Genomic DNA, 115343 nt, shown 5'->3' with positions numbered 1-115343 from the left:
CTGATGATGAGCCATGGTTGGGCATTCTGGCAGGCATCAGCACCGACGATGGCTCTCAGGCCTGGCGCTACTTCCCGGAAAACCTGATGGGCAAAGAGCTGGTTGACTACCTCAGCGGCGCTATTCAGGGCGGCGAGGCGGATAACGCCACGCTGGTGTATGGCGGTAACCCGAATCTGTTCCCGTATCTGCACAACGAAGGGCAGTTTCAGGTCCTGGTGCCGCTACGCAATGCGAAATTTGCTTTCCAGCCCGACTGGCCTGCGCTAACCGATCTTAATATCGAACTAAACTTCATTAACGATGGCCTGTGGATGAAGACGGATAGCGTCAATCTGGGCGGTGTGAAGGCCAGTAACCTGACGGCTAATATTCCCGACTATGCAAAAGAAAAGCTGCTGATTGATGCCGATATCAACGGGCCAGGCAAGGCGGTTGGACCTTATTTTGATGAGACTCCGTTGAAGGATTCTCTCGGCGCCACGCTGGAACAGTTGCAAATTGACGGTGATGTGAATGCTCGCTTACATCTTGATATTCCGCTAGACGGCTCGTTGGTTACCGCCAAAGGCGACGTCAACCTGCGTAATAACAGCCTGTTTATTAAACCGCTCGACAGCACGCTGAAGAATTTGAATGGTAAATTCAGCTTTATCAACGGCGATCTGAAGAGCGAGCCGATGACGGCGAACTGGTTTAATCAGCCGCTGAACGTCGACTTCTCCACCACCGAAGGGGCAAAAGCCTATCAGGTAGCCGTGAACCTGCAAGGCGACTGGCAGCCAACCCGCATGGGGATTTTACCGGTGCAGGTCAACGATGCGTTAAGTGGCAGCATAGCGTGGAATGGCAAGGTGGGTATCGATCTTCCGTATCATGCCGGGCCGACCTACGACATTGAGCTAAAGGGTGACCTGAAGAATGTAAGTAGTCACTTACCTGCTCCGCTGAATAAAGCGGCCGGTGAGGCGTTGCCGGTAAACGTTAAGGCTAACGGCAATCTGCGCAGCTTTGAACTGACCGGTAATGCTGGCAGTAAGAACCACTTTAACAGCCGCTGGTTGCTGAATCAGAAACTGACGCTTGACCGCGCTATCTGGACGTCGGAAAGCCGCACTGTGCCCGCGTTACCCGATCAGCAAGGCATTGAGCTTAATCTTCCCCCTATGGATGGTGCGCAATGGCTGGCATTGTTCCAAAAAGGCGCAGCGGATAACGTTGGCACTAATGCCAACTTCCCGCAACGCATCACCGTGCGTACGCCATCGTTATCCCTGGGCGGTCAGCAGTGGAATAATTTGAGTATTGTGTCTGAGCCCGCGAGCAATGGCTCCATCGTACAGGCGCAGGGTCGTGAAATTAACGCCACGCTGGCGATGCGCAATAATGCGCCATGGTTGGCCAATATTAAGTATCTTTATTACAACCCCAGCGCGGCGAAAGCGTCACCGGGCAACACACCAGCCTCGCCGTTTTCCGCCGTGGACAACTTCAGCTTCCGCGGCTGGCCGGACCTTCAGTTACGCTGTGCCGAGTGCTGGATGTGGGGACAGAAATATGGGCGTATTGACGCCGATGTAGCAATTAAAGGCGACACGCTAACGCTGAGCAACGGTCTGTTGGATACGGGATTTGCCAGACTGACCACCGATGGCGTGTGGGTGAATGCGCCGGGCAAAGAACGAACGTCACTGAAGGGTAAACTGAGCGGTAATAAAATTGACTCCGCTGCCAGTTTCTTTGGCGTATCGACCCCGATTCGTAACTCTTCGTTCAACGTGGAGTATGACCTGCACTGGCGTAACCCGCCATGGGATCCGGATGAAGCTTCGCTGAATGGGATTTTGCGTACCCGGTTGGGCAAAGGTGAGCTTACTGAACTCAGCACCGGACATGCGGGGCAACTATTGCGACTGCTGAGCTTTGATGCGTTGCTACGTAAACTGCGTTTTGATTTTAGCGATACCTTCAGTGAAGGTTTCTATTTCGACTCGATTCGCAGTACGGCGTGGATCAAAGATGGCGTGATGCATACCGACGACACGCTGGTGGACGGTCTGGAGGCAGACATTGCGATGAAAGGCTCAGTGAACCTGGTCCGTCGGGAGCTGGATATGGAAGCCATTGTCGCGCCTGAAATTTCTGCCACCGTAGGGGTTGCCGCTGCGTTTGCTGTCAATCCGATTGTCGGCGCGGCGGTGTTTGCTGCCAGTAAGGTTCTGGGACCATTGTGGAGCAAAGTTTCGATTCTGCGCTATCGCATCACCGGTCCGGTCGATAAGCCGCAGATTAATGAAGTTCTGCGCCAGCCGCGCAAAGAAAGCCAGCAATGATTTGACGGGGGCGAGTAATTGCCCCAATCTCAGTACAGTGATCTTCTACCGCAGTCCGTAGGCCGGAAAAGGCGTTCACGCCGCCATCCGGCATTGAAGTGCCTGATGGCGACGCTGGCGCGTCTTATCAGGCCTACAACAGAAACTAATGAGTACCAAAACGATGAGTCTGAACCTGGTAAGTGAACAATTGCTAGCGGCGAATGGCCTGAAACATCAGGATCTGTTTGCCATTCTGGGCCAACTGGCCGAACGCCGTCTTGACTACGGCGATCTCTATTTTCAGTCGAGCTATCACGAATCCTGGGTTTTAGAAGACCGCATCATTAAAGACGGTTCTTACAATATCGATCAGGGTGTTGGCGTGCGCGCCATCAGCGGCGAAAAAACAGGGTTTGCCTATGCAGACCAGATTAGCCTGCTGGCGCTGGAGCAAAGTGCTCATGCAGCCCGTACTATCGTGCGTGACAGCGGTGACGGCAAAGTAAAAACGCTGGGAGCGGTTGAGCATCAGGCGCTTTACACCTCGGTTGATCCGTTACAGAGCATGAGCCGCGAAGAGAAACTGGATATTCTGCGTCGCGTTGATAGCGTGGCCCGTGCCGCCGACAAACGCGTCCAGGAAGTAACCGCCAGCCTGACCGGTGTTTATGAACTGATCCTGGTAGCCGCGACCGACGGTACGTTGGCCGCTGACGTTCGTCCGCTGGTACGCCTGTCCGTAAGCGTACAGGTGGAAGAAGATGGTAAGCGCGAGCGCGGCGCTAGCGGTGGTGGCGGTCGTTTTGGCTATGACTATTTCCTGGGCGACCTCGATGGTGAAGTCCGTGCTGACGCGTGGGCGAAAGAGGCCGTACGCATGGCGTTGGTTAATCTGTCCGCAGTAGCAGCGCCTGCTGGTACGCTGCCGGTAGTACTCGGCGCTGGCTGGCCTGGCGTTCTGTTGCATGAAGCGGTAGGTCATGGTCTGGAAGGCGACTTTAACCGTCGTGGTACCTCGGTATTCAGCGGTCACATGGGTGAGCTGGTGGCGTCGGAACTGTGTACCGTTGTGGATGATGGCACAATGGCGGACCGTCGTGGCTCTGTGGCTATTGATGATGAAGGCACTCCGGGTCAGTACAACGTGCTGATCGAAAACGGTATTCTGAAAGGCTACATGCAGGACAAACTGAACGCGCGCCTGATGGGCGTTGCGCCAACGGGTAACGGTCGCCGTGAATCTTACGCGCACCTGCCGATGCCACGTATGACCAACACCTACATGCTGCCTGGGAAATCCACGCCGCAGGAAATCATCGAATCCGTTGAATACGGTATTTATGCGCCTAACTTCGGCGGCGGCCAGGTGGATATCACCTCCGGGAAATTCGTGTTCTCGACGTCTGAAGCGTATCTGATTGAAAACGGTAAAGTAACCAAACCGGTGAAAGGCGCGACGCTGATTGGGTCTGGTATCGAAGCGATGCAGCAGATTTCAATGGTAGGTAACGACCTGAAGCTGGATAACGGGGTTGGTGTGTGCGGTAAAGAAGGGCAGAGTTTGCCGGTGGGCGTGGGCCAGCCGACGCTGAAGGTGGATAACCTGACGGTAGGTGGTACTGCATAACATCATGATGTATGCCCGATAAGCACCAGTGCTATCGGGCATCTTTCCGGACGCGGTGTCAACGCCTTATCCGGCCAATACTCTTTTTATTTCTCTTTTCCCCGGCCGTACATCCCCTGAAAAAGCTGCGCCACATCGACAAAATAATCCGTCAGATAGTTAATCACTACCTGGACCTTGAGCGGCAATTTGTCTTTTTCGGTATACAGCGCATAGACCGGACGCGGATCCGACTGGTAGCGGGGAAGGAGGATCTCCACTTCGCCACGATTGATCTCATTGATCACCCACATCAGCGGCACATAGGCAATGCCCGCACCCGCAGCCAGCCAGCGCACCAATGTCATCGGATCGTTAGTCACAAAACGCCCCTCTGGTATCAGACGGGTGGAAATTCCTTCCGGAGCGATAAGCTCGAATTCATTATCCGGGCGCACGCTGTATTCCAGCCACGAGTGGTTGCTGAGATCGGCGGGTTTCTCCGGGGCACCAAACTGTGCGAGATAGCTTTTAGCCGCGCAGACTACCATCGGCATGGCGCCCAGGCGACGCGAGAACAGACTGGAGTCCTGCAACGCACCGACGCGGATAACCACGTCCAGACCATCGGCGATTAAATCCGGTGCCGGGATGCCTGTTACCAGATTTACCGTCAGACCGGGGTATTCCTTCAGCATTGTCGCGGTCAATCCGGCGAGGACATTTTGTGCCATGGTTGAAGAACAACCAATGCGCAGCGTGCCGATGGGCGTGTTGTTAAAGGCATAAAGCTGCTCGTGAACATCCTGCGCTTCGTGCAGCATTCTCCGGCAGCCCTGATAGTAAATTTTACCGGCTTCGGTCAGTCCAATGCTGCGTGTACTGCGGTTTAGCAGCTTGACCTGTAGCTCATCTTCCAGTTTAGAGACCGTCTGGCTTATCGATGAAACGCTCATTTGTAGCTGTCTTGCGGCGGCGGTGAAGGAGCCTAGCTCGACAACTTTGGCGAACACCGACATACGTTTTAATCGTTCCATTGTTCACTCTGGCTTAAAAGTGATTTAGATCACATAATATAGATAACAGCATAACAGTTACGTTAATATATTATTATTCAAATAACGGCTATGTCGCTCTCGCCTGGCTCACCCTTGCCCTTCTCTGCGGTGACATATGCTAGAAAATCTATCACCTGCACTCTCTTAAGTTACCAAGGTCAACATGAGTCTGTTTCCCGTTATCGTGGTGTTTGGCTTGTCCTTCCCACCGATTTTTTTCGAATTACTTTTGTCACTGGCGATTTTCTGGCTGGTGCGCCGGATACTGGTTCCAACCGGCATCTATGACTTTGTCTGGCATCCGGCTCTGTTTAACACCGCGCTGTATTGTTGCCTGTTCTATTTAATAACGCGCCTGTTCGTTTGAGGTTGAAGTGAAAACACTAACAAAAAAACTCTCCCGTACGGCCACGACTCTCGTACTGGTTATTCTGGCCTTCATCGCTATTTTTCGCGCATGGGTGTATTACACCGAGTCGCCATGGACACGTGATGCGCGTTTCAGCGCAGATGTCGTCGCTATTGCGCCGGATGTTGCGGGTCTTATTTCCAACGTTAACGTCCATGATAACCAACTGGTGAAAAAGGATCAGATCCTGTTCACCATCGATCAGCCACGCTATAAGAAAGCCCTTGAGCAGGCCGAAGCTGATGTTTCTTATTATCAGGTTCTGGCCCAGGAAAAACGCCAGGAGGCTGGTCGTCGTAACCGCCTGGGCGTGCAGGCCATGTCTCGTGAAGAGATTGACCAGTCAAACAACGTCCTGCAAACCGTATTACACCAGCTTGCGAAAGCACAAGCGACCCGCGACCTGGCAAAATTAGATCTGGAACGTACCGTCATTCGCGCACCAGCTGACGGTTGGGTCACTAACCTGAACGTCTATAGCGGCGAATTTATTACGCGTGGTTCCACAGCAGTGGCGCTGGTCAAGCAGCATTCATTCTATGTGCTGGCCTATATGGAAGAAACCAAACTGGAAGGTGTTCGCCCTGGATATCGAGCTGAGATTACCCCGCTTGGCAGTAATAATGTCTTAAAAGGCACCGTTGATAGCGTGGCGGCGGGGGTCACGAATGCCAGCAGTACGCAGGATGCAAAAGGTATGGCGACCATTGATTCCAATCTGGAATGGGTGCGTCTGGCGCAGCGTGTCCCGGTGCGAATCCGCCTTGATGAGCAGCAGGGAACTCTGTGGCCTGCCGGGACAACGGCTACCGTTGTCATTACCGGTAAGCAGGACCGTGATGCAAGCCAGGAGTCCTTCTTCCGTAAAATGGCGCACCGCCTGCGCGAGTTTGGTTAATTGCGATGGGTATTTTCTCCATTGCCAACCAGCATATCCGCTTTGCGGTAAAACTGGCGTGCGCGATTGTACTGGCGCTGTTCGTTGGCTTTCACTTCCAACTTGAGACCCCGCGTTGGGCGGTGCTGACCGCGGCCATTGTGGCGGCAGGTCCGGCCTTTGCTGCGGGTGGGGAACCCTATTCAGGGGCTATCCGCTATCGCGGCATGCTGCGTATTGTCGGGACATTTATCGGTTGTATTGCCGGACTGATCATTATCATCAGCATGATCCGCGCTCCGTTATTGATGATCCTGGTGTGCTGTATCTGGGCCGGTTTTTGTACCTGGATCTCGTCACTGGTGAAGATCGAGAACTCCTATGCCTGGGGGCTTTCGGGCTATACGGCGCTGATCATCGTCATTACCATTCAGGCCGAACCGCTGCTGACGCCGCAATTTGCGCTCGAACGTTGCAGTGAAATTGTGGTGGGGATTGTCTGCGCCATTGTGGCCGATCTGCTTTTCTCTCCCCGTTCGATAAAACAAGAGATTGATGTTGAGCTGGACAGCCTGCTGGTGGCGCAATATCAGCTTATGCAGTTGTGCATTAAGCATGGCGACAGCGAGGTCGTGGATAAAGCCTGGGGCGATTTAGTCCGTCGTACGGCAGCATTGGAAGGCATGCGCAGTAACCTGAATATGGAGTCTTCACGCTGGGGGCGTGCTAACCGCAGACTTAAAGCATTGAACACGCTGTCTCTCACGCTCATCACGCAGTCCTGTGAAACCTATCTTATTCAGAACACCCGACCAGAACTGATCACTGATACTTTCCGCGAGTTGTTCGATACGTCGGTTGAAACGGCGCAGGATGTCCACAAACAGCTGAAGCGGATGCGTCGGGTGATTGCCTGGACCGGCGAGCGCGAAACGCCGGTCACCATATACAGCTGGGCGGGAGCCGCGACGCGCTACCTGCTGCTCAAACGCGGTGTGGTGAGTAATACCAAGATTAGCGCTACGGAAGAAGAGATCCTGCAAGGTGAGCCGGTGGTGAAAGTGGAGTCTGCCGAGCGTCATCATGCGATGGTTAACTTTTGGCGTACCACGCTTTCTTGTGTGCTGGGAACCTTATTCTGGCTATGGACCGGATGGACCTCCGGCAGCGGCGCAATGGTGATGATTGCGGTCGTCACCTCGCTGGCAATGCGTTTGCCAAATCCCCGCATGGTGGCGATAGACTTTATCTATGGGACGTTGGCAGCGTTACCGCTCGGAGCGCTCTATTTCCTGGTGATTATCCCCAATACGCAACAAAGTATGTTCCTACTGTGCCTGAGCCTGGCGGTGCTGGGATTCTTTCTGGGGATTGAGGTACAGAAACGACGGCTGGGATCGATGGGGGCGCTGGCCAGCACCATTAATATCATTGTGCTGGATAACCCGATGACCTTCCACTTTAGCCAGTTCCTCGACAGCGCGTTGGGGCAAATTGTTGGCTGCGTGTTGGCGTTTATCGTCATTCTGCTGGTGCGTGATAACTCTCGTGACAGAACGGGCCGCGTGTTGCTCAACCAGTTCGTGTCGGCGGCGGTTTCTGCGATGACCACCAACGTGGTACGTCGCAAAGAAAACCACCTCCCGGCGCTTTATCAGCAGCTGTTTTTGCTGATGAACAAATTTCCCGGCGATCTGGCGAAGTTTCGCCTGGCGCTGACGATGATCATCGCGCACCAGCGCCTGCGCGATGCGCCGGTACCGGTGAACGAGGATTTATCCGCATTCCATCGCCAGCTTCGTCGAACTGCCGATCACGTAATTTCAGCAGGAAATGACGACAAGCGCCGACGCTACTTTAGCCAGTTACTGGAGGAGCTTGATATCTACCAGGAAAAATTAATTATCTGGCAAGCACCACCGCAGGTGACCGAGCCAGTAAAACGACTCAGCGGGATGCTGCACAAATACCAGCATGCGCTGGTCAGTAATTAAGAGTTGAAAACCGACGCTAAAAGCGTCGGTTTTTTTATGGCTATACTTACCTGAAAATGCGAGAGACCCCTGAATATTGGCGGTCTGTAGAGTAGCTGGCGTCGGGATGGTGGCTATAGATGAACATCTATACATTTGATTTTGACGAGATAGAAGATCAGGGCGATTTCTATCGCGAGTTCACGCGCACGTTCGGTCTGGCGCGGGAAAAGGTGGTTGATTTGGATTCTCTGTGGGAGGTGGTGATCGGGGAAGTCTTGCCGCTGCCGCTGGAAATTGAATTTGTCCATTTGCCTGACAAACTACGCAGGCGATACGGCGCATTGATTTTACTGTTCGATGAAGCGGAAGAAGAGTTGGAAGGGCAGTTGCGTTTTAACGTTCGTCACTCAATGTAAGACATAAAAAAGCCCCCGGCAGGCGGGGGCAAGTCGTCGGACTTAGACGACGAGGGTTTATTTGTAGAGTTCTGCAGTAGCGTGCCAGTGAGCACCTTCACGGAGTTCGGTGACGCGATAGCTGCTGGCGCCTGCTTTTTCAGCTTTAGCGGCGATGGCCTGGCGCATGTCCATTGGTGAACTACCGATCTGAGAGACGGAGACGCTACCGATGGATTGCAGATTCTGTGCTTCTTGTGAGTTCACCTGAGTAACCGCGGCGCTTGCACCGAAGGAGAGAACAGAAAGAAGGCTTAAGGTTGCAATAGTAGTTTTGATTTTCATGATATTTACCTCGTCGAATTCTTTTATTAGGGTCTATGTTTCGTGACCCTCATCACAAAATCAAGTATACACTAATCACCCGATAAATTAATACCACGCTAATTGTTTCATTGGGTTTTGAGTGTTAAGAAAATGATTTCTTATAACTCAATGGAATTAAAAAGAGCATTTTAAACAGCTTGTATAAATTAAATTTAATTAAATCATGCAGATACTTGATTTTGCAAAATGTGCGTTTTTAAGGCTGCATATTCACCATGTGAATGTATTTTGATGGTTAAACGCACCATTTGTTAAATCAATAGCAGTGGAAAAGAGAAGGAGGGGGATGAAAAGAGAGTGTTTTCCCCCGCCGCGAGGCGGCGGGGAGGCGGTATTACAGTTCTTGTTCGAACAGTTCCAGAATGGCTTCGTACAGATCTTTTACCGTAAAACCCTTAGCTGGGGTGGTGAAGATGGTATCGTCACCGGCAATCGTACCCAGGATACCTTCCGCTTTCCCCAATGAGTCCAGCAGACGTGCAATCAACTGAGCAGCGCCGGGGCTGGTATGAATAACCACAACCGCATCGTTATAGTCGATATCCAGCACCAGATTTTTCAGCGGACTGGAGGTCGTGGGTACGCCCAGCTCAGCCGGAAGGCAATACACCATTTCCATTTTCGCATTGCGGGTACGCACGGCGCCAAATTTGGTCAGCATGCGTGAAACCTTGGACTGATTGATATTATCAAAGCCCTGATCCTGCAACGCGAGGACGATTTCGCCTTGAGAGCTGAACTTTTCTTCTTTAAGCAGCGCTTTAAACGCCTTTACTAATTCTTCTTGTTTTGCCGAGCTTCGCATAAGTCACCCGTAATATGGCGGTAGAAACAACATTATTGTGCATACAGATGAATTTTTATGCAAACAGTCTGCCTTGTTCAAGGCTGAAATAATGTTATGAAAGAGCGGAATTTTATCAAATTTCGTTATCAAGAAACATGCCTGTGTCACGGCTCGCAAATAAGGTTAAAAGTAAATTAAATGTTATCAAATTGATGTTGTTTTGAGAGGTGGGTAGGGTATATTGTCAGCACCTGTTGGAAAGTTGCTCTACTGTGTGGGTGGTTTTGAATTACGTAACTTAGGTTTTATTTTACGTAAGTTAAATGCATAAAAGCCAAATTTGCGTGACTACGCATTCTTGACGCGTGGTTGTTGTATTCATTGGATTTGTGAATTAAGGTCGCCGCCGCGGAGCAATAGACATTTTGCTTATCAATATAATAAGGAGTTTAGGATGAAAGTTGCAGTCCTCGGCGCTGCTGGTGGTATCGGTCAGGCGCTAGCATTACTGTTAAAAACCCAACTGCCTTCAGGTTCAGAACTCTCCCTGTACGACATCGCTCCAGTAACACCTGGTGTGGCCGTTGATTTGAGCCATATCCCTACTGCTGTGAAAATCAAAGGCTTCAGCGGCGAAGACGCTACCCCTGCACTGGAAGGTGCTGATGTGGTACTGATCTCTGCGGGCGTCGCACGTAAACCGGGTATGGATCGTTCCGACCTGTTCAACGTCAACGCCGGTATCGTGAAGAACCTGGTCCAGCAAGTTGCTAAAACCTGCCCGAAAGCGTGTATCGGTATCATCACCAACCCGGTGAATACTACCGTTGCTATCGCTGCAGAAGTGCTGAAAAAAGCAGGCGTATACGATAAGAACAAACTGTTTGGCGTGACCACGCTGGACATCATCCGCTCCAACACCTTTGTTGCGGAACTGAAAGGCAAACAACCTGGCGACGTTGAAGTTCCGGTTATTGGCGGCCACTCTGGCGTAACCATCCTGCCACTGCTGTCACAAATTCCTGGCGTAAGCTTCACCGAACAAGAAGCCGCTGACCTGACTAAACGTATCCAGAATGCGGGTACTGAAGTTGTGGAAGCCAAAGCTGGTGGCGGTTCTGCAACCCTGTCTATGGGTCAGGCTGCTGCACGTTTCGGCCTGTCCCTGGTTCGCGCATTGAGCGGCGAAAAAGGTGTGGTTGAATGTGCTTACGTTGAAGGCGACGGCCAGTACGCTCGTTTCTTCTCTCAGCCGCTGCTGCTGGGTAAAAACGGCGTAGAAGAGCGTCAGTCTATCGGCAAGCTGAGCGCGTTTGAACAAAGCTCGCTGGAAGGCATGTTGGATACGCTGAAAAAAGATATTACTCTGGGCGAAGAGTTCGTTAAGTAACGCGAAGAAAGGCCTGCGTGTATTTGTAGGCCTGATAAGCGTAATGCCATCAGGCATTACGTACTAACTCTCTACGATATCGCCTAAAAAAAACCGGAGCCAACATGAACTGCACCCAAAAAGTTGGACACCCAACGAAGTAAGGTGCAGTTTTTTATGGTCAGTAGGCCGCCAGACGTGACGTTAATTGGTGGCTGGGTATTCCTGGATCGTTACCTGCAGCGTCAACTGTTTGTCATCACGCATCACGACAACGGAGATAACTGAACCTGGTCGAATCTCTGCCACCTGGTCCATCGTTTCCAGTGCAGACACTGCCGGTTTGTTATTGACCGAGATAATCAGATCGTTAACCTGAATGCCTGCCTGCGCAGCCGGACCGTCCGGGGCTACTTCGTTAACCACAATCCCCTGAATTTGATCCATCCCGCCGCCCTGAGCGTGCAGTGGTGCAATTTCGCGACCGCTGATGCCGATGTAGCCACGAATCACGCGCCCGTCACGAATCAGCTTATCCATGATTTTAGTCGCCAACTGAAACGGAATGGCAAAGCCGATCCCTTCCGGGGTTTCGCCATCGTTGCTCTTATCAAATGACAGCGTGTTAATCCCCATCAATTCACCCAGTGAGTTGACCAGCGCACCGCCGGAGTTTCCGTGGTTGATGGAAGCATCTGTTTGCAGGAAGTTTTGCCGTCCTGTTGGGTTCAGGCCAATTCGACCGGTGGCGCTGATAATCCCCTGAGTGATGGTTTGCCCAAGGTTGTACGGGTTACCGATGGCGAGTACCACGTCACCAATGTGCGGCACGCGTTTGTTATTAATTGGGATTGTTGGCAGCCCGCCAGTGGCGTTGATTTTCAGCACCGCAAGGTCGGTTAACGTATCAGACCCCACAAGCAGCGCTTCAAATACGCGGCCGTCCTGCAATGCGACGATGATTTGGTCGGCATCGTTAATGACGTGCTTATTGGTAATGATATAGCCGCGCTGATCCATGATAACGCCTGAGCCGAGCGTGCGGATCTCAAGCTGGTTGTGCGCGGTACTGTTCATACTGCGGTTATAAACGTTCACGACGGCAGGCGCTGCGCGGCGAACCGCCGGGTTATAGCTAGCGGGCGTTTCATCTGCACTGTCGAACTGCGGTGCGGTAAGCGTATTAATTTTTCGCAGAGAGGGCATCGCGGCCAGCAGGATGGCGCCGACGATTAAACCAATCGCGACCGAACGTAAAAGCTTCACAAACATGATGGCGGCGTCATTAATAAAGGGAACGGCAGCAGCATATCACGAGTTTACCGGACATCACACGAGGGGCTGATGTCCGGTTGCATGCGTTAACGCAGGAGCAGGTAAATACTCTCGTTACCGCGCACCACCTGCAGAGCAATGATCGACGGTTTCGCTTCCAGCACTTTGCGCATTTCGGCGATTGAGTTTACGCGATCGCGGTTAACACCAATGATAACGTCATCTTTATGCAGACCGGCCTGTGCGGCAGGGCTGCTTTTTTCTACGTTATCAATTCTGATGCCTTTGGTGCCGTCTTTTAACTGACCGTCGCTGAGCGTGGCCCCTTGCAACGCAGGCGCAATCATCTCTGCGCTGGCGGACGAAGATGTGCTGGTATCGAGGGTGACTTCAACCTCCAGCGGTTTACCGTTACGCAGCAGGCCCAGTTTGACCTTGGTCCCAGGTTCGGTTGTCGCAATGCGTGAACGCAGTTCGGCGAAGCTGTTAAGCGGTTTACCGTTGAGGCTGGTAATGACGTCACCGGATTTCACCCCCGCTTTTGCGGAGCCGGAGTTAGGCAGAACCTCACTGACAAACGCCCCACGCTGTACGTCCAGTTTGAACGCTTTGGCGATATCGGAGGTCATCTCGGTGCCTTTGATGCCCAACAGACCGCGTTTGATTTCACCAAACTGCATCAGCTGCTGTGCCAGCGTGCGCGCCATGTTGCTCGGGATTGCAAAACCAATCCCTATGCTGCCGCCGCCGGGGGCCAAAATCGCGGTGTTAATACCGATCAGCTCACCGTTCAGGTTGAGCAATGCGCCGCCGGAGTTACCGCGGTTGATAGAAGCGTCAGTCTGAATAAAGTTTTCAAGACCTTCCAGATTCAATCCACTGCGACCCAAAGCCGATACAATGCCGGAGGTGGCCGTTTGACCCAAACCGAACGGGTTACCCACAGCCACCGCGAAATCACCTACGCGGAGTTTGTCTGAGTCGGCAATAGCAATTTGTGTCAGGTTGCTGGGGTGCTGAATTTGTAGCAGTGCGATATCGCTCTGATCGTCGCTGCCGATAAGCTTAGCGTCGAACTCACGGCCATCATTAAGCTGAACGCTGATTTTTTGCGCCTGGTTAATGACGTGGTTATTGGTCAGGACGTAGCCTTTGGCGGCATCAATAATGACCCCTGAACCCAGCCCTTCAAAAGGTTGTGAAGGTTGATCGGGAAGTTCATCACCAAAAAACTTTTTGAACTCTTCCGGGACTTTCTGCCCCTGAGTGGCGGTGCCTTCGACCCTTACGCTCACCACTGCTGGTAACACTTTCTCCAGCATCGGGGCGAGGCTGGGGAGCGCAGCCTGACCGGGAACCTGGCCGGGAATAGATGCTGCGGCCGGGAATGGCGCCGAGAGAGTTAACCCGACACTTAACGCTAATGCACTCAACAGCTGGGTTTGTTTTTTCATGGATCCTGCTCTCGTACCTTGAGTAAACGGAAGATGATTCAAAACAGGTTGATGTTATTGAATTTTCGGTTTGGTCACAATGCGGCTAACGACTAAATAATAGCTGGGACAGGAAGAGAAGCGGAGGGCGCAATTGCTGCGCCCAAAAAATTTCTTAACGATGTGCGGTTAGTCGCGCTTTGCGCCACTACGCAGCAGGCCGGATGCCCCTTCAGAATAGTCACGTGGCATCTGAACCGGCGCCTGATCGTTGCCTGCTTCAGACTCTGCCAGACGATTACGGAACGGGTTGTTTTCCGGCGACATACCCGGCAGCAGGTTGCTGGAGCTTTTCGCCATGTGCTGGTAAATCTGACGATAATCGTCCGCCATGTTATCCAGCAATTCAGCGCTGCGGGCAAAGTGGCTCACCAGTTCTTCACGGTACTCTTCCAGCTCAGCTTTATTTTTTTCCAGTTCGTACTGCAATGCCTGCTGTTGGCGTAATTTCCGATTACCAAAACGCATGGCTACAGCACCAATAATGATACCGACGACTAACCCAATTAGCGCATATTCCCAGGTCATGAACATCTCCCGTTGTCTTGTGTTTCCGTAGGGTGTTGGCTTTAGGCTCCATGCCTGCGCCTGATTATGCCACTATAACCGCTAATCCCGTAGAAGTGGAATCCCGTGTTTATATCACGTAATGTAGAACGGCCTTTTTTTCGTCAACCGTGAGCGACGGCACATCGATTCTCAAGGAATAACAATAACATCATGCAAAGCCTTTCCCCGACATCGCGTTACCAGCAAGCCCTCAACGACGGCAGTCATCAGCCCGACAATGTACAACAAGAAGCCGTGAATCGACTGGAAACAATTTTCCAGGCACTTACAACGTCAGCACGTCCTGCGCCGCAGGAGAGTGGACTGATGGCGCGTTTTGGCAAATTGCTGGGCAAGCGTGAGTCACCGATCAACGCACCGGTGCGTGGTTTATATATGTGGGGCGGAGTTGGGCGCGGAAAAACCTGGCTGATGGATCTGTTCTACCATAGCCTGCCGGGCGAACGTAAACAGCGTTTGCACTTTCACCGTTTTATGCTGCGCGTGCATGAAGAGCTTACTGCCTTACAGGGGCAGAGCGATCCGCTGGAAATCATCGCCGACCGCTTTAAGGCCGAAACGGACGTGCTGTGCTTCGACGAATTTTTTGTTTCTGATATCACCGACGCCATGCTGCTTGGGGGCCTGATGAAGGCGCTGTTTGCCCGCGGCATTACGCTGGTGGCGACCTCCAATATTCCGCCAGATGAGCTATATCGCAACGGTTTGCAACGCACGCGTTTTCTTCCTGCCATTGATGCCATCAAACAGCATTGTGACATCATGAATGTCGATGCCGGCGTCGATTATCGTCTGCGTACCTTAACGCAGGCGCATTTGTGGTTGTCGCCATTGAATGAGGAAACCCGCCAGCAGATGGATAAGCTCTGGCTGGCATTAGCGGGAACCAAAGGTGAACATGCGCCAACGCTGGAGATTAACCATCGTCCTATGCAAACCCTGGCTGTAGAAAATCAGACGCTGGCGGTGTCGTTTACCACGCTCTGTGTCGATGCCCGGAGTCAGCATGACTACATTGCGTTGTCGCGTCTGTTTCACACGGTGCTGTTGTCTGATGTGCCGGTCATGACCCCGCTGATGGAGAGTGAAGCGCGACGCTTTATCGCATTGGTGGATGAGTTCTATGAACGCCACGTCAAGCTGGTGGTCAGTGCGGCATCACCCCTCTATGAAATTTATCAGGGCGAGCGTTTGAAGTTTGAATTTCAGCGCTGTTTGTCGCGTTTGCAGGAGATGCAAAGCGAAGAGTATCTGAAGCGGGAACATTTAGCCGGTTAAACCTGCCGCAAATCACATAAAGGGGTCGATCTTTGACCCTGACTTCTCTATAATCTTGCGACCCCACGTTACGAGAGAGTTTTTTTCCCAAAACTTTCTATGCGCCGGCATAGGCTATTCGAAGGGGTAGGTTTGCTGGACAATGTCGTGTGAACCTCAACTGACAAAACGTTTGGGTGTTCACCAACGTGTAACTTATTTATTTGGGTAAGCTTTTAATGAAAACTTTTACAGCTAAACCAGAAACCGTAAAACGCGACTGGTATGTTGTTGACGCGACCGGTAAAACTCTGGGCCGTCTGGCTTCCGAACTGGCTCTGCGCCTGCGCGGTAAGCACAAAGCGGAATACACTCCGCACGTAGATACCGGTGATTACATCATCGTTCTGAACGCTGACAAAGTTGCTGTAACCGGCAACAAGCGTACTGACAAAGTGTACTATCACCACACCGGCCACATCGGTGGTATCAAACAAGCGACCTTTGAAGAGATGATTGCTCGCCGTCCTGAGCGTGTGCTTGAAATCGCGGTTAAAGGCATGCTGCCAAAAGGCCCGCTGGGTCGTGCTATGTTCCGTAAACTGAAAGTTTACGCTGGCAACGAGCACAACCACGCGGCACAGCAACCGCAAGTTCTTGACATCTAATCGGGATTATAGGCAATGGCTGAAAATCAATACTACGGCACTGGTCGCCGCAAAAGTTCCGCAGCTCGCGTTTTCATCAAACCGGGCAGTGGTAAAATCGTAATCAACCAACGTTCTCTGGAACAGTACTTCGGTCGTGAAACTGCCCGCATGGTAGTTCGTCAGCCGCTGGAACTGGTCGACATGGTTGAGAAACTGGATCTGTACATCACTGTTAAAGGTGGTGGTATCTCTGGTCAGGCTGGTGCGATCCGTCACGGTATCACCCGCGCTCTGATGGAGTACGACGAATCCCTGCGTGGCGAACTGCGTAAAGCTGGCTTCGTTACTCGTGATGCTCGTCAGGTTGAACGTAAGAAAGTCGGTCTGCGTAAAGCACGTCGTCGTCCTCAGTTCTCCAAACGTTAATTGTACTCTGCTTCGGCAGACGACAATTTGCGAAAAAACCCGCTTCGGCGGGTTTTTTTATCGTTATTTCTCGCCTCAGATCCACGCTAATCCGCTGATTGCCACCTCTTTTTCCCCATTTCAAGAATCGACTCACCACAAAGGTCACAAAATCTGGTAAACTATCATCCAATTTTCTGCCCAAATGTCCGGTATCGTTCATTTTTTGTTTGTATTTTGAACAGCAATGACTTTCCCGAGCCTGGGTGACATCACTTCTGGCTGGCCACTGAGTGGCTGGTAGCAGTAAAAATTCTGAATATACCTGGAGGTTTTCATGGCTGTCGCTGCCAACAAACGTTCGGTAATGACGCTGTTTTCTGGTCCTACTGACATCTATAGCCATCAGGTCCGCATTGTGCTGGCTGAGAAAGGTGTTAGTTTCGAGATTGAGCATGTGGAGAAGGACAATCCACCTCAGGATCTGATCGACCTCAACCCGAATCAGAGCGTACCGACACTGGTGGATCGTGAGCTGACCCTGTGGGAATCTCGCATCATTATGGAATACCTGGATGAGCGCTTCCCGCATCCGCCGCTGATGCCGGTTTACCCGGTTGCGCGTGGTGAAAGCCGCCTGTACATGCAGCGTATTGAAAAAGACTGGTACACGCTGATGAATGTCATCGTGAACGGTTCTGCATCTGAAGCCGAAGTCGCGCGTAAGCGTCTGCGCGAAGAACTGCTGGCAATCGCGCCAGTATTTGGCCAGAAACCTTACTTCCTGAGCGATGAGTTCAGCCTGGTAGACTGCTACCTGGCGCCGCTGCTGTGGCGTTTACCGCAGCTGGGTATTGAATTCAACGGTGCAGGTTCGAAAGAACTGAAAGGGTACATGACTCGCGTCTTCGAACGTGACTCTTTCCTGGCTTCTCTGACTGAGCCTGAACGTGAAATGCGTCTGGGCCGGGGTTAATCTGTATGGATTTGCCACAGCTAACACCACGCCGTCCGTATCTGCTGCGCGCGTTCTATGAGTGGTTGCTGGACAACCAGCTCACGCCGCATCTGGTGGTGGATGTGACGCTCCAGGACGTGCAGGTTCCAATGGAATATGCGCGTGACGGGCAAATTGTTCTGAATATTGCACCGCGTGCGGTGGGCAACCTGGAACTGGCTAACGATGAAGTGCGCTTTAACGCGCGCTTCGGTGGTGTGCCGCGTCAGGTGTCTGTGCCGTTGGCTGCCGTTCTGGCAATTTATGCACGTGAAAATGGCGCCGGTACGATGTTCGAACCGGAAGCCGCCTACGACGAAGATGTTGCCAGCTTAAATGATGACGACAACGACGCGTCTGGTTTTGAGAGTGAAACGGTCATGTCGGTCATTGATGGCGATAAGCCTGATAATGGCGACGACAACGATCCGGATGATACTCCGCCACCGCCTCGCGGTGGGCGTCCAGCGCTGCGCGTAGTGAAATAAATAGTGAAATAAAAAACAGGCCCTTTGGGGCCTGTTCTGTTTTCTGGCTTTGGCATCAATAAAACAGCGCGATGGTGGCTACCATATTCACCACAAATCCTACTGCCATCGGGATTGCTGTACGTTTTACCACTTCAAAGGGCGATACGCCGGCAATACCCGATGTCACGACAATGACCGCGGTAATGGGTGACACCGCCCGGGCCAGCGTAGTGGCAAAATGCATCGGCATAATCATTACTACGGCAGGAATATGCAGCCCGGCGGCAATATCCGGAATGAGGCTGGCAAAAGACATAAACGGCGCGTTGCCTGACCCCATGACGATCGCACAGGCGGCAATGACTACAGCCATGATGATCATCACGCCGATGCCGCCAAGACCGGAATGCTCTGCGCCTTTTATGACGGCGTCGACAGTCCCGATAGTCGTCAACCCTTTCGCAAAGATTTCACCGGCGACCACCAGCGTGACAACGTTGGCAAACTGCGTCCCCATGCCGTCAAAAAAAGCCTGCACATCATCCATCGTTTCGCGCAGATTATGTTTATGCAGGAATTCAACAAACATAGTCAGCGTCATACTCATCAACATCACCACCACCAGATTCAACTCTGCTTTCATTAGCCCCATTTGTGCAAGGGCAAGCGAGCCCAGCATCAGGATCAGCGGCATGACGGGTAGAATGGCGTAATAGAGCGGAGGTACGTTTTCCAGCGTCTTTTGTTCAGCAAATCCGTTGCTTTCCGGTGCGGTTTTTTTATCAAATTGACGTTGAACGAAAAAATGCGCAATAGCGACGGAGACAATGACACACGACGCGACGGGCAATTGGTATTGAAAGAAATAGGTGGCGATTTTCATACCCGCGACCTGCGCGGCAAAAATAGAGTTGGTTTCCAGAATGCCCCATTCAATCGACATCGAAGTGGCAATGACCGCAACTGCGGATAAACGGCTCACGCCAAGACTGACCAGCGTTGGGAACAGCGTCACCATCAGCAACATACCTAACCCGGATGCGCTGGTAATGAACTGCGCCATGATCTGACCAATCACATAGGTGGCGGCAAGCACTACATAGGGTGAACGGATTAGCTTGAGCGGGCGACTTAACAGGCTAACCATCGCTCTGCTGGCTCCCATTCTGTCCATATAACGGGCATACCCGCCCACTGCCATGATTGATAACCCCAGTCCGGCCGCGCGGTTGGAGAGCATACGCAAAATTTCGTTGTAAATATCGACCAGTAGATAGCCACTGCTCTTATCGTCAGCGACCAACGCGCCGTAGCCCAGCCAGACGCCGCAGATCATCAGGAAGATCCCGGCGGCGGCCAGCACGACCTGCGGTTTGTAGTTTTTGAGGATCAGGTAACCCATCGTTAATAAAACGATGACAGAGATAATGATGCCGAACATTGTTTCACTCCATGCCAGAGAAGAAGATAAATCCGGTAATAACGCTGTTGTCAAAACGGATGTTATATTTTTTCGGGCATTTTTTATGGAGTAAATATCTTATTTTTAATCCGATGTTTAAATTATTTATCGTTATAAAATAGATGGTTATGATAAATTATCACGTTCATATTCATAATTTTCATGAAGCTATTTAACTCCATTCAATTAAAATGAGGCAGAAGATACTCGCTTAAAATAATATTGCTGTTAAGTATATTATCAATAGGCCAGCCGGATCAGATCGTCCATCATTTCACCCTGCTTTCGATCCTGTGTTAGGATAAACCCGCTGTTGTTTGTCACCACGACTTAGCTGAATGGACCCTATGAACGCATTTGATTCGCAAGCTGAAGACTCTCCATCCACCATTGGCCGTAGCTTACGCAATCGCCCGTTGGCGCGTAAAAAACTGTCTGAAATGGTTGAAGAAGAACTGGAGCAGATGATTCGTCGTCGGGAATTTGGCGAGGGCGAACAGTTGCCGTCTGAGCGGGAGCTGATGGCCTTCTTTAACGTGGGCCGTCCTTCTGTACGAGAAGCGCTGGCCGCGTTAAAACGCAAAGGTCTGGTACAAATCAACAACGGCGAGCGCGCCCGCGTTTCGCGTCCTTCAGCTGATACCATCATCAGCGAGCTGTCTGGAATGGCGAAAGATTTCCTCGCTCATCCCGGCGGCATTGCCCACTTCGAACAGCTGCGACTGTTCTTTGAATCAAGCCTGGTGCGATACGCCGCCGAACATGCGACGGATGAGCAAATCGACAGACTGGCGAAAGCGCTGGAGATCAACAGCCAGTCGCTCGATGACAATACGTTGTTCATCCGCTCGGACGTTGATTTTCACCGCGTGCTGGCGGAGATCCCGGGCAACCCCATCTTTATGGCGATCCATGTTGCGCTGTTAGACTGGCTGATTGCCGCCCGTCCGACCGTTGCCGATCAAGAGTTGTATGAGCACAATAACGTGAGTTATCAGCAGCATATCGCTATTGTTGACGCAATTCGCCAGCGCGATCCTGAAGAAGCAGACCGCGCACTGCAAGAACACCTCAACAGCGTTTCCGCGACCTGGCACGCCTTCAGCAAAAGTAAAAAATCGCGTAAGTGATCGCGATCCTGACGATCGTTTAAACACAAAATCATTCTAGTTGCATCAAGGCGGCAAGAGAGCGAGTTCCCTGGGGCATAGATAACTATGTGACAGGGGGGAGCGAAGGCAGCTAACGCAGAGGCGGCTCGACGGATGACGTGTTTAGTGAAGTAGATCGCACTATAAGCGTTCTCTATTGTATTGCTGCTTATTTGATCTGGTATAACAGGTATAAAGGTATGTAGTCAGATAAAACTAATCATCGTCAGAGGTCGTTATGGCAAGAGATTTAAAAGGCGTAATGCCAGCGTTGTTAACCCCATTCGATAATCAACAGCGACTGGATATCGAGAGTCTGCGCCGCCTGGTGCGTTTCAACATTGGTCAGGGTGTGGACGGGCTCTATGTCGGTGGCTCAACGGGTGAGGCCTTTGTCCAGAACCGCGTTGAAAGAGAGCAGGTACTGGAAATTGTTGCCGAAGAGGCAAAGGGCAAGGTGACGTTGATTGCCCACGTTGGCACGGTGAGCACCGAAGAGAGCGAACAGCTGGCGAGCGCCGCACATCGTTACGGCTTTGATGCGGTTTCGGCCGTCACGCCGTTTTACTATCCGTTCAGCTTTGAAGAGCACTGCGATCACTACCGCGCAATTATTGATTCCGCTGATGGTTTACCGATGGTGGTCTATAACATTCCGGCGCTGAGCGGCGTAAAACTGACGCTGGATCAGATCAACACGCTGGTGACGCTGCCAGGCGTTGGCGCACTGAAGCAAACTTCGGGCGATCTCTATCAGATGGAACAGATCCGCCGCGCTCATCCCGATCTGGTGCTGTACAACGGCTATGACGAGATCTTCGCTTCTGGTCTGCTCGCGGGCGCAGATGGCGGCATCGGTAGCACTTACAACATCATGGGATGGCGTTATCAGGGAATTGTGAAAGCGCTCAAAGAAGGTGACATCCGCATGGCGCAAAAGCTGCAAACCGAGTGCAATAAGGTTATCGATCTGCTTATTAAGGTTGGCGTGTTCCGCGGCCTGAAAACAGTACTGCACTATATGGATGTGGTTTCTGTCCCACTGTGCCGTAAACCCTTTGCCCCGGTAGATGAACACTATCTGCCGGACCTGAAAGCGCTGGCAAACCAACTGCTGGCGGAAAAGGCGTAATCGCGGGTCGCCGGGGGCGCTTCGCTTGCCCGGCCTGGATTTTCGACCGTAGGCCGGGTAAGGCAAAGTCACCACCCGGCACAACAACAAAAATCGTCGGGAGAGTAAAATGAGTACTTCTACCCAGAACATCCCGTGGTATCGCCATCTCAATCGGGCTCAATGGCGGGCATTTTCCGCCGCCTGGCTGGGATATTTGCTTGATGGTTTCGATTTTGTGTTAATCGCCCTGGTGCTGACAGAAGTGCAGGGCGAATTCGGACTGACGACGGTGCAGGCCGCCAGCCTGATCTCGGCCGCCTTTATCTCCCGTTGGTTTGGCGGGTTAATGCTGGGGGCAATGGGCGACCGCTACGGACGCCGCCTGGCAATGGTCACCAGCATCATTCTGTTCTCCGTGGGGACGCTGGCCTGCGGCTTCGCGCCGGGCTACACCACCATGTTTATCGCCCGCCTGGTTATCGGTATGGGAATGGCCGGTGAGTACGGCTCCAGCGCAACCTATGTTATTGAAAGCTGGCCTAAACACCTGCGAAACAAAGCCAGTGGTTTCCTGATTTCCGGCTTTTCCGTTGGTGCCGTGATCGCCGCCCAGGTCTACAGCCTGGTGGTCCCGGTCTGGGGATGGCGTGCGCTGTTCTTTATCGGCATTCTGCCGATTATCTTCGCCCTCTGGCTGCGTAAAAATATTCCGGAAGCGGAAGACTGGAAAGAGAAACACGAAGGTAAAGCGCCAGTGCGCACGATGGTGGATATTCTCTACCGGGGCGAGCATCGGGTAATTAATATTCTGATGACGCTCGCCGCTGCAACCGCGCTGTGGTTCTGCTTTGCTGGCAACCTGCAAAATGCGGCTATCGTGGCGGTCCTGGGACTGATATGCGCCTTTATCTTCATTAGCTTTATGGTGCAAAGCAGCGGGAAACGCTGGCCGACGGGCGTGATGCTGATGGTGGTCGTGCTATTTGCCTTCCTGTACTCGTGGCCGATTCAGGCGCTGTTGCCAACCTATCTGAAAACGGAACTGCTGTACGATCCTTCCACGGTGGCCAGAGTGCTCTTCTTTAGCGGCTTTGGTGCGGCGGTTGGTTGTTGCGTCGGCGGTTTTCTTGGTGACTGGCTGGGCACGCGTAAAGCCTATGTCTGCAGTCTGCTGGCCTCGCAGTTGCTGATTATTCCGGTATTTGCGATAGGCGGTTCAAACGTTTGGGTACTGGGTTTGCTGCTGTTTTTCCAACAAATGCTCGGCCAGGGGATCTCCGGGATCTTACCAAAACTGATTGGCGGCTATTTCGATACCGATCAGCGTGCGGCGGGATTGGGCTTCACCTATAACGTGGGCGCACTGGGCGGGGCTTTGGCACCGATCATCGGCGCGCTGATTGCCCAACGTCTTGATCTGGGTACCGCGCTGGGATCGCTCTCTTTCGGCCTGACATTTGTAGTGATCCTGCTGATTGGTCTTGATATGCCGTCCCGTGTACAGCGCTGGCTGCGTCCTGAAGCGTTGCGTACGCATGATGCCATTGATGGTCGACCGTTTAGCGGTGCCGTGCCGTTCGGCGGTGACAAAAGCACCATGGTGAAATCTAAAAGTTAATCCAATTGCCCGGTGCTGAACCGGGCAATAGCCGTAAGGGAAGAAATATGTCGTTCTTCGAGCTACAGAGCGCCACCACGATGCATGAGGCTGCGCCATGACCACACTGGCGATTGATATTGGCGGCACCAAATTGGCTGCCGCGCTGGTAGAGAACAATCTGCAAGTCCGCGAGCGGCATGAACTGCCGACGCCTGCCAGTAAAACGCCGCAAGCGCTGCGCGCTGCGTTACAAACACTGGTTGCACCGCTACAGGGGCGTGCTAATCGGGTGGCGATCGCCTCGACGGGGATTATCCGTGAGGGGGCTTTACTGGCGCTGAATTCGCATAACCTCGGCGGGTTGATGCATTTTCCACTGACACAAACGCTGGAACAAATCACCGACCTGCCGACGCTGGCCGTCAATGACGCACAGGCAGCGGCGTGGGCTGAGTACCATGCGCTTGGTGGTGAGTACCGCGATCTGGTGTTTATTACCGTCTCCACAGGCGTGGGCGGGGGAGTCGTCAGCGGTGGGAAACTGCTGACCGGAATCGGCGGTCTTGCTGGGCATCTGGGACATACGCTGGCTGACCCGCATGGGCCCATGTGCGGCTGCGGGCGTGTGGGCTGCGTTGAGGCGATCGCATCCGGTCGTGGAATAGCGGCGGCAGCCGAAGGCGCGCTTGCCGGATGCGACGCCAAAACTATTTTTAGCTGTGCCGGGCAGGGGGATGAGCAGGCAAGTCGGTTGATCCATCGCTCAGCGCGAACATTGGCAAGGCTTGTTGCCGATGTGAAGGCCACGACCGATTGCCAGATTGTGGTGACTGGCGGCAGCGTTGGGCTGGCTGAAGGGTATCTGGCGCTGGTGGAACATTATCTGGCACAAGAGCCTTTGGCCTATCACGTGGAATTGCTGGCGGCGCATTACCGTCATGATGCTGGATTACTGGGGGCCGCGCTGTTGGCCCAGGGAGAATGATGATGATATCAGATGCGTTGAATTCACTGCCTTCTGCCGGATTACATCCGGTCTTGCAGCAGGCGTTAACGCTTGCCATTGCGGCGAATCCGCAGGAGAAGACGCCTGGGCGCTACACGTTGCAGGGCGAGAATATTTTTATGAATGTCATGCAATTTACAACGCAGAGCCCAGAGCAAAAGAAAGCGGAGCTGCATCAGCAGTACATTGATATTCAGATGCTGTTGTCCGGCGAAGAACGTATTCTGTTTGGGATGACCGATTCTGCTCGTCACTGCGAAGAGATGCACGTTGAGGATGATTATCAGCTGTGCAGTCAGATTGCCGATGAGCAGGCTATGGTACTGAAGCCGGGAAAATTTGTGATTTTTATGCCGGGCGAGCCGCATAAACCGGGTTGTGTGGTGCAGGCCCCGATGGACATCAAAAAGGTGGTGATCAAAGTCCGCGCCAGTTTATTACAAGCTTGAGAATGAGAGACTGTGTCGGATGGCAAGGCTTACGCCATCCGACATGGAATGTAACGACCTAGCGCTTAAACGTCACCGTTTCTGGCTGCGTCAGATGCAGTGTGGTTTGGCTTGGGACCGTCTCGGCAATGACTCGACCATGACGAATGGAATAACGGGCAGGCGTCTGGCGACGAACCGCGTCAAACCCATTTTCTGCAGGCAAAATCACCAGATTCGCAGAATTCCCCACGTTCAGACCGTAGTCCTGCAGGTGCAGGGTTTTCGCGCTGTGGGTGGTGACCAGGTTCAACCCATCGTTAATTTGTCCGTATCCCATCAACTGGCACACGTGTAATCCCATATGCAGCACCTGCAGCATATTCGCAGTGCCCAGCGGGTACCACGGATCGAAGACGTCATCATGACCGAAGCAGACGTTGATCTCCGCCTCCAGCATCTCTTTGACGCGCGTAACACCACGACGCTTAGGGTACGTGTCGAAGCGCCCTTGCAAGTGAATATTCACCAGTGGATTTGCGACAAAGTTAATACCGGACATTTTCAACAGACGGAAAAGACGGGAAGCATACGCGCCGTTATAGGAATGCATTGCCGTGGTATGGCTGGCGGTCACGCGTTCGCCCATATTGTAGCGATGCGCCAGGGCCGCAACGGTTTCAACAAAGCGGGATTGCTCATCATCGATTTCGTCACAGTGCACGTCGATAAGTCTGTCGTATTTTTGCGCCAGAGCGAAAATCTTATGCAGCGACTCCACGCCATATTCACGCGTGAATTCAAAGTGCGGGATCGCGCCAATGACGTCGGCGCCCAGACGCACGGCTTCCTCCAGGAGCGCTTCACCGTTGGGATAAGAAAGAATGCCTTCTTGCGGGAACGCGACAATCTGTAGCTCTACCCACGGAGCGACTTCTTGCTTCACCTCCAGCATGGCTTTTAGCGCCGTCAACGTAGGGTCGGAAACGTCAACGTGAGTACGGACATACTGGATGCCGTTGGCCATCTGCCACTTCAGGGTCTGCATGGCGCGCGCTTTGACGTCTTCGTGAGTGAGCATTGCCTTACGTTCAGCCCAGCGCTCAATGCCCTCAAACAGCGTACCAGACTGATTCCAGCTCGGCTCGCCCGCGGTTTGCGTAGTGTCCAGATGGATATGTGGCTCAACGAACGGTGGGATAGCCAGACCGCCTTCAGCATCAAGCACTTCACCCTGTGGTATCGTCGCTGCGTCTTGAGGCTCAATACGGCTAAAGCGCCCGTTTTCAATCGTGATTTGCCATAACCCTTCACGTCCCTGTAAACGCGCCTGATGAATGGTGATGTTATTATTCTGCATGGCTGACCTCCGGGGATTTAGCAAGGCTGCGATTGAAAAGTGGATTCAGCAGGATATAGCTGAATACGCCGCCGAGTACGGCGTTGACGGGCACAATACCGGGAATATAGTGACCTGCGGCAATGCCCAGTGCAACGGACAGGATAGCTATCCAGTTTACGGAAATAAATTGCGCTTTGCTGAAGTCGGCGTATCGGCGATGGTTCAGCAGATAGTCGGCGATGATCACCCCGCCAATCGGGGGAATCGCTGCCGACAGAAATGTCAGCCAGCCGACAAAGTTATTGTAAAGCCACAGCGCGCACAGTGTGCCGATAATACCGTTAGCCACCGACAGCGTACGGCTGGAAAGGCCGGTAATATTGGCAAATCCCAGGCCCGATGCGTACAACGCATTATCGTTGGTGGTCCAGATATTCAGGCCGAGAACGATGATCGCGGGCAGCAGCAGTCCCTGGGCAATCATCACGTCAGAGATATCCGCCTGTCCAACCGCAGCCGCGCCCGCAGCGCCGAAGATGAACATCAAGGAGTTACCAAGGAAAAACGCCACCATGGCGATCAGCACCGCGCCTTTGGCGTTGCGGCCAAAACGGACGAAGTCAGCGGTTAACGTTCCTGCGCTGACAAACGAGCCGACTACCAGCGCCAGTGCGGTGGAGAAATCCAGCGGCGTTTGCGGCACTATCGCTTTTAAATGCTCCAAACCGCCGACATCGCTTACCGCCAGCCAGACAGAGTAGCTGCCAAGAATGACGATGGCAGGTACGGCGATGATAGACAAAACGGTCAGTGCCGAGATGCCAAAAAAGATGGTCAGGGTCATCAACAGCCCGGAAACCGCAATCAGGATATTAACGTCAATCCCTGTCGCTTTACCCACCGGGATAGCAAACATGGCCACACCGACGCCAAACCAGCCTACCTGTGTACCGCCTAATAGCAGGGAGGGAAGCCATGAACCTTTCACACCAAATGAGTAACGCGCCAGAAGGTGGGTTGAGAGCCCTGTTTTTGCGCCGATAAAACCGAGAAATGCAGTGTAAATACCGAGGAGAAGATTACCGAAGAGAACTGCCAGGAAGAAATCATTATAAGAAAGACCGGTACCGAGTGTGCCACCGGTCCACATACTGGCGGAAAAGAATGTGAGTCCCAACATGACAAACGTTAGTGGAACTACGCCTTTTCGCGCCGCCAGAGGGACGGGGCCCTGGCTATAATTGTTGTCCTGCGACACAACGCCTCCATGAATTTTGCCCAAAAAATCCGCCGCATGATATACAGTTCTCAGAATAAAGCAAACGTTTCCGTATGATATTTTCTTGATAATTATTCGTGGGGTTAATGGTTCGCTGGTTTTTCTCCGTCGTCAGTGAACCACCGCGTGCGAGTTGAGTTTCCAGCATGGTTTGCGAGCGGCTTTCGAAGAATGATTCCGCATGTATTTTGCGGAGAAATATTGGCTCCCCATCCATCAGCGTCAGGCTGTGGCAGGGGAGCCAGAGGTATTATACTTCCAGGTAGTTCAGGATACCGTCCGCCGCTTTACGACCTTCGGCAATCGCGGTGACCACCAGATCCGAACCGCGCACGATGTCACCACCAGCGAAGATTTTCGGGTTGCTGGTCTGGAAGGCATTGTCGCTGCGCTCTGGGGCAATAATGCGACCCTGAGAATCCAGTTCGACGCTATGTTTTGCCAGCCACTCCATACTGTGCGGACGGAAGCCAAACGCCAGTACCACCGCATCAGCCGGAACAACGTGTTCGGAACCGGCGACGATCTCCGCACGGCGACGGCCCTTCGCATCCGGTTCACCCATTTCAGTACGCGCCATTTTCACGCCGCATACCTTACCGTTGGCGTTCACTTCCACGCCTAAAGGCTGGACGTTGAACTGGAATTCGACGCCTTCTTCACGCGCATTTTTCACTTCGCGTTTGGAACCCGGCATGTTCTCTTCGTCACGACGATAAGCACAGATAACGTGTGCTGCGTTCTGGCGAACCGAGGTCCGCACGCAGTCCATCGCGGTATCGCCGCCGCCGAGAACGACGACGCGTTTGCCTTCCATGCTGATGTACGGCTCGTCGCTGTTTTCGCCAAAGCCCATCAACTGTTTGGTATTGGCGATCAGGAACGGCAGGGCATCAAATACGCCGGAAGCGTCTTCGTTTTCCAGCCCACCGCGCATAGACTGATAGGTACCTACGCCAAGGAACACGGCGTCATAATCTTTCAGCAGATCGTCAAGCTGTACATCGCGGCCCACTTCCACGTTCAATTTGAACTCAATGCCCATACCGGTGAAGATTTCACGACGGCGGGTCATCACCTCTTTTTCCAGTTTGAAGGCTGGAATACCGAAGGTCAGCAGACCGCCGATTTCCGGGTGGCGGTCAAATACCACCGCCTTCACGCCGTTGCGGGTCAGCACATCAGCACAGGCCAGGCCTGCCGGACCGGCACCGATGATCGCCACGCGCTTGTCGGTTTGACGCACGCCGGTCATATCCGGGCGCCAGCCCATTTCGAATGCTTTATCGTTGATATAGCGCTCGATGTTGCCGATAGTCACCGCGCCGAACTCATCGTTCAGCGTACAAGATCCTTCACACAGACGATCCTGCGGGCACACGCGGCCACAGACTTCCGGCAGAGTGTTGGTCTGGTGCGACAGTTCTGCTGCTTCAAAAATACGCCCCTCGTTCGCCAGTTTCAGCCAGTTCGGGATGTAGTTATGCACCGGGCACTTCCACTCGCAGTACGGGTTACCGCAGGACAGGCAGCGGTCTGCCTGTGCTTTGGCCTGGCCTTCGGAAAACGGCTCGTAGATCTCGATAAACTCGATCTTACGGATCTTCAGCGGCTTCTTAGGCGGATCAACGCGCTGCAGGTCGATAAATTGGTATACGTTCTGACTCATTGCTGCTACCCCTTACTGCGCCTGCACACGCAGCTCTGCTGCGCTACGACTACGGTGACCCAACAGTGCTTTCACATCACTGGATTTTGGTTTTACCAGCGCGAATTTCGCCGAGAATGCTGGCCAGTTAGCCAGGATCTCTTCGCCGTGTGAAGAGCCGGTATGCTGTACGTGCTCGGTAATCAAACCGCGCAGGTGTTCCTCGTGGATAGCCAGCGAGTCCACGCTCAGCACTTCTACCAGTTCCGGGTTCACGCGTTTGCGGAACTCACCGTCTTCGTCGAGCACGTAGGCAAATCCGCCCGTCATACCCGCTCCGAAGTTGACGCCCGTTTTTCCGAGAATACAGACGATGCCGCCGGTCATATATTCGCAGCCGTTGTCGCCAATACCTTCAACCACGGTGATTGCACCGGAGTTACGTACTGCAAAGCGCTCACCCGCACGACCCGCGGCAAACAGGCGGCCACCGGTGGCGCCATACAGACAGGTGTTACCAATGATGCTCGCCTCATGGCTACGGAAAGCAGAGCCAACCGGAGGACGCACTGCCAGCAGGCCGCCAGCCATGCCTTTACCGACATAGTCGTTGGCATCGCCGGTCAGATACAGCTCCACGCCGCCCGCGTTCCACACGCCGAAGCTCTGGCCTGCGGTACCGCTGAAGTGCGCTTTGATTGGGTCAGACGCCAGCCCCTGATCGCCATGTGTTTGCGCGATATAGCCCGACAGCGACGCGCCAACAGAACGGTCGGTGTTGCGGATATCGAACCAGAAGGTTTTGCTCTGGCGCTCGTCGACAAACGGTTTCGCTTGCTGTAACAACTGGGCGTTCAGCACGCCGTTATCAAACGGCGGGTTGTTCTCGGTGCAATGCAGCGCTTTACCCGGATGTGGTTCGGCGGTTTCCAGCAGACGAGACAGCTCCAGTTTCTGCTGCTTAGCGGTAAACCCTTCCAGCTCTTTGAGCAGGTCGGTACGACCAATCAGATCCACCAGACGCTTCACGCCCAGTTGTGCCATAAGCTCGCGGGTTTCGCGGGCGATAAATTCAAAGTAGTTAGTTACTTTGAACGGCAGGCCGTGATAGTGGTTCTTACGCAGTTTGTCGTCCTGAGTCGCCACGCCGGTTGCGCAGTTGTTCAGGTGGCAAATACGCAGGTATTTACAGCCCAGCGCCACCATCGGGCCGGTACCGAAGCCGAAGCTTTCCGCACCCAGAATCGCCGCTTTAATGATATCGACACCGGTTTTCAGACCACCATCGACCTGCAGACGAATCTTGTGGCGCAGGCCGTTAGCAACCAGCGCCTGCTGGGTTTCCACCAGACCCAGTTCCCACGGGCAGCCCGCGTATTTCACCGAGGAGAGCGGGCTTGCGCCAGTACCGCCATCGTAGCCAGCAATGGTGATCAGGTCCGCATAGGCTTTCGCCACGCCCGTGGCGATAGTGCCGACACCCGGTTCGGAAACCAGCTTCACCGAGATCATCGCTTTCGGGTTGACCTGTTTGAGGTCGAAAATCAGCTGTGCTAAGTCTTCGATAGAGTAAATATCGTGGTGCGGCGGCGGGGAGATCAACGTCACGCCCGGTACCGAATAGCGCAGTTTGGCGATGTACGGGGTGACTTTATCACCCGGTAACTGACCGCCTTCGCCAGGCTTTGCACCCTGAGCGACTTTAATTTGAATAACATCGGCATTGACCAGGTACGCCGGGGTTACGCCAAAGCGACCGGAAGCAACCTGCTTAATGCGCGACACCTTGTTAGTGCCGTAGCGCGCCGGATCTTCGCCGCCTTCACCGGAGTTCGAGTTACCGCCGATGCTGTTCATGGCTTCGGCCAGCGCTTCGTGTGCTTCAGGGCTTAATGCGCCGATGGACATCGCCGCGGTATCAAAGCGTTTAAACAGTTCGGTTGCGGGTTCGACTTCGCTAATGCTTACAGCTTCGTCGCCAGGCGTGATCGCCAGCAGATCGCGCAGCGTGGCCGCCGGACGCTCATTGACCAGCTTGGCATATTCCTGATAGTCGCTGTACTCACCGCTTTGTACCGCCTGTTGCAGCGTGCGCACCACGTCCGGGTTGTAGGCATGGTATTCGCCGCCGTGGACGTATTTGAGCAAACCGCCCTGACTGATAGGCTTACGTGCCAGCCATGCATGTTTGGAGAGGTTCAGCAGATCCTGCTGGAAGTCGGTAAACCCTGCGCCGCTGATGCGGCTGACTACGCCCTGGAAGCACAGCGCCACGACATCATCATGCAGACCAACCGCTTCAAACAGCTTCGAGCAGCGGTAAGAGGCGATGGTCGAGATGCCCATTTTGGACATGATTTTGTACAGACCTTTGTTGATGCCGTTACGGTAGTTCAGCATCACGGTCCGGTAATCTTTGGCAATCGCCTGAGTGTCGATCAATCGTCCCAGCGTTTCATACGCAAGATACGGATAAATGGCCGTCGCGCCAAAGCCGAGCAGGACAGCAAAATGGTGCGGGTCACGGGCGCTGGCGGTTTCAACGATGATGTTGGCGTCGCAACGTAGACTTTGTTCTACCAGACGCGTTTGCACTGCGCCCACGGCCATCGGTGCCGGAACCGGCAAACGGTTTTTCGCGATGTTACGGTCAGAGAGCACCAGCAGCACCGTACCGTTACGCACCATCTGTTCGGCTTTATCGCACAATGCTTTGACGGTCTCTTCGAGCGTGGATTCGGTCACGTCGAAGGTGATATCCAGGCGATCGGCGCGGTAATGTTCCTCTTTCATGGTGGTGAGCTGGGTGAAATCGGAGTACAGCAGGATCGGCGATTTAAAGCTCAGGCGGTGTGCCTGACCTTCGGCTTCGCAGAAGACGTTCATCTCACGACCGATGCTGGTGGCCAGCGACATAACGTGCGCTTCACGCAGCGGGTCGATCGGCGGGTTAGTCACCTGCGCGAACTGCTGGCGGAAGTAGTCATAAATGATGCGTGGCTGGCTTGAGAGCACCGCAAACGGGGTATCATCACCCATTGAGCCGACCGCTTCCTGACCGTTTTCACCGAGCACGCGGATCACGGAGTCCAGCTCTTCGGCGCTGTAGTTAAACTGTTTCTGATAGCTGGCGAGGGTGTCATCGTCCAGTTCGCGGCTGCCGACCTGATCGTCAGCCAGATCTTCGAACGGCACCAGACGGCGAACGTTTTTCTCCATCCACTCTTTGTACGGATGGCGGCTTTTCAGATCGTCATCGGTTTCGGCGGAGTGCAGAATGCGCCCGCTGCGGGTATCGATAACCATCAGCTCGCCAGGGCCGACGCGACCTTTCTCGACGACTTCATCCGGCTGATAATCCCAGATACCAACTTCAGAGGCGCAGGTAATCAGCTTGTCTTTGGTGATGACGTAGCGCGCCGGACGCAGGCCGTTACGGTCGAGGTTACAGGCGGCAAAGCGGCCGTCGGACATGACGATACCCGCCGGGCCATCCCACGGCTCCATGTGCATCGAGTTAAAGTCAAAGAACGCGCGCAGCTCCGGGTCCATATCCGGGTTGTTCTGCCAGGCCGGCGGCACCAATAAACGCATGGCGCGGATAATGTCCATCCCGCCAGCCAGCAGCAGTTCCAGCATGTTATCCATTGAGCTGGAGTCGGAGCCGGTTTCGTTAACGAACGGTGCGGCGTCGTGCAGGTCAGGGATCAGCGGTGTCTGGAATTTATAGGTACGTGCGCGTGCCCACTGGCGGTTGCCGGTGATGGTGTTAATTTCACCGTTATGCGCCAGGTAGCGGAACGGTTGCGCCAGCGGCCAGCGCGGTACGGTATTAGTGGAGAAGCGCTGGTGGAACAGGCAGATGGCCGATTCCAGACGCAGATCCGCCAGGTCCAGGTAAAAGCGCGGCAGATCCGCCGGCATACACAGACCTTTATAGATATTGACCAGGTTCGACAAGCTACAGACGTAGAAGTCTTTATCGCCCTGGAGGCGTTTTTCGATACGACGACGTGCGATGAACAGGCGACGTTCCATATCGCGCGGACGCCAGCCAGCAGGGGCGTTAACAAAAATTTGCTCGATCCGAGGCAGGGAGGAGAGGGCGATTTCACCGAGAACACCTTCGTTGGTCGGCACGTCGCGCCAGCCGACAATCGACAGGGTCTCCTGCTGTAATTCTTCTTCGACAATGCGACGAGAAGCCGCAGCCAGCTCAGCGTCTTTATTTAAAAAGATCATGCCGACGGCGTAGTTTTTGGCTAAACGCCAGCCGCGCTCTTGCGCCACGATGCGGAAAAAGCGGTCAGGTTTTTGTAACAGCAAACCGCAACCATCGCCGGTTTTACCATCGGCAAGAATTGCGCCACGGTGCTGCATGCGGGCCAGTGCGTGTATGGCGGTACGCACTACCTTGTGGCTAGGTTCGCCTTCTATGTGGGCGATCAGGCCGAAACCACAGTTATCCCTCTCAAGGGATTTATCGTACAACATATCAGTGAACCTCCCCAGGCTCTGCGGGATTCCCATCTGGACCGTTGCGCACGGGCACACCAAGAGCATGGCGACGGGGTTTGCGTGTCATACGCTTACCTCGCATTCGCCCTCTTTATCCTTTTCGCATAGGTCAAACAAGTTTGAGGACTTGCTTCAGAGGGAATCTCAATTACTGCATAAATATGATGAGCAGACTGCTCATCCAGAAAGCTTCCAGCGGATTTCCACGTTATCGGGAATCCACACACAGGTCAAATGGCAATCTTATTTATGCAAAAATGTGCTATAGGGCGATTAACTTTATGAATATGTTGAAATTTAAGGCTTTTTTACATTGATTTAACGCAAGGGGAATGGAGTGCGAAGTGTGATCTGTCTCACTGTCAGAAAGGCTGTATATCCCCCGTCCTCCCTTTATTTATCGCTATGCTTGGCATTTTATGCTGGTTTTTAGAGTTTTGGCGTCTTAAAGATACTGTTTTTATACTGAGAGTATAAGAAGATAAAAAAAACAGTCGGATATAAGGAAAAGTAATTTCATTTTTGATGAATGAAATTTCGATTATTTTGATTTGTTATGCAATAAATAAAGGCACGCCAGGGCGATTGATCCAGGTCATCGCCGACTGGGGCAAAAAATGGCAGGCTTTGGCCTCTTTTCAAGGCGCGGTCTACCAGATTATGCAGTTACAGAAATTAGTCAATATGTTTGGTGGGGATCTTTCTCGCCGTTACGGGCAAAAGGTTCATAAACTCACGCTTCACGGCGGCTTTAGCTGCCCAAATCGAGATGGCACTATCGGACGTGGCGGATGTACTTTCTGCAATGTCGCCTCGTTTGCCGATGAAGCACAGCAGCACCATTCTATTGCCGAGCAGCTTGATCATCAGGCGCATCTGGTCAATCGCGCGAAACGCTATCTGGCCTATTTCCAGGCCTATACCAGCACCTTTGCTGAAGTGCAGGTGCTGCGTTCGATGTATCAGCAGGCGGTAAGCCAGGCCAGTATCGTCGGGTTATGCGTTGGGACGCGCCCCGACTGCGTGCCGGATGCGGTACTCGATCTGCTTTGCGAGTATAAAGACCTCGGCTATGAGGTATGGCTGGAACTCGGTTTGCAAACCGCGCATGACAAAACTTTGCACCGTATTAACCGCGGCCACGATTTTGCCTGTTACCAACGCACTACGCGACTGGCACGCGAACGCGGGTTGAAAGTGTGCTCACACCTGATTGTCGGTCTGCCGGGAGAAGGGCAGGCAGAATGCCTGCAAACCATGGAACGTGTGGTGGAGACGGGCGTTGACGGTATTAAGCTGCACCCGCTGCATATTGTGAAAGGCAGTACGATGGCGAAAGCCTGGGAGGCCGGGCGGCTGAGCGGAATTGAACTGGACGACTATACGGTCATCGCCGGGGAGATGATCCGTCATACGCCGCCAGAGGTGATTTATCATCGAATTTCCGCCAGCGCGCGCCGCCCAACGCTGTTGGCACCGCTATGGTGTGAAAACCGCTGGACCGGGATGGTCGAACTGGATAAGTACCTTAACGAGCACGGCGTGCAAGGCTCGGCGCTGGGTACGCCGTGGATGCAGCCACAGATCTAACCCTCCGTAGGCCGGATAAGGCAAAGCCGACATCCGGCAATCTGCCCCTGCTTGCCTGATGGCGCTTCGCTTATCAGGCCTACGATTACCCTCTCTACGGTCATTTCACCGATAACCTCCGCATTTCTTGCACAATCTTCAACGTCACGCTGAGAATTGAGTATTATTGTGCCAAGTTGTCGTGAAGGAACCCTCTATGAAGCAAATCCGTATGCTGGCGCAATATTACGTCGACCTGATGATGAAGTTAGGTCTGGTGCGCTTTTCGCTGCTATTGGCGCTGGCTCTGGTCGTGTTGGCAATTGTGGTACAGATGGCTGTCACCATGGTGCTGCATGGCCAGGTAGAAAGCATTGATGTCATCCGCTCTATCTTTTTTGGTCTGTTAATTACCCCCTGGGCCGTCTATTTCCTGTCCGTGGTGGTGGAGCAACTTGAGGAGTCCCGGCAACGCCTGTCACGACTGGTACAAAAGCTGGAAGAGATGCGCGAGCGCGATCTGAAGCTCAATGTGCAGTTGAAAGATAATATTGCCCAGCTCAATCAGGAAATTGTTGAGCGTGAAAAAGCCGAAGCAGAGCGCCAGGAAACATTCGAGCAGCTTAAAGTCGAAATCAAAGAGCGCGAAGAAGCGCAGATCCAGCTCGAGCAACAGTCTTCCTTTTTACGCTCTTTCCTCGATGCCTCGCCGGATCTGGTTTTTTATCGCAATGAAGATAAAGAGTTTTCCGGCTGTAACCGTGCCATGGAGCTGCTGACTGGCAAAAGCGAAAAGCAGCTGGTGAACTTAAAACCGGCTGACGTTTACTCCCCAGAGGCCGCTGAAAAGGTGATTGAAACCGACGAAAAGGTGTTCCGTCATAATGTTTCGCTCACCTACGAACAGTGGCTGGACTACCCGGACGGGCGCAAAGCCTGCTTTGAAATTCGCAAGGTGCCTTACTATGACCGCGTAGGTAAGCGACATGGTCTGATGGGCTTTGGGCGCGATATCACCGAACGTAAGCGTTATCAGGATGCGCTTGAGCGCGCCAGCCGCGATAAGACCACCTTCATTTCTACCATCAGCCACGAGCTGCGCACCCCGCTTAACGGCATTGTTGGTTTAAGCCGGATCCTGCTGGATACGGATCTGACCGCGGAGCAGGAAAAATACCTGAAAACCATCCATGTCTCTGCCGTGACGCTGGGGAATATTTTCAACGATATTATCGACATGGATAAGATGGAGCGACGTAAAGTCCAGCTCGATAACCAGCCGATCGATTTCACCAGTTTTATGGCAGATCTGGAAAACCTCTCTGGCCTACAGGCGCAGCAAAAGGGTCTGCGTTTTGTGCTTGAGCCGACGTTACCCCTGCCGCATAAGGTCATTACCGACGGAACGCGTCTGCGTCAGATCCTGTGGAATCTGATCAGCAACGCCGTGAAGTTTACCCAGCAGGGGCAGGTGACCGTGCGGGCGCGCTATGACCAGGGGAATATGCTGCATTTCGAAGTTGAAGATTCCGGCATCGGCATTCCGCAGGATGAGCAGGATAAAATCTTCGCTATGTATTATCAGGTGAAGGACAGTAACGGCGGTAAACCGGCAACGGGGACAGGGATTGGTTTGGCCGTGTCGAAGCGTCTGGCGAAAAACATGGGCGGTGATATTACGGTTTCCAGCCAGGCAGGAAAAGGGTCTATCTTTACGCTGACCGTGCATGCCCCTGCGGTAGCGGAAGAGATTGAAGATGCTTTTGAAGACGATGAACTGCCGCTGCCAGCCCTGAATGTGCTGCTGGTGGAAGACATTGAGCTGAACGTTATTGTTGCGCGCTCCGTGCTGGAAAAATTAGGCAACAGCGTGGATGTCGCGATGACCGGGAAAGCCGCGCTGGAAATGTTTACGCCGGGTGAATATGACCTGGTGTTGTTGGATATTCAGCTACCGGATATGACCGGTCTGGATATCTCGCGGGAGCTCACGCAAAAATACGCCCGTGAAGATCTGCCACCGCTGGTCGCACTCACCGCCAACGTACTGAAAGATAAAAAAGAGTATCTGGACGCAGGCATGGACGACGTGCTGAGTAAGCCGCTGTCGGTTCCGGCGCTAACCGCCATGATCAAAAAATACTGGGATACCCGAAACGAAGAGGAGAGCACTGTGACATCTGAAGAAAGCAGTAAATCGCAAGCGCTGTTAGATATTCCTATGTTGGAACAATACCTCGAGCTGGTGGGACCGAAGTTAATTACCGACGGGCTGGCGGTGTTTGAGAAGATGATGCCGGGATATTTGAGCGTGCTGGAGTCCAACCTGACGGCACGGGATAAAAAAGGTGTTGTTGAGGAAGGCCATAAAATTAAAGGCGCAGCAGGTTCAGTGGGGCTGCGTCACCTGCAACAGCTAGGTCAGCAAATCCAGTCGCCGGATCTTCCTGCCTGGGAAGATAACGTTGCTGAATGGATTGAAGAGATGAAGCAGGAGTGGCAGCACGACGTGGCAGTATTAAAAGCCTGGGTGGCGAGCGTGGAAAAAAAATGACCCCGGCTTGACCGGGGTGCGCGAATACTGCGCCAACACCAGGGAAATCGTGGCTGCGCCGTAAATTATTATCATTGTTTACAAGGGCGCAGCCCTAATTTTCAGGCCGCACGCAGTTAAGATAGCAAATCTTAAATAATTTGTTACATGAATCAGTTAAATGTGTGAAGCGTAGCATTTAAATCATAATAACTAATATGTTTCAGCCAGTTGAGAAAGGAGTATCACGATGAAAAAAGTGGGTGTAGTGCTCAGCGGATGCGGCGTGTATGACGGTGCAGAGATCCATGAAACTGTTCTCACGCTTCTGGCCATTGCCCGCAACGGCGCTCAAGCCGTCTGTTTTGCACCGGATAAACAACAAGCGGATGTGATTAATCATCTGACCGGCGAGCCGATGCTGGAAACTCGCAATGTGCTGATTGAAGCCGCGCGCATCACACGTGGCGATATTCGCCCACTTGCGCAGGCAGTCTCATCGGAACTGGATGCGTTGATCGTGCCGGGTGGGTTTGGTGCGGCCAAAAATCTGAGCAATTTTGCCAGTCAGGGCAGCGAATGCCGGGTTGATAGTGACTTAGCCGCGCTGGCAGTGGCCATGCATCAGGCGGGTAAGCCGCTGGGATTTATGTGCATTGCGCCTGCCATGTTACCTAAAATTTTTGACTTCCCGCTGCGTCTGACCATTGGCACTGATATCGACACGGCAGAGGTGCTGGAAGAGATGGGCGCTGAGCATGTGCCTTGTCCGGTTGATGACATTGTCGTCGATGAAGACAACAAAATCGTCACCACGCCTGCCTATATGCTGGCGCAGGACATCGCTCAGGCCGCGAGTGGCATCGATAAACTGGTATCGCGTGTGCTGGTGCTGGCTGAATGAGAAAAGGAGTTACCGCCTTTCTGCGACGTATCTTTCTGCGGGCGGTGGTTGTCCTCGCCGTATTCTGGGGTGGGGGCATCGCACTTTTCAGCGTGATGCCTGTGCCTTTCTCGGCGGTGATGGTCGAGCGACAGCTGGGCGCATGGCTGTCCGGTGATTTCGGCTATGTGGCGCACTCGGACTGGGTGAGTATGGATGAGATCTCACCGTGGATGGGACTGGCGGTGATTGCTGCGGAGGATCAGAAGTTTCCAGACCACTGGGGGTTTGACGTCACCGCCATAGAGAAAGCGCTGGCGCACAATGAACGCAATGAAAACCGCATTCGCGGGGCGTCGACGTTATCGCAACAGACGGCGAAAAACCTGTTTTTATGGGATGGACGCAGCTGGGTGCGTAAAGGTCTCGAAGCCGGGCTAACGCTGGGTATGGAAACCGTCTGGAGTAAGAAACGTATTCTGACCGTCTATTTGAATATCGCCGAGTTTGGCGATGGGATATTTGGCGTGGAGGCGGCGGCGCAACGGTATTTTCATAAACCGGCCAGTCGGTTGAGCCTGTCTGAAGCGGCCTTGCTGGCGGCAGTATTGCCCAATCCTTTGCGTTTTAAGGCGAATGCGCCTTCTGGTTATGTGCGTAACCGCCAGGCTTGGATTATGCGCCAAATGCGTCAGTTAGGTGGTGAGTCGTTTATGCGGGAAAATAAGCTGTATTAGCGTAGTTATTGCCGGATGCGGCGTAAACGCCTTATCCGGCCTACTGGCTACGTTCTGTGTACTCGATTAATCTTCATCAAACCCTGAATTAAACAGGGCAATCACTGCGGCCAGGGCTTCTACTTCCTGTGGTCCCGTGGCTTCGACTTCTATCTGACGCCCTTTGGCTGAATCCAGCATCAGCAGAGCGATAACGCTGTTGGCCTCGGCCTCCGTTCCTTCATCATTACGCAGCAAAACTTCTGCTTCGAAACCCTGCATCAATTCAAACAGTTTCATCGCTGGGCGGGCATGCATGCCCAGCTTATTGGTGATTTCAACGGTTTGCTTCACGGTCATGATTTACGTTTTTCCAGCGTACGATGGCGTGACTGCACGTTTTTACCGCGTGAGCGGAAGTAGTCTGCCAGCTGCTCTGCAATATACACCGAACGGTGTTTCCCGCCGGTACAGCCGATGGCTACGGTAAGGTAGCTACGGTTGTTGGTCTCCAGCATGGGTAACCATAGCTCAAGATAGCTGCGAGTCTGGTAGATAAAATTGTGTACTTCTGTGTGCCTGTCGAGGAATGCGGCGACGGGGCGGTCAAGACCGGTCATTGGGCGCAGCTTCGGATCCCAGTGTGGGTTAGGCAGGAAGCGCACGTCAAAGACGTAATCCGCATCAATCGGGATACCGTGTTTGAAACCAAAGGATTCGAATACCATCGTCAATTCACGTTCACGTTTACCCAGCAGTCGGGTACGTAACATTTCCGCCAGTTCGTGTACGGACATTTCGGAGGTATCAACGATCAGGTCAGCGCGAGAGCGCAGAGGCTCCAGCAAATCGCTTTCCTTATCGATAGCGCTTTCCAGAGACAAGTTCTTGCTGGAGAGCGGGTGTAAACGGCGCGTGTCGCTGTAGCGACGAATCAGCGTGTTACGGTCTGCATCAAGGAACAGCAGCTGTGGTGAGAAACCCTCGGGCAGATTATTCATTGCCTGCTCGAAAATTTCCGGGGACTCAGGCATGTTGCGCACATCAATGCTGACGGCCGCAGAAATCTGGCGATCGGCCAGTGTACGAGCCAGATCGGGCAACAGCACTACGGGAAGGTTATCCACGCAGTAAAAACCCATATCTTCCAGCGCACGCAGGGCGACAGATTTACCTGACCCTGAACGACCGCTGACGATCATCAGTACCATGTACTGTTTCTCCTCACAACGACAAAAAAGGATGCCATTGGGTTGTTATGCCTCATCCTGTCCACCTTCGGTGTCCGTGATGATTTGATACAACTCCTGGTCACTTTGCGCGGCGCGCAGACGACGACAGATGGTTTTATCTGCCAGACGTTTTGCGACCAGTGACAACGTATGCAAATGCGTCTTGGTTTGGTCTGCCGGGACCAGCAGGGCGAAAAGCAGATCGACAGGTTGATTATCAATGGCGTCGAAGGCGATGGGTGTTTCGAGTTGAACAAACACACCAACCGCGCGCATCGTGTCTTCTTCCAGCTTTCCGTGCGGGATAGCAATACCATTACCGATGCCGGTACTGCCCATTTTTTCACGCGTCAGAATGGCTTCAAATACCACCTGAGAAGGCAAGCTAAGCTGTTTTGCCGCAAGTTCGCTGATGATTTCCAGTGCGCGTTTCTTGCTTTGGCAGTGAACGCCTGCGCGTGTACATTCCTGGTTAAGAACAGTGCTCAGTTGTAGAGTCGTATCGTTATTTGTCATAATTTCACCTAAGCGCTAACTGTACAAATGGCCCGTTGTGCTACACAACAGGCCGTCCTGCACCCGCTAACTGCCCGGACAAGTTAGTGCTGTTTCAGTTTATCTTTATGTTTTGTTAACTGCCGAGCCAGTTTATCAATTAAACCGTCAATGGCGGCGTACATATCCTGACCTTCCGCGCTGGCATGAATTTCGCCACCGTTCACATGCAGTGTTGCATCCGAGATATGTGTAACCTTCTCCACTTTCAACACAATATAGACCTGATTAATCCGGTCGAAATATTGTTCGAGCTTGGCAAATTTTGTATTCACAAAATCGCGCAGGGCTTCGGTGATTTCGACGTTATTTCCAGTGATGTTGAGCTGCATAGTGTCTTCCTTATCGGTTGGGTCAGACCAGCTGTTTGCGCTGGTTAGACGGCGGAATGGATAAAGACTCTCGGTACTTCGCAACAGTGCGGCGCGCCACCATGATACCCTGTTCTGACAGCATAGAGGTTAACTTGCTGTCACTCAGCGGTTTCGCGGGGTTTTCCGCAGCAATTAATTTCTTCACCAGCGCACGGATAGCTGTGGATGAGGCTTCACCTCCGCCTTCAGTGTTAACGTGACTGGAAAAGAAATACTTCAATTCAAAAATGCCGCGCGGACTGTGCAGATACTTTTGCGTGGTCACACGGGAAATGGTCGATTCGTGCATCTCGACGGCCTGGGCGATATCCGCCAGTACCATCGGTTTCATATACTCTTCGCCTTGTTCAAAGAAAGCTTGCTGCTGCTCAACGATGCAGCGGCTGACGCGCAGCAACGTATCATTGCGGCTTTCCAGGCTTTTAATCAGCCACTTCGCATCTTGCAGATTGCTACGAATAAACTGGCTGTCGGCATCGTTGCGTGCGCTATTGCACATCGCGGCGTAGTGCTGGTTAATCTGTAAGCGCGGAATGCTGTCGCCGTTGAGTTCGACCACCCAGCGATCGTTATGCTTACGCACCAGCACATCCGGAATGACGTACTCCGGCTCGCCAGTCTGGATCGACTGCCCTGGGCGGGGATCAAGCGACTGGATGAGGTTGACGGCTTCTTTCAGCACGTCTTCTTTCAGTCGGGTCACGCGCATCAGCGTGCGGAAGTCATGGTTGGCTAACAGATCGAGATGATCGCTGATGATCAGGCGCGCTTCATCCAGCCACGGTGTGGCTTTATCAAACTGCGAAAGTTGGATCAGTAAGCAGTCACGGAGATCTTTGGCGGCCACGCCAACGGGATCAAAGCGCTGAACACGTTTAAGCACGGCTTCGATTTCGTCCATACCGACGTCGTCATCGCCCATGCTTTCGAGAATATCGTCCAGTGTCACGGTGAGATAACCGGTTTCGTCTACCGCATCCACAATGGATGTCGCAATGGCGCGATCGGTATCCGAGAACGGGGTCAGTTCCACTTGCCACATCAGGTAATCCTGTAGTGATTGCGTGGTCTCACCCTGATAGACAGGCAGTTCGTCGTCGATGTAATCTCCGCTGGTGCCCGAAGGCGTCCCGGCGGTGTAAATTTCATCCCAACTGGCGTCAAGCGGCAACTCCTCAGGCATCTCTTTTTGTTCGAGTGCATCTGCGGTGTCGAGGGTTTCGCTGTCCTGTTTTTCCTGGGTATCAATTTCGTCGTGAAGATCGGTTTGCTCGAGCAGTGGGTTACTTTCCAGCGCTTGCTGAAGTTCTTGCTGAAGTTCCAGCGTGGACAGCTGCAACAGACGGATAGCCTGTTGTAGCTGAGGCGTCATCGCCAGTTGTTGGCTAAGCCTGAGTTGCAAACCTTGCTTCATGTTCAGAGTTGTTTTCTCCTGCAGTGACGTGAAGTCTTCTACCCTATCAGAGTCTGAAGTCTTCCCCAAGGTATACGCGCTTAACGTGCTCATCCTGCAGTATTTCTGTTGGCGTGCCGTGCGCGATCAGGTGCCCCTGACTTACGATATAGGCGCGCTCACACACTGCCAGCGTTTCGCGGACGTTGTGGTCGGTAATCAGCACGCCAAGGCCGCTGTCGCGAAGGTGTTCGATGATCCGTTTAATATCAATAACAGAAATCGGGTCAACACCGGCAAACGGTTCATCCAGCAGGATAAATTTCGGATTGGCGGCCAGTGCGCGAGCGATCTCCACGCGGCGTCGTTCACCACCGGAGAGCGACTGACCTAAGCTGTCGCGCAGGTGCTCGATGTGGAATTCTTCCATCAGCTCGTTGGCGCGATCTTCGCGCTGCTCGCTGGTCAGATCGTCACGAATTTGCAGCACCGCCATCAGGTTATCAAACACGCTCAGGCGACGGAAAATCGATGCTTCCTGCGGTAAGTAGCCGATGCCGCGACGCGCGCGCGCATGCAGAGGCAGCAGACTGATGTCTTCGTCATCAATGATAATGTTACCCGCATCGCGCGGGACAATGCCGACTACCATGTAAAAGGTTGTTGTCTTGCCTGCACCGTTAGGACCGAGCAGACCGACGATCTCCCCGGAGTTGACGGTCAGACTGACATCTTCAACCACACGACGGCCTTTATAGGCTTTTGCAAGGTTCTTTGCAGTTAATGTTGCCATAACGAATCAGTTACCTTTTTTCTCTGCCGGAGCCTTGTTTTTGTCCTGCAACTGCGACGGAACCAGAACGGTGGTGACGCGTTTGCCTTTATCGCTGAAGGCCTGCATTTTCTGCTCTTTTACCAGATAAGTGATCTTATCGCCCGTGATGTTGCTATCGAGCTGTTCCAGATACGCCTTGCCGGTGAGAACGACAAAGTCTTTCGCCAGTTCATAGTGCATCTGAGAGGCGTGGCCTTTAACCGGTTTACCGTTGTCCTGCATCTGGTAAAACGTCGCTGGATTGCCATAGCCATCAATCACTTCTTTGCCGTCTTCACCGCCAGGACGGGTCACGACGACTTTATCGGCGTTAATTTTGATGGTGCCCTGAGTCACAATCACGTTGCCAGTAAACGTCACCACGTTGCCCTGCATATCCAGGGACTGCTGGTCCGATTCAATGTGAATCGGCTGCTCGGTATCGCCGGTGACGGCAAATGCCGGAATGCTGGCGGCCAGAAGTGAGCTGGCAAGTACAAGATTAAGGCTGAGTTTGTTTGTTTTGGATTTCATATGAGGTTCTAACCTTTTCAATCAGCTCGGCGTTCTTGCTGCGTAAGTTGCCGCGCATCTTCAGTCCGCTGGAGTTAAATGTTGTGCCATACAACGTCACCAGATCATCGGAGGTGACGTCTTGTGTCACCAGGTTAATCTGCGCGTTATCGGTCGTAATTCTGCGTAGTTGAGAGTCAGGCACCAGGGCGTTAACCTCAACATGGCCGTACAGATACAGCATCCGATCGTTGGTCAATTTGGCTTTATCGGCCTTGATCGTCCAGGTCGGTACTTTATCCTTATCAAATGTGGTTAATACCGGTTGAGTAAACCACGAAACCGCTTGTTCCGAATAATATTCAACGTGTTGTGCGATCAAGTGATAGCTCAGCGCGCCTTCCGGACTATACACAACGGTATCAGTATGTTCGCTCTTATAGGTTGGCTCGTTGTTATTGACGACGACCTGAGCGGTGTCATCTTTGTCTGCCAGATTAATACCAATCATCACAAGGACAGCCAGCGACAGTAGAATGATAACCCAACGTCTGGTTTTGCTCATATCGATTGCCCTTTGGCCTCGTCCAGTTTGCCCTGCGCCAGGAGTAATAAATCGCAGACTTCACGCACAGCGCCACGTCCCCCATTAATACGGGTGACATAATCGGCACGCGGGATCAGCAAAGGGTGGGCATCTGCCACCGCTACACTCAATCCCACTTGTGCCATCACCGGCCAGTCGATCAGATCATCGCCAACGTAGGCGACATTCTCCGGCGCGATCGCCAGTTTGCTAAGGAGATCGCCAAAGGCAACCAGTTTGTCTGACTGCCCCTGATACAGGTGGGTGATCCCCAAAGTGGTACAGCGATCTTCTACAAGTTTAGCCTTTCGTCCGGTAATAATGGCAACCTCAATACCGGAAGTGAGCGCACAGCGAATTCCGTAACCATCGCGGACGTTAAAAGCTTTCAGCTCTTCACCGTTGTTGCCCATATAAATCAGACCATCAGACAGTACACCATCCACATCCAGGATCAGCAAACGGATGTTTTCTGCCCGGGTGATAACGTCTGTGCTGACGGGTCCATAACAGGTCGCAAGCGACGCACCTGCTTTACTCATTTTCGTTATCCTTGAGTTTCTTACACTACACCTGCACGCAGCAGATCATGCATATGTAACACACCGAGTAACTGGTCGCCATCAGCAACCATTACCGAGGTGATATGGCGGGACTGCATTAAGTTCAGGGCATCGACGGCAAGAATACCCGGACGCACGCGAATGCCTCCAGGGGTCATCACATCGGCAATGCCTAACTGGCGTACATCAACGCCCATATCGAAGACACGACGTAAATCGCCATCGGTGAAAATACCGTCAATCTTCATGGCATCATCGCAAATGACGGTCATGCCGAGATTTTTACGCGTGATCTCAAGTAAGGCGTCACGCAGGCTGGCGTTTTTGGTCACATGCGGGATCTCGTCGCCCGTATGCATAATATCGTTAACGCGCAGTAAAAGCTTACGGCCCAGTGCGCCACCGGGATGAGACAACGCAAAATCTTCCGCGGTAAAGCCGCGCGCTTTTAATAACGCCACCGCCAGGGCATCGCCCATCACCAGTGTTGCTGTCGTACTGCTGGTCGGCGCCAGGCCTAACGGACAAGCTTCCTTGGGCACTTTAACACACAGATGCACATCTGCCGCACGCGCCATACTGCTTTCAGGACGACCGGTCATGCAGATAAGCGGTACATGAAGACGTTTTAATACCGGGATCAGCGCCGCTATCTCATTGGATTCACCGGAGTTAGAGATGGCGATGACCACATCCTGCGGCGAGACCATACCCAGATCGCCATGTGCGGCTTCGCCTGGATGTACAAAAAATGAGGGGGTGCCGGTGCTGGCAAATGTGGCTGCCATTTTCCGCCCGATATGGCCAGATTTCCCCATTCCCATCACTACCACTTTGCCCGGGCAGCTGAATATTTTCTCGCATGCGAGGGTAAAATTTTGGTTGATGTACTGATCAAGCTCCGCCAGGCCTTCACGTTCAATTGCCAGGACTTCCTTGCCTGCTTGCTGAAAGTCAAAACCCGGTTGCAACTCTAAGTGCGACATAATGCGTTTCCAGTTATCCAACGAGAAGTGGCGATAACCAATACAGCATCGCCAGCCATATGATAAAACCGCCGGTCAGCAGCGCACCTGCGCCGCGACCAATCTGGCGCGGACGTCGCCAGCAGAGTAGTGCAAAAATCACGCTCACCAGCAGCATGACGCTATAGTCACGGGTGAAGGCCATTGGATTGACTTCACCCGGCGTAATCAGCGCCGGTAGCCCGAGGACGATAACGATATTAAAAATGTTTGCGCCGATAATGTTACCGACGGCAATATCGTTTTCACCTTTACGCAGACCCGCAATCGCTGTTGCCAGCTCCGGCAGGCTGGTACCAATGGCGACCACTGTTAGCCCGATAGTAAGTTCGCTCATGGCGAAATAGTTCGCCAGCACGGTAGCGTTATCCACCACCATACGTGTTGCCATTGGCATAATAATCAGCGCAATGCCCAGCCACAAAAATGCGACAGGTAATCCGCCTTCGCGCGGCAGCTCAGCTATCTGCTCACGTGTCAGGCTGTCATTGCCTTGTCGCTCGGCCAGACGGGCGATTTTAACAATGAATAGCAGCCATAGCACGGCCAGAAGCAGAAGAAAGAAACCGTCGCTGCGGCTCAACTGCCCGTCATACAGGACAGATGCAGCTAAAATACTTACCAGCAACATTAGCGGTAATTCACGACGCAGAACATCAGAATGCACGGTAAAAGGATGAATCAGCGCCGACAGGCCTAAAATAAGCAGAATGTTGGTGATGTTAGAACCTATGGCGGTCCCGACAGCCAGATCGAGTTGCCCATTCATCGATGCGGCAACGGAGACAATTATCTCGGGTAACGACGTACCTATGCTGACCACGGTCATTCCGATGATAATGGGAGGAATACCGAAATTTCGACATAAAATGGATGCGGCAAATACCAGACGGTCGGCACCGTAGACCACCAGAAGTAAACCAATTATTAACAGCGCCGTCGCTAAAAGCATCTAAAGTCCTTTCTTCAGGTATACTCGCCGGTCCACTTGAAGGATCTTCTGGAAGCCGTAACGAAGTCTTAATTTTGACTTTATGCGGCTAAAAAGTAAAACAAATGCCAGCTTTCGCTAACCAGGACAGGCAATAATCTGTAAATATGTTGGGTTCAGGGCTAAATTGAGCGCCAAACTCTTCGATCAACGAGGCAATAGTAAAGGATGAATCAATGGGTCAGTCTGTGGCGAATCTAGTCGATATGCGCGATGTCAGCTTTTCCCGGGGTGACCGCTGCATCTTTGATAATATTTCCCTGACGGTACCGCGCGGTAAGGTGACGGCGATCATGGGGCCATCAGGCATCGGCAAAACGACGCTGTTGCGTCTGATTGGCGGACAGATCCCCCCGGATAAGGGCGAGATCCTGTTTGACGGTGAGAACGTCCCGGCCATGTCCCGTTCGCGTTTATTTACCGTGCGTAAGCGCATGAGTATGCTGTTTCAGTCTGGTGCGCTATTTACCGACATGAATGTTTTTGACAACGTCGCGTACCCTCTGCGCGAGCATACGACGTTGCCAGCGCCGTTGCTGAAGAGCACGGTGATGATGAAGCTCGAGGCCGTCGGCCTGCGGGGTGCGGCCAAATTAATGCCTTCTGAATTATCCGGTGGGATGGCGCGTCGCGCCGCGTTAGCACGTGCTATCGCGCTGGAGCCAGACCTCATCATGTTTGATGAGCCGTTCGTCGGCCAGGATCCCATCACCATGGGCGTTCTAGTGAAGCTAATTTCAGAACTGAACAGCGCGCTGGGCGTCACCTGTGTGGTGGTATCCCATGATGTGCCTGAGGTACTGAGTATTGCGGATTACGCCTATATAATGGCGGACAAAAAAATAGTGGCCTACGGTAGTGCTCAGGCGCTACAAGAAAATGCCGATCCGCGCGTACGCCAGTTCCTTGACGGCATTGCCGATGGACCGGTTCCGTTCCGTTACCCGGCGGGCGACTACCACATCGATTTACTCAAAACAGGGAGTTAAGCCACCCATGTTGTTAAATGCGCTGGCATCACTCGGACATCGGGGAATAAAAACCCTCAGGACGTTCGGGCGAGCCGGATTAATGTTGTTCAATGCGGTTGTCGGCAAGCCGGAGTTTCGCAAACATGCGCCGCTGCTGATACGCCAGCTCTATAATGTCGGTGTCTTATCGATGCTGATCATTATTGTTTCTGGCGTGTTCATCGGTATGGTGCTGGGGTTGCAGGGATACCTGGTGCTGACGACTTACAGCGCGGAAACCAGCCTCGGTATGCTGGTGGCACTGTCATTGTTACGTGAGCTGGGACCGGTTGTTGCGGCGCTGCTGTTTGCCGGGCGGGCCGGGTCGGCCTTAACCGCAGAAATTGGCCTGATGCGAGCGACCGAACAGCTTTCCAGTCTGGAAATGATGGCCGTCGATCCACTGCGCCGGGTGATTTCCCCACGTTTTTGGGCCGGTGTTATTTCATTGCCGCTGCTGACGATTATTTTTGTCGCAGTCGGGATCTGGGGTGGTTCACTGGTTGGCGTAAGCTGGAAGGGTATTGATGCGGGCTTTTTCTGGTCGGCTATGCAAAATGCCGTCGACTGGCGTCTGGACCTGGTCAACTGTCTGATTAAGAGCGTGGTGTTCGCCATTACGGTCACATGGATTGCATTGTTCAATGGTTATGATGCGATCCCGACCTCTGCCGGGATTAGCCGGGCAACGACACGCACCGTTGTGCACGCCTCTCTTGCCGTTCTGGGGCTGGATTTTGTGCTGACCGCACTGATGTTTGGGAATTGAGTTCATGCAAACGAAAAAAAATGAAATTTGGGTCGGGTTATTCTTGCTGGTTGCGCTGCTGGCAGCGCTGTTTGTGTGCCTGAAGGCAGCGAACGTCACCTCAATGCGTACTGAGCCGACTTACACGATTTATGCGACCTTTGATAATATCGGCGGCCTGAGAGAGCGTTCTCCGGTGCGGATTGGCGGGGTGGTAGTTGGACGCGTATCGGACATCTCGTTAGATCCGAAAACGTACCTGCCGCGCGTGACGCTGGAAATCGAATCGCGTTTTAACCATATTCCTGACACCAGTTCTCTGAGCATCCGTACTTCCGGTCTGCTGGGCGAACAGTATCTGGCATTAAACGTGGGTTTTGAAGATCCTGAGCTGGGAACGTCTATCCTCAAAGATGGCGGTACGATTCAGGACACGAAATCCGCGATGGTGCTGGAAGATATGATTGGTCAGTTCCTTTACAACAGCAACAGTAAAGGTGATGACAATAAGAATTCTGGCGATGCGCCAGCCGCAACTGACGGCAATAATGAAGCCACTACGCCTGCGGGCGCAACGAAATAATCTCAGGAGAATCGACGTATGTTTAAACGATTGATGATGGTGGCTATGCTGGTGATTGCTCCACTTAGCGCGGCAACCGCAGCAGACCAGACTAACCCGTACAAACTGATGGATGAGGCGGCGCAGAAGACCTTTGACCGTCTGAAAAACGAGCAACCAAAAATCCGTTCCAATCCGGATTACCTGCGTCAGGTCGTCGATCAGGAACTGCTGCCTTATGTGCAGGTTAAGTATGCCGGTGCGCTGGTGCTGGGCCGTTACTACAAAGATGCGACTCCTGCCCAACGTGAAGCCTATTTTGCCGCATTCCGTGAATATCTGAAGCAGGCTTACGGTCAGGCGCTGGCGATGTACCACGGCCAGACCTATCAGATTGCCCCTGAACAGCCGCTGGGTGATGCGACTATTGTACCTATCCGCGTAACCATCATCGATCCAAACGGTCGTCCTCCGGTACGTCTGGATTTCCAGTGGCGTAAAAACTCCCAGACCGGTAACTGGCAGGCGTATGACATGATCGCCGAAGGCGTAAGTATGATCACCACCAAACAGAATGAGTGGAGCGACCTGCTGCGTACCAAAGGTATTGATGGTCTGACGGCGCAGCTGAAATCTATTTCTCAGCAGAAAATCACGCTGGAAGAGAAAAAATAATGACGCAGTCACTCACCTGGACGCGTGAAGGCGACAAGCTGGTGCTGGTGGGAGAGCTGGATCAGGACGTGTTAAATCCCTTATGGGATGCGCGAATTGAGGCGATGAAAGGGGTATCTTGCATCGATCTGAACCAGGTATCCCGGGTAGATACCGGCGGTCTGGCGTTACTGTTGCATCTGATTAATCAGGGCAAGCAGCAGGGAAACAGCGTTTCGCTCACTGGCGTGAACGATAAAGTGTACACGCTGGCGCAGCTTTACAATTTGCCTGACGACGTCCTTCCGCGTTAATTTTTCCAGGCCGGATAAGGTCTTGTGCCACTATCCGGCAAAACCCCTGAGGGGGATCTGCTACTAAAGCCTTGTCTGATTTATCAGCGAGGCTTTTTGCTTATTTATGACAGCGCCACTTTGCTCTAAGATGTTGGGCTGTTTTCACTATCTGACGAATGAAGAGCCCATGGAAAATAATGAAATTCAGAGCGTGCTGATGAATGCACTCTCCCTCCAGGAAGTCCACGTTTCTGGCGACGGCAGTCACTTTCAGGTTATTGCCGTGGGTGAGATGTTTGAAGGCATGAGCCGGGTCAAGAAGCAGCAATCGGTCTATGGCCCGTTGATGGAGTACATTGCGGACAACCGCATTCATGCCGTGTCGATTAAGGCGTTTACCCCAGCGGAATGGGCGCGCGATCGCAAACTTAACGGTTTTTGAGCTACGGGTGATGTGCCGGTAGCGAAGATAAATTCTTAACAGAGAACAGAATAATGGATAAATTTCGTGTTCAGGGGCCAACCAAGCTCCAGGGCGAAGTCACAATTTCAGGCGCTAAAAATGCCGCACTGCCGATCCTGTTTGCGGCGCTGCTGGCTGAAGAACCTGTAGAGATCCAAAACGTCCCGAAACTGAAGGACGTTGACACCTCGATGAAGCTGCTGAGCCAGCTGGGTGCGAAAGTTGAGCGTAATGGTTCCGTGCACATTGATGCGCGTGATGTGAACGTCTTCTGTGCGCCATACGATCTGGTGAAAACCATGCGTGCATCCATTTGGGCGCTCGGGCCGCTGGTTGCCCGCTTTGGTCAGGGCCAGGTTTCACTGCCGGGCGGCTGCACCATCGGTGCGCGTCCGGTTGACCTGCACATTACCGGTCTGGAGCAGTTAGGCGCGACTATCAAGCTGGAAGAAGGCTATGTGAAGGCGTCCGTTGATGGCCGTCTGAAAGGCGCGCATATCGTCATGGACAAAGTGAGCGTCGGTGCGACGGTCACCATTATGTGCGCAGCAACGCTTGCCGAAGGCACCACCGTCATCGAAAACGCCGCGCGCGAGCCGGAGATTGTGGATACCGCGAACTTCCTGATTGCGCTGGGCGCGAAGATCACGGGTCAGGGCACCGACCGTATTACCATCGAAGGCGTTGAGCGTCTCGGCGGTGGTGTTTATCGCGTTCTGCCAGATCGTATCGAAACCGGTACCTTCCTGGTGGCGGCGGCAATTTCTCGCGGCAAAATTATCTGCCGTAATGCACAGCCGGACACGCTGGATGCCGTTCTGGCGAAGCTGCGTGATGCGGGTGCGGATATTGAAGTTGGCGACGACTGGATAAGCCTCGATATGCACGGTAAACGTCCGAAAGCGGTCAATGTGCGTACTGCACCGCATCCGGCATTCCCAACTGATATGCAGGCCCAGTTCACGCTGCTGAACCTGGTAGCTGAAGGAACCGGCTTCATCACGGAGACCGTGTTTGAGAACCGCTTTATGCACGTGCCTGAGCTGAGCCGTATGGGTGCTCACGCAGAAATCGAAAGCAATACCGTGATTTGCCACGGCGTGGAAACGCTCTCTGGTGCACAGGTTATGGCGACCGATCTGCGCGCATCTGCAAGCCTGGTGCTGGCAGGCTGTATTGCTGAAGGTACGACGGTAGTCGACCGTATTTATCACATCGATCGCGGCTATGAGCGCATCGAAGATAAACTGCGTGCGCTGGGCGCAAACATTGAGCGCGTGAAAGGCGAGTAATCGTCAACGTCTCTTGTAACCCCCAGTTCAGTTGGCCGGGGGTTACAGCTCAATGTTCATTCCGGATTCTTTTTCTCTTTGCGACTCCTCATCATCCGCGTTCTGTCGATGAACTCATGCGTTTTGGCATCGTGATAGCGTGACGGCCAAATCACCCAGGGGTCAGTTCCCAGTGCCTGGGCGATTATCAACTCACCTTTTGGCCATGGTCTCGTTAACGCATTTGCCAGCGTTGATGAACTCAATCCATTTTTACGTGATTCAGCGGCCATTGAGGTCCCTTTCTTGCGCAGTCCGGCGATGATGTCGGCCGGATGCCAGTCAATCAGCTTGCTTTCCATAAATTCATCTCTCCTTTGGTTAACGACTTACGGTTCCACGATCGGTTGTGGCGACACTATAACGTCCGAAGAACGAATGTTCTAAAATGTTCATGTAAAGTGTGTGTATATTCAGAATATGCCAAGATTGTGCGTGATTTTCTGGAGAGGAGAAAATGCTTACTGGAGCTTATAAGAAAATCCCGTGCAGGGCACGGGATGAGAGAGGATGCAGTAGGGAATTAACGGTCGCGCTGTACGGCGATATGTGCCAGACCAATCAGCGCTTCTCTCCACGGCGTATCAGGCAGCACCTGCAGCGCAGCGATAGCCTTATCAGCCTCTTCTTCTGCACGTTGGCGAGTCCACTCCAGGGAGCCGCAGGCGTTCATTGCTTCCAGAACCGGCTCCAGAAGGTGACGACCATTACCTTGCTCAATGGCGTGGCGAATCATTTGCGCTTGTTCTGGGGTGCCGTGGCGCATGGCATGCAGCAGTGGCAGTGTTGGTTTACCCTCATTGAGGTCATCACCGACGTTTTTACCCAGCTGCTCGCCATCTGCGCTGTAATCCAGCAAATCGTCAATTAACTGGAAAGCGGTACCGAGATAACGGCCATAATCCTGCAACCCTTTTTCTTGTTCTTCGCTACAGCCAGCCAGAATACCTGAACATTGGGCTGCCGCTTCAAACAAACGCGCGGTCTTACTGTAGATGACGCGCATATAGTTTTCTTCGGTGATGTCCGGGTCGTTGACGTTCATCAACTGCAAGACTTCACCTTCGGCAATGACGTTGACTGCTTTCGACATGACTTCCAGCACTTTCAACGAGCCAAGGCTGGTCATCATCTGAAATGCACGGGTATAGATAAAATCGCCAACCAGTACGCTGGCCGCATTACCAAACGCCGCATTTGCTGTGGCTTTCCCACGGCGCATGTCTGACTCATCCACAACATCGTCGTGCAGCAGGGTCGCTGTGTGGATAAACTCGATGAGGGCCGCAATCGTAACGTGCGCATTTTCCTGGTAACCAACGGCCCGCGCGGCGAGGACGGCGATCATTGGGCGAATGCGTTTTCCGCCGCCGCTAACGATGTAGTACCCCAGTTGATTGATCAGCTGAACGTCGGAATTGAGCTGTTCAAGGATTGTCGCATTGACCCCCGCCATATCTTGCGCGGTTAACTCATTGATTTTTTCTAAATTCATCGCAAAAGCCGGGCTTCTCGCCCCGATTACCTTACTGTGTGGGAAGGTAACGTCGGGTTTAGGGTTATAAATATATGCTGATTGTACTGAAAAAACGCCGTAGATAAACGTTACCGTACGTGTTGTGTTTTTTTTCTTCATGTATTGACGGTAGCACTTGTCAAAGGCTCGCGTTTTGCGTAATATTCGCGCCCTATTGTGAATATTTATAGCGCACTCTGAATCATCAAAAAGGTGTGCGCGGAAGCGGAGTTTTTTATGTACGCGGTTTTCCAAAGTGGTGGTAAACAACACCGAGTAAGCGAAGGTCAGACCGTTCGCCTGGAAAAGCTGGACATCGCAACTGGCGAATCTGTTGAATTCGCAGAAGTTCTGATGATCGCAAACGGTGAAGAAGTCAAAATCGGCGTTCCTTTCGTTGATGGCGGCGTTATCAAAGCTGAAGTCGTTGCTCACGGTCGTGGCGAGAAAGTTAAAATTGTTAAGTTTCGTCGTCGTAAACACTACCGTAAGCAGCAGGGCCATCGTCAGTGGTTCACTGATGTGAAAATCACTGGCATCAGCGCTTAAGTTAAGGGGAGCAGATTAAATGGCACATAAAAAGGCTGGCGGCTCGACTCGTAACGGTCGCGATTCAGAAGCTAAACGTCTGGGCGTAAAACGCTTCGGCGGTGAAACAGTTCTGGCTGGTAGCATCATCGTTCGTCAACGTGGTACTAAATTCCACGCTGGCTCCAACGTTGGTTGCGGCAAAGACCACACTCTGTTTGCTAAAGCAGACGGTAAAGTGAAATTTGAAGTGAAAGGCCCGAAAAACCGTAAATTCATCAGCATCGTTGCTGAATAAGTTTTTCGCGTCCCGGTAACGGATAAAAGCCCCGCAACACGTTGCGGGGCTTTTTACATTCGACGGCCGGTAAATACGCTCGTCGCGCCGTGACAACCCGGAAACGAGCTCTTGCAGGGAATACGGCATGAAGCAGCAGGCAGGCATTGGTATTCTGTTAGCACTCACAACGGCAGTATGTTGGGGCGCTTTGCCAATAGCAATGAAGCAAGTGCTGGAGGTGATGGAGCCTCCTACCGTGGTGTTCTACCGTTTTTTAATGGCAAGCGTTGGTCTTGGCGCTATTCTTGCGGTTAAAAAAAAGCTCCCTCCGTTGCGTATTTTTCGCAAAGCGCGTTGGCTGGTGTTGCTGGCTATCGCAACCGGTGGGCTGTTCGGTAACTTCATTCTGTTTAGTTCATCCTTGCAGTATTTGAGCCCAACGGCTTCGCAGGTTATCGGCCAGCTGTCACCGGTTGGTATGATGATCGCCAGCGTCTTTATCCTGAAAGAAAAGATGCGCGGCACGCAGGTTATTGGCGCCATTATGCTTCTGAGCGGCCTGGTTCTGTTTTTTAATACCAGTCTGATCGAGATTTTTACCCGACTCACCGATTACACCTGGGGCGTTATCTTTGGTGTCGGTGCGGCGATGGTCTGGGTGAGCTATGGGGTCGCGCAAAAGGTGTTATTGCGCCGCCTGGCATCACCGCAGATCCTGTTTTTACTGTACACTTTGTGTACGATAGCGTTGTTGCCGCTGGCTAAGCCCGGTGTCATCACGCAGCTCAGCGACTGGCAGCTGGCATGCCTGGTATTCTGCGGCCTGAATACGCTGGTAGGATACGGCGCACTTGCGGAAGCGATGGCGCGTTGGCAGGCGGCGCAGGTGAGCGCTCTTATCACGCTCACACCGCTGTTTACGTTGTTATTTTCAGATTTATTATCACTGGCCTGGCCCGATTTCTTCGCCAGACCGATGCTAAACCTATTAGGTTATCTCGGTGCGTTTATCGTGGTTGCGGGCGCGATGTATTCCGCCATTGGTCATCGAATTTGGGGCGGTTTACGTAAGCATGAAACGGTGGTTTCGCAACCCCGCTCAGGCGAATGATTTACGGAGAGTAAAATGAAGTTTGTTGATGAAGCATCGATTCTGGTCGTTGCAGGTGATGGCGGTAATGGTTGCGTCAGCTTCCGCCGCGAAAAGTACATCCCAAAAGGCGGTCCGGACGGTGGTGATGGTGGTGACGGTGGTGACGTTTGGCTGGAAGCCGACGAAAACCTGAACACGCTGATCGATTACCGTTTTGAAAAATCATTCCGTGCGGAACGTGGTCAGAATGGCGCGAGCCGTGATTGCACCGGCAAGCGTGGTAAAGACGTTACGATTAAAGTACCTGTTGGTACGCGTGTTATCGATCAGGGCACTGGCGAAACCATGGGCGACATGACCAAACACGGTCAGCGTCTGATGGTCGCTAAAGGCGGCTGGCACGGTCTGGGCAACACCCGTTTCAAATCCTCGGTTAACCGTACTCCGCGTCAGAAAACAATGGGTACGCCGGGTGATAAGCGCGATCTGATGCTGGAGCTGATGCTGCTGGCGGACGTGGGTATGCTGGGCATGCCAAACGCCGGGAAATCGACGTTTATCCGTGCGGTGTCCGCGGCGAAGCCGAAAGTCGCTGATTATCCGTTTACCACCCTGGTGCCGAGCCTGGGCGTGGTTCGTATGGACAACGAAAAGAGCTTCGTGGTTGCCGACATTCCGGGACTGATTGAAGGCGCGGCTGAAGGCGCAGGCCTGGGTATCCGCTTCCTGAAACACCTGGAACGTTGCCGTGTACTGCTTCACCTCATCGATATCGATCCGATTGATGGCTCTGATCCAGTTGAAAACGCCCGCATCATTATTGGCGAACTGGAAAAATACAGTCAGGATTTGGCATCTAAACCGCGCTGGTTAGTGTTCAACAAAATTGATTTGATGGACAAGGCTGAAGCGGAAGAGAAAGCGAAAGCGATCGCCGAAGCGTTGGGTTGGGAAGGTAAATATTACCTGATCTCTGCCGCCAGCCAGCTGGGCGTGAAAGATCTCTGCTGGGATGTGATGACCTTTATCATTGAGAACCCGATTGTTCAGGCTGAAGAAGCGAAACAGCCAGAGAAAGTTGAGTTCATGTGGGATGATTATCACCGCCAGCAGCTCGCTGAAGTCGAAGACGAAGCGGAAGATGACTGGGATGACGATTGGGACGAAGACGACGAAGAAGGCGTTGAGTTCATCTACAAGCGTTAATCGCATTAAAAACCCCGGCCATGTTGCCGGGGTTTTTGTTTCCAGGCCTCTCTGTAGGCCGGATAAGGCACGTTAATGCCGCCATCCGACAATCAAATTACCCATTTAGTTGTTCTGATAAATATCCTTGTACAACCGGCTCTCGAAGCGCACCAACGGAATACGGCGATTACGCTGGTCAGCTGGCTCTACCGCATAACCAGATAAATACTGCACGAATGCCATGCGTTGGCCACTTGCCGTGGTGATGAAACCTGCGAGGTTATAAACCCCCTGCAGCGAGCCTGTCTTCGCCGATACTTTGCCATCCACACCAGCCTGATGCAGACCCGCACGGTATTGCAGGGAGCCGTCGTGGCCCGCCAGCGGCAGCATAGTGATAAAGTTCAGCTCGTTATCGTGTTGAGCGATATATTGCAGCACCTGCATCATGGTCGCTGGGGCAATCAGGTTATGGCGGGAGAGGCCAGAACCGTCGGCAATAATGGTGTTGCCGATATCAACGCCTGCCTGCTGACGTAAAATCTGGCGCACGGCATCAGAACCCGCCCGCCAGGTGCCCGGCACGTTAAACCGGGCATGACCAATCATACGGAAAACGGTATCGGCAATCATGTTGTCCGATTTTTTCAGCATAATCTTAAGCAGGTCATGTAGCGGCGCAGACTGTTTACTGGCGACCACCGTTCCCGGTTCGTTGACCAACGTCTGGCGCAGCAGCGTACCGCTGTAGGTGATACCTGCTTGTTTTAGCTCATCTTTGATAATTGCCCCGGCATAGCTGGCACCGTCCTGAATGGCGAACGCCAGCGGCAGCGGATCGGCTCGTTGTGGCAGGCATCCGGTCAGCGTATAGCGGTTGAGATCGCCGGGAACCACATCCAGTTCACAATATTGCGCTTCCGCAGAACCTCGGGCGAGAGTACGCACCTGGCTGAACATGGTGACCGGGTAATAAGATGCCACGCGAATAAAGGCGAGGTCGTTGGGTTTTTGCGCGCTGTAGAGTGAAACCGAGAAACAGTTTCTATCGACAATAGCCGCTGCGGGCGGTGCGCTAAAACACTGCGTCATGTCGTTCCAGGGCCAACCGGGCGCTTTATCATGACTGGCAAAAATAGAGGTATCGATCAGGACATTTCCGGCAATTTGCGTCACACCTGATTTTTTCAGGGTTGCCACCATATTGCGAATATCCTGGCGTTTTAGCGTCGGATCGGCACCAAATCGTGCCACTAAGTCACCTTTCAATACGCCACCTTCCACGCTGCCTTTAGTCTCAAGCGTGGTGGTAAAACGAAAGTCAGGCCCGAGCTGAATCAATGCCGCCAGCGCGGTGATTACTTTCTGGGTGCTGGCGGGCAGCGCCATCTGCTGGCTATGAAAATCAATAGCGGGTGCAGGTGCGCCAACCTTCTGTACCATAAGGGCGAGGTTGGCCCCGGCAGGGAGCTGATTGATATACTCGTCGACGTTCGCAGCCTGAACGCTGAACGCTATACTGGCAGTCAATCCGATGGTAAATCTGGAAAATCGCATAATCTCGCGCTAACAACCTGGAAACAGGCCGTCATACTACGGCGCAACGCCCCAAAAAGTAAACGATGACCCATAAGGAACTCCAGGGTAAAATGATCATCAAATAGAGAATTGTAGCTGACCTGGGACTTTGAGCCCCGGGTCGGTATTTTTTTGCTTCTGACTCTGGCATGACACACGCCAGGGTGGGCTTAGCAGCCGGGGTGAGAGCAACTACCCCCTACAGGAATGTTCAAGAGGTATAACAAATGCAAGCTATCCCGATGACCTTACGTGGTGCTGAAAAACTGCGCGAAGAGCTGGATTTTCTGAAATCTGTGCGCCGTCCTGAAATTATTGCCGCTATCGCTGAAGCGCGTGAGCACGGTGACCTGAAAGAGAACGCGGAGTATCACGCGGCGCGCGAACAGCAGGGTTTCTGCGAAGGACGCATTAAAGATATCGAAGCTAAACTGTCCAACGCGCAGGTAATCGACGTTACTAAAATGCCGAACAATGGCCGCGTTGTTTTCGGTGCGACGGTTACCGTTCTGAATCTCGATAACGATGAAGAGCAGACATGGCGTATTGTCGGCGATGATGAAGCCGATTTTAAACAGAACCTGATTTCAGTGAACTCGCCTATCGCTCGTGGCCTTATCGGTAAAGAGCAGGATGACGTCGTGGTTATCAAAACGCCGGGCGGCGAAGTGGAATATGAAGTGACGAAGGTAGAATACCTGTAATTCGCATCTTGGTTAAGATGTTGATACATTGTAAAGAAAGGAAAAAGGCCGCATAGCGGCCTTTTATCAACGAAGAGAGCGTGGCATTTTGCTCTCCTGCTAGCGGAAAACCCCGCGTTTTACACAAACTTCGTGTGCAACTTTGGGATATTCTTAGCGTGGCAGCGAGATTTTACGTTCTTTAGTCGGGCGATACAGTACCAGCGTTTTGCCGATGACCTGTACATTGCAGGCGCCGGTTTCGCGTACGATAGCTTCCACGATCAAGGTTTTAGTATCGCGATCTTCCGAGGCGATTTTCACCTTGATAAGTTCATGGTGCTCTAACGCTTGTTCAATCTCGGCCAGTACCCCTTCGGTCAAACCATTATTGCCAAGCATAACTACAGGCTTGAGCGGATGTGCCAGACCTTTCAGGTGCTGTTTTTGTTTAGTACTCAGATTCATCGTATATTTTTGCTTACGTTGGGATTGAAAACGGGTCATTCTACCGCCATCTCCCATATATCACCAAATAGCTGTGTAGAAATTTACACCATTGGTTACGATGAACTGCCCTTTGGGAATGTGAAATGACAGGTAAAAAGCGTTCTGCCAGCTCGAGTCGCTGGCTTCAGGAACACTTTAGCGATAAATATGTTCAACAGGCACAGAAAAAGGGGTTACGTTCCCGTGCCTGGTTTAAACTTGATGAAATACAGCAAAGTGACAAAATTTTTAAACCGGGGATGACGATAGTTGATCTCGGTGCTGCACCCGGTGGCTGGTCGCAATATGCAGTTACGCAGATCGGCAACACCGGCCGCATTATCGCTTGCGATCTTTTACCTATGGATCCAATCGTTGGTGTGGACTTCCTTCAGGGCGACTTTCGTGATGAATTAGTCCTGAAAGCGTTACTTGAACGCGTAGGTGACAGTAAAGTACAAGTTGTCATGTCTGATATGGCGCCAAATATGTGTGGAACACCGGCGGTGGATATTCCCCGGGCCATGTATCTGGTAGAGCTGGCGCTTGGAATGGCTCGTGATGTATTAGCGCCAGGTGGTAGTTTTGTAGTGAAGGTGTTCCAGGGCGAAGGCTTCGATGAGTATCTAAGAGAGATTCGCTCCCTGTTTACGAAGGTCAAAGTTCGTAAGCCGGACTCTTCACGCGCCCGTTCGCGTGAAGTGTATATTGTAGCGACCGGGCGTAAACCATAACCGGCAGATTTCAAACGAAAGTTTGAAAGAAACTGGATATAGAGTATCCTGACGCTGTTTTTAACACAGTTGTAATATGAGGTTAATCCCTTGAGTGACATGGCGAAAAACCTAATTCTCTGGCTGGTCATTGCCGTTGTGCTGATGTCAGTATTCCAGAGCTTTGGGCCCAGCGAGTCTAATGGCCGTAAGGTTGATTACTCTACCTTCCTGCAAGAGGTCAATCAGGACCAGGTTCGTGAAGCGAAGATCAACGGACGTGAGATTAACGTTACCAAGAAAGATAGTAACCGTTACACGACCTACATCCCGGTTAACGATCCGAAGCTGCTTGATAACCTGCTGACCAAAAACGTCAAGGTTGTTGGCGAACCACCTGAAGAGCCGAGCCTGCTGGCTTCTATCTTCATTTCCTGGTTCCCAATGCTGCTGCTGATTGGTGTCTGGATCTTCTTCATGCGTCAGATGCAGGGCGGTGGTGGCAAAGGTGCCATGTCGTTCGGCAAGAGCAAAGCGCGCATGCTGACGGAAGATCAGATCAAAACGACTTTTGCTGACGTTGCGGGTTGTGACGAAGCAAAAGAAGAAGTCGCTGAGCTGGTTGAGTATCTGCGCGAACCGAGCCGTTTCCAGAAACTGGGCGGTAAAATCCCGAAAGGCGTCCTGATGGTTGGTCCTCCGGGTACGGGTAAAACCCTGCTGGCGAAAGCTATCGCAGGTGAAGCGAAGGTTCCATTCTTCACAATTTCCGGTTCTGATTTCGTGGAAATGTTCGTGGGTGTCGGTGCATCTCGTGTGCGTGACATGTTCGAACAAGCCAAGAAAGCGGCACCGTGCATCATCTTCATCGATGAAATCGACGCCGTAGGTCGCCAGCGTGGCGCAGGTCTGGGCGGTGGTCACGATGAACGTGAACAGACGCTGAACCAGATGCTGGTTGAGATGGACGGCTTCGAAGGTAACGAAGGTATTATCGTTATCGCAGCAACTAACCGTCCAGACGTTCTTGACCCTGCGCTGCTGCGTCCAGGCCGTTTCGACCGTCAGGTTGTGGTTGGTCTGCCAGACGTTCGCGGTCGTGAACAGATCCTGAAAGTGCATATGCGTCGCGTACCGCTGTCTCCGGATATCGATGCGGCAATCATTGCACGTGGCACGCCTGGCTTCTCCGGTGCGGACCTCGCGAACCTGGTGAACGAAGCGGCGCTGTTTGCTGCTCGTGGCAACAAGCGCGTAGTGTCGATGGTTGAGTTCGAAAAAGCGAAAGACAAAATCATGATGGGTGCGGAACGTCGCTCCATGGTGATGACGGAAGCGCAGAAAGAATCTACCGCGTATCACGAAGCTGGCCACGCGATTATCGGTCGCCTGGTACCGGAACACGATCCGGTGCACAAAGTAACGATTATCCCGCGCGGTCGTGCGCTGGGTGTGACCTTCTTCCTGCCTGAAGGCGACGCAATCAGCGCCAGCCGTCAGAAACTGGAAAGTCAGATCTCCACACTGTACGGTGGCCGTCTGGCGGAAGAGATCATCTACGGTGCTGAACATGTTTCTACCGGTGCGTCGAACGACATTAAAGTCGCGACTAACCTGGCGCGTAACATGGTTACTCAGTGGGGCTTCTCCGATAAACTCGGTCCGTTGCTGTACGCTGAAGAAGAAGGCGAAGTGTTCCTGGGACGTTCTGTGGCGAAAGCTAAACACATGTCCGATGAAACCGCTCGCATTATCGATCAGGAAGTTAAACTGCTGATTGAGCGTAACTATGACCGTGCACGTCGTTTGCTTAACGAAAACATGGACATTCTGCACTCGATGAAAGATGCGCTCATGAAATATGAGACCATCGATGCGCCGCAGATTGACGATCTGATGGCTCGCCGCGATGTGCGTCCGCCAGCGGGTTGGGAAGAACCGGGTTCTTCTAATAACAACTCTGGCAGCACCGGCAAGCCGAGTGCACCGCGTCCGGTTGATGAACCGCGTGCGCCGGACTCTGGCACTATGTCAGAGCAACTGGGCGACAAATAAGTTATCGTCGATGATGACCGTGTTTTAATTGAAAACCCTGGGGCTTGCTCCGGGGTTTTTCTTATCTGCATATTCAAGATTTTACCAGGGATAAAACTATGAAACTCTTTGCTCAGGGTTCTTCACTGGATCTCAGCCATCCGCACGTCATGGGGATTTTGAACGTCACGCCAGACTCATTTTCCGATGGCGGAGCGCACAACTCTCTTGTTGAGGCGGTAAAACACGCAAACCTGATGATTAACGCCGGGGCGACTATCATTGATGTGGGCGGTGAGTCCACGCGTCCGGGCGCGGCTGATGTGAGTGTGGAAGAAGAGTTGCAGCGAGTGATCCCAGTGGTCGAGGCGATTGCTCAGCGTTTTGAAGTGTGGATTTCGGTCGATACCTCAAAACCCGAAGTGATTCGCGAATGCGCCAGAGTTGGCGCGCATATCATCAATGATATTCGCTCGCTCTCGGAGCCTGGAGCGCTGGAAGCCGCAGCGGAGACCGGATTGCCGGTTTGCCTGATGCATATGCAGGGGCAGCCGAAAACCATGCAGGAAGCACCAAAGTATGAGGATGTTTTTGCTGAGGTAAACCGTTACTTTGTTGAGCAAATAGCACGTTGCGAGCGGGCTGGAATCACAAAAGATAAATTGTTGCTCGACCCCGGATTCGGATTCGGTAAAAATCTCACTCACAACTACACATTACTGGCACGTTTGTCTGAGTTTCATCATTTTAATCTGCCATTGCTGGTTGGGATGTCACGAAAATCAATGGTTGGCCAGTTACTGAATGTGGGGCCATCTGAACGCCTGAGCGGTAGCCTTGCGTGCGCGGTGATTGCCGCAATGCAGGGGGCGCAGATCGTTCGTGTCCATGACGTCAAAGAAACCGTAGAAGCGATGCGTGTGGTGGAAGCCACATTGTCTGCAAAGGAAAAAAAACGCTATGAGTAATCGTAAATATTTTGGCACTGATGGGATCCGCGGTCGCGTAGGCGATGCCCCAATTACTCCTGACTTTGTGCTCAAGCTGGGCTGGGCTGCAGGGAAAGTGCTTGCTCGTCATGGTTCACGTAAAATTATTATCGGTAAAGATACGCGTATTTCCGGCTATATGCTGGAGTCTGCGCTGGAAGCGGGCCTGGCTGCCGCCGGACTCTCAGCCTCATTCACAGGGCCAATGCCAACACCCGCCGTTGCGTATCTGACGCGCGCCTTCCGTGCTGAGGCCGGGATTGTTATCTCCGCTTCGCACAACCCGTACTATGACAACGGGATTAAATTCTTCTCTACCGACGGGACTAAACTGCCGGATGCAGTGGAAGAAGCCATTGAAGCCGAGATGGAAAAAGCGATCACCTGCGTGGATTCCGCTGAACTGGGTAAAGCCACACGTATCGTTGATGCTGCCGGTCGCTATATCGAGTTTTGCAAAGGCACCTTCCCGAACGAATTGAGCCTGAATGAGCTTAAAATTGTGGTGGATTGCGCTAACGGTGCGACGTACCACATTGCGCCAAATGTACTGCGTGAACTGGGTGCAAACGTGATTGCCATTGGCTGTGAGCCAAACGGTGTGAATATCAATGAAGAAGTCGGTGCCACCGACGTCCGTGCCCTGCAGGCGCGCGTGATTGCGGAAAAAGCCGATCTGGGTATTGCGCTGGATGGCGATGGCGACCGCGTCATTATGGTTGACCACGAAGGTAATAAGGTCGATGGCGATCAGATCATGTACATCATCGCCCGTGAAGCCCTGCGTCAGGGTCAGCTGCGCGGTGGCGCGGTAGGTACGCTGATGAGCAACATGGGCCTCGAGCTGGCGCTGAAACAGCTGGGTATTCCGTTTGCCCGTGCAAAAGTTGGCGACCGTTATGTGCTGGAAAAAATGCAGGAAAAAGGCTGGCGTATCGGTGCCGAAAACTCTGGTCATGTGATCCTGCTGGACAAAACCACCACTGGTGATGGCATCGTGGCGGGCCTGCAGGTGCTGGCGGCGATGGTGCGCAACCATATGAGCTTGCACGACCTGTGCAGCGGCATGAAAATGTTCCCACAGCTGCTGGTTAACGTACGATACACAGCAGGTAGCGGCGATCCGCTGGAACATGAAAACGTGAAAGCGGTGATGGCGGAAGTGGAAGCGGCGCTGGGTAACCGTGGACGCGTCCTGCTGCGTAAGTCTGGTACCGAACCGTTAATTCGTGTGATGGTTGAAGGTGAAGACGAAGCGCAGGTGACTGAATTCGCCCACCGTATTGCCGATGCTGTGAAAGCGGCGTAATTCCGAAGAAAGTGAAAGCCGGAGTCTGAGACTCCGGCTTTTTTTTACTGTACGGCAAGCGGCTGTTTACGTCGGCGCTGCCAGAAGTAACCACCGACCATCAGTAGCACAAGGGCTGCCAGCCACGGCAGAACCGCCAGCAGATGCCCAGACCGGGCAAAGGTTAACGCAATCATCAGTAGCCAACCGCCCAGCATCGGAATCGCGGTACGCTTAACAATATCCACAGGCGAGACACCTGCAATCCCTGCGATAGCAATGATTACGCCGGCGATGGGCGATAACGTACGACCAATACCCGCAGAGATCTGGATAGGCAACATCATGACAGCGATATCGCTGCCGATATGACGGCTGATGTCCGGCACCATGGGTGCGAAGGAGAAAAATGCCGCATTCCCGGAGCCCATCAGCGCTGAAATTGCGAAGGTGATCAGGGTCATCAGCAGGATAATAGAGGCGGCGCTTAGGCCAAATTCACCGGAAAGTGACAACAGTGCGTCAACGGCACCAATGGCTTTCAGTCCGGCGGAAAAGACTTCACCGGCGATAATCAGCGTCACGACGGTGGCAAAAACGCTGCCCATGCTGTCGAAAACCTTTTGTACGCCAGCCATCACCTCGCGCGCCTTGCGATGACGGCAGTATTCACAAACCAGCGTAATAGCGAGGCTTATCAGTACGGCGGTATCCAGCGTGATCTTGAGTGAGCTGAATACTAAATCGCTGCACACCAGCATCAATACCAGCGGCAGCATGGGCAGAAACAGCCAGGCGATAGGTGCGTCGGCTTCATCAGTCGCCGTTAATGTCTGCATTTGCTGAGCTGTATTGTCGCCACTTTCCCGACGGTCAAAAAAGCGTTGCACAACAATATGCAGTAGGGCGATGAAAAGAATGACGGGTACAACGATCGGCAACTGATCCTGCACGAAATAGTTCACGACCTCGATGCCTGCAGTTTTGGCGGCGAGAACAGAGTTGCCGGAACCGGGGCCAAACTCAACCGCACAGGTACTGGCGATAACGGCGGCAACCGCGGCGCGGCTACAGCCAAGACGGGTAAGCAATGGGTAAAGCGTCGCCATCAACAGCAGACCCAATCCGGTGGCGCTGCTGATAAACAGCGACAGGAATTGACCCAGTAGCAGTGCCAGCCCCAGCAGCAGATAAGGCGAGTTCAGGCGTTGCAAAGGACGAGATGTCACCCGAACCAGTACCTGGCTTGCGCCAATGGCCGACATATAGGTGGCAAAACCACCAATCAGCATAATTTGCAGACCGAGGCCGCCGAGACGCACGCTCAGGGTATCGCGAATAAACTCAAAGGCGTCAAAGGGGCCAAATCCAGTGCTCTTTTTCACCAGGCCACTGAGTGAGGTCATTCCGCTAAAATGCGCGATAAGCAACAGCACAATCCCGGTCAATAACAGTACCGACTGGGGGTGATATTTTTTGAGGATTAGACGTCCGGCAAAAATGATGGCGATTAGCGCCAGTAGTAACGACATTCTTGCCCCCTTACTCGAAGTTGCCGGTAACCAGGCACTCGCCATCCCGCAGCAACGGTTTACCCGCGGCAAACAGATGGGCCAGCGAGAGGTCATCATTGAGTACACAGATATCAGCACGTTCTCCGGCGCAGAGCACGCCCCCGGAAATACCCAGCGAGCGCGCAACGTTTGCCGTCAGCATCGCGATGGCCTGTTGCACCGGAATCCCGACATCAATCAGGCGAGGAAGCAGGTTAAGATTGCCTGCGACCGGTGCTGCGCTTAAACCTTCAACGATACCCTGAGCGTTAAAGCGTGGAACGCTGCCGTTGCCGTCAGAACTGATCGTGATGCGCTCCGCCGGAACCTGTGCTTCGAGTGCGTGGAGAATCGCTTGTTCCTGAGGCATAAAACGACTGCCACCTGACGTAACATCGATATGGCCGCCGCGATGGGCAAAAGCAATTGCCTGTTCGAACAAGGGCTCAGTTCTCGCAACATGCGTCGGTGAAATATGGTGAATCGGAATACCCGCATCACACAGCTCAATAAGTTGCGACATCCCTTCCGGCAGATTCCCCAGGTGCACATGCAGCAAGCCTTTTTTCCCTGCCAGCAGGGAAGCGACGCGAATATCGCTCACTATCCTCAGCAACTCCTGGAAAGAGGGGTAAGAGCCACGGTGATCGGCGAGGGCGATTTTTACACCAAGAATTGCCGGAATGAAGGCCATATCATCGCGGATGGATCGCGTAATAGTTGGGCTGGGAACGGCGTAGGCTCCCGTGTGCATAAACGCGCGTAATCCCTCAAGGTTGAGAGACTGCATTTTAGCGTAGAGGTCTTTGGGTGAACGAGAAATGGCATCGGTGCCTAACACGCCAACCACCGTGGTAATACCTGCCTGAATCAGATCGCGCAGCTTGACGGCGGGCGTCCGACTGGAAAATCCGGCTTCACCACCGCCACCGGTAAGATGAACATGCTGATCGATGATACCAGGGATAACCCATTTACCCCGACAATCGATGACCTCGTTGATGCCATCAAACAATGAAATATCTTTTTCTACCGCCACAATTCGGTCGGCATGAATGAGCAGGGAGCAGAGGCCTAAATCCTCAGGAGAAAAAACACGGGCATTGGTCAATAAAGTAAACATAGCGGTCCTGTCAAACGTCGAGGGTGAGAGTCGGCAGGTGAAACGAAATATTGTTGTTATGATGCCCACCATAAAGCCATTACTATAACTATGACTATTACCGATTTGTTATTGGAGGATGCGGTTATGGCATGGCGGAGAGCACAACGTGGATTGTAAGTGGCTGGAAGATTTTCTGGCCTTGAGCCAGCATGGAAACTACTCTCAGGCCGCGGCGCAGCGGCATATTACTCAACCTGCGTTGAGTCGGCGTATAAAGGCGCTGGAAGAGGTGCTGGGCGTACCTTTGTTTGACCGGACAACGACCCCCGTCACGCTGACGCGCTATGGTGAACGCTTTGAGCCTTATGCCCGGCATGTCCTCAGCACGTTAACAGAGGCACGTCATGAGCTGTCGGCGATGACGCCAGCAACGGATAACACGCTGGTGATGGTCAGCCTGCATACGCTGTCGGTGAATATCCTGCCGGATATGATCAACTACCTGCGACAGAGTGAGCCGCAGTTAAACTTTACGGTAAACGCCAGTATCCAGGGGATAGACAACCACTTCAATGCCCTGATGAACCGGCAAATTGATTTGCTGGTGACCTACGATTTACCGTCCGCGCAGCCTGGGCTGGAGATCGCTGGAGGGTTAAAACGTTCCCTATGGCGGTATGAGCGATTTATACCGGTTATTTCAGCCCAGTTGGCTGATGCGCTTAATGATCCGCATGCTCCGATTCCGTGGCTATGCTACAGCGACTACACCTTTGTCAGACGTATTATTGAGTCGGCAGAACAACGCGTCCGCCCACGGCTAAAAAAAGTATTTGAGAGTGGTTTAAGCGAAACGATACGAGAAATGGTACTGCGCCATATGGGAGTGGCCTGGTTACCTGAATCGATGGTGGCGGAAGAGTTGGTGAATCAGCAAATTATTCACTGCTGGCCAGAAAATACAGATCTGATTTGTGAAATCCCCGTTGTGGTATGGGCGAATCTTGAAGATCAACGTGCTGTTATGCAGAGATGCTGGGAGAAGTTGCTGCGTTTTTGATTGATATGGCGATTTTTTCCGCAGTTGATACAATGCTAACAAATTGCCCTTGCGAAGGTTATTCGCTTTGGTTAGTATTCACACCCGCTTCAGTGGGAAACAGTAAATATTCCCGCTTTAATGGTCGAAGCATTGTACGCGGCAACTCCGCAAGGAACAGGTTGATTATGCACGAAGCTCTTTTAGTAGTTTTCCTTATTGTGGCAATTGGCCTGGTAGGCTTGATCATGCTGCAGCAAGGCAAAGGCGCTGATATGGGAGCCTCTTTTGGCGCAGGCGCTTCTGGTACTCTGTTTGGTTCAAGTGGTTCTGGTAACTTCATGACCCGTATGACAGCTGTATTGGGAACCTTGTTCTTCATCATCAGTCTGGTGCTGGGTAACATGAACAGCAATAAGACCAATAAAGGAAGTGAGTGGGAAAATCTGAGCGCACCGGCGAAAACCGAGCAAACTCAGCCAGCTGCTCCGGCTCAGCCGACCAGCGATATCCCACGCTAAGTATTCTGTACCGAGGTGGTGGAATTGGTAGACACGCTACCTTGAGGTGGTAGTGCCCTAACGGGCTTGTGGGTTCGAGTCCCATCCTCGGTACCAAATTCCAAAAAAAAGACGCTGCAAAGCGTCTTTTTTTTCGTCTGTTATTTATGGCTGTCTGTAGGTCGGATAAGCGTAGCATCATCAGGCGTTGTAATAATGTCGGATGGCGGCGTAAACGCCTTATCCGACCTACAGACATCCTATATTCCGCGCATAAAAAAGGCCGCTTGCGCGGCCTTAAGATAGTGAATCTTTACTTCGCCTTATTTTCCAGATTCTCAACCTGCGGCAGGCCGGTTGCGGAAGAGGCGGTCAGCAGGCCAGACTGCGCATAGCCGAACAGCTTCTCGCGGGTATCGGTGATATCCAGGTTACGCATGGTCAACTGACCGATACGGTCGTCCGGAGAGAATACGGAGTCGCCTTTTTCCATCGTCAGACGTTCTGGTTTGTACGTCAGATTGTCAGACACGGTGTTGAGGATTGAGTAGTCATTACCACGACGCAGTTCCAGCGTGACTTCACCGGTAATCTGGCTGGCAACCCAACGCTGCAGACCGTCACGCAGCATCAGCGCCTGAGAGTCGAACCAGCGTCCCTGATACAGCAGACGACCAAGCTGGCGACCGTGTGCGTGATACTGCTCGATGGTATCTTCGTTGTGAATACCGGTCAGCAGACGCTCGTAGGCGATATGCAGCAATGCCATCCCCGGGGCTTCGTAGATGCCACGGCTCTTCGCTTCAATGATGCGGTTTTCAATCTGATCGCTCATACCCAGACCGTGACGGCCGCCGATACGGTTGGCTTCCAGCATCATCTCAACGTCGTCGCTGAAGGTTTTACCGTTCAGAGCAACCGGATGACCCTGTTCAAAACGAACGGTAACTTCTTCCGCAGGAATTTTGACGTTTTCGTCCCAGAATTTGACGCCCATGATCGGGTTAACAATCTTGACGCTGGAGTTCAGAAATTCCAGATCTTTAGCTTCGTGCGTTGCACCCAACATATTGGAGTCAGTGGAGTAGGCTTTCTCAACGGACATCTTGTAGTCGAAACCACAGGCAATCATAAATTCGGACATCTCATGGCGACCGCCGAGCTCATCGATAAAATCGGTATCCAGCCATGGTTTGTAAATCTGCAGTTCGGCGTTGGTCAGCAGACCGTAACGATAGAAACGTTCAATATCGTTACCTTTATAGGTGCTACCGTCGCCCCAGATGTTTACACCATCTTCTTTCATTGCGGCAACCAGCATGGTGCCGGTCACGGCACGGCCCAGCGGGGTGGTATTGAAGTAGGTCAGTCCGCCAGTGGTGTTGTGGAATGCTCCGCACTGAATGGCAGCGATCCCCTCGGCAACCAGCTGCTTACGGCAATCTACCAGGCGAGCATTCTCAGCACCATATTCCATTGCACGGCGAGGAATGGCGTCATAGTCATCCTCATCCGGCTGACCCAAATTCGCAGTATATGCATATGGGACAGCCCCTTTTTGTCGCATCCACAGCAGTGCTGCACTGGTGTCCAGGCCGCCGGAAAAAGCGATACCAATACGTTGACCTACCGGGAGATGCTTGAGAATCGTCGTCATAAAATAAAACCCTGCTTGATAGACTGGTGAAGAGGTCGGCTTATTATACTAATTGCATTTTTATGCAAAATAAATGAGTTTTCATTTAATCATCTTTTCTGGATGACAGGAAGAGTTTAGTGATAATTTCGTTAAATAACGGCGTGGGCGGCATATTTATCTTGCTGGGTTAGCGCTAGGCAGCATTCATTGATTTGCATAGTCGTAACAAGGTTGACATAACGCATAGTGAATCAATATACTGTGCGCAGATTTTACGTCCCGTCCTCGGTACCAAATCCCAGCAGTATTTGCATTTTTTACCCAAAACGAGTAAAATTTGCCACGTTTCAGGCGCGGGGTGGAGCAGCCTGGTAGCTCGTCGGGCTCATAACCCGAAGGTCGTCGGTTCAAATCCGGCCCCCGCAACCACTTTCCCTTAGAGTTCTTTTTCAAATATACTGTGAAGACTTAGGCCTTCGTAGCTGGATTTGAAAAAAATTCTTTCGGAAGGTTCTCCGAACCGCAGGTGCGGTTATAGGGTTCAGTTATCTAAAGCCCCGATTTATCGGGGTTTTTTGTTATCTGACTACAGAATAACTGGGCTTTAGGCCCTTTTTTTATGTCTTGGGGGTGGGCTTGTCCACATTAGAGCAAAAATTAACAGAGATGATTACAGCGCCGGTTGAAGCCCTGGGCTACGAACTGGTCGGCATCGAATTTATTCGTGGTCGCACATCCACACTGCGCATCTATATTGATAGTGAAGATGGCATCAATGTTGATGATTGTGCTGATGTGAGCCATCAGGTAAGCGCCGTGATGGATGTCGAAGACCCAATCACCGTTGCCTATAACCTGGAAGTCTCCTCTCCGGGTCTCGACCGTCCTCTGTTCACAGCTGAACACTACGTGCGTTTCCTGGGTGAAGAAGTCACGCTGGTTCTTCGTATGGCGGTACAAAACCGTCGTAAATGGCAGGGCGTTATCAAAGCGGTGGACGGTGAGATGATCACGGTCACAGTCGAAGGCAAAGATGAAGTGTTCGCGCTGAGTAATATCCAGAAGGCGAACCTGGTTCCCCACTTTTAACAGTCTGGATTGAGGTGAAAAGCCCGCGATGAACAAAGAAATTTTGGCTGTTGTTGAAGCCGTATCCAACGAAAAAGCGCTGCCACGCGAGAAAATTTTTGAAGCGCTGGAAAGTGCGCTGGCTACAGCAACAAAGAAAAAATATGAGCAAGAGATCGACGTTCGCGTAGAAATCGATCGTAAAAGCGGTGATTTCGATACCTTCCGTCGTTGGGTAATCGTAGAAGAAGTTACTCAGCCGACCAAAGAAATTACGCTGGAAGCGGCACGCTTCGAAGACGAAAGTCTGAACGTGGGCGAATATGTTGAAGATCAGATTGAATCTGTCACCTTTGACCGTATCACCACCCAGACCGCGAAGCAGGTTATCGTACAGAAAGTACGTGAAGCTGAACGCGCAATGGTTGTTGATCAGTTCCGCGAACACGAAGGCGAAATCGTCACCGGTGTGGTGAAGAAAGTAAACCGCGACAACATTTCTCTGGATCTGGGCAGTAATGCTGAAGCTGTGATCCTGCGTGAAGACATGCTGCCGCGTGAAAACTTCCGCCCTGGTGACCGTATTCGTGGCGTTCTGTACTCAGTTCGCCCGGAAGCGCGCGGTGCACAGCTGTTCGTAACCCGTTCCAAGCCGGAAATGCTGATTGAGCTGTTCCGCATTGAAGTGCCGGAAATCGGCGAAGAAGTTATCGAAATTAAAGCGGCTGCTCGCGATCCGGGATCGCGTGCGAAAATCGCCGTTAAGACCAACGACAAGCGTATTGATCCGGTCGGCGCCTGTGTTGGTATGCGCGGTGCGCGCGTTCAGGCGGTTTCTACCGAACTGGGCGGCGAGCGTATCGATATCGTCCTGTGGGATGATAACCCGGCGCAGTTCGTGATTAACGCAATGGCGCCAGCAGACGTCGCTTCTATCGTGGTGGATGAAGACAAACACACCATGGATATCGCGGTTGAAGCCGGTAACCTGGCTCAGGCGATTGGACGTAATGGTCAGAACGTCCGCCTGGCTTCACAACTGAGCGGTTGGGAACTCAACGTGATGACCGTTGATGACCTGCAAGCGAAGCATCAGGCTGAAGCACATGCAGCCATCGATACCTTCACCAAATATCTCGATATCGATGAAGATTTCGCGACCGTTCTGGTGGAAGAAGGTTTTGCGACGCTGGAAGAACTGGCCTACGTGCCAATGAAAGAACTGCTGGAAATTGACGGCCTGGATGAACAGACCGTTGAAGCGCTGCGCGAGCGTGCTAAAAACGCACTGACCACTCTGGCACTGGCCCAGGAAGAAAGCCTCGGTGATAACAAACCGGCTGACGATCTGCTGAATCTGGAAGGATTGGATCGTGAGATGGCCTTCAAACTGGCGGCCCGTGGTGTTTGTACGCTGGAAGATCTCGCTGAACAGGGCATTGATGATCTGGCTGATATCGAAGGGTTGACCGACGAAAAAGCCGGTGAGCTGATTATGGCTGCCCGTAATATTTGCTGGTTCGGCGACGAAGCGTAATAAACTGTAGCAGGAAGGAACAGTATGACAGATGTAACCGTAAAAACGCTGGCTGCAGAGATACAGACTTCCGTAGATCGCCTGGTACAGCAATTTGCTGATGCCGGTATTCCGAAGTCTGCTGACGACTCTGTGTCCGCACAAGAGAAACAAACCTTACTGGCGCATTTGAACCGTGAAAACGGCTCAGCGCCGGATAAGTTGACATTGCAGCGTAAAACGCGCAGTACTCTCAATATTCCAGGTACCGGTGGAAAAAGCAAATCGGTACAAATCGAAGTCCGCAAGACACGCACCTTTGTGAAACGCGATCCGCAAGAGGCTGAACGCCTTGCCGCGGAAGAGCAGGCGCAGCGTGAAGCGGAAGAGCAAGCCCGTCGTGAGGCAGAAGAAGCTGCCAAACGCGAGGCGCAACAAAAAGCCGAACGTGAGGCCGCAGAACAAGCTAAGCGTGAAGCCGCTGATAAAGCGAAACGTGAAGCTGCGGAAAAAGACAAAGTGAGCAATCAACAGACCGACGATATGACTAAAACCGCCCAGGCCGAAAAAGCCCGCCGTGAAAATGAAGCCGCAGAACTGAAGCGTAAAGCGGAAGAAGAAGCACGTCGCAAGCTTGAAGAAGAAGCGCGCCGCGTAGCGGAAGAAGCTCGCCGTATGGCGGAAGAAAACGAGAAAAATGGTGTGAATAACGCTGAACCTGTCGAAGACACCAGTGATTATCACGTCACCACCTCTCAGCATGCTCGCCAGGCTGAAGACGAGAACGATCGTGAAGTTGAAGGCGGTCGTGGTCGTACTCGCAGCACTAAAGCAGCGCGTCCGGCGAAAAAAGGTAACAAACACGCTGAATCTAAAGCTGACCGTGAAGAAGCACGTGCAGCGGTTCGCGGCGGTAAAGGCGGTAAGCAGCGTAAAGGTTCCGCTCTGCAGCAGGGCTTCCAGAAGCCAGCTCAGGCCGTTAACCGTGACGTTGTGATCGGCGAAACCATCACCGTTGGCGATCTGGCGAACAAGATGGCGGTCAAAGGCTCTCAGGTCATCAAAGCGATGATGAAACTGGGCGCAATGGCGACCATCAACCAGGTCATCGACCAGGAAACCGCACAGCTGGTTGCCGAAGAGATGGGCCACAAAGTTATCCTGCGTCGTGAAAACGAGCTGGAAGAAGCAGTAATGAGCGACCGTGACACCGGCGCTGCGGCTGAACCGCGCGCACCGGTAGTGACCATCATGGGTCACGTTGACCACGGTAAAACGTCTCTGCTGGACTACATTCGTTCAACGAAAGTGGCCTCTGGCGAAGCGGGCGGCATTACTCAGCACATCGGTGCGTACCACGTTGAAACTGACAACGGTATGATCACCTTCCTGGACACCCCGGGTCACGCCGCGTTTACCTCCATGCGTGCTCGTGGTGCTCAGGCAACGGATATCGTTGTTCTGGTTGTTGCAGCAGACGACGGCGTGATGCCGCAGACTATCGAAGCTATCCAGCACGCGAAAGCGGCAGGTGTGCCGGTAGTTGTTGCAGTCAACAAAATCGATAAACCGGAAGCGGATCCAGATCGCGTTAAAAACGAACTGTCCCAGTACGGCATCATGCCGGAAGAGTGGGGCGGCGAGAGCCAGTTCGTTCACGTTTCTGCGAAAGCGGGTACCGGTATCGACGAACTGCTGGATGCTATCCTGCTGCAGGCCGAAGTACTGGAACTGAAAGCTGTGCGTAAAGGTATGGCGAGCGGTGCGGTTATCGAATCCTTCCTGGATAAAGGTCGTGGCCCGGTTGCTACCGTCCTGGTTCGCGAAGGTACCCTGAACAAGGGTGATATCGTTCTGTGTGGTTTCGAATACGGCCGCGTTCGTGCGATGCGTAACGAACTGGGTCAGGAAGTACTGGAAGCAGGTCCGTCCATTCCGGTGGAAATCCTCGGTCTGTCCGGTGTTCCGGCTGCGGGTGACGAAGTTACTGTTGTTCGTGACGAGAAGAAAGCGCGTGAAGTTGCACTGTACCGTCAGGGCAAATTCCGTGAAGTTAAACTGGCTCGTCAGCAGAAATCTAAACTTGAGAACATGTTCGCCAACATGACCGAAGGCGAAGTTCACGAAGTGAACATCGTGCTGAAGGCTGACGTACAGGGTTCTGTAGAAGCGATTTCCGACTCTTTACTGAAACTGTCTACCGACGAAGTAAAAGTGAAGATCATCGGTTCTGGCGTAGGTGGTATCACCGAAACCGACGCGACCCTGGCTGCGGCATCCAACGCGATTCTGGTTGGCTTCAACGTACGTGCTGATGCCTCTGCACGTAAAGTTATCGAATCAGAAAGCCTGGATCTGCGTTACTACTCCGTCATCTATCATCTGATCGACGAAGTGAAAGCTGCGATGAGCGGCATGCTGTCTCCGGAGCTGAAACAGCAGATCATTGGTCTGGCTGAAGTTCGTGATGTGTTCAAATCACCGAAATTCGGCGCTATCGCAGGCTGTATGGTTACCGAAGGCACGATTAAACGTCACAACCCAATCCGCGTACTGCGCGACAACGTGGTTATCTATGAAGGCGAGCTGGAATCCCTGCGCCGCTTCAAAGATGACGTTAACGAAGTCCGTAACGGTATGGAATGTGGTATCGGCGTTAAGAACTACAACGACGTTCGCGTTGGCGATATGATCGAAGTGTTCGAGATCATCGAGATCAAACGTACAATTGCTTAAGGTTGTTTGGGTGTAGGCCGGATAAGGCGTTTACGCCGACATCCGGCAATGTAATGCCTGATGGCTCTACGCTTATCAGGCCTACAGCCTAATCACCGAATTATTTTCAAAAGGGGCTGAATGCCCCTTTTTTGTCTGGAGAATTTATTATGGCGAAAGAATTTGGTCGCCCACAGCGTGTCGCGCAGGAGATGCAGAAAGAAATCGCACTCATCCTGCAACGCGAAATCAAAGACCCGCGTGTTGGCATGATGACCACCGTATCGGGTGTTGAGATGTCCCGTGATCTGGCATATGCCAAAGTATTCGTGACTTTCCTCAACGATCAGGACGAAGCTGCTGTGAAAAACGGCATTAAGGCACTGCAGGAAGCCTCTGGTTTTATCCGTTCTCTGCTGGGTAAAGCAATGCGTCTGCGTATCGTGCCTGAGCTGACCTTCTTCTACGACAACTCGTTGGTTGAAGGGATGCGCATGTCCAACCTGGTGACCAGCGTGGTGAAACATGACGATGAGCGTCGTGTGAACCCAGCGGACGACAGCAAGGAGGACTGATGAGTCGTCCTCGTCGTCGTGGTCGCGATATTCACGGTGTCCTGCTGCTGGATAAGCCGCAGGGCATGTCCAGCAATGACGTGCTGCAAAAAGTAAAGCGCATCTACAATGCCAACCGCGCGGGACATACCGGCGCGTTGGATCCGCTGGCGACAGGTATGCTGCCTATCTGCCTCGGTGAAGCTACAAAGTTTTCACAGTATTTGCTGGATTCTGACAAACGCTATCGCGTGGTTGCCCGTCTGGGCCAGCGTACTGACACTTCCGATGCCGATGGGCAGATCGTGCAGGAGCGTCCGGTAACCTTCACCGCAGAACAACTGGCGAGCGCGCTGGAGACTTTCCGCGGCGATATCGAGCAGATTCCGTCGATGTATTCGGCGCTGAAGTATCAGGGTAAGAAGCTGTACGAATATGCGCGTCAGGGCATTGAAGTGCCGCGTGAAGCGCGCCCGATTACCGTCTATGAGCTGCTGTTTATCCGTCACGAAGGTAACGAACTGGAGCTGGAAGTTCACTGCTCCAAAGGCACCTATATTCGTACCATCGTTGACGATCTCGGTGAGAAGCTGGGCTGCGGCGCGCACGTAACGTATCTGCGTCGTCTGACGGTCAGCAAGTATCCGGTGGATCGTATGGTTACGCTGGAACACCTGCGTGAGCTGGTCGAACAGGCAGAACAGCAGAACATTCCGGCGGCTCAGCTGCTTGATCCTTTGTTGATGCCAATGGACAGTCCGGCATCGGACTATCCTGTTGTTAATTTGCCTTTAACATCGTCGGTTTACTTTAAAAATGGTAATCCGGTACGGACGACAGGCGCCCCGCTGGAAGGGCTGGTACGCGTGACGGAAGGCGATGACGGCAAGTTTATTGGCATGGGGGAGATGGACGATGAAGGTCGTGTCGCCCCCCGCCGCCTGGTAGTTGAGTATCCTGCATAACGCTCTCTGTCTTGCGATAAAAGGGCGCTGCGAGTAGAATACTGCCGCTTAACGTCGCGTAAATTGTTTAACAATCTGCGTGGCGTATACACAAAATCATTCGAGCTGCATCAAGGCGGCAAGTCTGAGAATCCTCAGGAGCTTACTTAGGTAAGTGACTGAGGTGAGCGGACGCAGCCAACGCAGAGTCAGTTTGAAGGATAAAGTGTATACACTGGGATAGCTGAATTAGAGATCGGCATCCTTTCATTCTTATCACTTTGGAGTTTTAAAATGTCTCTAAGTACTGAAGCTACCGCTAAAATCGTTTCTGAGTTTGGTCGTGATGCAAACGACACCGGTTCTACCGATGTTCAGGTTGCTCTGTTGACTGCACAGATTAACCACCTGCAGGGCCACTTTGCAGAGCACAAAAAAGATCACCACAGCCGTCGTGGTCTGCTGCGCATGGTTTCTCAGCGTCGTAAACTGCTCGACTACCTGAAACGTAAAGATGTTGCACGTTACACCGCGCTGATCGAGCGTCTGGGCCTGCGTCGCTAATTCTTTCGAGTTTCAGAAAGAGGGGGCCTTCATGGCCCCTTTTTTCCAGCAGATGGCAGCAATTCGCTGGAAACTAATGTATTGTTGCTATGAATGATCTTCCGTTGCAGAGGTTCGCGCGGCTAATGAGAGGCTTTACTCATGCTTATGGGTTAGGGTTGTCATTAGTCGCGAGGATGCGCAGAAGATCGGGTATTAACGATGGCGCAAAAATGTGCCGTCAAAAAATAGAGAAAGGATATTATTTTGCTTAATCCGATCGTTCGTAAATTCCAGTACGGTCAGCATACCGTTACGCTGGAAACCGGCATGATGGCGCGTCAGGCGACTGCCGCTGTTATGGTTAGCATGGATGACACCGCGGTATTCGTTACCGTTGTTGGCCAGAAAAAAGCGAAACCAGGCCAGGACTTTTTCCCGCTGACCGTTAACTATCAGGAGCGTACCTACGCTGCTGGCCGTATCCCGGGTAGCTTCTTCCGTCGTGAAGGCCGTCCGAGCGAAGGCGAAACCCTGATCGCGCGTCTGATTGACCGCCCGGTTCGCCCGCTGTTCCCGGAAGGCTTCGTTAACGAAGTTCAGGTTATCGCGACCGTTGTTTCCGTTAACCCGCAGGTTAACCCGGACATCGTGGCAATGATTGGTGCATCTGCTGCGCTGACTCTGTCTGGTATCCCATTCAACGGCCCGATCGGTGCTGCACGTGTTGGTTACATCAATGACCAGTACGTACTGAACCCGACTCAGGACGAACTGAAAGAAAGCAAGCTGGACCTGGTTGTTGCAGGTACTGAAGCAGCCGTACTGATGGTTGAATCCGAAGCTGAACTGCTGAGCGAAGATCAGATGCTGGGCGCTGTTGTGTTCGGTCACGAACAGCAGCAGGTTGTGATTCAGGCGATCAACGAGCTGGCGAAAGAAGCTGGCAAACCGCGTTGGGACTGGCAGCCAGAAGCTGTCAACGAAGCGCTGAACGCGCGCGTTGCCGCACTGGCAGAAGCTCGTCTGAGCGATGCTTACCGTATCACTGACAAACAAGAGCGTTATGCTCAGGTTGACGTGATCAAATCTGAAACCATCGCGACTCTGGTGGCTGAAGACGAAACCCTGGACGCTAACGAACTGGGTGAAATCCTGCACGCTATCGAGAAAAACGTTGTTCGTAGCCGCGTACTGGCAGGCGAGCCGCGCATCGATGGCCGTGAAAAAGACATGATCCGTGGCCTGGACGTGCGTACTGGCGTTCTGCCGCGTACCCACGGTTCCGCACTGTTCACCCGTGGCGAAACTCAGGCGCTGGTTACTGCGACCCTGGGCACCACGCGTGATGCGCAGAACCTCGACGAACTGATGGGCGAGCGTACTGACAACTTCCTGTTCCACTACAACTTCCCTCCGTACTGCGTAGGTGAAACCGGTATGGTCGGTTCTCCGAAGCGTCGTGAGATTGGTCACGGCCGTCTGGCGAAGCGTGGCGTACTGGCAGTAATGCCGGAACTGGATAAATTCCCGTACACCGTGCGTGTGGTTTCTGAAATCACCGAATCTAACGGTTCTTCTTCCATGGCTTCCGTATGTGGTGCTTCCCTGGCGCTGATGGACGCAGGTGTGCCGATCAAAGCCGCCGTTGCGGGTATCGCGATGGGTCTGGTGAAAGAAGGCGACAACTTTGTTGTTCTGTCTGACATCCTGGGCGACGAAGACCACCTGGGCGATATGGACTTCAAAGTGGCGGGTTCCCGCGACGGTATCTCTGCACTGCAGATGGATATCAAAATTGAAGGTATCACCAAAGAAATCATGCAGGTTGCTCTGAACCAGGCTAAAGGTGCGCGTCTGCACATCCTGGGTGTGATGGAACAAGCGATCAACGCTCCGCGCGGCGACATTTCTCAGTTCGCTCCGCGTATCCACACCATCAAGATCAGCCCGGACAAGATCAAAGATGTTATCGGTAAAGGCGGTTCTGTTATCCGTGCTCTAACCGAAGAAACCGGCACTACCATTGAAATCGAAGATGATGGTACCGTGAAGATTGCTGCGACCGACGGTGAGAAAGCGAAATATGCTATCCGTCGTATCGAAGAGATCACCGCAGAGATCGAAGTTGGCCGTATCTACAATGGTAAAGTGACCCGTATCGTTGACTTTGGCGCGTTCGTTGCCATCGGTGGCGGTAAAGAAGGTCTGGTACACATCTCTCAGATCGCTGACAAGCGCGTAGAGAAAGTGACCGACTACCTGCAGATGGGCCAGGAAGTACCGGTCAAAGTTCTGGAAGTTGATCGCCAGGGCCGTGTACGTCTGAGCATTAAAGAAGCAACTGAGCAGTCTCAGCCTGCAGGCGAACCGGAAGCTCCGGCAAGCCAGGGCGAGTAAGGTTGCCATTGCCCTCCGTGAAAGCGGAGGGCCTTTAACCCGGCAGGATGCCTTGTTAGCAACCGGGGAACCTGGACGTTCATTCAATCGTTGTCTTCGGGAGTGGGAAATGAAGCCTTTTTTGCGCTGGTGTTTCGTTGCGACAGCACTCACGCTGGCTGGATGCAGTAATTCCGCCTGGCGAAAGAGTGAAGTCCTCGCAGTACCATTGCAACCGACTTTGCAGCAGGAAGTGATTCTGGCACGTATGGAACAAATTCTTGCCAGTCGGGCTTTAACCGATGACGAACGCGCACAGCTTTTATATGAGCGCGGAGTGTTGTATGATAGTCTCGGTCTGAGGGCACTGGCGCGAAATGATTTTTCACAAGCGCTGGCAATCCGACCAGATATGCCTGAAGTATTCAATTACTTAGGTATATATTTAACGCAGGCAGGCAATTTTGATGCTGCCTATGAAGCGTTTGATTCTGTACTTGAGCTTGATCCAACTTACAACTACGCGCACTTAAATCGCGGTATCGCATTGTATTACGGCGGTCGCGACAAGTTAGCGCAAGATGATCTGCTAGCGTTTTATCAAGACGATCCCAATGATCCTTTCCGTAGTCTGTGGCTTTATCTTGCCGAGCAGAAGCTCGATGAGAAGCAGGCTAAAGAAGCGTTGAAGCAACGCTTTGAAAAATCGGATAAAGAGCAATGGGGATGGAACATTGTCGAGTTCTACCTGGGCAACATTAGCGAAGCAACGCTGATGGAACGCCTGAAGGCGGACGCAACGGATAACACCTCGCTCGCTGAGCATCTCAGTGAAACCAACTTCTATTTAGGTAAGTACTACCTAAGTCTGGGGGATTTGGACAACGCTACGGCATTGTTCAAACTGGCGGTGGCTAACAACGTTCATAACTTTGTTGAGCACCGATACGCATTGTTGGAATTATCGCTCCTGGGCCAGGACCAAGATGACCTGGCAGAATCGGACCAGCAATAGCTGACGTACACATCAGCCCGTAATCTTTTTTGATTGCCATCACCTTCACGGGTGAGGGCGTTGTTGTTCGTTAATACACCTACTTTGAGCCGGTTCACACTTTTCAATGAAAATTGCAGATCAATTTCATGATGAGTTATGTAGACTGGCCGCCATTAATTTTGAGGCACACGTACTACATGGCTGAATTCGAAACCACTTTTGCAGATCTGGGCCTGAAGGCTCCTATCCTTGAAGCCCTTAACGATCTGGGTTACGAAAAACCATCTCCAATCCAGGCAGAGTGCATTCCGCATCTGCTGGGCGGCCGCGATGTTCTGGGTATGGCCCAGACAGGTAGCGGCAAAACTGCAGCGTTCTCTTTACCGCTGCTCAACAATCTTGATCCTGAGCTGAAGGCACCTCAGATTCTGGTGCTGGCACCGACCCGCGAACTGGCGGTTCAGGTAGCAGAAGCCATGACGGATTTCTCTAAACACATGCGCGGCGTGAACGTGGTTGCCCTGTACGGTGGCCAGCGTTATGACGTGCAATTACGTGCCCTGCGTCAGGGGCCACAGATCGTCGTCGGTACGCCGGGCCGTCTGCTGGATCACCTGAAGCGCGGTACTCTGGACCTCTCCAAACTGAGCGGTCTGGTACTGGACGAAGCTGACGAAATGCTGCGTATGGGCTTCATCGAAGACGTTGAAACCATCATGGCGCAGATCCCGGAAGGTCATCAGACCGCTCTGTTCTCTGCAACCATGCCGGAAGCGATTCGTCGTATTACCCGCCGCTTTATGAAAGAGCCGCAGGAAGTACGAATTCAGTCCAGCGTTACTACCCGTCCTGACATCAGCCAGAGCTACTGGACTGTGTGGGGCATGCGTAAAAATGAAGCGCTGGTGCGTTTCCTGGAAGCAGAAGACTTTGATGCGGCGATTATCTTCGTTCGTACCAAAAATGCGACCCTGGAAGTAGCAGAAGCGCTGGAGCGTAGCGGTTATAGCAGCGCTGCACTGAACGGCGACATGAACCAGTCCCTGCGTGAGCAGACTCTGGAGCGTCTGAAAGATGGTCGTCTGGATATTCTGATTGCCACCGACGTTGCGGCCCGTGGCCTGGACGTTGAGCGTATCAGCCTGGTTGTCAACTACGACATCCCGATGGATTCCGAGTCTTACGTTCACCGTATCGGCCGTACCGGTCGTGCGGGTCGTGCGGGTCGTGCGCTGCTGTTCGTTGAGAACCGCGAGCGTCGTCTGCTGCGTAACATCGAACGCACCATGAAGCTGACTATTCCGGAAGTAGAACTGCCGAACGCAGATCTGCTGGGCAAACGCCGTCTGGAAAAATTCGCCGCTAAAGTACAGCAGCAGCTGGAAAGTAGCGATCTGGATCAGTACCGTGCTCTGCTGGCGAAAATGCAGCCGGAAGAAGAGCTGGATATCGAAACGCTGGCAGCTGCACTGCTGAAAATGGCTCAGGGCGAACGTCCTCTGATCCTGCCGCCAGATGCGCCGATGCGTCCGAAACGCGAATTCCGCGACCGTGATGACCGTGGTCCGCGTGACCGCAACGATCGTGGCCCTCGTGACCGTAATGACCGTGGTGGTGAAGACCGTCCGCGTCGTGAACGTCGTGACGTTGGTGACATGCAGCTGTACCGCATTGAAGTGGGCCGTGATGACGGTGTTGAAGTTCGTCATATCGTTGGTGCGATTGCTAACGAAGGTGATATCAGCAGCCGTTACATCGGTAACATCAAGCTGTTTGCTTCCCACTCCACCATCGAACTGCCGAAAGGTATGCCGGGCGACGTGCTGCAGCACTTTACCCGTACTCGCATCCTGAACAAGCCGATGAACATGCAGCTGGTTGGCGATGCAGTTCCGCACACCGGTGGTGAGCGTCGTGGCGGTGGTCGTTTCAGCGGTGAGCGTCGTGAAGGCGGTCGCGGTGAAGGTCGTAACTTTAGCGGTGAACGTCGTGAAGGCGGTCGTGGCGATGGTCGTCGTTTCAGCGGCGAACGTCGTGAAGGCAACCGTGGTCCGCGTCGTGACGATTCTTCTGCTCCGCGCCGTGATGACTCTGCTGGTCGTCGTCGTTTCGGCGGTGATGCATAAGCCTTTTAGCTTTATAGCTGTAAAGTAAAATATACGGCCCCGATCTCAACAATCGGGGCTTTTTTTATTTTAATTGTACTCGTGTACTGGTACAGTGCAGCACATTGAGATGTAGTCACAAGATAAATGACTGGAGAGATGGCTAAATGGCAACACTAACCACCACCCAAACGTCACCTTCGCTGCTCGGCGGCGTGGTGATCATCGGCGGCACCATTATTGGCGCGGGGATGTTTTCTCTGCCAGTGGTCATGTCCGGGGCGTGGTTCTTCTGGTCAATGGCGGCGCTGATCTTTACCTGGTTCTGCATGCTGCACTCCGGGCTGATGATCCTTGAAGCTAACCTCAATTACCGCATTGGCTCCAGTTTTGACACCATCACGAAAGATCTGCTGGGCAAAGGCTGGAACGTGGTGAACGGCATCTCGATTGCTTTCGTTCTCTATATTCTGACCTACGCGTATATCTCGGCGAGCGGATCAATCCTGCACCACACCTTCTCGGAGATGTCGTTGAACGTTCCTGCACGTGCGGCAGGTCTTGGTTTTGCGCTGCTGGTGGCGTTTGTGGTGTGGTTAAGCACCAAAGCGGTGAGCCGCATGACGGCGATTGTGCTGGGTGCGAAGGTAATTACCTTTTTCCTGACTTTCGGCAGTTTATTAGGGCACGTTCAGCCCACAACGTTGTTTAACGTGGCGGAAAGCAACGCTTCGTATACGCCGTACCTGCTGATGACGCTGCCGTTCTGTCTGGCCTCATTCGGCTATCACGGCAATGTCCCGAGCCTGATGAAGTACTACGGCAAAGATCCGAAGACCATCGTTAAGTGTCTGGTTTACGGCACGCTGCTGGCGCTGGTGCTGTATACCGTGTGGTTACTGGGGACGATGGGTAATATCCCGCGTCCGGAATTTATTGGTATTGCACAGCAAGGCGGTAACATTGATGTGCTGGTACAGGCGCTGAGCGGTGTGTTAAATAGCCGCAGTCTGGATCTGCTGCTGGTGGTGTTCTCCAACTTTGCGGTGGCGAGTTCATTCCTCGGTGTTACGCTCGGTCTGTTTGACTATCTGGCGGATCTGTTTGGCTTTGATGACTCGGCAATGGGACGTTTCAAAACGGCATTGCTGACGTTTGTCCCGCCAATTATCGGTGGCCTGCTGTGGCCGAACGGTTTCCTGTACGCCATTGGCTATGCAGGACTCGCGGCAACCATCTGGGCCGCCATTGTTCCGGCGCTACTGGCCCGTAAATCTCGCGAGCGTTTCGGTAGCCCGAAATTCCGTGTCTGGGGCGGTAAGCCAATGATTGCGCTGATCCTGGTATTCGGTATCGGCAACGCGGTTATCCATATTCTGTCGAGCGTTAATTTGTTACCGGTTTATCAGTAAAACCGTTGCCCGGTGGTGCTACGCTTACCGGGCCTACATCACCGTGTAGGCCGGATAAGGCGTAGCCGCCATCCGGCACAAATAGTACTATCCCAATAATTCCTGCTTCACATCCATCGCCAAATCAAACGAATGAAGACGTGCCTGATGATCAAAAATCTGGCCGTTAACCATAATCTCATCGGCCTGGGTTTCACGCAAAATGGCATCAAGACCGTGACGCACTTTTGCCTTATCACCAACCAGCGACATGCTCAGCGCCTGTTGTACGCCGTACTGCTCAGAAGCGGACCACAGCTGCTGCATATTCTCTACCGGCGGCGGTAGCTGGCCGGTTTCGCCACGACGCAGCTTCACAAATGCCTGCTGCATGGAGGTGAAAAGAAACTCGGCGTCGCGATTGCTGTCGGCGGCAATAATGTTGATGCACACCATCGCATACGGTTTTACCAGCCGCGCTGAGGGTTTGAATTGGGTGCGATACAGATGCAGCGCCTGATGCAGCATATCCGGGGCAAAGTGCGAGGCGAAGGCAAACGGCAGACCAAGCTGGGCCGCCAGTTGTGCACTGTACAGGCTGGAGCCTAATAACCAGACCGGGATCTGCTCGCCGTAGCCGGGAACCGGGCGTACATGGGGATTAGGATCGCGGGCGTCGAACCAGTCCACCAGTTCAGCGACGTCGCGTGGGAAGTTATCGATATCACCGCTCATATGGCGGCGCAGTGCGCGCATGGTTGGTTGATCGCTACCCGGTGCGCGACCAAGCCCGAGATCGATTCGTCCCGGATATAGCGTGTTCAGGGTACCGAACTGCTCGGCGATCACCAGCGGCGAATGGTTAGGCAGCATCACGCCGCCAGATCCGAGATGCAGCGTGGTGGTATTAGCAGCCAGATAACCAATCAGCACTGAGGTAGCGGCGCTGGCGATGCCGGTCATGTTGTGATGTTCCGCCAGCCAATAGCGGTGGTAACCGCGTTTTTCGGCCAGTTGAGCGAGATCAAGCGAGTGTGTGAAGGCCTCTTTTGCCGAGGATCCTTCAGGGATCGGCGCCAGATCCAGCACCGAGAACGGAATAGTTTTGTCAGTCATAACGGCTCACTTTGTTACCGGTTAATCTTTTAATACTGCATTAAAGATTAGCGAATGTTGTTAACAAAGTGAGCTTTATACGGCGGGTACCGAATATAACATGCCCGATGGCGCTGCGCTTATCGGGCCTACGGGATCGCTATTTGTAGGCCCGATAAGGCATTTATGCCGTATCCGGCTAGTCCTGCAGCTCCAGTCCAGCCAGTCGCTTCCAGTAGCCGTTACAGTCACTGTGGGCAGCAAGCGGTAATGGGGCACTGCCATTTTCATTGGCGCGGAAGGCGTCGAGCATGGCGAATGTTTCAGTGCCTGAAGGGGACAGACGCACAATATCAACCAGCCCCTGCATCGATGTCAGTTCGTTGCCGAGGTTGTAAACATAGCCGCTCATGGTCTGGATCCCGTTGAGGACAAAGACCTGCTGATTCTCCTGCGACAGCACATTGCGCCCGTTCGGGTATTTTATGCAGCAGGTTTCACACTCGTCTTTTGGACGGTCTTCAGAGCGTGCGGTAAAGCAGCGGGCAGAGTACGCCAGCGGCAGATGCCCGTAGCTCAGCACCTCAACTTCAAACTGATTGCGAATACCCAGCTCATCACACTGGTTGAGCAGGTTTGCCAGCCAGTCGCGGGAAAGCTCTACCGGCATACACCAGCGCACCATGCCTTGTTTGAGCAGCATACGCAGGGTAACTGCGTTGTAGCAGTTGAGCGCATGCCCGGCGACAAACGGCAGCTTACGCTCGGCGCACATGTTTACCACCCCGAGGTCGCTGGCTTCCAGCAGGAAGTCACCGTTTTCGACATAGCGCTTCAGCTCTCCCAGTTCAGAAGAGGCCTGCACCAGCGCCAGTGTTGACAGCACAACTTGTTTACCGCTGCCAGCGAGCGATTTCGCCATATCGAGCCAGTCGCCCACTTTGGTGGCGCGGCGTTTACTGCATACCGCTTCACCAATATAGATAACGTCGGCCTGGCTTACGGCAGCCTGCTGATAAAAATCTTCCAGCGTTTCTTTCGGCCAGTACCACAGCACCGGCCCTAAGGAATATTTCATTGCTTCTCTCACTGCCATTTACGGTGATACGCGCCAAGCGTGGTCTGCGTGCCTTCGGACATAGAACCGAGCGTTTCCATCCACGCGGCCTGCGGGACGTAGTTTTGCGGGTCGGCCATACAGCGGTCGATCGCCTGACGCCACACTTTCGCCACCTGACTGACATAGGCCGGGCTGCGCTGACGACCTTCGATTTTCACCGAGGCAATATTGGCTGCCAGTAGTTCCGGCAGCAGCTCCAGCGTGTTCAGGCTGGTGGGTTCTTCAAGCGCATGGTAACGCTCGCCGTCAACCAGATAGCGGCCTTTGCATAGCGTCGGATAACCGGCGTTTTCCCCGTCCTGATAGCGGTCGATCAGCACTTCATTAAGACGGGATTCCAGCCCTTGTTGGGTCTGTTGCCAGCGGACAAAACGGGCAGGCGAGCAGGCACCAACCGTATTAGGAGACTCACCCGTCAGATAGGACGAAAGATAGCAACGGCCTTCCGCCATAATGCACAGGCTACCGAAGGCGAACACTTCCAGGGGAACTGGCGTGACGCGAGCGAGCTGCTTCACCTGATGAATAGACAGCACGCGCGGCAGCACCACGCGGGCGACGTCAAAGTTGCGATGATAGAAATTAATTGCCTCTTCATTGGTTGCAGATGCCTGAACAGAGACATGGCGCTCAATATGCGGGTAGCGCTCTGCGGCATACTCAAGCATGGCGAGGTCGGCAAGGATCAGCGCGTCTGCACCCAGTTGCGCTGCCATATCAACGGCACGTTGCCAGCGCGCGTAACCATCCGGGTGCGCAAAGGTGTTAATCGCAATGTGCAGCTTACGGCGGTGCTGATGGACAAAACTCACCGCTTCCTGCAATTTTTTCTCGGTAAAATTAAGGCCGGCGAAATGACGGGCGTTGGTATCATCTTTCAGCCCGATGTAGACAGCATCAGCGCCGTTCTCGATGGCCGCCTTAAGCGCCGGTAGGTTTCCGGCAGGGCAGAGCAGCTCCATAATTTATCCTGAACGTTGCGCCGTGATGGGCGCAGAAATGTTAACGAATGGGGATTTTAGTTAACCTTGCTGAGACAATTTTTGATTTGAGGCAGTTAAAGTCGTATTGGTGACACCAATAAAGAGGTAACAATTTCGCATCGAATTGTTGATTTATGCCGCTATGTCGTTTATTTGATATGGCAAAATAGCAGGACTATTGAAACAGGGAGTAAAGCTCGTGTTGGATAAACTGCGTTCACGCTTAGTACAATTTGGTCCTTCTCTGATGAGTGTACCAGTTAAACTGACGCCCTTTGCGCTGAAGCGCCAGGTTCTGGAGCAGGTCCTGAGCTGGCAGTTTAGTCAGGCGCTGGCCGATGGGGAGCTGGAGTTTCTCGAAGGTCGCTGGCTGAGCATTCATGTGCGTGACATTGACCTCAAATGGTATACCTCTGTTGAGAACGATAAACTTATCGTCAGCCAGAATGCAGATGCGGATGTGAGTTTTAGCGCCGATGCCAGCGATCTGCTGATGATCGTGGCCCGCAAGCAGGATCCGGATACGCTTTTCTTCCAGCGTCGCCTGGTGATTGAAGGTGATACAGAATTAGGGCTATACGTAAAAAATCTGATGGATGCCATCGAACTGGAGCAGATGCCTAAAGCGTTGCGCGTCATGCTGATGCAGTTGGCAGATTTTGTTGAGGCGGGGATGAAAACGTCGCCAGAAACCAAACAGACCTCGGTAGGTGAGCCATGCTGATTCGAGTTGAAATTCCCATTGATGCCCCAGGTATTGATGCGCTGCTGCGCCGTTCATTTGAGAGCGATGCGGAAGCGAAATTAGTGCACGACCTACGTGAAGATGGTTTCTTAACGCTGGGTCTGGTTGCTACCGATGACGAAGGTCAGGTAGTGGGTTACGTCGCGTTCAGCCCAGTCGATGTTCAGGGTGAAGATCTGCAATGGGTCGGCATGGCGCCGCTCGCGGTGGATGAAAACTACCGGGGGCAGGGCCTGGCGCGTCAGCTGGTCTATGAAGGACTCGATTCACTGAACGAGTTTGGCTACGCAGCTGTGGTTACGCTGGGGGATCCGGCCCTGTACAGCCGCTTTGGCTTTGAGCTGGCGGCCCATCATGACCTGCGTTGCCGCTGGCCGGGCACCGAAAGCGCGTTCCAGGTTCATCGCCTGGCGGACGATGCGCTGGAAGGCGTGACGGGCCTTGTGGAATACCACGACCACTTCAATCGTTTTTAAGCTCCGGGGTTTGCAGGCTGCTCAGTAGCGCCTCAAGCCCTTCGCCTTCGACAAGGCGCTCTTTCTGCCGCTTGGTGAGCTGTTTGACGCGATACTCTATGCGCAGGGCCAGTGAACGGTCGCCAACCTGCGCCGCAAATGCCAACGTGAGTTCCCCCTTTCCGCGTAGCGCCTTCGCGCCTTTCCCACTTTGATGCTGCTTATAGCGGCGCTGCACATCGGTGGTTATTCCGGTGTATAAGGCGTTGTCCGCGGTACGGATCAGGTACAGATACCAGGGTGTCATTGTCACCATCGACGTGATAATTTTCAGGCCTACAGTATAAAAGAGAACAGAAATGGAAACACTGACTGCGGTGTCTCGCTGGCTGGCAAAACAGCACGTCGTGACCTGGTGCGTACACCATGAAGGTGAATTGTGGTGCGCCAATGCGTTTTACCTGTTTGATGCGCAGAAGATGGTGTTCTATGTGCTGACTGAAGAGAAAACGCGTCATGCGCAGATGTCCGGACCCCGCGCGCTGATTGCCGGTACAGTAAACGGTCAGCCTAAAACCGTCGCTCTGATTCGTGGCGTACAGTTTAAAGGGGAAATCCGGCGTCTTGAGGGGCAGGAGAGCGAAGACGCGCGTAAAGCCTACAACCGCCGTTTCCCCGTTGCCAGAATGCTGCCGGCGCCCGTATGGGAGATTCGACTGGATGAAGTCAAATTTACGGACAACACGCTGGGCTTCGGTAAAAAGATGCACTGGCTGCGTGATCTATAGTTAGAAGAGTGATTGAAGACCCTGGGGAAGATAAGCGATGAGTCAGGTGTTAATAACGGGAGCCACGGGGCTGGTGGGCGGACATTTGCTGCGTATGCTGCTCAATGAACCCCGGGTCAATGCCATCACGGCACCAACGCGTCGACCGCTGGCTGATACGGTTGGTATCTATAACCCCCATGATCCGCAGCTAACCGATGCTCTGGCGCAGGTCACCGATCCGGTCGATATTGTCTTTTGTTGTTTGGGGACTACCCGGCGTGAAGCGGGCAGCAAAGAGGCGTTTATCCATGCTGACTATACGCTGGTGGTAGATACGGCCCTGACGGGACGTAGGTTAGGCGCCCAGCATATGCTGGTAGTGAGTTCGATGGGTGCCAATGCGAATTCACCGTTTTTTTATAATCGGGTGAAAGGTGAAATGGAGCAGGCGCTGATCGCGCAGAATTGGCCACGGCTGACGATTGTCCGGCCTTCAATGCTCCTGGGTGATAGGGACAAGCAGCGGACGAATGAGATGTTTTTAGCGCCGTTGTTCAGGCTGCTGCCGGGTAACTGGAAGTCGATTGAAGCGCGCGATGTTGCTCGGGCAATGCTGGCAGAAGCGCTGGCGCCTGGGCATGAAGGGGTTTCGATCCTGACCTCTTCTGAGCTACGCGAAAGGGCTAAATAAAAAAATGCCGGATGGCGCTGACGCTTATCCGGCCTACAAACGATTACGTTCTATAGGCCGGATAAGATGCCATTTACAGGCGTGTTACTTAATAAACGTAAAGGCTGTCGTGACGCGTTTCACGCCGCTTACCCGGCTGGCGATATCCGCCGCCGCCTTCGCTTCACGCTCGGTCACCAGACCTAACAGGAACACTTCCCCGTTCTCAGTCGTTACTTTCACGTTAGAGGATTTCACCTGATCGCTGGTCAGTAACTGGGAACGTACTTTGGTGGTTATCCAGGTATCGTTGGACGCATCGCCCAGACCAATTGGCTGGCCCTGACGGATCTCATTAAAGACCTCAGTCGTTCCTTCTACACCCATCGCAATCTGTTTTGCCCGCGCAGACAGTTCGCTATTTGGCGACTGACCTACCAGCAGCACTTTACCCTGATAAGCGCTCACGTTGATTCGCGCTTCTTTCTTGATTTGGGCATCTTTCGACAACGCCGTATTGACGCGTAATTCCAGGGTTCCGTCATCTACCTGGGTGCCGACGCTGCGAGGATCCGTCGCGGCTTTGGTGCCGACAGCAGCAGTTCCGACAACGGCAGCAGCGACACAGCCTTGCAGCAGCAGTGCAGCGATAATCACAGCAAGCGGCGAAAATGCCTTCATGTGTACTCCTTAATCATCCTGGTGAGGGAAAAGCGTGTTATCGATAAGATCGCAAAGGCAGTTGACCGTCAGCATGTGCATTTCCTGAACGCGGGCGCTGTGGTGTGAGGGAATACGGATTTCAACATCCTGTGGCCCCAGTAATCCGGCCAGTTCCCCTCCGTCATACCCGGTCAGCGCGACGATTGTCATGTCGCGTGTCACGGCGGCTTCAACGGCTTTTACGATATCGCGGCTATTACCACGCGTAGAGATTGCCAGCAGAACATCACCTGCATGTCCCAGCGCACGGACTTGTTTTGCATAAACTTCGTCGTGCAGGCGATCGTTGGCAATCGCAGTTAAGACCACATTATCAGTATTTAGTGCAATCGCAGGTAAACTTGGGCGTTCTGTTTCAAAACGATTGATCATGCTGGCAGCAAAATGCTGTGCGTTGGCAGCGGACGTCCCATTACCACAACAGAGAATTTTGTTGCCATTGAGCAGGGACTGAACCAGCGTCATGGCGGCACGGGAGATTGCATCCGGAAGTGCTTCAGCCGCAGCTATCTGAGTTTGAATGCTTTCTGTAAAGCAGACTTTAATTCTATCTAACACGCTAATCCTTAAGAACCAGGCTCTGAATCTTCAACTATGAGCGGTCGTTGAACGCGTCCTTAAACCACTCAACATCATTTCCGGTGAAGGCTAACACATCGAACCGGCAATCCACAGTATCAAAACTCCCATTGTGGCGCGCAAGCCACAAGCGGGCGGTCTGTAATAATTTGTGTTGTTTGCTCCGGGTCACACTCGCCGCCGCACTGCCGAACTGTGCTGAGCGTCGGTAGCGAACCTCAACAAATACGGTGGTGTTGCCTTCACGCATTATCAAGTCGATTTCGCCGCCACGTTCACGCACGTTGGCGGCGATAAAATGCAGTCCCTTGCTCAGCAGCCAGTCACGCGCGGTGGATTCCCACGCGTCACCGGTCTGTTTACTCGTTAACTGGCGGGGACGACTTGTCCTTGCTGGTATTTGAGCCATGATAACTTCCTGTTAATCACACAATCCTGCGCTGCGGTTAAGGCCCCGGTATTGCCGTTAATTTCGAAACCCTGCACCTGACGCATTTGCGAGAAGTGGTTGGCAAGCGACCAGGCATCGACACCCATGGCATACATACGCGCCAGCGAGTAGTCGTTACGAACCGCGCCAAGCGCCTGCTGCATGAGAGGCGCGTTAGCGCCTGCCAGCATCGGAATTTCGCTGTACTGCAAACCTTCCATCTCCAGACGGAAATCCGGGCCGGCAGTGCCCTGCGCACTACGAGAACTGGCGTACAGCGTTGCTCCGCTCTGGCTGCCGTTGCGCATGGCGATCATCGGCTTAATAAATGCAATTTCTTCCGGCGTCGCCAGAATATACACGGCATCAACACGACCGCTACCGCCGGTGATTTGCGCATCGGTAGGTGCTGCCGGGATGGTCAGACCGCCAATCGTCACGCCGGGTTGGGCTGGCACAGAGGAGGCCACCGGGCTGCCCGTCAGGGAAATCCCCGAGCCGCCGTTGACGCCCATTTTAAGTTCAGCGGTGGAGCCGAACTTCTGCTGCAATACCACGCCGCCACCCAGCTTTTGCCATTCCTGTGCAAAGGCGTTGGCAACGCGATCGCCTAATGAACTCCGTGGAATCAACAACAGCGGCGTCTGTTTTCCCTGATCGCGGATGTGGCGTGCGGCGTCGCGCGCTTCATCTTCTGGCGACAGGGCGAAGTAGCAGACGTTCGGCAGATTTTTCACCGACTCCGGCTGGTTAAGCGCCAGGACGTTCAATGGCGTGTTGCTTTTCATCAGCTCTTCAACATTGTTCTTCAACAGTGGGCCAACCACGATGCTGGCGCCATCCTGCTGAACCTGAGTCAGGATCTGGTTCAGCGGCTGTGATGAAGTGTCGTAGATTTTCAGCTCAGCGGACGGATTCGCCGGTGCGCTGGCGGTTGTTGGCTGAGCGGGTGCTGCGGGCTGCACAGCAGGTGTTTCTGGCTGGGCCGGCGTCTCGTTGGTCAGATCGCTTACTGACGCCTGAGACGGGCTGGCAACGCCGTCAGTCGTTTGCGGCTGTTCCGTAGTAGTCGTAGCTGCTGGAACTGCGGCAGGTGCGACAGCAACAGGGGCTGCGACAGGTTGAGTGCCCATGTTTTTCGCAGCTTCAAAGCCTTGCTGAATAGTACGGCCAAATACAGCGGCCTGACCGTTCAGCGGCAGCAGCAGGGCGATTTTGCTGGTGGAGGCGGGCTTAAAGCTCTGCACGTTAACCAACTGTGTTGGTAACAGTTTTGCCCCTGGGTTTTGCGGATAACGTTTCTGCCAGTCCGCAATACCGGCTTTCATCATGTCCGGATCGTTACGGTTATCGAACCAGACGCGTTGAAGATCCAACCAGCCTTGCAGCACATTTTCATCAGCATTGATGACCAGCGCCTGCGCTTGCTCCTGGGTCATGGACGACAGCGCCTGCCAGGTGGCGTCCATATTTTTCTGCTTAGCATTCGCGGCCAGCAGCGGTTCCTGGGCGATCAGGGCGCGCAGCAGCGTCAGAGATGGGCGACCCTGGTTGACGTCGATTTGCGCCTGCCAGTAGCGTGCCTGTTGGTTTTGATCGAAATCGGCGGGAGTTAACTTATCCAGCAGGGCCTGTGCGCCAGCGACATCTTTCTGCGCGAGCTTAATCTCGACGGCCAGCAGTGACTGCTCACGCTGCTGGGTATCGCTTAGCTTCTGCGGTAGCTGGTTAAACAGTTCGATTGCCTGCTGGCTCTTGCCTTCTTTCAGCAGTGCACGAATGGCGAGTAATTGCCAGTTGGTCTTGCTATCATCTGAGCTTTGCTGCATTTGTTGCAGATAAAAGCCGGAATCAGCCTGCGCAGTGCCCTGCATATGGGCTGCACTCTGGTCTGGCGCCTGGGTGCCACAGCCTGCGAAAATCAGTGCTGCCAGAATGAGTGGTAGCGCGCGTGCGGCTTTCAAACGAGAAAATGTTGAGGGTACCATACTGTATCCAGTGATATTTTTTTACTCAATGCTCAATATTAAATCGGCAATACGGACGACACAATGAAACAACACGAATCGGCGGATAATTCTCAAGGCCAACTCTTTATTGTACCTACTCCTATAGGAAATTTGGCTGATATTACCCAACGAGCGCTCGAAGTTTTACAAGCCGTTGATTTGATTGCCGCTGAAGACACTCGTCGTACAGGATTATTGTTACAACACTTCGCGATTAACGCGCGTCTGTTCGCGCTACATGACCACAACGAGCAGCAAAAGGCCGAAACGCTGGTCGCGAAGCTCAAAGAAGGACAAAACATTGCGCTGGTTTCCGATGCCGGAACGCCGCTGATTAACGATCCTGGCTACCATCTGGTGCGTACCTGTCGCGAAGCGGGGATCCGCGTTGTTCCTCTGCCAGGTCCTTGTGCGGCGATTGCTGCCCTGAGCGCTGCAGGCCTGCCTTCAGACCGTTTTTGCTATGAAGGATTTCTGCCTGCCAAATCGAAAGGGCGTCGTGATGCGATGAAAGCCATTGAGGCCGAGCCGCGTACGCTTATTTTTTATGAATCTACCCACCGCTTGCTGGATAGCCTGGAAGACATGGTTGCCGTGTGGGGCGAATCCCGCTACGTAGTACTGGCGCGCGAGCTGACCAAAACCTGGGAAACTATTCACGGTGCACCGGTTGGTGAACTGCTGGCGTGGGTCAAGGAAGATGAAAACCGTCGTAAAGGTGAAATGGTGCTGATTGTCGAAGGGCATAAAGCGCAGGAAGACGACCTTCCTGCCGATGCGCTGCGTACGTTGGCCTTATTGCAGGCAGAACTGCCGCTGAAAAAGGCCGCCGCGCTGGCTGCTGAAATCCATGGCGTGAAAAAAAATGCGTTGTATAAGCACGCGCTGGAACAGCAGGGAGAGTAAAAGTGAGCACCTACCAACCACCTTTCGTGGTCACTCCATTGATCCTCATCCAGGTCATTGAAATTGGTGAGTTGATGGGGCATTGGGCTGCGATGGCTGGTAGGGCATCTCCTCTTTATCTCTGCTTTGCAGGAGGGATTGGGAAAACCATCAGCCTTGTCGGAAGAAATGTCGGCTGATTTACTGGATATAGACAAACGCATTCTACAAATATTGTCGAATCAGCCGAGCAGATCCGCCAAAGGTATCGCTAATGAGTGTGAAATCTCAGTCCGGACCGTAGAACGCTATCTGAAAGCGTTGCAGCTAAAAGGTAAACTGCAACGCGTTGGCGCGACAAAAGGGGAGATGTGGCGGGTAATTTAAACGACCAGCAGTTCAACGCCTGTTTTGGCCAGCGCTGATTTATCCTGTTTGCTGATACTGTCGTCGGTTATTACGCAGTTAATCTTTTCCATTGGCAGCACCTGATTAAAACCACGTCGATTAAATTTTGTCGCGTCCAGGACGGCAATGACCTTATGTGCTGCCGCCGCCATCACGCTACTAATCGAATAACCTTCGTTGAAGGTCGTAATACCGTTAGTAGCATCAATCCCGTCAGCGCCCACGAACATCAGGTCAGCGCTTATTCCTTGTAGGGAACGTTCAGCGATAGTGCCATGCATTGAATGCGTTTTGTGGCGCACAGTGCCGCCGCAGACGACCAGCGTAATGTCTTTGTTTTCCGATAACGTGAACGCGGCAGGCAGGCTATTGGTAATAACGGTGATATTACTTTTTCGGTTTAGCGCTTCAGCAATCAATAAGGTGGTGCTTCCGCTATCCAGAATTACGGTCATTCCTTCCTCAACCATTGCCGTTGCGGCCTGGGCAATCCGTTTTTTGGGATCGCTGGCAAGTTGATACCGATCTTCTAATAACACTTCCTGATTGTCACCTTCAGCCAGATGGCTTCCTGGTTTTGCCGCACCGCCGTGAAAACGGGTGACCAGACCCTTCTCTTCTAATAACCGTAGGTCGGCGCGAATGGTTACTTCAGAAATACCAAAGGTATTCGAAAGGTCCATTACCAGTACGCTGCCTTGCGTGTTAATCAGGTCGACAATTTTATTCCTTCTCTCAAATGAGTTCATATTGATTTGCCTGATAATTTAATTATCACTAGTTTAATCGAAGGATTGCGAAAGGTGAACGCTAAATTTCGAAAGTAAATGTGAGCCAGCGCAGGTTGCTGGCTCATGGGTTCAGGATAGTTTGAGTAGAATTTTTCCTTGCATCGGCGCGCCGTGGAGTGACTTGACGGCGCTGGCAAAGCTTTCGGCATCGCCAGTGTGAGCAATTAACGGCTCAAGCTGTAGGCGTTTTTCCGTCAATAAACGGGCAGCGGTTTCCCACTCTTCTCCAGGCCATGGGCTGGAATAGTTCATCCAACTGCCAAGAATGGTTAATTCTTTACGTAATATTTGCCCAAAGACACCTGAAGCAAGCGTCAGATCGTGATGCAATGTGCCGACTAACGCTAGTTGAGCACGAGGGCCTGCAATCTCAATCGACAGCGTCACAGTTTGCGGGGTTCCCGCTGTTTCCAGCACGAGTTGGTCAAACTGAATATTTTCCAGGCCCGCGTGGATCTCAGCCGCACTCATCTCACGACTATTAAACACATGGGTTGCCCCCAGTTCTTTTGCTAATGCCAGCTTTTGCGGGTTGATATCAATCGCCGTGATACTTTTTGCACCGAGTTCACGGGCACATTGCATTGCCAGCAAACCGATAGTACCAGCACCAACGATAATCACATTTTTCCCTTCGCATCCCTGAGCCAGATGAAAAGCATGCAGACCGACGGTAATCGGTTCAATGAATGCGCCATCATCAATCGGCATATCTGAAGGCAGGCGGAACAGGTTGGCGCGTTTTACAACCACATATTCTGCGTTCCCGCCTTCGCTTCGTGAACCGACAAACTGATATTGTTTACATAACGAGAAGTATCCCCGCTCGCACTGAGGGCAATGAAAGCAGGGAAGCAGCGGTACGCAGGCCACGGCATCACCGGGTTGTAAGTCGGTTACGCTTGCGCCGTAGGACTCAACATAACCACTGAACTCATGCCCGAGCGTGATTGGATAATAGTGCGCACCATGATTGAAGATACGGGGAATGTCTGAGCCGCAAAGCCCTGAACTGACCACTTTGACCAATACATCTTCATCAGTTTGCAGTTGTGGTATGGGACGTTCTTCAACGCGTACGTCGCCCTCAGCGTGAATAACCACTGATTTCATAAGTGTCTCCAGAAATGTGAAGGGGAGCAAATGCTCCCCAGAAATTAAGATGCGGTCTGGCTTTCCGTTATGGCTGCCGCTTTTTCAGCCGCCACGAAATTACGTGCCCGACGCCAGGTCAGCAATACACCCAACAGGTATATAGCAGCGATGATGATGAAGCCCACCACGTTCTGCCAGGTGAAGAGCTGGATTAGCAGCCAGGTGATTGGGGAGCCGCCCTGATCCATTGAGGCCACCATGCCACCGGCTTTCAATGCGCCTGCATTAGCGGCAAGCTGGGTATGTAAACCAATAGTTTGTGTGGCTATCCACAGGGTGATACCCATAATGATGACGCCAGAGATCAGCGTGCGGAACAGGTTCCCCTGATGAACGGCTACCGCCATGGCGACAAAGAAACCAATGGTCGCGAGATCGCCGAATGGCAGAACCTGGTTTCCGGGTACCAGAACAGCAATCAGAATGGTCAGCGGGATAAAGATTAGACTGGCGGAAACCACCGACGTATGGCCGAGCAGTAGTGCAGGATCCAGACCGATTAAGAACTCCTGTCCGCCAAATTTTGCCTGCAGGCGTTTACGGGCATGTTTAGCAATAGGAGTCAGGCCATCCATAATCGGTTTAATGACACGCGGCATGAGCAACATAACGGCAGCCGTTTTCACCGCCAGTTGCAGCACAGCTTTAACGTCATATCCAGCCAGCATGCCGATCACTAATCCCATCACAAAACCGACGGTTACAGGTTCGCCGAAGGGTCCGAAGCGTTTTTGGACATCATCCGCGCTGAAATGAATGCGGTTCAGTCCGGGGATTTTTTCAATGATCGTATCAACCAGGACAGCTATCGGGCCCAGGTATGCCGAGGAACCGTGTGGAATGGCAATGCCTTCCAGGCCAAAAAAGTCGCGCGTGTCTTTGGCAAACCAGTCACCCAGTTTATAGACGAAGGCGGCATGAACAACCACGCCGAGAATGCCCAGCCAGTATGAGCCGGTCGCCAGATGCAACATGGCACCGGTAAACGTCATATGCCAGATATTCCAGATGTCGACGTTCACCACACGGGTCATGCGGGTAACCAGCATCAGGATATTCACCCCAATGGCGACTGGAATCGCAATTAACGCAATTTGCGAAGCCCAGGTCATTGGTGATGAGCCAGGCCAACCGACATCGATGACATGCAGGTTGATTTGAAATTGTTCTGCCATTGCTTTTGCGGCAGGGCCAATAGAGTCCAGCATCAGGCCGATCACCAGACCGATACCGACGAAGCCAATCCCGATATGCAAACCTGATTTAAAACAATCCCCGAGCTTCATTCCCAGCAATTTTGAGAAGATGATGATCACTAACGGCAGCATAACCGTTGGACCTAAGTCGAGGATATAACGCATTATTTCGCTAAACATGGCGTTACCCCACGAGGATAGTCAGTATTTTTTGCTGTAATGCTTCGATACCCACACCTGAAACAAAAGGCATGCCGTGGACCACTGGGATATCGCCAAACGTACGGTCAACGCGGGCGGTGGTACAGATAAGATCCGCTCCATCCATATAGGTTTCGATTTCTGTTACCCGACATTGAACCAGGTCGAGTTGGATATTGTTGGCTTCACAGAGTTCTTTAATTTCTTCTGCCGCCATTGTTGAAGTTGCTACAGCACCGCCACAGGCCACAATTACTTTACGTTTCATAGGGTATTCCTTTTATTATCAGTTTTTTATCAAGCCTGTGCGCAGGGCTCAGACTCAAGGATTTTTTCCCGAAAGAGCATGGCCAGTTCTGCATCAGGCGCATTCAGCAATGCTTCAATGGTGTTCGGGTTTTGTAGCTCACTAAACAGACGACGCAGGAGCTTCAGCTGCGCAGTCGGGTTCTCAACGATTAAGGCGATAATTAAAGAGACGGCTATCTCTTCGTCATCATCTGCTTGTTGAAAGTTGACCGGTGTATCCGGGCGAATCAGATAGATAGCAGGGGATATCGCATGCACAGCTTCACAATGTGGAATCGCAACGGCATGACGTTCCAGCGCTATTCCGGTTGGAAAAGTTGCTTCACGCTCAATCAGGGCCTGCGGATAGCTTTCATACACGACCCCTTTGGCCAGCATCTCCTCCCCAATATGTGTCAGCGCATGCTGACACGAGCTAAAGTTAATTCCTGTTCGAACAAAAAGTTGGCTCATATATTCTCCAGATTTCAGGCAATTACTGGTGCGCAACCAAAGCGATAGGCGCGCAGAACGTCCTGGATTTTGTCGATAATCAGATTGTGTGGTGTGGCGGTTAACGTCCCTTCAGTCAGGCGTTCAAATTGCACGGGCATAAACTGGCTAATGAGTCCCAGTGGTAAAGCGATGTCATTAAGGTTGGTGATTAATTTCTCTACACTTTGACGAATGCGGGGATGCGGCCAGTAGTAACGAATACGGTCGGAGAGGCTGAAGTGAATATCGACCATTGCCTGGCTCCAGGTTGGGCGATAATATTTTTTCCAGTAGTCCGGTTCATTCAACATTACTTCGTCAATTACTTCCAGAACCCGGCTCCGTTGTTCTGGGGAGATCAGTTCATTTTCCATTTGCGCAAGAGCAAAAATAGCTTCGCGCAGGGCAAAGGTGAGTGCCGGACCCACTTTCAATATTGCATAGTGATCGCGTACCAGAGCACGGTATGCCTGGCGGGTTTGATAATCGGTAGAATGCGCTTCGTAGACCATTGGTGTCTCTTTTATCCAGGCGGATAGCGCTTCTGCTGCTTGTGGTTGGTAGTGAATGATTTGGGTGTGATCGAACTCGACGCCGGGTTGAACCACAATGGCGATTACACGAGTTAACGCCTCTTCAAGCCCTAATTCGCGGAAGGCAACCTGATGGGTTTCCAGTGTCCGGGCGGCATCTTCTTCGCGTGTGACATGAACGGTGCCAATGGTGCTGGCTTCTCCGCCTGGTACGGGAACTTCTGTTCCAATAACGTAAGTCAGATGGTGTTTCTGTTCTTCGGTTGCCGTTGTTTCTGCGGCCTGGCAAAGTACGGCTGCTCGCTGGGCAACAACCATTGGATCTAACGGCGTTGGGTCGTCAGCACAGGACATCGAAGCATCAAGATGGATTTTGCTGAACCCTGCGGCAACGTAAGCTTTGATTAAGGCTACGGATTTTTCCATCGCTTCTGCCGCAGGTTCGTTTTGCCAGCAGTTAGGGCCGAGATGATCGCCACCCAGAATCAGCCTTTCGCGAGGAAAACCAACCGCTTGTGCGATGCTATAGACAAAGTCACGGAAATCAGCGGGTTTCATCCCGGTATAACCACCAAACTGATTAACCTGATTAGAGGTCGCTTCGATTAGAACTTTCGTGTTCGTATTGAGATCAAAACGTAATGCAGATTCAATAACCAGCGGATGGGCTGAACAAACAGAACAAATACCTAAATGCTCACCTGCTTTATGACGAGAGATTATTTCTTTCACTTCTATCTCCGATATCTTTTGTTTATCTTCATAATATTTTTGGATTGAAGGCAAAGGGTAAAAGCATCTTTCGTGATCCAGCTTTAAAAACAGACCTTTGTCAGAACCCGTACAATTCGAATTAATTAATCAATTACAACTTTCCTTCGCAGCCGCAGTCGGCAATCACCTTACGTACTACCTCTTTCATGGCCGCTTTTGCTGGCATCATGTAATGCCGTGGGTCGTTCGCATCGGTATGTGCGCTCAGGTAGGTTTTGAGTGCGCCGGCAAAGGCGATTTTAAGTTCGGTAGCGACGTTAACTTTGCAGACCCCTAAGGAGATTGCGCGCTTAATATCATGTGTAGGCAGGCCAGATGCGCCATGTAAAACCAGTGGGATATCAACGTGCTGACGAATCTCGGCTAGTCGATCGAAATCCAGTTTAGGTTCAGCGTTATACAGACCATGAGCTGTGCCAATCGCGACAGCCAGTGAGTCGATACCCGTTTTTTCCACGAACTCCCGAGCCTGTTCTGGGTGAGTATATAGCGCGTCTTTTCCGTCCACGATCAGGTCATCTTCTTGCCCACCCAGCCGTCCCAGCTCAGCTTCAACGCTAACGTCATAGCGGTGGCAGTAGTCTGTTACGTGTTTAACTAATGCAATGTTGTCGGCAAACGGCAGATGGGAACCATCAATCATCACGGAGCGAATGCCTGTAGTGACTTTCGCTTCAATATCGGTGGCGCTTTCATGGTGATCGAGATGGACGGCGAGAGGATGGTTCCAGCTTCTTGCCAGTTCACTGGCGATTGCAACGATGTTACCAACCCCGGCATAACTAAAAGTGCCAGGTGTGCCGGCGACGATCAACGGAGAGCGTAGTTCGGCTGCTGTTTCCACGACAACCTGTAAGGTCTCCAGGTTGTGAATGTTAAACGCCGGTACGGCATAGCCTTCTTGCTGCGCCTTCTTCAGCATCATTTTGCTTGAGATGATAAACATACTTCCTCCGAAGTCTTTCGATTTCTTTCTTCGAAATAAAGTATAGGGTTTCGTAACGTTTTTTTGTGATTTCGATCTGATAAATGAAAGTTTCGAAAGAAATGGGAGGTTTACGAAAGGTTGCGGCGAAAAAAAAGCATGCCCGAAGGCATGCTCATTAAGAAAATACGGTAGATAATCAGGTCACTGGCGCCGGGTTAAACACCGCCAGCTGGTTATGCAGTCCCCACTGGTCCGAGAAGGTTTTCTTACGCCCGCTGGCGACGTCGAGAATAAATTCGAACAGTTTCAGACCCACATCTTCAATGGTTTCTTCTCCGGTGGCGATGGTACCTGCGTTAATGTCCATCAGGTCAAACCAACGGTTGGCCAGCTCGGTGCGTGTCGCCATTTTAATCACCGGCACGGCCATCAGGCCATACGGCGTACCGCGACCAGTGGTGAACACCTGCACGGTGATCCCGGAAGCGACCTGCTGTGTACCGCAAACAAAATCACTGGCGGGGGTTGCAGCGTAAATCAGGCCACGTTTGGTTGGACGCTGACCCGGCGACAATACTTCGACAATCGCGCTCTTGCCAGACTTGGCAATCGAACCTAGCGCCTTTTCCACCACGTTTGCCAGACCGCCTTTCTTGTTGCCCGGAGAAGGGTTGGCACTGCGATCCGTTTTGCCCATATCAAGGTAGTTATCGTACCAGGCCATCTCTTCGAGCAGGCGTTTACCGACTTCTTCGTTAATCGCACGTGGGGTCAGAAGGTGGATGGCATCGCGCACTTCTGTTACTTCAGAGAACATTACGGTCGCGCCGCAGCGTACTAACAGGTCGGAGGCATAACCCACCGCCGGGTTGGCCGTCACGCCGGAAAACGCATCGCTACCGCCGCACTGCATGCCGACCACCAGTTCTGAAGCCGGGCAAGTTTCACGTTGGCGCTGATTGAGCTTTGCCAGATGATGTTCGGCCACTTGCAGAATATCGGTGACCATTGATTGAAAGCCGACGTGCTTTTCATCCTGTAGGCTGATGACGCTGGCGCTGTCGACCGGAATACTTTTCACATCGTGCGTGCCTTCCAGCAGGCGCTCTGGCTGCAGTTTTTCACAACCGAGGCCGATGACCATCACTTCGCCGCCAAAGTTCGGATTTAGCGCAATATTGTGAATGGTACGAATCGGAACGATGGCAGCTGGGGCATTAATCGCCACACCGCAGCCGTACAGATGATTGAGCCCCACCACACCGTCAACGTTCGGGTATTTGGGCAACAGATCGCGTTCAATGATTTTCACCACATAGTCCACCACGCCCGCCACACAGTGCACGCTGGTGGAGATGCCGAGCAGATTTTTGGTGCCGACGCTACCGTCTGCATTGCGGTAACCTTCAAAGGTGTAGCCCTCAAGAGGCGGCAGCGGCTCTGGCACTTTAGTTGCCAGCGGCAGTGTCTCCAGTGGTGGAGCTTTGGGCAGTTCAACCATTGATTCATCAATCCAGCTGCCACGTGGGATATGGCGAGCGGCATAGCCTATCACTTCGCCATAGCGCACGATTTCGCCATGAACAGGAATATCCAATAGCGCCACTTTATGACCCTGGGGAATATGTTCAATGAGTTCCAGTCCATCCGGAAAACGCGTTCCGGCTTTCAGACCATTGTCATTGACAATTATCGCCACATTATCTGTTTCGTGAACTTTAATATAAAACGCCGTTGGCGATTCTTGTCTGATTTCGATGTCGGCCATTGTCCAGTATTCTCCAACAAGGTGGTGATAATAGTGTGGATATTTATATTTTGAATCTAATTGTAAGCAATAAAGATTCGGTATCGTGAAATAAGAATGTCAGGAGTTTAACGTGAAGAATGTGATGATGATCACTTAAACTCAGCAAGGCCGCGTCGCCGAGGGTAGCAATACGTAAATGTGTGCATTAGCGCCCAGGCATGTGTGCATATGCCCAAAACATTAATTAAATAACGCTAGTTTAATGAGCGTTTGAACAATGATTAACGTTGTGTTGATGATTATACTAAATCACGGTTTCATAACGCCTGATAAATTATTATCTATTTCTATTATCGGTAATTTATCACGAGAAATACCCACAAAATAATAATAAAAACCTTTTATGTGCCCGAGGTAAATAGAATGATATTGGATACAGTTGTCGAGAAAAAGAAAAGTACGCACACCCGTTATTTAATATTGCTGATAATATTTATTGTTACAGCCGTTAACTATGCGGACCGTGCGACGCTGTCTATTGCCGGAACTGAAGTGGCGAAAGAGTTACATCTCAGCGCCATCTCAATGGGTTACATTTTCTCCGCCTTCGGCTGGGCTTACCTGTTGATGCAAATCCCCGGCGGCTGGCTGCTGGATAAATTCGGCTCTAAGAAAGTCTACACCTACAGTTTGTTCTTCTGGTCACTGTTTACCTTCCTGCAGGGCTTTGTGGACATGTTCCCGCTGGCCTGGGCGGGTATTTCAATGTTCATCATGCGCTTTATGCTGGGCTTCTCGGAAGCGCCATCCTTCCCGGCTAATGCCCGTATCGTGGCGGCCTGGTTCCCAACGAAAGAGCGCGGTACGGCATCTGCGATTTTTAACTCTGCACAGTATTTCTCCCTGGCGCTGTTTTCCCCGCTGCTGGGCTGGCTGACCTTCGCCTGGGGCTGGGAGCACGTCTTTACCGTAATGGGCGTGATTGGTTTTGTGCTTACCGGACTGTGGGTAAAGTTTATTCATAACCCAACCGATCACCCGCGCATGTCGCAAGAAGAGTTGAAGTTTATCTCTGAAAACGGCGCGGTCGTGGATATGGACCATAAAAAGCCAGGCGATGTGAAGTCAGGTGGTCCTAAACTGCATTATATCAAGCAGTTGCTCACGAACCGTATGATGCTTGGTGTGTTCTTTGGCCAGTATTTTATCAACACAATTACCTGGTTTTTTCTCACCTGGTTCCCGATTTACCTGGTTCAGGAAAAAGGTATGTCGATCCTGAAAGTGGGCATGGTGGCTTCGATTCCGGCACTGTGCGGGTTTTTCGGTGGCGTGCTCGGCGGCGTGTTCTCTGATTATCTGATTAAACGTGGTTTCAGCATTACCCTGGCGCGAAAGCTGCCGATAGTGCTCGGCATGTTGCTCGCATCGACCATTATTCTGTGTAACTACACCGATAATACCGCTCTTGTGGTGGCGCTGATGGCGCTGGCTTTCTTCGGTAAAGGTTTCGGCGCGCTGGGTTGGCCGGTGATTTCCGATACCGCGCCGAAAGAGATTGTCGGTCTGTGCGGTGGGGTATTTAACGTATTTGGCAACGTGGCTTCCATCGTCACCCCGCTGGTGATTGGGTATCTGGTGAGCGAGCTGCACTCATTTAATGCTGCGCTGATGTTTGTAGGGTGCTCGGCGCTGATGGCAATGGTTTGCTACCTGTTTATTGTCGGTGACATTAAACGTATGGAATTGCAGAAATAAACAAAGGTATAGGCGATGAATAACACGATTTTCCCGAATAAGTTTAAAGCGGCCCTCGCGGCGCAACAAATTCAGATTGGCTGCTGGTCTGCATTGGCCAGCCCAATCAGTACCGAAGTTTTAGGTCTGGCAGGTTTTGACTGGCTGGTACTGGATGGCGAACATGCGCCGAATGATATCTCGACGTTTATTCCGCAATTAATGGCGCTGAAAGGCAGCGACAGCGCGGCGGTAGTGCGTGTACCAACCAACGAGCCAGTGATTATCAAGCGCCTGCTGGATATCGGGTTTTACAACTTCCTGATCCCGTTCGTTGAGACGGAAGAAGAAGCGGTTAACGCTGTGGCGTCGACCCGCTATCCGCCGGAAGGTATTCGTGGCGTGTCCGTATCCCATCGCGCCAATATGTTTGGCACCGTACCGGACTACTTTGCGCAGTCGAATAAGAACATCACCATCATCGTGCAGATCGAAAGTCAGCAGGGCGTTGATAACGTTGATGCAATCGCGGCGACAGAAGGCGTTGACGGTGTCTTCGTCGGACCAAGCGATCTGGCCGCGGCGCTAGGCCACCTCGGCAATGCGTCACATCCTGATGTGCAGAAAGCTATCCAGCACATTTTTGCCCGCGCGAAAGCACACGGCAAACCAAGCGGCATTCTGGCCCCGGTAGAGGCGGATGCGCGTCGTTATCTGGAGTGGGGCGCGACGTTTGTTGCCGTTGGCAGCGACCTTGGCGTGTTCCGTTCAGCCACGCAGAAACTGGCTGATTCTTTTAAGAAATAACCACCATCGACAGTAGAGAGAGATAAAGACATGACAATGAAAGTTGGTTTTATTGGCCTCGGTATTATGGGTAAACCAATGAGTAAAAACCTCCTCAAGGCAGGTTACTCGCTGGTGGTTGCTGACCGTAACCCGGAATCCATTGCGGAAGTAATTGCCGCAGGCGCTGAAACCGCCTCCACGGCGAAAGATATCGCTGAGCAGTGTGATGTGATCATCACCATGCTGCCGAACTCTCCGCATGTTAAGGAAGTGGCACTGGGTGAAGGCGGCATTATTGAAGGGGCGAAACCGGGCACAGTGCTTATCGACATGAGCTCCATCGCGCCGCTGGCAAGCCGCGAAATTAGCGATGCGCTGAAAGCGAAAGGCGTGGATATGCTGGATGCGCCGGTCAGCGGCGGCGAGCCAAAAGCGATTGACGGCACGTTGTCGGTGATGGTCGGCGGCGATAAAGCGATTTTCGACAAGTACTACGATCTGCTGAAAGCGATGGCAGGCTCTGTGGTGCATACCGGTGAAATTGGCGCGGGTAATGTCACCAAGCTGGCGAATCAGGTGATTGTGGCACTGAACATTGCCGCGATGTCTGAAGCGCTGACGCTGGCGACCAAAGCGGGAGTGAATCCGGACCTGGTGTATCAGGCGATCCGTGGCGGGCTGGCAGGCAGCACCGTGCTGGATGCGAAAGCGCCGATGGTGATGGATCGCAACTTTAAACCAGGTTTCCGTATTGATCTGCATATCAAAGACCTGGCGAACGCGCTGGATACTTCTCATGGCGTTGGCGCTCAGTTGCCGCTGACTGCTGCAGTCATGGAGATGATGCAGGCGCTACGCGCAGATGGATTGGGTACAGCCGATCACAGTGCGCTCGCATGCTACTACGAAAAACTGGCGAAAGTGGAAGTCACTCGCTAACAAGAAGGGCGCGGATGTGCGCCCTGTATTTCTTGCCTTGCGCGGCACTGTCAGGCTACATAACTATGAAAATCGTAATTGCCCCAGACTCTTATAAAGAAAGCCTTTCTGCCACCGAGGTAGCTCAGGCAATAGAAAAAGGATTTCGGGAAATTTTCCCCGATGCGCAATATGTTTCTGTTCCGGTTGCCGATGGCGGCGAAGGAACGGTCGAAGCCATGATTGCCGCGACGCAAGGGAGTGAACATTCAGCGCAAGTAACGGGGCCGCTGGGCGAAAAAGTGAATGCCTGCTGGGGCATGTCTGGAGATGGTAAAACCGCGTTTATCGAAATGGCGGCAGCCAGCGGTCTGGCGTTGGTGCCTCCTGAAAAGCGCAACCCTTTAGTCACTACGTCACGCGGTACCGGAGAGCTGATTTTGCAGGCGCTGGATAGCGGTGCGCAGAGCATCATTATTGGCATCGGCGGCAGTGCGACCAACGACGGTGGCGCGGGTATGGTGCAGGCACTGGGGGCAAAACTTTGCGACGCCAACGGGACAGAGATTGGCTACGGTGGTGGAAGCCTGATGAGTCTGAACTCCATCGATATCTCGGGTCTGGATCCGCGCTTAAAAACCTGTTCCATTCGCGTGGCCTGCGATGTGACTAATCCTCTCATCGGCGATTCTGGCGCTTCGCGCATTTTTGGCCCGCAGAAAGGGGCGACGGAAGAACGCATTCTCGAACTGGACCGTAATCTGTCTCATTATGCCGACATCATTAAAAAATCGCTGCGGGTCGATGTGAAAGATGTGCCAGGCTCCGGTGCGGCAGGCGGAATGGGCGCGGCGTTAATGGCTTTTTTAGGCGCCGAGCTGCGCAGCGGTATCGAGATTGTGACCCAGGCGCTCAATCTGGAAGAGCATATTCACGACTGTACGCTGGTGGTGACCGGCGAAGGGCGGATCGACAGCCAGAGCATTCACGGCAAAGTGCCGGTAGGCGTGGCAAATGTCGCGAAGAAGTACCACAAGCCGGTTATTGGTATTGGTGGTAGCCTGACGCGCGATGTGGAGGTAGTGCATCAATATGGTATCGATGCGGTGTTTAGCGTATTGACCAGCATCAGCACGCTGGAAGAGGCCTTCCGTGGGGCATTTGATAATATTTATCGCGCCTCAAGAAACATCGCAGCCACGTTAGCGATAGGAATGCGCAGTGCGGGGTGACATTGCCCCGCAAACCCTCTATACTGCGCGCCGAAGCTGACCAGACAGTCGCCGCTTCGTCGTCGTCCTCTTCGGGGGAGACGGGCGGAGGGGAGGAAAGTCCGGGCTCCATAGGGCAGGGTGCCAGGTAACGCCTGGGGGGGAAACCCACGACCAGTGCAACAGAGAGCAAACCGCCGATGGCCCATGCAAGTGGGATCAGGTAAGGGTGAAAGGGTGCGGTAAGAGCGCACCGCGCGGCTGGTAACAGTCCGTGGCACGGTAAACTCCACCCGGAGCAAGGCCAAATAGGGGTTCACAAGGTACGGCCCGTACTGAACCCGGGTAGGCTGCTTGAGCCAGTGAGCGATTGCTGGCCTAGATGAATGACTGTCCACGACAGAACCCGGCTTATCGGTCAGCTTCAACTTCTTCTAAAACAATACGTTGGTGTGTCTCAGGCCTTAATAGGTGAAAATGTGACACAGACTGTGATACAAACGAGACATACCAACGGTTGTTCCATCCCGAATATTATTAAGCGTGGCAATCGCTACTGCCTTCATTTCAGGCTATCTACAGGCCGATTCTTTCGCATGTCTTTGGGTAGCGATTCAGCCAACAGAGCAAGATTTATATCTTCTCGCCTCTCTATGTTTATTTCTCTTGTAAAATCGTCCAAGATGGAACCAACGCTATTAATGGATATAGTGCAGAAAATGAAGAAGTTAGAACAAGACGATATTGATAAGTATTTGCTTGAAATTCAGGCAGGTTTTTATGCCGCAGCGAAAAAAATCCCCTCTACTGTACGTAGTACCTTGCGAAAATCAGGTTCATTGGCCCGTGAAAAACGTATTGCGCTTGATGTTGGATTGCTACTTGATGGAACCTTCAAACAAGATGTTGAGCCGCTATCGACAGATTCAGTTATAGAACAACTTGGTAGCCAGTTTGATCTTACGGGCATGGAGGATGAAATCGATAATGTGGCTTCACAGTATGACCTCCTCTGGAGACACTATTGCGATGCACATATAGCCTTTATGGATCAGCGACATTCTGATTACCAACAGATTGTTAACTCCATGCGCCCAGACAACCACTATGCGCCTACCGTAGCCGATAAACCTGAAGAATCATTGGCCTCTGGGATTACTTTATCTAAGGCATGGCAGGGATTTCTCGCATTTAAGTCTGATTGGGTGCCTAAGATTCGACAGGGTAATGAGAAATATTATGAAGTGATAGAGATGGTTCTTGGTGCTGATACGTTAGTTACTGAAATCACTCGGCGCGATATTAAACACTTGCTTGAAGTCGTTGAAGGTCTTCCTCGCCAAAACAAGAGGCCATACAACAGGATGACTATCCAGCAATGTTTAGATTTGGATGAAGTTCCAGAAGAAGACTTAGTTTCATCAAAAACGGTCAAAGATTATCTGAAACTTTGTCAGGGGTTATTTTCAACCTACCTGACTAAAGAAGAGGATATTCTTGAATTACCGCCTACAAACAACGTCAAGTATGAAGCAAAAAGTCACAGCTACGGCCATTACAATCGAACAGAAATGAGAAAGATGGTAGAACACTTCGCGACATTAGATGGTTGGAATAAATGGGGTTTTTTGTTGCTAGCGTATACAGGGGCCCGTCGTTCTGAAATCGCAAAACTGAGGGTTTCAGATGTGCGCTTGGACGACGATAGCCAACGGTATTACATAATGATCGGAGATAGTAAGACTGAGGCGGGGATTCGACAGGTTCCTATCTCACAACGTTTGATCAATATGGGTTTTTTGGATTATTTGGATAGCAAAAAGGCAGATACCAACTTGTTCCCAGAAATCACTAATACAAGTCAGGTAACGCGGCTTTTCCATGCGATACGTGAGCAATTGGGTATTGATTATCTTGATGATTATAAAAATAGACGTATTGTGCACAGCTTACGTCACACTTTCGTAACTGAGATTCAGGCAAAGCATACCCTCACACTTGTTCAGCAAACGATAGGCCACGAACATTCAAACCAAGGGCAAACCAAGGTTTACACGGGCAAGATGAAAGTTTCGGATTTGCTTCCAGTTGTTGATAGTGTTGATTGGTTTTAGTGATAGTCATTCTAATTCAATGGGGTTGCTGGACCGTAGCCAAGAACTTATCGCTTGTGAAGCATTGAATTAGGCTATAGCAAAAGCGGAAAAATGGCAGAAACAAACCTGAAAAATGCCGACGAAGAAAATAATCATTGAATTGGAATAAAAAAAATAATATGATTTTTGGTTAAGCCCTGTTTGTGGCATGTTTTCTGAGTAAAATAAACAAACATTTCTGTCCGTAAAAGCCAGCGCCGGTGCCTGCTCGGGGGCCATCCCTTATGCTCGTCGCGTACTGGTTTTTATTATTATCTTAAAGAAATATATCTGGTAAGTGGGGGTTGTTATTTCTGTTCTTAGTGAATTGTCATTAACTCAGTACATCTCACATCACCGTGACAGTAGTGGGCGTTACTCTCTGATCCATAGCCCCGTTTATTCACTTGGTGGTCTCGAATACCAGCTCAACCACGACCCGGATGACAAAAACAGCAACCCCATCCGTAAAGAGATCATAGATAAATTTATCACTCAGCTTCGCGCCATGCAGTCACACTACCGTGAAGTCTATGGTTTTCGCTTTGACCTATCAGTGCCGGAAGGAATGAGCGCTGAGGAAAGCAATAAATTAATCAGCGAACTGTTCACCCGCCTGCGTGGCGAGTTTACAGCGAAAGCGTGGAGTAATCAGCCAATCAGGAAATTTGCCTACGGCTGGGTTCGCGAAAAAGAAAAGGCGAAACAGGTACACTATCACTGCTGGATTGCCCTGCCTTACTTCCAGGTCAGAACGGCAGGCTTTGGTGATGATGGAATGATCGGGCGTATCAGCCGGATATGGACTGACCTGACAAACGGAGTTTCAAGGGTTCATCTTCCACATGGCAGATATATAATCAGGCAATGTGACCATGCTTCACTGGTGGAGATGGTTAAGCGAATTTCTTATCTTGCCAAGAATCGCGGAAAATCATCTGATCAGAAAGGACAACCAAAAATGTTTTCCGGTTCCAGATTACAAATGAAAGTATCCTGAATACCATAATCGCTAAATCCTTCGTGTAACTCTTTCTGAGCCATTTAAAGAGCATGGCAGTACCTTCGCATTACCCACACTACAAAAAGCGCTCACGATAGCGCTCATTGCGTTTAACAATGCCTCTCTCATACACCACAGCTTAACTTTTAAATATAGCACCCCATCACTATCTTTTCCAGGTGGATTTAAGCTGGTGTGCGGCTCCGCTGGATTTACTGTCGCCGGAATATTTCGAATTAATTGACCCGAAAATAGTCATAATTAAGCCTCACACGTTGTGTAGGGCAGCATCTGAATCTTAGTGAAGACAGGTTAAATCTTATGCCTCTTTGATGTTCCAGTTTCGTTTGATAGTCGGGAGGCTTAAATTCAGTTCTAACGCCGCTTTGGACTGACTCAGCCCCTTAGCTCTGGCTTCCTGTACACGCTGAAGGGTATCTGACGCAACCGGACGGCCTAACTTCTTCCCTTCCTTCCTGGCTCTTACTAAACCCTCTTTTGTACGTTCAATGATGCGGGATTTTTCGAACTCTGCAAACGCAGAAAACATTTGCAGCATCAACTTCCCTTCCGCGCTGGAAAGGTTACGCACAGGCAGATCCAGTGAAACAACATCAATCCCTTTATCCACCAGCATCGTAATGGTTTGCTGCACGTCGATGTTGTCCCTTCCCAGGCGGTCCAGTTTCAATACTACAAGCTGATCCCCAGCCTCCAGTTTATGAGTCACCATATCAGCAAAGCCTTTGCGCTGCATTGCCTGTACTCCCCCTGACACGGTTTCTGATATCACCCTGCTATCATTCACTGCATAGCCAGCCTGACGAATCGCCATAATCTGGTTTTCTGTTGACTGTTCGCTGGTGGACACACGGCAATATGCAAATGTACGGCTCATAATCGCTCCCCTGATTGGTATCAAAAACGGTATCATAATTAACTAATGGTATCATAATGTCAATGTGCTAATTTAATGACACCAATTTAAGGTAGGGTTTACTGGTATCATAAAACGTTCGATTGTTGACACTAACCAGGTCAATGTCATTGGCCTGTATGATATTTGTAAAAGATTGAGAGTTGCCTTTTGAAGCTGGTGGAGCATGCTTGACTGATCTGGCAATCGCTTAGCAATTTTTTGTTAAGTAGCAAAAGAGAGTAAGACTTGATGAAAAAATTCACATAATTGGTTATGTACTGTTAGCTGCTCTTAGTTTGCTAAAAACCAAATAAAAACAATAGATTGATAAAAATGAAAAAAAGATAAAGTTTAGGCCAAAGTGGTCGATAACTTGAATGACACAGGTAAGCCTGACTTATATACCCAAAAGGAAAATTTTATGGCACAAGTTATCAACACTAACAGCCTGTCGCTGTTGACCCAAAATAACCTGAACAAATCCCAGTCTTCCCTTAGCTCCGCTATTGAGCGTTTGTCTTCCGGTCTGCGTATCAACAGCGCTAAAGACGACGCCGCTGGCCAGGCGATTGCTAACCGCTTCACCTCCAACATCAAAGGTCTGACTCAGGCTTCCCGTAACGCCAACGATGGTATCTCCATCGCTCAGACCACTGAAGGCGCGCTGTCTGAAATCAACAACAACTTACAACGTGTTCGTGAACTGTCAGTTCAGGCAACCAACGGCACCAACTCCCAGTCCGACCTGGACTCTATCCAGAATGAAATCACCCAGCGTCTGGGCGAAATCGACCGCGTATCCGGTCAGACTCAGTTCAACGGCGTGAAAGTGCTGGCGTCCGACAGCTCCATGAAAATCCAGGTTGGTGCGAACGATGGCGAAACCATCACTATCGACCTGAAAGAAATCACCTCTAAGACTCTTGGCCTGACTGGCTTCAACGTGAACGGTAAAGGTGAAGTAGCGAACAAAGCTGCTACTGCAGATAGCCTGACGCTGGCTGGATTTGATAAAGGTGTACCTGATAAAGATGGTACCATTACTTTCAAAAAGGATGTCGATAATGCTAAAGCGACAGCCTCAGATGTGATGACAAGCGTTAAAGATAAAAGCACCTTACATTTTGACGGCACCGGTAATGGGCTTGGCGTTGCAGCCACAGATAATAAATACACTTACGATGCAGCAAGTAAATCGTATAGCTTTAGCGCGACAGGAGTTTCTTCTACAAACGCTCTGAATAAATTTGCTCCAAACGCCGGGGATTCATTCACCGCGAATGTAAAAATTGGCGAAACTACCCAAGATGTAAAAGTAAGTAAAGACGGAACTATCACATCCACAGATGGCAAAGCGCTTTTTCTGGATGCTAAGGGTAACCTGACCCAGACAAGTAACGGCCAGACTAAGGCGGCTACCTGGGATAATCTGATTGCTAATACCGATACTACCGGTTCAGACGCTTATGGTAATCCGACTGCATCAGCCGTAAAAACAACGATTAAAGTTGGAGATACTACGATTACCTCAGTAGGCGGCAGTGCAGAAATGCACAAAGCTAATGCTTATTCAGCTGCTTATAAAACTGCATATGATGATGCTTATGCTACTAAATATAATGCAGATTATAAAACAACTTATGACGCTGAGTATGCGACCAATGGTGGTGATGCTGCTCTTGCTGAAGCCGCTGCAACTGCTTTTGCTACAGGAACCGCAAAAACTGCGGGTGATACCGCAGGTGTAGGAGCGGGTACGCTTGAAAAAAATGCAATGACTACTCCGTCTAACGCAACAGTAGACGTATCCGGAGCAAAAATTTCAGCTACGGAAATGGCAAAAGATATCAGCACTGGTGATTTCACGGTTACTGACGGCGAAGGGGCTGGTGTATATTCAGTTACTGAGGGCGCTGTAAAATATGATTCGGATGGCGCAGGAACTGCTGCTACAGCTAAGGATGCTTTTACCGATATCGAAGGTAAACTGACCAACGTCGATAAAGAAACTGTGAACTACTATGCTCACTCCAATGGTGCTGTCACAAACAACGCTGGCTCAAAAATTTACCTAAATGAAAGTGGTAAACTGACTACCGAGTCCACCACAAAGTCAACATCTACCTCCGATCCGTTGAAAGCGTTGGATGACGCTCTGGCTAAAGTTGACGCACTGCGTTCCGACCTGGGTGCAGTACAGAACCGTTTCGATTCTACCATCACCAACCTGGGCAACACCGTTAACAACCTGACTTCTGCTCGTAGCCGTATCGAAGATGCTGACTACGCGACCGAAGTATCCAACATGTCCCGTGCACAGATCCTGCAACAGGCTGGTACTTCTGTTCTGGCACAAGCTAACCAGACCACGCAGAACGTACTGTCTCTGCTGCGTTAATATAGTTTATAGTACTAAGCCCCGTGATTGCGGGGCTTTTTTGTTTAATGTGCTAAAACTGGTTCTAAGGTACAACTGTTATGAATGATTGAATCGCCACGGGTTTAACAGACACCTCAGAGTCATTTAAGATGGCTTAAAGAGAGGTGCCCATGAGCGGTAAGCGTT

The 115343-nt window shown here is 52.3% G+C and carries 109 protein-coding genes, 2 tRNA genes, 1 other RNA gene and 2 pseudogenes (1 of these 114 running past the window's edge); 67 read left to right on the top strand and 47 right to left on the bottom strand.

Features of this window, described 5'->3' with window-relative positions; translation table 11 throughout:
* Both yhdP and tldD read left to right on the top strand, forming a co-directional pair.
* On the top strand, positions 1 to 2333 hold the 3' portion of the coding sequence (gene yhdP / locus OGY37_RS00875) for an AsmA2 domain-containing protein YhdP (protein WP_286619809.1). The gene continues 1468 nt to the left of window position 1, outside the view; 2333 of the gene's 3801 nt are visible here — the last part of the coding sequence; its start codon lies beyond the left edge, outside the window; its stop codon occupies positions 2331 to 2333.
* A gap of 163 nt (positions 2334 to 2496) precedes the next feature.
* Positions 2497 to 3942 carry a metalloprotease TldD gene (gene tldD / locus OGY37_RS00870; protein ID WP_003025183.1) on the top strand — a complete coding sequence of 482 codons (1446 nt, stop codon included), beginning with the start codon at positions 2497 to 2499 and terminating at the stop codon, positions 3940 to 3942.
* An 86-nt stretch (positions 3943 to 4028) separates the two neighbouring features.
* Here tldD and aaeR read toward each other — a convergent pair whose 3' ends face one another.
* Positions 4029 to 4958, bottom strand: coding sequence for an HTH-type transcriptional activator AaeR (aaeR, locus tag OGY37_RS00865; protein ID WP_003828817.1), 930 nt, complete (start codon positions 4956 to 4958; stop codon positions 4029 to 4031).
* A 184-nt stretch (positions 4959 to 5142) separates the two neighbouring features.
* On the opposite strand from aaeR, the gene aaeX reads away from it, so the two are divergent.
* The 4 genes from aaeX (at position 5143) to OGY37_RS00845 (ending at position 8657) form a co-directional block, all read left to right on the top strand.
* Entirely contained in the window at positions 5143 to 5346 is a 204-nt protein-coding gene (gene aaeX, locus OGY37_RS00860; RefSeq protein WP_191213842.1) for a p-hydroxybenzoic acid efflux pump operon protein AaeX, read from the top strand.
* A gap of 7 nt (positions 5347 to 5353) precedes the next feature.
* Positions 5354 to 6286: a p-hydroxybenzoic acid efflux pump subunit AaeA gene (aaeA, locus tag OGY37_RS00855; RefSeq protein ID WP_057067981.1), complete on the top strand. Its 933-nt coding sequence runs from the start codon at positions 5354 to 5356 to the stop codon at positions 6284 to 6286.
* A gap of 5 nt (positions 6287 to 6291) precedes the next feature.
* Positions 6292 to 8259, top strand: coding sequence for a p-hydroxybenzoic acid efflux pump subunit AaeB (aaeB, locus tag OGY37_RS00850; RefSeq protein WP_079938246.1), 1968 nt, complete (start codon positions 6292 to 6294; stop codon positions 8257 to 8259).
* 119 nt (positions 8260 to 8378) lie between these two features.
* On the top strand, positions 8379 to 8657 hold the full coding sequence (locus OGY37_RS00845) for a barstar family protein (RefSeq protein WP_003025168.1): 279 nt from the start codon (positions 8379 to 8381) through the stop codon (positions 8655 to 8657).
* A 57-nt stretch (positions 8658 to 8714) separates the two neighbouring features.
* On the opposite strand, the gene yhcN is transcribed toward OGY37_RS00845, so the two are convergent.
* Together yhcN and argR are read right to left on the bottom strand one after the other, a co-directional pair.
* Positions 8715 to 8981, bottom strand: a complete 267-nt coding sequence (gene yhcN / locus OGY37_RS00840) for a peroxide/acid stress response protein YhcN (RefSeq protein WP_003828812.1) — start codon at positions 8979 to 8981, stop codon at positions 8715 to 8717.
* Positions 8982 to 9357: 376 nt separating this feature from the next.
* Positions 9358 to 9828: a transcriptional regulator ArgR gene (gene argR, locus OGY37_RS00835; protein ID WP_003025162.1), complete on the bottom strand. Its 471-nt coding sequence runs from the start codon at positions 9826 to 9828 to the stop codon at positions 9358 to 9360.
* 436 nt (positions 9829 to 10264) lie between these two features.
* On the opposite strand from argR, the gene mdh reads away from it, so the two are divergent.
* Positions 10265 to 11200 carry a malate dehydrogenase gene (mdh, locus tag OGY37_RS00830; protein ID WP_008785953.1) on the top strand — a complete coding sequence of 312 codons (936 nt, stop codon included), beginning with the start codon at positions 10265 to 10267 and terminating at the stop codon, positions 11198 to 11200.
* Between the two features lie 183 nt (positions 11201 to 11383).
* Here mdh and degS read toward each other — a convergent pair whose 3' ends face one another.
* The 3 genes from degS to zapG all read right to left on the bottom strand — a co-directional run bounded on the left by degS (position 11384) and on the right by zapG (position 14475).
* On the bottom strand, positions 11384 to 12451 hold the full coding sequence (gene degS / locus OGY37_RS00825) for an outer membrane-stress sensor serine endopeptidase DegS (RefSeq protein WP_003025154.1): 1068 nt from the start codon (positions 12449 to 12451) through the stop codon (positions 11384 to 11386).
* An 89-nt stretch (positions 12452 to 12540) separates the two neighbouring features.
* The gene (gene degQ, locus OGY37_RS00820; RefSeq protein WP_008785951.1) at positions 12541 to 13908 is read right to left on the bottom strand and encodes a serine endoprotease DegQ; all 1368 of its coding nucleotides are present in this window, start codon (positions 13906 to 13908) and stop codon (positions 12541 to 12543) included.
* A 168-nt stretch (positions 13909 to 14076) separates the two neighbouring features.
* Positions 14077 to 14475 carry a Z-ring associated protein ZapG gene (zapG, locus tag OGY37_RS00815; protein ID WP_003025147.1) on the bottom strand — a complete coding sequence of 133 codons (399 nt, stop codon included), beginning with the start codon at positions 14473 to 14475 and terminating at the stop codon, positions 14077 to 14079.
* Positions 14476 to 14667: 192 nt separating this feature from the next.
* Here zapG and zapE point away from each other — a divergent pair, with 192 nt between their 5' ends.
* The 5 genes from zapE (at position 14668) to sspB (ending at position 18314) form a co-directional block, all read left to right on the top strand.
* A complete protein-coding gene (gene zapE / locus OGY37_RS00810; RefSeq protein WP_286619806.1) occupies positions 14668 to 15795 on the top strand; it encodes a cell division protein ZapE in 1128 nt (375 codons plus the stop codon).
* Positions 15796 to 16013: 218 nt separating this feature from the next.
* A complete protein-coding gene (gene rplM / locus OGY37_RS00805; RefSeq protein WP_003025141.1) occupies positions 16014 to 16442 on the top strand; it encodes a 50S ribosomal protein L13 in 429 nt (142 codons plus the stop codon).
* A gap of 15 nt (positions 16443 to 16457) precedes the next feature.
* Positions 16458 to 16850 (top strand): 30S ribosomal protein S9, encoded by a 393-nt coding sequence (gene rpsI / locus OGY37_RS00800; RefSeq protein ID WP_003025138.1) that lies wholly within the window; start codon positions 16458 to 16460, stop codon positions 16848 to 16850.
* A gap of 316 nt (positions 16851 to 17166) precedes the next feature.
* A complete protein-coding gene (gene sspA, locus OGY37_RS00795) occupies positions 17167 to 17805 on the top strand; it encodes a stringent starvation protein SspA (protein WP_003025132.1) in 639 nt (212 codons plus the stop codon).
* A gap of 5 nt (positions 17806 to 17810) precedes the next feature.
* Complete coding sequence (gene sspB, locus OGY37_RS00790) at positions 17811 to 18314, top strand: ClpXP protease specificity-enhancing factor (RefSeq protein ID WP_003025130.1); 504 nt, start codon at positions 17811 to 17813, stop codon at positions 18312 to 18314.
* Between the two features lie 55 nt (positions 18315 to 18369).
* On the opposite strand, the gene dcuC (OGY37_RS00785) is transcribed toward sspB, so the two are convergent.
* On the bottom strand, positions 18370 to 19737 hold the full coding sequence (gene dcuC / locus OGY37_RS00785) for an anaerobic C4-dicarboxylate transporter DcuC (protein ID WP_286619805.1): 1368 nt from the start codon (positions 19735 to 19737) through the stop codon (positions 18370 to 18372).
* 359 nt (positions 19738 to 20096) lie between these two features.
* On the opposite strand from dcuC (OGY37_RS00785), the gene nanR reads away from it, so the two are divergent.
* The 5 genes from nanR (at position 20097) to nanQ (ending at position 25078) form a co-directional block, all read left to right on the top strand.
* Entirely contained in the window at positions 20097 to 20888 is a 792-nt protein-coding gene (gene nanR / locus OGY37_RS00780) for a transcriptional regulator NanR (RefSeq protein ID WP_079938250.1), read from the top strand.
* Positions 20889 to 21147: 259 nt separating this feature from the next.
* Positions 21148 to 22041 (top strand): N-acetylneuraminate lyase, encoded by an 894-nt coding sequence (gene nanA / locus OGY37_RS00775; protein WP_286619803.1) that lies wholly within the window; start codon positions 21148 to 21150, stop codon positions 22039 to 22041.
* Between the two features lie 109 nt (positions 22042 to 22150).
* Positions 22151 to 23641 (top strand): sialic acid transporter NanT, encoded by a 1491-nt coding sequence (gene nanT, locus OGY37_RS00770; RefSeq protein WP_003828791.1) that lies wholly within the window; start codon positions 22151 to 22153, stop codon positions 23639 to 23641.
* 97 nt (positions 23642 to 23738) lie between these two features.
* Positions 23739 to 24608, top strand: coding sequence for an N-acetylmannosamine kinase (gene nanK / locus OGY37_RS00765; protein WP_286619801.1), 870 nt, complete (start codon positions 23739 to 23741; stop codon positions 24606 to 24608).
* Between the two features lie 2 nt (positions 24609 to 24610).
* On the top strand, positions 24611 to 25078 hold the full coding sequence (gene nanQ, locus OGY37_RS00760) for an N-acetylneuraminate anomerase (protein ID WP_003828788.1): 468 nt from the start codon (positions 24611 to 24613) through the stop codon (positions 25076 to 25078).
* A 58-nt stretch (positions 25079 to 25136) separates the two neighbouring features.
* Here the strand turns inward: nanQ and OGY37_RS00755 are convergent, their stop codons facing one another.
* The 5 genes and pseudogenes from OGY37_RS00755 to gltB form a co-directional block, all read right to left on the bottom strand.
* Positions 25137 to 26417, bottom strand: coding sequence for a cytosine deaminase (locus OGY37_RS00755; RefSeq protein ID WP_063941618.1), 1281 nt, complete (start codon positions 26415 to 26417; stop codon positions 25137 to 25139).
* Entirely contained in the window at positions 26407 to 27657 is a 1251-nt protein-coding gene (codB, locus tag OGY37_RS00750; protein ID WP_149385004.1) for a cytosine permease, read from the bottom strand. Before codB ends, OGY37_RS00755 begins: the two co-directional genes overlap by 11 nt.
* Positions 27658 to 27775: 118 nt before the next feature.
* A pseudogene (locus OGY37_RS00745) lies at positions 27776 to 27838 on the bottom strand (hypothetical protein); the annotation flags it as partial.
* A gap of 90 nt (positions 27839 to 27928) precedes the next feature.
* Positions 27929 to 29347, bottom strand: a complete 1419-nt coding sequence (locus OGY37_RS00740) for a glutamate synthase small subunit (RefSeq protein WP_063941616.1) — start codon at positions 29345 to 29347, stop codon at positions 27929 to 27931.
* A gap of 12 nt (positions 29348 to 29359) precedes the next feature.
* Positions 29360 to 33820 (bottom strand): glutamate synthase large subunit, encoded by a 4461-nt coding sequence (gltB, locus tag OGY37_RS00735; protein ID WP_286619800.1) that lies wholly within the window; start codon positions 33818 to 33820, stop codon positions 29360 to 29362.
* 684 nt (positions 33821 to 34504) lie between these two features.
* Here gltB and mnmL point away from each other — a divergent pair.
* The 4 genes from mnmL to mtgA all read left to right on the top strand — a co-directional run bounded on the left by mnmL (position 34505) and on the right by mtgA (position 39566).
* A complete protein-coding gene (gene mnmL, locus OGY37_RS00730; protein ID WP_286619823.1) occupies positions 34505 to 35434 on the top strand; it encodes a tRNA modification radical SAM protein MnmL/YtqA in 930 nt (309 codons plus the stop codon).
* Between the two features lie 196 nt (positions 35435 to 35630).
* A complete protein-coding gene (gene arcB / locus OGY37_RS00725; RefSeq protein WP_003828775.1) occupies positions 35631 to 37967 on the top strand; it encodes an aerobic respiration two-component sensor histidine kinase ArcB in 2337 nt (778 codons plus the stop codon).
* Positions 37968 to 38196: 229 nt separating this feature from the next.
* Entirely contained in the window at positions 38197 to 38850 is a 654-nt protein-coding gene (gene elbB / locus OGY37_RS00720; RefSeq protein WP_149281986.1) for an isoprenoid biosynthesis glyoxalase ElbB, read from the top strand.
* On the top strand, positions 38847 to 39566 hold the full coding sequence (gene mtgA / locus OGY37_RS00715) for a monofunctional biosynthetic peptidoglycan transglycosylase (RefSeq protein ID WP_071444704.1): 720 nt from the start codon (positions 38847 to 38849) through the stop codon (positions 39564 to 39566). The genes elbB and mtgA overlap by 4 nt, the downstream gene beginning before the upstream one ends.
* Before the next feature lie 66 nt (positions 39567 to 39632).
* On the opposite strand, the gene npr is transcribed toward mtgA, so the two are convergent.
* From npr to OGY37_RS00660, 11 genes are all read right to left on the bottom strand, one after another.
* Entirely contained in the window at positions 39633 to 39905 is a 273-nt protein-coding gene (gene npr / locus OGY37_RS00710) for a PTS phosphocarrier protein NPr (protein ID WP_003828770.1), read from the bottom strand.
* Entirely contained in the window at positions 39902 to 40756 is an 855-nt protein-coding gene (gene rapZ, locus OGY37_RS00705; RefSeq protein ID WP_003025085.1) for an RNase adapter RapZ, read from the bottom strand. The genes npr and rapZ overlap by 4 nt, the downstream gene beginning before the upstream one ends.
* A gap of 45 nt (positions 40757 to 40801) precedes the next feature.
* Positions 40802 to 41293: a PTS IIA-like nitrogen regulatory protein PtsN gene (ptsN, locus tag OGY37_RS00700; RefSeq protein WP_003025083.1), complete on the bottom strand. Its 492-nt coding sequence runs from the start codon at positions 41291 to 41293 to the stop codon at positions 40802 to 40804.
* 83 nt (positions 41294 to 41376) lie between these two features.
* Positions 41377 to 41664: a ribosome hibernation promoting factor gene (gene hpf / locus OGY37_RS00695; protein WP_003025078.1), complete on the bottom strand. Its 288-nt coding sequence runs from the start codon at positions 41662 to 41664 to the stop codon at positions 41377 to 41379.
* Between the two features lie 22 nt (positions 41665 to 41686).
* A complete protein-coding gene (rpoN, locus tag OGY37_RS00690; protein ID WP_032934192.1) occupies positions 41687 to 43120 on the bottom strand; it encodes an RNA polymerase factor sigma-54 in 1434 nt (477 codons plus the stop codon).
* Between the two features lie 46 nt (positions 43121 to 43166).
* On the bottom strand, positions 43167 to 43892 hold the full coding sequence (gene lptB, locus OGY37_RS00685) for an LPS export ABC transporter ATP-binding protein (protein ID WP_003828761.1): 726 nt from the start codon (positions 43890 to 43892) through the stop codon (positions 43167 to 43169).
* Positions 43893 to 43898: 6 nt separating this feature from the next.
* Positions 43899 to 44447 carry a lipopolysaccharide ABC transporter substrate-binding protein LptA gene (gene lptA, locus OGY37_RS00680; RefSeq protein ID WP_003828759.1) on the bottom strand — a complete coding sequence of 183 codons (549 nt, stop codon included), beginning with the start codon at positions 44445 to 44447 and terminating at the stop codon, positions 43899 to 43901.
* Positions 44416 to 44991 (bottom strand): LPS export ABC transporter periplasmic protein LptC, encoded by a 576-nt coding sequence (gene lptC, locus OGY37_RS00675; protein WP_003828757.1) that lies wholly within the window; start codon positions 44989 to 44991, stop codon positions 44416 to 44418. The genes lptA and lptC overlap by 32 nt, the downstream gene beginning before the upstream one ends.
* Positions 44988 to 45554, bottom strand: a complete 567-nt coding sequence (gene kdsC, locus OGY37_RS00670; protein ID WP_286619799.1) for a 3-deoxy-manno-octulosonate-8-phosphatase KdsC — start codon at positions 45552 to 45554, stop codon at positions 44988 to 44990. The genes lptC and kdsC overlap by 4 nt, the downstream gene beginning before the upstream one ends.
* A 20-nt stretch (positions 45555 to 45574) precedes the next feature.
* Positions 45575 to 46561: an arabinose-5-phosphate isomerase KdsD gene (gene kdsD / locus OGY37_RS00665; RefSeq protein ID WP_126956972.1), complete on the bottom strand. Its 987-nt coding sequence runs from the start codon at positions 46559 to 46561 to the stop codon at positions 45575 to 45577.
* Positions 46562 to 46574: 13 nt separating this feature from the next.
* Entirely contained in the window at positions 46575 to 47552 is a 978-nt protein-coding gene (locus OGY37_RS00660; RefSeq protein ID WP_016154684.1) for a calcium/sodium antiporter, read from the bottom strand.
* A 215-nt stretch (positions 47553 to 47767) separates the two neighbouring features.
* Between OGY37_RS00660 and mlaF the strand changes: the two genes are divergently transcribed.
* The 7 genes from mlaF (at position 47768) to murA (ending at position 52616) form a co-directional block, all read left to right on the top strand.
* Positions 47768 to 48580, top strand: a complete 813-nt coding sequence (mlaF, locus tag OGY37_RS00655; RefSeq protein WP_003828749.1) for a phospholipid ABC transporter ATP-binding protein MlaF — start codon at positions 47768 to 47770, stop codon at positions 48578 to 48580.
* 7 nt (positions 48581 to 48587) lie between these two features.
* Positions 48588 to 49370, top strand: coding sequence for a lipid asymmetry maintenance ABC transporter permease subunit MlaE (gene mlaE, locus OGY37_RS00650; RefSeq protein ID WP_003025053.1), 783 nt, complete (start codon positions 48588 to 48590; stop codon positions 49368 to 49370).
* A 4-nt stretch (positions 49371 to 49374) separates the two neighbouring features.
* Positions 49375 to 49932 (top strand): outer membrane lipid asymmetry maintenance protein MlaD, encoded by a 558-nt coding sequence (mlaD, locus tag OGY37_RS00645; RefSeq protein ID WP_003828747.1) that lies wholly within the window; start codon positions 49375 to 49377, stop codon positions 49930 to 49932.
* A gap of 18 nt (positions 49933 to 49950) precedes the next feature.
* Positions 49951 to 50586, top strand: coding sequence for a phospholipid-binding protein MlaC (gene mlaC, locus OGY37_RS00640; protein WP_003025047.1), 636 nt, complete (start codon positions 49951 to 49953; stop codon positions 50584 to 50586).
* The gene (gene mlaB, locus OGY37_RS00635) at positions 50586 to 50879 is read left to right on the top strand and encodes a lipid asymmetry maintenance protein MlaB (RefSeq protein WP_003025045.1); all 294 of its coding nucleotides are present in this window, start codon (positions 50586 to 50588) and stop codon (positions 50877 to 50879) included. The genes mlaC and mlaB overlap by 1 nt, the downstream gene beginning before the upstream one ends.
* Before the next feature lie 169 nt (positions 50880 to 51048).
* Complete coding sequence (ibaG, locus tag OGY37_RS00630; RefSeq protein ID WP_003025040.1) at positions 51049 to 51303, top strand: BolA family iron metabolism protein IbaG; 255 nt, start codon at positions 51049 to 51051, stop codon at positions 51301 to 51303.
* A 53-nt stretch (positions 51304 to 51356) separates the two neighbouring features.
* The gene (murA, locus tag OGY37_RS00625; RefSeq protein ID WP_003828741.1) at positions 51357 to 52616 is read left to right on the top strand and encodes a UDP-N-acetylglucosamine 1-carboxyvinyltransferase; all 1260 of its coding nucleotides are present in this window, start codon (positions 51357 to 51359) and stop codon (positions 52614 to 52616) included.
* Between the two features lie 56 nt (positions 52617 to 52672).
* On the opposite strand, the gene sfsB is transcribed toward murA, so the two are convergent.
* Both sfsB and ispB read right to left on the bottom strand, forming a co-directional pair.
* Positions 52673 to 52957, bottom strand: coding sequence for a DNA-binding transcriptional regulator SfsB (gene sfsB / locus OGY37_RS00620; protein ID WP_063941611.1), 285 nt, complete (start codon positions 52955 to 52957; stop codon positions 52673 to 52675).
* A 221-nt stretch (positions 52958 to 53178) separates the two neighbouring features.
* A complete protein-coding gene (gene ispB / locus OGY37_RS00615; RefSeq protein ID WP_079938266.1) occupies positions 53179 to 54150 on the bottom strand; it encodes an octaprenyl diphosphate synthase in 972 nt (323 codons plus the stop codon).
* 258 nt (positions 54151 to 54408) lie between these two features.
* Here ispB and rplU point away from each other — a divergent pair, with 258 nt between their 5' ends.
* From rplU to cgtA, 4 genes are all read left to right on the top strand, one after another.
* A complete protein-coding gene (gene rplU / locus OGY37_RS00610; RefSeq protein ID WP_003025032.1) occupies positions 54409 to 54720 on the top strand; it encodes a 50S ribosomal protein L21 in 312 nt (103 codons plus the stop codon).
* A 19-nt stretch (positions 54721 to 54739) separates the two neighbouring features.
* A complete protein-coding gene (rpmA, locus tag OGY37_RS00605; protein ID WP_003025030.1) occupies positions 54740 to 54997 on the top strand; it encodes a 50S ribosomal protein L27 in 258 nt (85 codons plus the stop codon).
* A gap of 127 nt (positions 54998 to 55124) precedes the next feature.
* Positions 55125 to 56090, top strand: coding sequence for a DMT family transporter (locus OGY37_RS00600; protein ID WP_032945110.1), 966 nt, complete (start codon positions 55125 to 55127; stop codon positions 56088 to 56090).
* 15 nt (positions 56091 to 56105) lie between these two features.
* Complete coding sequence (gene cgtA / locus OGY37_RS00595; protein ID WP_003828732.1) at positions 56106 to 57278, top strand: Obg family GTPase CgtA; 1173 nt, start codon at positions 56106 to 56108, stop codon at positions 57276 to 57278.
* Between the two features lie 105 nt (positions 57279 to 57383).
* Here cgtA and dacB read toward each other — a convergent pair whose 3' ends face one another.
* Positions 57384 to 58817, bottom strand: coding sequence for a serine-type D-Ala-D-Ala carboxypeptidase (gene dacB / locus OGY37_RS00590; RefSeq protein ID WP_032945109.1), 1434 nt, complete (start codon positions 58815 to 58817; stop codon positions 57384 to 57386).
* Positions 58818 to 59065: 248 nt separating this feature from the next.
* Here dacB and greA point away from each other — a divergent pair, with 248 nt between their 5' ends.
* Positions 59066 to 59542, top strand: a complete 477-nt coding sequence (greA, locus tag OGY37_RS00585) for a transcription elongation factor GreA (RefSeq protein ID WP_003025019.1) — start codon at positions 59066 to 59068, stop codon at positions 59540 to 59542.
* 153 nt (positions 59543 to 59695) lie between these two features.
* On the opposite strand, the gene yhbY is transcribed toward greA, so the two are convergent.
* Positions 59696 to 59989 carry a ribosome assembly RNA-binding protein YhbY gene (yhbY, locus tag OGY37_RS00580; protein WP_003025016.1) on the bottom strand — a complete coding sequence of 98 codons (294 nt, stop codon included), beginning with the start codon at positions 59987 to 59989 and terminating at the stop codon, positions 59696 to 59698.
* Positions 59990 to 60114: 125 nt separating this feature from the next.
* Here yhbY and rlmE point away from each other — a divergent pair, with 125 nt between their 5' ends.
* From rlmE to glmM, 4 genes are all read left to right on the top strand, one after another.
* Positions 60115 to 60744, top strand: a complete 630-nt coding sequence (rlmE, locus tag OGY37_RS00575; RefSeq protein WP_003025015.1) for a 23S rRNA (uridine(2552)-2'-O)-methyltransferase RlmE — start codon at positions 60115 to 60117, stop codon at positions 60742 to 60744.
* A 99-nt stretch (positions 60745 to 60843) separates the two neighbouring features.
* Positions 60844 to 62778, top strand: coding sequence for an ATP-dependent zinc metalloprotease FtsH (ftsH, locus tag OGY37_RS00570; RefSeq protein WP_003025013.1), 1935 nt, complete (start codon positions 60844 to 60846; stop codon positions 62776 to 62778).
* 98 nt (positions 62779 to 62876) lie between these two features.
* Positions 62877 to 63725: a dihydropteroate synthase gene (gene folP, locus OGY37_RS00565; protein ID WP_048225717.1), complete on the top strand. Its 849-nt coding sequence runs from the start codon at positions 62877 to 62879 to the stop codon at positions 63723 to 63725.
* Positions 63718 to 65055 carry a phosphoglucosamine mutase gene (glmM, locus tag OGY37_RS00560; RefSeq protein WP_008785919.1) on the top strand — a complete coding sequence of 446 codons (1338 nt, stop codon included), beginning with the start codon at positions 63718 to 63720 and terminating at the stop codon, positions 65053 to 65055. Before folP ends, glmM begins: the two co-directional genes overlap by 8 nt.
* A gap of 44 nt (positions 65056 to 65099) precedes the next feature.
* Here the strand turns inward: glmM and dcuC (OGY37_RS00555) are convergent, their stop codons facing one another.
* On the bottom strand, positions 65100 to 66566 hold the full coding sequence (dcuC, locus tag OGY37_RS00555) for a C4-dicarboxylate transporter DcuC (RefSeq protein WP_003828720.1): 1467 nt from the start codon (positions 66564 to 66566) through the stop codon (positions 65100 to 65102).
* Positions 66567 to 66576: 10 nt separating this feature from the next.
* Positions 66577 to 67710: a beta-aspartyl-peptidase gene (iadA, locus tag OGY37_RS00550; RefSeq protein ID WP_286619796.1), complete on the bottom strand. Its 1134-nt coding sequence runs from the start codon at positions 67708 to 67710 to the stop codon at positions 66577 to 66579.
* 148 nt (positions 67711 to 67858) lie between these two features.
* Between iadA and OGY37_RS00545 the strand changes: the two genes are divergently transcribed.
* The 3 genes from OGY37_RS00545 to OGY37_RS00535 all read left to right on the top strand — a co-directional run bounded on the left by OGY37_RS00545 (position 67859) and on the right by OGY37_RS00535 (position 69348).
* On the top strand, positions 67859 to 68752 hold the full coding sequence (locus tag OGY37_RS00545; protein ID WP_003828716.1) for a LysR family transcriptional regulator: 894 nt from the start codon (positions 67859 to 67861) through the stop codon (positions 68750 to 68752).
* A gap of 167 nt (positions 68753 to 68919) precedes the next feature.
* The gene (gene secG, locus OGY37_RS00540; RefSeq protein ID WP_003025000.1) at positions 68920 to 69252 is read left to right on the top strand and encodes a preprotein translocase subunit SecG; all 333 of its coding nucleotides are present in this window, start codon (positions 68920 to 68922) and stop codon (positions 69250 to 69252) included.
* A gap of 9 nt (positions 69253 to 69261) precedes the next feature.
* Positions 69262 to 69348: transfer RNA gene (locus tag OGY37_RS00535), tRNA-Leu, on the top strand.
* Between the two features lie 196 nt (positions 69349 to 69544).
* On the opposite strand, the gene argG is transcribed toward OGY37_RS00535, so the two are convergent.
* On the bottom strand, positions 69545 to 70888 hold the full coding sequence (argG, locus tag OGY37_RS00530) for an argininosuccinate synthase (protein WP_003828714.1): 1344 nt from the start codon (positions 70886 to 70888) through the stop codon (positions 69545 to 69547).
* A gap of 334 nt (positions 70889 to 71222) precedes the next feature.
* Between argG and OGY37_RS00525 the strand changes: the two genes are divergently transcribed.
* The 12 genes from OGY37_RS00525 to mtr all read left to right on the top strand — a co-directional run bounded on the left by OGY37_RS00525 (position 71223) and on the right by mtr (position 85103).
* Positions 71223 to 71299 (top strand) — tRNA-Met (locus OGY37_RS00525).
* Between the two features lie 207 nt (positions 71300 to 71506).
* Positions 71507 to 71959 (top strand): ribosome maturation factor RimP, encoded by a 453-nt coding sequence (gene rimP, locus OGY37_RS00520; protein ID WP_003024996.1) that lies wholly within the window; start codon positions 71507 to 71509, stop codon positions 71957 to 71959.
* Between the two features lie 28 nt (positions 71960 to 71987).
* The gene (gene nusA, locus OGY37_RS00515; protein ID WP_003024992.1) at positions 71988 to 73475 is read left to right on the top strand and encodes a transcription termination factor NusA; all 1488 of its coding nucleotides are present in this window, start codon (positions 71988 to 71990) and stop codon (positions 73473 to 73475) included.
* A gap of 24 nt (positions 73476 to 73499) precedes the next feature.
* The gene (gene infB / locus OGY37_RS00510; protein ID WP_003828710.1) at positions 73500 to 76190 is read left to right on the top strand and encodes a translation initiation factor IF-2; all 2691 of its coding nucleotides are present in this window, start codon (positions 73500 to 73502) and stop codon (positions 76188 to 76190) included.
* Between the two features lie 149 nt (positions 76191 to 76339).
* A complete protein-coding gene (gene rbfA, locus OGY37_RS00505; protein ID WP_003024988.1) occupies positions 76340 to 76744 on the top strand; it encodes a 30S ribosome-binding factor RbfA in 405 nt (134 codons plus the stop codon).
* The gene (gene truB / locus OGY37_RS00500) at positions 76744 to 77688 is read left to right on the top strand and encodes a tRNA pseudouridine(55) synthase TruB (protein WP_003828704.1); all 945 of its coding nucleotides are present in this window, start codon (positions 76744 to 76746) and stop codon (positions 77686 to 77688) included. Before rbfA ends, truB begins: the two co-directional genes overlap by 1 nt.
* A gap of 273 nt (positions 77689 to 77961) precedes the next feature.
* Positions 77962 to 78231, top strand: a complete 270-nt coding sequence (rpsO, locus tag OGY37_RS00495) for a 30S ribosomal protein S15 (RefSeq protein ID WP_000059465.1) — start codon at positions 77962 to 77964, stop codon at positions 78229 to 78231.
* A 246-nt stretch (positions 78232 to 78477) separates the two neighbouring features.
* Positions 78478 to 80610: a polyribonucleotide nucleotidyltransferase gene (gene pnp / locus OGY37_RS00490; protein WP_008785911.1), complete on the top strand. Its 2133-nt coding sequence runs from the start codon at positions 78478 to 78480 to the stop codon at positions 80608 to 80610.
* Between the two features lie 109 nt (positions 80611 to 80719).
* Complete coding sequence (gene nlpI / locus OGY37_RS00485; RefSeq protein ID WP_003024982.1) at positions 80720 to 81604, top strand: lipoprotein NlpI; 885 nt, start codon at positions 80720 to 80722, stop codon at positions 81602 to 81604.
* 106 nt (positions 81605 to 81710) lie between these two features.
* On the top strand, positions 81711 to 81791 hold the full coding sequence (yrbN, locus tag OGY37_RS00480) for a protein YrbN (RefSeq protein WP_010723222.1): 81 nt from the start codon (positions 81711 to 81713) through the stop codon (positions 81789 to 81791).
* The gene (locus OGY37_RS00475; RefSeq protein ID WP_003828643.1) at positions 81784 to 83712 is read left to right on the top strand and encodes a DEAD/DEAH family ATP-dependent RNA helicase; all 1929 of its coding nucleotides are present in this window, start codon (positions 81784 to 81786) and stop codon (positions 83710 to 83712) included. Before yrbN ends, OGY37_RS00475 begins: the two co-directional genes overlap by 8 nt.
* Before the next feature lie 146 nt (positions 83713 to 83858).
* Positions 83859 to 85103: a tryptophan permease gene (mtr, locus tag OGY37_RS00470; protein ID WP_003828642.1), complete on the top strand. Its 1245-nt coding sequence runs from the start codon at positions 83859 to 83861 to the stop codon at positions 85101 to 85103.
* Positions 85104 to 85190: 87 nt separating this feature from the next.
* Here the strand turns inward: mtr and OGY37_RS00465 are convergent, their stop codons facing one another.
* From OGY37_RS00465 to ubiU, 3 genes are all read right to left on the bottom strand, one after another.
* Complete coding sequence (locus tag OGY37_RS00465; RefSeq protein ID WP_286619794.1) at positions 85191 to 86198, bottom strand: luciferase-like monooxygenase; 1008 nt, start codon at positions 86196 to 86198, stop codon at positions 85191 to 85193.
* A gap of 178 nt (positions 86199 to 86376) precedes the next feature.
* Positions 86377 to 87255 (bottom strand): U32 family peptidase, encoded by an 879-nt coding sequence (locus OGY37_RS00460; RefSeq protein WP_458793821.1) that lies wholly within the window; start codon positions 87253 to 87255, stop codon positions 86377 to 86379.
* Between the two features lie 8 nt (positions 87256 to 87263).
* Positions 87264 to 88259 carry a ubiquinone anaerobic biosynthesis protein UbiU gene (ubiU, locus tag OGY37_RS00455; RefSeq protein ID WP_003024971.1) on the bottom strand — a complete coding sequence of 332 codons (996 nt, stop codon included), beginning with the start codon at positions 88257 to 88259 and terminating at the stop codon, positions 87264 to 87266.
* Positions 88260 to 88479: 220 nt separating this feature from the next.
* Here ubiU and ubiT point away from each other — a divergent pair, with 220 nt between their 5' ends.
* Both ubiT and OGY37_RS00445 read left to right on the top strand, forming a co-directional pair.
* Entirely contained in the window at positions 88480 to 89004 is a 525-nt protein-coding gene (ubiT, locus tag OGY37_RS00450; RefSeq protein WP_003828637.1) for a ubiquinone anaerobic biosynthesis accessory factor UbiT, read from the top strand.
* Positions 88998 to 89501, top strand: coding sequence for a GNAT family N-acetyltransferase (locus OGY37_RS00445; protein WP_003024966.1), 504 nt, complete (start codon positions 88998 to 89000; stop codon positions 89499 to 89501). The genes ubiT and OGY37_RS00445 overlap by 7 nt, the downstream gene beginning before the upstream one ends.
* On the opposite strand, the gene OGY37_RS00440 is transcribed toward OGY37_RS00445, so the two are convergent.
* Positions 89488 to 89787: a GIY-YIG nuclease family protein gene (locus OGY37_RS00440; protein ID WP_003828636.1), complete on the bottom strand. Its 300-nt coding sequence runs from the start codon at positions 89785 to 89787 to the stop codon at positions 89488 to 89490. The two genes, OGY37_RS00445 and OGY37_RS00440, sit on opposite strands and share 14 nt — an antisense overlap.
* Positions 89788 to 89839: 52 nt before the next feature.
* Here OGY37_RS00440 and OGY37_RS00435 point away from each other — a divergent pair, with 52 nt between their 5' ends.
* Together OGY37_RS00435 and OGY37_RS00430 are read left to right on the top strand one after the other, a co-directional pair.
* The gene (locus tag OGY37_RS00435; RefSeq protein ID WP_149282131.1) at positions 89840 to 90268 is read left to right on the top strand and encodes a YhbP family protein; all 429 of its coding nucleotides are present in this window, start codon (positions 89840 to 89842) and stop codon (positions 90266 to 90268) included.
* 37 nt (positions 90269 to 90305) lie between these two features.
* Complete coding sequence (locus OGY37_RS00430) at positions 90306 to 90941, top strand: NAD(P)H-binding protein (RefSeq protein ID WP_003828632.1); 636 nt, start codon at positions 90306 to 90308, stop codon at positions 90939 to 90941.
* Positions 90942 to 91025: 84 nt separating this feature from the next.
* On the opposite strand, the gene dolP is transcribed toward OGY37_RS00430, so the two are convergent.
* The 4 genes from dolP to OGY37_RS00410 are packed head-to-tail and all read right to left on the bottom strand — an operon-like array spanning position 91026 to position 94640.
* Positions 91026 to 91601 carry a division/outer membrane stress-associated lipid-binding lipoprotein gene (gene dolP, locus OGY37_RS00425; protein WP_003024954.1) on the bottom strand — a complete coding sequence of 192 codons (576 nt, stop codon included), beginning with the start codon at positions 91599 to 91601 and terminating at the stop codon, positions 91026 to 91028.
* A gap of 9 nt (positions 91602 to 91610) precedes the next feature.
* Positions 91611 to 92201 carry a DnaA initiator-associating protein DiaA gene (gene diaA / locus OGY37_RS00420; protein ID WP_003024948.1) on the bottom strand — a complete coding sequence of 197 codons (591 nt, stop codon included), beginning with the start codon at positions 92199 to 92201 and terminating at the stop codon, positions 91611 to 91613.
* A 34-nt stretch (positions 92202 to 92235) separates the two neighbouring features.
* Positions 92236 to 92631 (bottom strand): YraN family protein, encoded by a 396-nt coding sequence (locus OGY37_RS00415; protein ID WP_063941604.1) that lies wholly within the window; start codon positions 92629 to 92631, stop codon positions 92236 to 92238.
* Complete coding sequence (locus OGY37_RS00410; RefSeq protein WP_286619790.1) at positions 92589 to 94640, bottom strand: penicillin-binding protein activator; 2052 nt, start codon at positions 94638 to 94640, stop codon at positions 92589 to 92591. Before OGY37_RS00410 ends, OGY37_RS00415 begins: the two co-directional genes overlap by 43 nt.
* Before the next feature lie 63 nt (positions 94641 to 94703).
* Between OGY37_RS00410 and rsmI the strand changes: the two genes are divergently transcribed.
* The 3 genes and pseudogenes from rsmI (at position 94704) to OGY37_RS00395 (ending at position 95933) form a co-directional block, all read left to right on the top strand.
* Complete coding sequence (gene rsmI, locus OGY37_RS00405; RefSeq protein WP_286619787.1) at positions 94704 to 95567, top strand: 16S rRNA (cytidine(1402)-2'-O)-methyltransferase; 864 nt, start codon at positions 94704 to 94706, stop codon at positions 95565 to 95567.
* A 2-nt stretch (positions 95568 to 95569) separates the two neighbouring features.
* Positions 95570 to 95683: pseudogene (locus tag OGY37_RS23450) on the top strand (Fic family protein); the annotation flags it as partial.
* Between the two features lie 52 nt (positions 95684 to 95735).
* Positions 95736 to 95933 carry a winged helix-turn-helix transcriptional regulator gene (locus OGY37_RS00395; RefSeq protein ID WP_032934188.1) on the top strand — a complete coding sequence of 66 codons (198 nt, stop codon included), beginning with the start codon at positions 95736 to 95738 and terminating at the stop codon, positions 95931 to 95933.
* Here the strand turns inward: OGY37_RS00395 and OGY37_RS00390 are convergent.
* The 8 genes from OGY37_RS00390 to garD form a co-directional block, all read right to left on the bottom strand.
* The gene (locus OGY37_RS00390; protein ID WP_003828620.1) at positions 95930 to 96703 is read right to left on the bottom strand and encodes a DeoR/GlpR family DNA-binding transcription regulator; all 774 of its coding nucleotides are present in this window, start codon (positions 96701 to 96703) and stop codon (positions 95930 to 95932) included. The two genes, OGY37_RS00395 and OGY37_RS00390, sit on opposite strands and share 4 nt — an antisense overlap.
* Positions 96704 to 96814: 111 nt before the next feature.
* Positions 96815 to 97858 carry a galactitol-1-phosphate 5-dehydrogenase gene (gatD, locus tag OGY37_RS00385; protein WP_003828619.1) on the bottom strand — a complete coding sequence of 348 codons (1044 nt, stop codon included), beginning with the start codon at positions 97856 to 97858 and terminating at the stop codon, positions 96815 to 96817.
* Between the two features lie 44 nt (positions 97859 to 97902).
* On the bottom strand, positions 97903 to 99276 hold the full coding sequence (locus OGY37_RS00380) for a galactitol-specific PTS transporter subunit IIC (RefSeq protein ID WP_003828618.1): 1374 nt from the start codon (positions 99274 to 99276) through the stop codon (positions 97903 to 97905).
* 4 nt (positions 99277 to 99280) lie between these two features.
* Positions 99281 to 99565 (bottom strand): PTS galactitol transporter subunit IIB, encoded by a 285-nt coding sequence (gene gatB / locus OGY37_RS00375; RefSeq protein WP_003828616.1) that lies wholly within the window; start codon positions 99563 to 99565, stop codon positions 99281 to 99283.
* 29 nt (positions 99566 to 99594) lie between these two features.
* Positions 99595 to 100059 (bottom strand): PTS galactitol transporter subunit IIA, encoded by a 465-nt coding sequence (gene gatA, locus OGY37_RS00370; protein WP_003828615.1) that lies wholly within the window; start codon positions 100057 to 100059, stop codon positions 99595 to 99597.
* A 14-nt stretch (positions 100060 to 100073) separates the two neighbouring features.
* Entirely contained in the window at positions 100074 to 101345 is a 1272-nt protein-coding gene (gatZ, locus tag OGY37_RS00365; RefSeq protein WP_286619785.1) for a tagatose-bisphosphate aldolase subunit GatZ, read from the bottom strand.
* Between the two features lie 133 nt (positions 101346 to 101478).
* Entirely contained in the window at positions 101479 to 102333 is an 855-nt protein-coding gene (locus OGY37_RS00360; RefSeq protein WP_063941601.1) for a tagatose bisphosphate family class II aldolase, read from the bottom strand.
* A 178-nt stretch (positions 102334 to 102511) separates the two neighbouring features.
* Positions 102512 to 104083, bottom strand: a complete 1572-nt coding sequence (gene garD, locus OGY37_RS00355) for a galactarate dehydratase (RefSeq protein ID WP_286619783.1) — start codon at positions 104081 to 104083, stop codon at positions 102512 to 102514.
* A gap of 405 nt (positions 104084 to 104488) precedes the next feature.
* Between garD and garP the strand changes: the two genes are divergently transcribed.
* The 7 genes from garP (at position 104489) to OGY37_RS00320 (ending at position 111855) form a co-directional block, all read left to right on the top strand.
* A complete protein-coding gene (gene garP, locus OGY37_RS00350; RefSeq protein ID WP_286619781.1) occupies positions 104489 to 105823 on the top strand; it encodes a galactarate/glucarate/glycerate transporter GarP in 1335 nt (444 codons plus the stop codon).
* A 15-nt stretch (positions 105824 to 105838) separates the two neighbouring features.
* A complete protein-coding gene (garL, locus tag OGY37_RS00345; protein WP_008785889.1) occupies positions 105839 to 106609 on the top strand; it encodes a 2-dehydro-3-deoxyglucarate aldolase in 771 nt (256 codons plus the stop codon).
* Between the two features lie 30 nt (positions 106610 to 106639).
* Positions 106640 to 107530, top strand: a complete 891-nt coding sequence (gene garR, locus OGY37_RS00340) for a 2-hydroxy-3-oxopropionate reductase (protein WP_197385476.1) — start codon at positions 106640 to 106642, stop codon at positions 107528 to 107530.
* Between the two features lie 65 nt (positions 107531 to 107595).
* Positions 107596 to 108741, top strand: a complete 1146-nt coding sequence (garK, locus tag OGY37_RS00335; RefSeq protein WP_032934186.1) for a glycerate 2-kinase — start codon at positions 107596 to 107598, stop codon at positions 108739 to 108741.
* 32 nt (positions 108742 to 108773) lie between these two features.
* Positions 108774 to 109150: RNase P RNA component class A (gene rnpB / locus OGY37_RS00330), an RNA gene on the top strand.
* Between the two features lie 289 nt (positions 109151 to 109439).
* Positions 109440 to 110834: a tyrosine-type recombinase/integrase gene (locus OGY37_RS00325; protein WP_232424902.1), complete on the top strand. Its 1395-nt coding sequence runs from the start codon at positions 109440 to 109442 to the stop codon at positions 110832 to 110834.
* A 319-nt stretch (positions 110835 to 111153) separates the two neighbouring features.
* Entirely contained in the window at positions 111154 to 111855 is a 702-nt protein-coding gene (locus tag OGY37_RS00320) for a YagK/YfjJ domain-containing protein (RefSeq protein WP_008320537.1), read from the top strand.
* Between the two features lie 322 nt (positions 111856 to 112177).
* Here the strand turns inward: OGY37_RS00320 and OGY37_RS00315 are convergent, their stop codons facing one another.
* Positions 112178 to 112756 (bottom strand): recombinase family protein, encoded by a 579-nt coding sequence (locus tag OGY37_RS00315; RefSeq protein WP_057067335.1) that lies wholly within the window; start codon positions 112754 to 112756, stop codon positions 112178 to 112180.
* Positions 112757 to 113198: 442 nt separating this feature from the next.
* On the opposite strand from OGY37_RS00315, the gene OGY37_RS00310 reads away from it, so the two are divergent.
* A complete protein-coding gene (locus OGY37_RS00310; protein ID WP_286619778.1) occupies positions 113199 to 115175 on the top strand; it encodes a flagellin N-terminal helical domain-containing protein in 1977 nt (658 codons plus the stop codon).
* Positions 115176 to 115343 lie beyond the last annotated feature (168 nt).

The sequence above is a fragment of the Citrobacter sp. Cpo030 genome, from assembly GCF_030333005.1.
GTDB classification, from domain to species: Bacteria; Pseudomonadota; Gammaproteobacteria; order Enterobacterales; family Enterobacteriaceae; genus Citrobacter; species Citrobacter portucalensis.
The sequence above is the reverse complement of the archived record's forward strand: the minus strand, read 5'-3'. Positions and strand labels throughout refer to the sequence as shown.

Excerpts from the sequence above, each read along its gene's own strand:
- rpsI (WP_003025138.1), top strand. The coding sequence starts at position 16,458 with ATGGCTGAAAATCAATACTACGGCACTGGTCGCCGCAAAAGTTCCGCA.
- garR (WP_197385476.1), top strand. The coding sequence starts at position 106,640 with ATGACAATGAAAGTTGGTTTTATTGGCCTCGGTATTATGGGTAAACCA.
- OGY37_RS00600 (WP_032945110.1), top strand. The coding sequence starts at position 55,125 with ATGAAGCAGCAGGCAGGCATTGGTATTCTGTTAGCACTCACAACGGCA.
- mlaB (WP_003025045.1), top strand. The coding sequence starts at position 50,586 with ATGACGCAGTCACTCACCTGGACGCGTGAAGGCGACAAGCTGGTGCTG.
- OGY37_RS00390 (WP_003828620.1), bottom strand. The coding sequence starts at position 96,703 with ATGAACTCATTTGAGAGAAGGAATAAAATTGTCGACCTGATTAACACG.
- ftsH (WP_003025013.1), top strand. The coding sequence starts at position 60,844 with ATGGCGAAAAACCTAATTCTCTGGCTGGTCATTGCCGTTGTGCTGATG.
- OGY37_RS00360 (WP_063941601.1), bottom strand. The coding sequence starts at position 102,333 with ATGTTTATCATCTCAAGCAAAATGATGCTGAAGAAGGCGCAGCAAGAA.
- OGY37_RS00430 (WP_003828632.1), top strand. The coding sequence starts at position 90,306 with ATGAGTCAGGTGTTAATAACGGGAGCCACGGGGCTGGTGGGCGGACAT.
- gatB (WP_003828616.1), bottom strand. The coding sequence starts at position 99,565 with ATGAAACGTAAAGTAATTGTGGCCTGTGGCGGTGCTGTAGCAACTTCA.
- gatD (WP_003828619.1), bottom strand. The coding sequence starts at position 97,858 with ATGAAATCAGTGGTTATTCACGCTGAGGGCGACGTACGCGTTGAAGAA.
- OGY37_RS00380 (WP_003828618.1), bottom strand. The coding sequence starts at position 99,276 with ATGTTTAGCGAAATAATGCGTTATATCCTCGACTTAGGTCCAACGGTT.
- zapE (WP_286619806.1), top strand. The coding sequence starts at position 14,668 with ATGCAAAGCCTTTCCCCGACATCGCGTTACCAGCAAGCCCTCAACGAC.
- degQ (WP_008785951.1), bottom strand. The coding sequence starts at position 13,908 with ATGAAAAAACAAACCCAGCTGTTGAGTGCATTAGCGTTAAGTGTCGGG.
- yhbY (WP_003025016.1), bottom strand. The coding sequence starts at position 59,989 with ATGAATCTGAGTACTAAACAAAAACAGCACCTGAAAGGTCTGGCACAT.
- OGY37_RS00460 (WP_458793821.1), bottom strand. The coding sequence starts at position 87,255 with ATGAAATATTCCTTAGGGCCGGTGCTGTGGTACTGGCCGAAAGAAACG.
- lptA (WP_003828759.1), bottom strand. The coding sequence starts at position 44,447 with ATGAAATCCAAAACAAACAAACTCAGCCTTAATCTTGTACTTGCCAGC.
- rsmI (WP_286619787.1), top strand. The coding sequence starts at position 94,704 with ATGAAACAACACGAATCGGCGGATAATTCTCAAGGCCAACTCTTTATT.
- garD (WP_286619783.1), bottom strand. The coding sequence starts at position 104,083 with ATGGCCGACATCGAAATCAGACAAGAATCGCCAACGGCGTTTTATATT.
- npr (WP_003828770.1), bottom strand. The coding sequence starts at position 39,905 with ATGACCGTGAAGCAAACCGTTGAAATCACCAATAAGCTGGGCATGCAT.
- nusA (WP_003024992.1), top strand. The coding sequence starts at position 71,988 with ATGAACAAAGAAATTTTGGCTGTTGTTGAAGCCGTATCCAACGAAAAA.
- sspB (WP_003025130.1), top strand. The coding sequence starts at position 17,811 with ATGGATTTGCCACAGCTAACACCACGCCGTCCGTATCTGCTGCGCGCG.
- mtr (WP_003828642.1), top strand. The coding sequence starts at position 83,859 with ATGGCAACACTAACCACCACCCAAACGTCACCTTCGCTGCTCGGCGGC.
- garL (WP_008785889.1), top strand. The coding sequence starts at position 105,839 with ATGAATAACACGATTTTCCCGAATAAGTTTAAAGCGGCCCTCGCGGCG.
- gatA (WP_003828615.1), bottom strand. The coding sequence starts at position 100,059 with ATGAGCCAACTTTTTGTTCGAACAGGAATTAACTTTAGCTCGTGTCAG.
- rpoN (WP_032934192.1), bottom strand. The coding sequence starts at position 43,120 with ATGAAGCAAGGTTTGCAACTCAGGCTTAGCCAACAACTGGCGATGACG.
- dcuC (WP_286619805.1), bottom strand. The coding sequence starts at position 19,737 with ATGTTCGGCATCATTATCTCTGTCATCGTTTTATTAACGATGGGTTAC.
- ubiU (WP_003024971.1), bottom strand. The coding sequence starts at position 88,259 with ATGGAGCTGCTCTGCCCTGCCGGAAACCTACCGGCGCTTAAGGCGGCC.
- garP (WP_286619781.1), top strand. The coding sequence starts at position 104,489 with ATGATATTGGATACAGTTGTCGAGAAAAAGAAAAGTACGCACACCCGT.
- mlaE (WP_003025053.1), top strand. The coding sequence starts at position 48,588 with ATGTTGTTAAATGCGCTGGCATCACTCGGACATCGGGGAATAAAAACC.
- lptC (WP_003828757.1), bottom strand. The coding sequence starts at position 44,991 with ATGAGCAAAACCAGACGTTGGGTTATCATTCTACTGTCGCTGGCTGTC.
- garK (WP_032934186.1), top strand. The coding sequence starts at position 107,596 with ATGAAAATCGTAATTGCCCCAGACTCTTATAAAGAAAGCCTTTCTGCC.
- hpf (WP_003025078.1), bottom strand. The coding sequence starts at position 41,664 with ATGCAGCTCAACATCACTGGAAATAACGTCGAAATCACCGAAGCCCTG.
- kdsD (WP_126956972.1), bottom strand. The coding sequence starts at position 46,561 with ATGTCGCACTTAGAGTTGCAACCGGGTTTTGACTTTCAGCAAGCAGGC.
- sfsB (WP_063941611.1), bottom strand. The coding sequence starts at position 52,957 with ATGGAAAGCAAGCTGATTGACTGGCATCCGGCCGACATCATCGCCGGA.
- OGY37_RS00660 (WP_016154684.1), bottom strand. The coding sequence starts at position 47,552 with ATGCTTTTAGCGACGGCGCTGTTAATAATTGGTTTACTTCTGGTGGTC.
- mlaD (WP_003828747.1), top strand. The coding sequence starts at position 49,375 with ATGCAAACGAAAAAAAATGAAATTTGGGTCGGGTTATTCTTGCTGGTT.
- argG (WP_003828714.1), bottom strand. The coding sequence starts at position 70,888 with ATGACGACGATTCTCAAGCATCTCCCGGTAGGTCAACGTATTGGTATC.
- nanR (WP_079938250.1), top strand. The coding sequence starts at position 20,097 with ATGGACCCTATGAACGCATTTGATTCGCAAGCTGAAGACTCTCCATCC.
- nanK (WP_286619801.1), top strand. The coding sequence starts at position 23,739 with ATGACCACACTGGCGATTGATATTGGCGGCACCAAATTGGCTGCCGCG.
- mtgA (WP_071444704.1), top strand. The coding sequence starts at position 38,847 with ATGAGAAAAGGAGTTACCGCCTTTCTGCGACGTATCTTTCTGCGGGCG.
- OGY37_RS00410 (WP_286619790.1), bottom strand. The coding sequence starts at position 94,640 with ATGGTACCCTCAACATTTTCTCGTTTGAAAGCCGCACGCGCGCTACCA.
- glmM (WP_008785919.1), top strand. The coding sequence starts at position 63,718 with ATGAGTAATCGTAAATATTTTGGCACTGATGGGATCCGCGGTCGCGTA.
- lptB (WP_003828761.1), bottom strand. The coding sequence starts at position 43,892 with ATGGCAACATTAACTGCAAAGAACCTTGCAAAAGCCTATAAAGGCCGT.
- aaeX (WP_191213842.1), top strand. The coding sequence starts at position 5,143 with ATGAGTCTGTTTCCCGTTATCGTGGTGTTTGGCTTGTCCTTCCCACCG.
- rplU (WP_003025032.1), top strand. The coding sequence starts at position 54,409 with ATGTACGCGGTTTTCCAAAGTGGTGGTAAACAACACCGAGTAAGCGAA.
- nlpI (WP_003024982.1), top strand. The coding sequence starts at position 80,720 with ATGAAGCCTTTTTTGCGCTGGTGTTTCGTTGCGACAGCACTCACGCTG.
- rapZ (WP_003025085.1), bottom strand. The coding sequence starts at position 40,756 with ATGGTACTGATGATCGTCAGCGGTCGTTCAGGGTCAGGTAAATCTGTC.
- aaeR (WP_003828817.1), bottom strand. The coding sequence starts at position 4,958 with ATGGAACGATTAAAACGTATGTCGGTGTTCGCCAAAGTTGTCGAGCTA.
- nanA (WP_286619803.1), top strand. The coding sequence starts at position 21,148 with ATGGCAAGAGATTTAAAAGGCGTAATGCCAGCGTTGTTAACCCCATTC.
- cgtA (WP_003828732.1), top strand. The coding sequence starts at position 56,106 with ATGAAGTTTGTTGATGAAGCATCGATTCTGGTCGTTGCAGGTGATGGC.
- OGY37_RS00310 (WP_286619778.1), top strand. The coding sequence starts at position 113,199 with ATGGCACAAGTTATCAACACTAACAGCCTGTCGCTGTTGACCCAAAAT.
- OGY37_RS00845 (WP_003025168.1), top strand. The coding sequence starts at position 8,379 with ATGAACATCTATACATTTGATTTTGACGAGATAGAAGATCAGGGCGAT.
- OGY37_RS00415 (WP_063941604.1), bottom strand. The coding sequence starts at position 92,631 with ATGGCTCAAATACCAGCAAGGACAAGTCGTCCCCGCCAGTTAACGAGT.
- folP (WP_048225717.1), top strand. The coding sequence starts at position 62,877 with ATGAAACTCTTTGCTCAGGGTTCTTCACTGGATCTCAGCCATCCGCAC.
- OGY37_RS00395 (WP_032934188.1), top strand. The coding sequence starts at position 95,736 with ATGTCGGCTGATTTACTGGATATAGACAAACGCATTCTACAAATATTG.
- kdsC (WP_286619799.1), bottom strand. The coding sequence starts at position 45,554 with ATGAGTAAAGCAGGTGCGTCGCTTGCGACCTGTTATGGACCCGTCAGC.
- mlaC (WP_003025047.1), top strand. The coding sequence starts at position 49,951 with ATGTTTAAACGATTGATGATGGTGGCTATGCTGGTGATTGCTCCACTT.
- murA (WP_003828741.1), top strand. The coding sequence starts at position 51,357 with ATGGATAAATTTCGTGTTCAGGGGCCAACCAAGCTCCAGGGCGAAGTC.
- OGY37_RS00755 (WP_063941618.1), bottom strand. The coding sequence starts at position 26,417 with ATGCAGAATAATAACATCACCATTCATCAGGCGCGTTTACAGGGACGT.
- mnmL (WP_286619823.1), top strand. The coding sequence starts at position 34,505 with ATGCAGTTACAGAAATTAGTCAATATGTTTGGTGGGGATCTTTCTCGC.
- OGY37_RS00475 (WP_003828643.1), top strand. The coding sequence starts at position 81,784 with ATGGCTGAATTCGAAACCACTTTTGCAGATCTGGGCCTGAAGGCTCCT.
- mlaF (WP_003828749.1), top strand. The coding sequence starts at position 47,768 with ATGGGTCAGTCTGTGGCGAATCTAGTCGATATGCGCGATGTCAGCTTT.
- yhcN (WP_003828812.1), bottom strand. The coding sequence starts at position 8,981 with ATGAAAATCAAAACTACTATTGCAACCTTAAGCCTTCTTTCTGTTCTC.
- mdh (WP_008785953.1), top strand. The coding sequence starts at position 10,265 with ATGAAAGTTGCAGTCCTCGGCGCTGCTGGTGGTATCGGTCAGGCGCTA.
- rpmA (WP_003025030.1), top strand. The coding sequence starts at position 54,740 with ATGGCACATAAAAAGGCTGGCGGCTCGACTCGTAACGGTCGCGATTCA.
- iadA (WP_286619796.1), bottom strand. The coding sequence starts at position 67,710 with ATGTTTACTTTATTGACCAATGCCCGTGTTTTTTCTCCTGAGGATTTA.
- ptsN (WP_003025083.1), bottom strand. The coding sequence starts at position 41,293 with ATGACAAATAACGATACGACTCTACAACTGAGCACTGTTCTTAACCAG.
- gltB (WP_286619800.1), bottom strand. The coding sequence starts at position 33,820 with ATGTTGTACGATAAATCCCTTGAGAGGGATAACTGTGGTTTCGGCCTG.
- dacB (WP_032945109.1), bottom strand. The coding sequence starts at position 58,817 with ATGCGATTTTCCAGATTTACCATCGGATTGACTGCCAGTATAGCGTTC.
- sspA (WP_003025132.1), top strand. The coding sequence starts at position 17,167 with ATGGCTGTCGCTGCCAACAAACGTTCGGTAATGACGCTGTTTTCTGGT.
- ibaG (WP_003025040.1), top strand. The coding sequence starts at position 51,049 with ATGGAAAATAATGAAATTCAGAGCGTGCTGATGAATGCACTCTCCCTC.
- OGY37_RS00445 (WP_003024966.1), top strand. The coding sequence starts at position 88,998 with ATGCTGATTCGAGTTGAAATTCCCATTGATGCCCCAGGTATTGATGCG.
- greA (WP_003025019.1), top strand. The coding sequence starts at position 59,066 with ATGCAAGCTATCCCGATGACCTTACGTGGTGCTGAAAAACTGCGCGAA.
- dcuC (WP_003828720.1), bottom strand. The coding sequence starts at position 66,566 with ATGTCGTTACTACTGGCGCTAATCGCCATCATTTTTGCCGGACGTCTA.
- nanT (WP_003828791.1), top strand. The coding sequence starts at position 22,151 with ATGAGTACTTCTACCCAGAACATCCCGTGGTATCGCCATCTCAATCGG.
- OGY37_RS00315 (WP_057067335.1), bottom strand. The coding sequence starts at position 112,756 with ATGAGCCGTACATTTGCATATTGCCGTGTGTCCACCAGCGAACAGTCA.
- argR (WP_003025162.1), bottom strand. The coding sequence starts at position 9,828 with ATGCGAAGCTCGGCAAAACAAGAAGAATTAGTAAAGGCGTTTAAAGCG.
- tldD (WP_003025183.1), top strand. The coding sequence starts at position 2,497 with ATGAGTCTGAACCTGGTAAGTGAACAATTGCTAGCGGCGAATGGCCTG.
- degS (WP_003025154.1), bottom strand. The coding sequence starts at position 12,451 with ATGTTTGTGAAGCTTTTACGTTCGGTCGCGATTGGTTTAATCGTCGGC.
- OGY37_RS00740 (WP_063941616.1), bottom strand. The coding sequence starts at position 29,347 with ATGAGTCAGAACGTATACCAATTTATCGACCTGCAGCGCGTTGATCCG.
- nanQ (WP_003828788.1), top strand. The coding sequence starts at position 24,611 with ATGATATCAGATGCGTTGAATTCACTGCCTTCTGCCGGATTACATCCG.
- rbfA (WP_003024988.1), top strand. The coding sequence starts at position 76,340 with ATGGCGAAAGAATTTGGTCGCCCACAGCGTGTCGCGCAGGAGATGCAG.
- OGY37_RS00440 (WP_003828636.1), bottom strand. The coding sequence starts at position 89,787 with ATGACACCCTGGTATCTGTACCTGATCCGTACCGCGGACAACGCCTTA.
- elbB (WP_149281986.1), top strand. The coding sequence starts at position 38,197 with ATGAAAAAAGTGGGTGTAGTGCTCAGCGGATGCGGCGTGTATGACGGT.
- arcB (WP_003828775.1), top strand. The coding sequence starts at position 35,631 with ATGAAGCAAATCCGTATGCTGGCGCAATATTACGTCGACCTGATGATG.
- yrbN (WP_010723222.1), top strand. The coding sequence starts at position 81,711 with ATGAAAATTGCAGATCAATTTCATGATGAGTTATGTAGACTGGCCGCC.
- OGY37_RS00435 (WP_149282131.1), top strand. The coding sequence starts at position 89,840 with ATGGAAACACTGACTGCGGTGTCTCGCTGGCTGGCAAAACAGCACGTC.
- rplM (WP_003025141.1), top strand. The coding sequence starts at position 16,014 with ATGAAAACTTTTACAGCTAAACCAGAAACCGTAAAACGCGACTGGTAT.
- truB (WP_003828704.1), top strand. The coding sequence starts at position 76,744 with ATGAGTCGTCCTCGTCGTCGTGGTCGCGATATTCACGGTGTCCTGCTG.
- OGY37_RS00325 (WP_232424902.1), top strand. The coding sequence starts at position 109,440 with ATGAAGAAGTTAGAACAAGACGATATTGATAAGTATTTGCTTGAAATT.
- dolP (WP_003024954.1), bottom strand. The coding sequence starts at position 91,601 with ATGAAGGCATTTTCGCCGCTTGCTGTGATTATCGCTGCACTGCTGCTG.
- infB (WP_003828710.1), top strand. The coding sequence starts at position 73,500 with ATGACAGATGTAACCGTAAAAACGCTGGCTGCAGAGATACAGACTTCC.
- rpsO (WP_000059465.1), top strand. The coding sequence starts at position 77,962 with ATGTCTCTAAGTACTGAAGCTACCGCTAAAATCGTTTCTGAGTTTGGT.
- rlmE (WP_003025015.1), top strand. The coding sequence starts at position 60,115 with ATGACAGGTAAAAAGCGTTCTGCCAGCTCGAGTCGCTGGCTTCAGGAA.
- secG (WP_003025000.1), top strand. The coding sequence starts at position 68,920 with ATGCACGAAGCTCTTTTAGTAGTTTTCCTTATTGTGGCAATTGGCCTG.
- OGY37_RS00465 (WP_286619794.1), bottom strand. The coding sequence starts at position 86,198 with ATGACTGACAAAACTATTCCGTTCTCGGTGCTGGATCTGGCGCCGATC.
- zapG (WP_003025147.1), bottom strand. The coding sequence starts at position 14,475 with ATGACCTGGGAATATGCGCTAATTGGGTTAGTCGTCGGTATCATTATT.
- ispB (WP_079938266.1), bottom strand. The coding sequence starts at position 54,150 with ATGAATTTAGAAAAAATCAATGAGTTAACCGCGCAAGATATGGCGGGG.
- aaeB (WP_079938246.1), top strand. The coding sequence starts at position 6,292 with ATGGGTATTTTCTCCATTGCCAACCAGCATATCCGCTTTGCGGTAAAA.